Raw genomic sequence first — 111018 nt, 5'->3', positions numbered from 1 at the left:
ACCAGGCGACCGCCGTTGGCCAGCATGGCGTGGAGCTGCAGCAGCTTGAGCGGGGTGAGGGAGAAGCCCTGGCCGAAGGCTGCCGTGGCAGGTTCGATCGGCTGGCTGACGAAATCACTTTTGCTCTTGAGCTGACCGGCCACCGCCCCGGGCAGGTCGGTGTCGGGCACCGTGTCGATGCCGAATTTGTGCAGCCAGGCCCAGAAATGGCTTGGCTTGACGTGGCGCATGGCCTGCACCATCCCGACGTTGCTGGACACCTGCAGCACGGTCGGGAAATCCATCACCCCGTTGGCCCGTTTGTCGTGGTTGTAGATCGGCCAGCCGCCGATGGTGAGTGATCCGTTGTCGGTGACGGTGCCGCCCGGATCGATCGCCCCCTCCTGCAGGGCCAGGGCCAGATTGATCGGCTTGAAGGTGGATCCGGGTTCGTAGAGGTCCTGCACCGACCACTCCCTGAACAGCGATGGCGAGTACGTCCAGAAGCGGTTGGGGTTATAACTCGGCACCGAGGCGAGCGCGAGCATCTCGCCGTTGCGCACGTCCATCACCAGGGCAACGCCCTTCTTGGCGTTCCATTGCTTGACCTGCTTGGCCAGGGCGGCCTGGGCCACCTGCTGGAGCCGGGCATCCAAGGTGAGCTGGAGGCGCAGGTCGTCGCCGTAGAGCACCCCCGCCTGCAGCCCATCGGGAAGCGGAGTGCCATCGGCGCCCCGGCGCATGGAGCGGGACGATTCGTGGCGTTTGAGATCGCTGTCGCGGCTCTGCTCCAGGCCCGCCTGGGGAACCCGCTCCTGGTTCAGAAAACCCACCACGTTCGCGAACAGGCTGCCCTGGGGGTAGATCCGCTGCGGGAACGCTTCCAGATCGAGGCCGCTGATGCCCAGGCTCCTGACCCGGTGGGCCGTTTCCGGGTCCAGATCGGAGGCCAGTTTCACCCCGGTACGGCGCGTACCGATGGTGCTGAGAAGCTTGTCTTTGGGCACCGCCAGCACCGCAGCCAGCTTGGCGGCCACCTCCTCGGGGCGGCGAACCCCGTTGGGGTCATCGCCGGGGAAGTTGAAGTAGCGCGGATGGGCCCAGAGAACGAAGCGCTCCTCGTCGAGGGCCACCAGGCGGCCTTCGCGATCGACGATCGTGCGGCGCTTGCCGATCGGCGTGACCTTCTGGGTCTGGATCGCCCGGGCGCGGGCCTCGAGCTTGGGGCCCTGAACGATCTGCACCCAGGCCAGGCGCACCGCCAGGCCCGCCAGGCCCGCAGCCAGCACCAGATACACCGCCAGCAGACGGCCGGCCGGAACGCTGTGGAGATCGACGACGCGCCGCTGAACGTTGGTCAAGGTTCAGTAACCAGGCAGCACCTGGCGGGTGCTGATGCCCGCCAGCAGAGAGGACATCGGGCTCGTGGGCCGCGGCTTGGGGGTGTTGAGATAGACGAGTTTCTCGGTGCTGGTGGGCACCAGCAGACCGGGGCGGTGGGCGGCCCCGAGGTGGTGCTGCTCCAGCACCGCCGCTGATTCCTGAAGACGGTGCTCAAGCACCTGGGTTGCCTCGAAGCGTTGGTAAGACTGGGTCCACTGGGTCTGCCAGTGAAGCGAGAGACCCGCCAGGCCGACCATGCTCAGGCCCAGCCCCGCCAGGGCCCCGTCGGCCACCCGATGCAGTCCCGCCAGCCAGGGGGCCTGCCGGGCCACCTTGTTGGCCGAGAGCGACCCCTGGATCAGTTCCAGGGACCGTCGCCCCTTGCTGGGTGCCTGGGAGGGAAACCGTTGGGAGGGAGCGGCGACCAAGGTGCCTGAACAGTGACTGCGCCAGTGAACCACGCCACCAATGGTGCAGCAAGGCACAGAATTGGATCCGAGCGCCGCAGGTCTGGTGGTTGGCCCAGCTGTTCAATTGCCCAGCAGCACCAGGTTGGCGAAGGTGACGCCATTCCAGAGGGCGTGCATCAGCACACAGGCCCCCAGGCGACCGCTGCTCCAGCGCAGCCAACCCAGCCCCAGCCCCAGGACGAACAGTGGAGGTAGTTCCCCCAGGCTGAGGTGGGCGATGCCGAACACCAGGCTGCTGACCACGACCCCCCAGACCGCACCGAGTTCCCGGCCGAGCACGGGCAGCAGCACGCCCCGGAAGATCGTTTCCTCGAACAGGGGGCCAGCACGACGGCGGTCAGGGCGAAGCAGAGCAGGGTCGGCAGGCTGTCGCTTTCGAGCACCAGTTCCAGCAGGGGGTTGCTGCCGCCGGGGTCACCCAGCAGCTGGCTCTGCAGCCAACCCACCAGGCTCACCAGCGGCAGCACGATCAAAAAGCCCTTGAGGGCTCGCCTGAGGTTCAGCCCCAGGGGCTGCCAGCGAAACTGCAGCCAACCGCCTTCGGGGGTGCCTGTTGCCGCAGCATCAACGCCAGGATCAGCAGCGGGCAGACCATCAGCCCCAGGTAGAAGATCACCACCGAGATCCCTGAGGACAGCGGTGATCCGACCTGCAGGGCCTTGAGCAGGGCGTCCGTGGGCTGGCGGATCACCAGGGGGTGACCAGATCCCCCAGCACCACGAAGCCACCGGCCACCAACAAGGTGACATCCACCAGGTTGAGTGGGGGGCCACCAGGGCTGCCGCCGCCAGCGCTTTGCCCCGCCAGCGCAGCCACAGCTCGCGCACGAGCAGCATCAGGCCGGCCAGCAGGGCGATGGCAGGCAGCACGTTCACCGCCAGCAACTGCAGGGCCGCCCTGCGTTCTGCAGAACCATCTCGGCACCCTGACGCAGGATCCCCAGGCCCTGCATTCATTAGTTGCCGGCAGGCCCACTGGCGTAGCAGCGGTTGGCCGGCCAGGGGAAGCTAAGGGTCTGGGCCTGCTCCTGCGGCAGCGCCTCGGAGGCCAGCAGTTTCTCCACAAGAACGGACTGATCGGGCGCTGGGCCGGCCTGTTGGAGTTTGAGAAACAGCGTCCGGGCCGCGTCCCTGTGCCCGAGGCTGCCCTCCAGCAGTCCCCGCTCCAGCAGCTTGGCGCCCGTCTCGGGTACGCCCGCTTCGCTTGTGCCCGTGGCCTGGCGATTCAGTTCATCGAGAAGTTGCCGCTCCGGGGCCGTGCCCACCAGGGCTGTCCTCAGGTTGTCTGGCAATTGGGGGGCCGCCAGGATCGCCAGCTCCAGTTGACGCTGGCTGAGGGCGTTGCCCACGGACGGCCGCTGCAGGCTGTCGAGCAGCCCATTGACCCAGAGCAGCAGGCTGAGCAGCAGGCTGAGCAGGGCGAGGCCAACCTTCCAGGGCTGCGAACGGGGCCGGCTGCTGCTCGTTGTCACCCGTGGCGCCCTGCAATCGATCGATTCTCCCTGCGGGCGGGATCGGCCGGCGGCGCTCAGGTTGGGGCCTTTCCCATACGATGACGGCCCCGACGGTTGAATCCCTGTGCCCCTGAGGATTGTGCTGGTTCGCCATGGGCTGAGCAGCTTCAACCTGGAGCACCGCATTCAGGGTCGTGACGACCTTTCCGACCTCACCGAGGAGGGGGTGCGCCAGGCCCGGGCCACCGGCGCCGCGCTCAAGGAGTTGTCCCTGACGGCGGCCTACAGCTCGCCGCTGAGCCGGGCCGCTGACACGGCACGTCATCTGCTGGCCGAGCAGGGCAGTGGCCTGGAGCCCGTCTTCGACGACGGCCTGCTGGAGGTGGATCTGGCCCCCTGGAGCGGCCTGCTGAGCAAGGAGGTGCACGAGCGCTTCCCCGAGCAGGCTCACCAGTGGCTCCACGCCCCCGGTGAGCTGGAACTGGAGGCCGCCGATGGCCGCCGCTATCGGCCGATTCCGGAGCTGCTGGAGCAGGCGGGACGCTTCATCAAGGGCCTGCTGGCCCGCCATGACGCCGATCGCTCGGCAACCGGCACCGTGCTCGTGGTGGCCCACAACGCCATCCTGCGCTGCCTGCTGCTGCATCTGCTGGGGCGCTCCGCCAACGAACTGCGCCGGTTAAGGGTCGACAACGCCTCCATTTCGGTGCTGAACCTGGAGCGCTCCGCCGAGGGCCCGCTGCAGGTGCAGATCGAGTCGCTGAACGGCACCGCCCACCTGGGGGCCGGCCTGCCCCCCAAGGGCGCCGGCCAGCGCCTGTTGTTGGTGCGCCATGGGGAAACCGACTGGAACCGCCAGGGGCGCTTCCAGGGCCAGATCGACATCCCCCTCAACGCCAACGGCTGGGCCCAGGCCGAGGCGGCCGGCCGATTCCTTGAGCCGGTGTCCTTCCAGCGCGCCTACACCAGTTCGATGGCTCGGCCGCGCCAGACCGCCGAGGCGATCCTGAAGACCCATCCGGGAGTGCCGCTCACCAGCGTTCCAGCGCTGGTGGAGATCGGCCATGGCCTCTGGGAAGGCCAGCTGGAGCAAGAGATCGCCGATGGCTGGCCGGCGTTGCTGGCCGACTGGAAGCGGGCGCCCCACACCGTGCAGATGCCCGAGGGCGAGAACCTCCAGCAGGTCTGGGACCGCTCACTGCTGGCCTGGAACCGCATCGTCGCTGGACTCGATCCCAGCGAAACGGCCCTGGTGATTGCCCATGACGCAGTCAACAAGACCATCCTCTGCGCCTTGCTGGGCCTGGCCCCGGCTGACATCTGGGCGGTCAAGCAGGGCAACGGCGGTGTCACGGTGATTGATTACCCCCAGGGCCCCAAAGGCCTGCCGTTGGTGGCCGCCCTCAACCTGACGGCCCATCTTGGGGGGTGATCGATCGCACCGCCGCCGGCGCCCTCTAGATCGTCACCACACCCAGGGGTCCGATGTCCGCCCGTTTTCTGCGCCAGGTCCAGCTGCTGGAGGGGCCCGATCAGCCCCTGCGCTCCGAAGACGTGCTGCTCAGGGACGGTGCCATCGCCGCTTACGGCGCCGAGGCTCGTCAGCAGGCTGCGCGCGAGGGTCTGCCAACGCTGGAGGCCCAGGGCTGGCTGCTGGCCCCCGCCTTGGTGGATCCCCACAGCGTGCTGGAGGATCCGATCAATGGCCGGGCTGAAACGCTGGCCACGCTGGTGCGCTCGGCGGCCGCCGCGGGATACGGCACCGTCGCCCTGCTGCCCCGGGCCCGCAGCTGGCGCGACCGCCCCGAGCGCCTGCAGCTGAGCGCCGCCGCTCCTTTCGAACTGCTGCTCTGGGGCAGCTTCAGCTGCGGCGGGCGGGGTGAGGAGTTGGCCCCCATGGGGACCAGCTGGCCGCCGGGGCGATCGGTCTGGCCGAAGACGGCGACCTGCCGCCCCTGGCCCTGCTGGAGCGGGGCCTGCGCCTGGCGGAGGGTGGTGATCGGCCGCTGCTGCTCGCGCCCCGGGACCCTTCGCTGACCCAGCAGGGCTTCGTGCGGGAGGGGGTGGAGGCCCTGCGGGCCGGCTGGCCCTCGACCCGGTGGTGAGTGAAACCCTGCCGTTGCAGAGCCTGCTCACCCTGGCGGCCCAGGCGCTACCGGAGGCCAGCCCCCTGCGGCTGATGAACCTCAGCACCGCCGCCGGCGTGGGGCAGCTGCGGCAGGCCGCCGCATTCATGCGCGCTGACCTGCCGCTGGCCAGCGTCGGCTGGTGGCATCTGCTGGCCGACAGCGGCCGCCTCGATCCCGTGGCCGAGGGTTGGCATGTGGTGCCTTCCCTGGGCACGCCGTCCGACCGGGAGGCGCTGATCGCGGCCCTGGCCGAAGGGCTGCTCACCGCCGTCGCGGTGAACCACCACCCCCTCGATGCGGAGGAGCAGTTGCTGCCGGTGGACCAACGCCAGAGTGGTGTGGCCGGCCACCGGTTTGTGCTTCCGGCGCTCTGGCGGGAGCTGGTGGTGGGCCGCGGCTGGAGCGTGAACGATCTGTGGCAGGCCCTGAGCTGGGGACCCTCCCGGCTGCTCGGTCGGCCTGGGGAGCGGCTGGAACTGGGCGGCCGCCGCTGGCTGCTGTTCAATCCCGATCAGGAGTGGGACCCGCAAGCGGACCTGGAGGCTCCCCTGGCGGCGAATGAGCCCCTGGCGGCCGAGCGTCAGCGGGGCCAGGTGCTGGCCACAGGTCTCAGGGCTTCCCTGTGGCGGGGGCCGCTGCCTTGAGGGGATCGGGGGCCCCCAGATCACCCAGGGCGTTGAAGGGGAAGAAGCGGTAGAAGGCGCGGCCGATGATCTCGCTCTGGGGCACGAACGGACCCCCTGGCCAGAACCGTCCGTCCCAGCTGTTGGAGCGGTTGTCCCCGAGCATCAGCACGTGGCCCTTGGGCACCACCGCATTCAGCGGGCGGCAGGGTCCCATGCCCTGGTTGTCCACCGGGCAATAGTTCTGGACGTAGGGCTCCACCAGCCGCCGGCCGTTGATGCTCACCTCGCCCCTGGGGTTCACCACCACATGGTCGCCGGGAACGCCGATCACGCGCTTGATGTAGGCGTCGCAGGCCGGTTCCTGAATCCCCGGCAGGGCGCCCACCAGAGGCAGGTTCACCAGCAGGCAGCGCAGGGGGCCCACCTTGTGGTCGACGGAGAGGGCTGGATCGAAGTGGTACGGGGAGTGGAACACCGCGATTTCTCCGCGCCGCGGCTCCCGCTGCCGGTAGCTGAGCTTTTCCACCAACAGCCGGTCCTGGATCTGCAGGCCGGGCAGCATCGAGCCGGAGGGGATGAAGCGGGCCTCGAGCAGGAATTGACGAACCCCCAGGGCGATCGCCAGGGTCATCACCACGCTGCGCCAGAACCCCCAGGCGCTCTCCTCCGGTTTCTCGGCGGAAGCCTTGGGTGCGGGCGCCGCTGGCGTGGCTTGGGGCGGCGGGGCTTGGGGGTCCTGGGCGGTCAAGGGCTGGCGCTCCTGGGGCGCGGTGAATGCTGGAGATTAGGCAGGGCGCCTTCCCTAGCCTGAGCCTTCCCGTGCTGACGCCATGGTTCGGCCCCGCTGGCACGATCCTGTCCCCCCGGAAGCGGCGCCGCTCTGGCGTGGCTGGGACCGCTTCGTGGCCCTCTGGGCCACCGTCAACCTGATCTTTGTGGGCTTCGACCTCAGCTATGTGCCCCTGCGCACCTTCTGGCTGCAGCGCAACCTCTACCCCCTGCCGTCGGTGCCGCTGATGCTGCCCATGACGGTCCTGCCCGATGTCACGCCGCTCTACGACCCGGTGAAGGGCATCGAGCCCCACCGGGAGACCCGCACCTTTCTGGTGCGCTTCGAGGCCCTCGATCGGGCGATGACCCAGGCGGGAGTGGATCCCCGCCAGCGCTCAGATTTGCGGCGCCAGCAGCTGGAGCTCACCCGCGCCCTGATCGACACCAACCCGTTTCAGGCCTCTGGCGCCACCGGAACCCTGGAGAAGATCAAGAACCGCCTGCGCCAGCGAGCTGATCTGGATTCCGCCAAGGCTTCGGCGGAGCGGTTGCTCAGCGACGCCTGGCTGCAGCAGCACCCCTGGAGCGGTGAACGGCTGTTCTGGCGCAAGGAGGTGTTGCCCCTGGTGGCCACCAACTACTGGCGTTCGATCGATGAGAACGGCCGCCCCACCGACCACTTCTGGCGCATCGACCTGCTGCTGTTCCAGTGGATCTTCCTGCTCGACATCCTGATGCGCCTGGTGCGCCTGCGCCGGCGCCTACCTGGCCTGAGCTGGCGGCAGGCCTGCCTGCGGCGCTGGACCGATCTGCCGCTGCTGCTGCCTTTCTGGCGGCCGCTGCGACTGGTGTCGGTGATCGAGCGTCTGCAGTCCAGCGGGTTGGTCAACTTCGAGCCCCTGCGGGCGGTGCTCAGCCGCGGTGTGGTGGCCCTGCTGGCGGTGGAGCTGTTTGAGGTGCTGGCGTTGCAGCTGGTCGATGGGATGCAGCAGCTGGTTCGTTCACCCCAGTGGCCCGATCGGATCCGCACCCTGCGCAGCCACCAGAGCGTGCCCTCCCAGCAGGAGTGGGAGGTGGTGGAACTGCTGCGGATCTGGGGCCCCTTGGTGCTCGCCCAGGTGGCGCCGCGCCTGGCGCCGGAGCTTCGCGCGATCGTCGGACATGCTCTGCAGCAGAGCTTTCGCACCACGGTGCTGCCACCGGCCCTGCGCAGCCTTCAGCCCTTGCTGCAGGTGGAGCAGGAGCTGAGCCGGCAACTGGCGGCGGGGGTTGTTGACAACCTCCTCGGCCTCTCGCGCAGCACTGGCCAGCGCCTGGAGCAGGCCGACGACCAGCAGGTGCGCGAGATTCAGGACCTGATCGATCGCTTCTGGGATGAACTGGCCCTGGCCCTGGAGTCGGGTGGCGGAATGGTGCGCAGCCAGCAGTTGATCTGCGCGCTGCTGGAGAACCTCAAGGTGACCTACCTGGCCCAGATCAACCGGGCGGGCATCGAGCAGCTGATGCAGGAGCTCGATGCACTTACCCTCACGCCACAGGTGAGTGAAACGCCTCCTGCCAGCGCTGAGGATCAAAGCCCGTGAGGGCCCCGCCGTTTGAGGTGAGCACGAAGGGGCGCTTGATCAGTTTGCCGTCAGCGGCCAGGGCCGACAGGGCCTCGTCGTCGCTCAGTGACCTGACGGTGGCGGCACCGAGGGCGCGGTAGCTCAGGCCGCTGGTGTTGAACAGGCGCTGGCGATCTCCCAGCGAAGCCAGGGCCTGGCGCAACTCCGCCAGGGAGGGCGGCGAGCTGGTGATGTCGACCACCTCGTGGGCAATGCCCTGCTCCTGCAACCACTTCAGGGCTTTGCGGCAGGTGCTGCAGGCCGCGTAGCTGTAGATGCGCAGGGCATTCCCCGGCACCGGAGCCGTTGGGGCGGTCATGGCGCCGCTACTTGCCGATCAGCGCTTTGAGGGCTCCCACCAGGCTGTTGGAGCCTTTGCCCACCCCAGCGTCGGGGCGGGTGCGCACGGTGACGTCGCCATTGACGGTGGTGCGGCAGCTGAGGCGGTAGTTGGAGGGCCGGTCGGCGAGGTAGACCTGCTCGACATCGCTGCGGGGGAGAGGTTGCGCTCACCTTCGAGCACCTCCATCACACAGGTGCCGCACTGGCCGAGACCACCGCAGTTGTTGAAGTTGTTCAGGCCCTTGTAGGGGTTGATGCCCGCGTCCAGGGCGGCCTTGCGCAGATTGGCCCCCTCGATGCAGCCGACCTGCTGGCCTTCCTTTTCGAAACGGATGGTGGGCACTGTCGATAGGGGGACATGGCGCCGTCCAACCTACCTGTCGGTTGGCGCCTGCTTTTCGCCCATGCAACGGATCTTGGCGGAGCTGCTCCCTAGCATCGGCGCAGCTGTCCCTCCGCCGTGGTCGCCCACCCCGATGAACCCCTGGAGACGGCCGGCTACGACCTGATCCTGCAGCAACTGATCCCTGGCTACACCAGCCTGGCGCGCCTGGCGGTGGCGCTGTTGGCCGCTGGTCCCAGCGCCGCTCAGCAGGGCGCAGCAGTGCTGGTCGCCGGCTGTGGCACCGGCGCCGAGCTGCTGGAGGCGGTGGCCCAGCGTCCTGACTGGCGGCTCACGGCCATCGACCCTTCGGCGGCCATGCTCCAGGTGGCCCAGGAACGGCTCAGCCATGCGCCCACGATCGAATGGCGCCCCTGCACGGTGGAATCGCTGCAGGAAAACGGACGGTTCGCCGGAGCCCTCTCGGTGCTGGTGCTCCAGTCGCTCCCCGACGACGGCAGCAAGCTGGCCTTCCTCACGGCCCTGGCCCAGAGCCTTCAACCCGGGGGCAACTGGTGTTGGTGGATCTGATGCGCTCCTCCCTCAGTGGCCTGGAGGAGCAGCTGGAGGCCGCCTGGCTGGGCTTTCAGCGGGCCAGTGGGCTCTTGGCCAGCGATGAACAGCTGGCTCCCCTGACCCAGGCCCTTCACCCCATCGGCTTGGCCCGCCTCACGGCTCTGGTCAACGCGGCCGGCTTCAGTGATCCGGCGAGGATTTTCCAGGCCCTTGATGTGGAGGGTTTCCTGCTTCAGCGTCGCCGCTGAGCGGCCCCTGGGCTGCCCTGATGCACCGCTCCAACAGGGCTGCGACGCAGTCTGAATTCTGCCAGCCGAGGATCGTGGTGGTTCGGCCCTCCAGATTCTTGTAGATGCGAAAGAACTCCGCCACCTCCTCCAGCTGGGTGGTGGCGATCTGGCGAATGCTGCGGATGCCGTCCTGGCGCGGATCGGCCGCCGGCACGCAGAGCAACTTTCCGTCGGGGTGGCCGCTGTCGATCATGTCGAGCACACCGATGGGCCGGGCGACGATCAGACAGCCGGCGAAGGTGGGCTCTTCCATGATCACCATGGCATCGAGCGGAGCGCCGTCCTCCGCCAGGGTGTTGGGGACGAACCCGTAGTCGAACGGGTAGCGCACGGAGGAGTGCAGCACCCGATCAAGGGCCATCACCCCGGCTTCGGGGATGTACTCGTACTTGTTACGGCTGCCGGCGGGAATCTCCACCACCAGATTCACCAGCCCTGGGGCGGGTGAGGGGGCAGGCGTTCGAGATCCATCGCTCAAGCTGGCCGGAAGGGTGAGAACAGCACCACTTTCGGTTCCGTTAACTCTCGACCCACCACTGCCAGAACCGTCCCGCTCGACGTCGCTGCCGTCCAGGCCGAGTCGGGGCGGCCGATCACCCATCACGCTCGCGAGCGGAAGGGCAAGGGCCAAAAGGGCGATCAAGACCCCAGCCAGGGCGGAACCGGTGGCCTGAAATGGTTTTTGACTGAAGGGATCCTCTCCGGTGTCCGCTGCCGTGGGGTCGTCGGTGAAGGGGTGACTGGCGGCGGTTCGGGGTGGGGGGTCGGAGTCCATGGACGAGGGTGAGGGGGCAGCCCCGACCTGCGATGCTCGGATCGAAGGAGGAAGCAACTGAGTCGCGGGGATCGAAGGGTCAGCAACCTGACGCCATCGGGCGCGTATTCAGTCACCTTCAATTGTGGCACTTAAAGGCAGGACGATCCAGTTCGTCCCCAAATGGCCACCTGGCCTAGGCCGCTGGGCGCGACTGCTCGTTGCGCTCGCGCTTGGCGCTGAACTCAAGGGGCGGGCTCTCGATGCCGCCAAGGTGCTGGCGGATGAAGCGCAGTTCCTCAAGGATTGAACCAAGAAGTTGATGGGTCGCGGTGGAGGGGGAGTTGAGGACCTCCACGGTGACCTCCTTGATGCGCAGCACGTCCCGGGCAAAGCGGGCCACTTCGTTGGGGTGGAAGTGGAGTGGATCCTTCTGATCGCTGCGGTACTCGGGGTTGAGCTTGCGCGGGTTGAACGGGGGATTGAGGTTGCGGGGGTCGGTGTTCGTGTAGCGATAGACCGAGGCCCGTGAGCGGTTCAGCGCTTTCTGCACCTCATCGATGCCGATCAGGGCATCGCCCACCACCGTCGCCCCATGGGCGCTCTCAGGCAATCCCCCTGGAGCGGCGCCGCCGAATACGCACCCACTCCAGTGGTGGGAATCGAATGGGCGACCATGAGACGACTTTGCGACGATTGGGAGTTCCGGGGACCTTAGCAGAACTTTCCGGTCCCGCCGGTGGCCACGGCCGCCGCCGCGCCTACCCCGCAGGATTGAGTGATAGCGTCCAGCCCAAAGGCTCCCTCGACTCTTCCCATGCGCGTCTCCCGCCTGATGCTGGTGACGCTGCGGGACGATCCCGCCGAAGCCGAAATCATCTCCCACAAGCTGCTGCTGCGGGGGGATACATCCGTCGGGTGGCGTCCGGCATCTATGTCTACCTGCCTCTGCTCTGGCGCGTGCTGCAGAAGATCTCAGCGATTGTGCGCGAGGAGATGAACGCCGTCGGGGGTCTCGAAACCCTGCTTCCCCAGCTGCAGCCCGCCGACCTCTGGGAACGCAGTGGCCGTTGGCAGGGCTACACCGCGGGCGAGGGGATCATGTTCCACCTGGTGGATCGTCAGCAGCGTTCGTTGGGTCTGGGCCCCACCCATGAGGAGGTGATCACCGCCCTGGCCGCAGATCTGTTGCGCTCCTACCGCCAGCTGCCGGTCTGCCTCTACCAGATCCAGACCAAGTTTCGCGATGAGATCCGCCCCCGGTTCGGCCTGATGCGCGGGCGTGAATTCATCATGAAGGACGCCTATTCCTTCCACGCCCATGAAGAGGATCTGCGGCGGGCCTATGGCGAACTTGATGGGGCCTACCGGCGCATCTTCGGCCGCTGCGGCCTTCGGGCCGTGGCCGTGGAGGCCGACAGCGGCGCCATCGGTGGTTCCGCCAGCCAGGAGTTCATGGTCACCGCCGAGGCCGGCGAAGATCTGATCCTGACCAGCCCGGACGGCACCTATGCCGCCAACCAGGAGCGGGCTGTTTCCCTGGCCAGCGAGGCGGTGCCGCTGATCGCCGGCGAGGTCACGCTTCTGGCCACCCCTGGCCAGACCAGCATCGAGGCCCTCTGCGCCGCCCACGGATTCGATCCCAGCCAGATCGTCAAGGTGTTGCTGCTGCTGGCCCGCTTTGCCGCAGGGCCCTCCCAGCCGCTGTTGATCAGCCTGCGGGGTGATCAACAGCTCAATCCCATCAAGTTGGCCAATGCCCTGACGGCCCGTCTGGGGGAGGAACGCGGCACCCTGCTGGATGTCGAGCCGATCAGCGCCGAGCAGCTGCAGAGCCAGGGACTCAAGCCCCTGCCCTTTGGCTATCTCGGCCCCCAGCTCGAGGATGCCGTTCTCGCCGGCGCCAGGGATTGGTCGCCCTCCTTCCTGCGGCTGGCGGATGCCACCGCCGCCGCGCTCGACATCTTTGTGTGCGGGGCCAACCAGCCGGAGGCCCACCGGGTGGGGGCCCGTTGGAGTGAGGCGGGCACCACCCCTGAGAGCCTCGATCTGCGCGCGGCCCAGGCGGGCGACCGTTGCCTCCATGACCCCAGCCAGCTGCTGGGGGCCCGCCGCGGCATCGAGGTGGGTCACATTTTCCAGCTGGGGCGCAAGTATTCCGAAGCCCTGGGGGCCCGCTTCACCAATGAGGCCGGCGAGGAGGAGGCCCTCTGGATGGGCTGTTACGGCATTGGTGTCTCCAGGCTGGCCCAGGCGGCGGTGGAGCAGCACCACGACAGCAACGGCATCATCTGGCCCGTGGCCATCGCCCCCTTTGAGCTGATCATCGTGATCGCCAACGTCCAGGAGGAGGCCCAGGTGGCCCTGGCCGAGCAGTTGTACGGCGAACTCCAGCGGGCCGGCATCGATGTGTTGCTCGACGATCGCCCCGAGCGGGCCGGGGTGAAGTTCAAGGACGCGGACCTGATCGGCATCCCCTGGCGGGTGGTGGTGGGCCGGGGCGCCCAGGCAGGCACGGTGGAACTGGTGGAGCGCCAGGGCGCTCTGGAAGCAGGAGCTCGCCGCCTCCGAGCTCCTGGCCACGGTGCTCTCCGGCCTGGTGGACCAACGGCGCGGCCTGGCCAGCGGGGCGGCCTGACGCAGGCAGGCACACTGCCTGAATGGGAAGCTCCGGCCCTTGGGGCCCCAAAGCTCAGTTCTTCTAAGATCCAACCCTCCTAGTTGCATTCCCCATGGCTGCGGTGCTCGTTCGCGTCAAGGCTTCCCTGGTGGCGGTCTGCCTCTGCCTGGTGCTGGTGCTCTCCGCCTGCACATCCGCCAGTGGTCCGATCACGGGGAACTACGTCGATGACACCGTGGCTGTGGCCCAGAGCCTGCTGACCACCATCGCCCTGCCGCAGGACGATCCCAGCCGTAAGCAGGCCGAGGTCGAGGCCCGCAGCCTGATCAACAGCTACACCGCCCGCTATCGGCCCCAGGCTCGGCTGAACGGCCTGAGTTCCTTCACCACCATGCAGACGGCCATGAACGCCCTGGCGGCCCATTACGCCGCCTACGCCAACCGCCCCATCCCGGAAGCGCTGAAGGCACGGCTGGACAAGGAGCTCAAAAAGGCCGAAACAAGTGTCGTCCGCGGCGCCTGAGCCCTGGCGGACAGAACGCGCCGCGTCCGTTCCCTTTGACGAAGGGCTGGGCGATCTGAGAAGCTCACGGATTGTGCTTTAAAGCGGCTTTGGGCCGCTGTGCCCTTGGCCAACGTTGTCGTCATCGGAGCACAGTGGGGCGACGAGGGGAAGGGCAAGATCACCGATCTGCTGAGCCGCTCCGCCGACGTCGTCGTCCGTTACCAGGGCGGTGTGAACGCCGGTCACACGATCGTCGTGGACGACAAGGTGCTCAAGCTGCACCTGATTCCCTCGGGGATTCTTTATCCCGAGATCATCTGCCTGATCGGATCGGGCACGGTGGTGGACCCCAAGGTGATGCTCGGTGAGCTCGACATGCTCACCGAGAACGGCATCGATATTTCCGGGTTGCGTCTGGCCTCCACCGCCCACGTGACCATGCCCTACCACCGTCTGCTCGACCAGGCGATGGAGCAGCGCCGCGGTGATCGCCGCATCGGCACCACCGGCCGGGGGATCGGTCCCACCTACGCCGACAAATCGGAGCGCAATGGCATCCGGGTGCTCGATCTGCTCGATGCGGACCGGCTGCGGGATCGGCTGTTGGCACCACTGGCCGAGAAGAACCTGCTGCTGGAGAGGATTTATGGCCTCGAGCCCCTCGATCCTGAGCAGGTGATCGCTGAATACGCCGCCTATGGACGCCGCCTGGCGCCCCATGTGGTGGATTGCACCCGCACCATCCACCAGGCGGCCCGCGAACGCAAGAACATCCTGTTCGAGGGCGCCCAGGGCACCCTGCTGGATCTTGACCACGGCACCTACCCCTACGTCACCTCCTCCAATCCGGTGAGCGGTGGGGCCTGCATCGGCGCCGGGGTCGGCCCGACCCTGATCGATCGCGTGATCGGGGTGGCCAAGGCTTACACCACCCGGGTGGGCGAAGGGCCCTTCCCCACCGAGCTGGAGGGGAGTCTCAACGACCACCTCTGCGACCGGGGCGGCGAGTTCGGCACTACCACCGGGCGCCGGCGGCGTTGCGGCTGGTTCGATGGCGTGATTGGCCGCTATGCGGTGCAGGTCAATGGCCTCGATTGCCTGGCGATCACCAAGCTCGATGTGCTCGATGAACTCGATTCGATCGAGGTCTGCGTCGCCTACGAACTCAACGGCGAGCGGATTGAGTATTTCCCCAGCAGTGCCGAGGATTTTGCCCGCTGCCGGCCGATCTACGAGAGCCTGCCGGGCTGGCAGTGCTCCACCGCCGACTGCCGCCGCCTGGAGGATCTCCCCCACGGCTATGGCTTACCTGCGCTTTTTGGCCGAACTGATGGAGGTGCCGATCGCCATCGTTTCCCTGGGCGCCAACCGTGATCAGACGATCGTGGTGGAAGATCCCATCCATGGCCCCAAGCGGGCTCTGCTGAGCGTCTGAGGTCAACGAACCGATGAATGAATCGATGGACAACACCTTTGATGTGGTCGGCATTGGCAATGCCATCGTCGATGTGCTGGTGCAGGCGGATGATCGTTTTCTGGCCGATCACGGTCTGACCAAGGGGGCCATGGCCCTGGTGGACGAACAGCAGGCGGAACGGCTCTATGGCGCCAGCGGCGCCGGCCTGGAAACCTCCGGAGGCTCGGCGGCCAACACCCTCGCCGGCATCGCCCAGCTCGGGGGCAGGGCCGGTTTCATCGGCCGGGTGCGGGATGACCAGCTGGGGGCGATCTTCGCCCACGACATCCGCGCCGTGGGTGCGCACTACACCACCCCGGCCGCCAGCACGGGACCCTCCACGGCCCGATGCCTGATCGTGGTCACCCCCGATGCCCAACGCACGATGTGCACCTACCTGGGGGCCTCGGTGAATCTGGATCCGGCCGATCTGGATCTGGAGCTGGTGCGGGGGGCCAAGGTGCTGTACCTGGAGGGCTACCTGTGGGACAGCGAGCCGGCCAAGCGGGCCTTCATCGCCGCCGCCGAGGTGATCCGCGCCAGTGGCGGTGAGGTGGCCCTGAGCCTCTCGGATGCGTTCTGCGTGCAGCGGCACCGTGACAGTTTCCTGGAGCTGGTGGACGGCCACGTGGATCTGCTTTTCGCCAACGAGACGGAGATCACCGCCCTTTACGAAACCGACAGCTTCGAGGCGGCGGTGGAACAGGTGCGGGGCCGCTGCCGGGTGGCCGCCCTCACCCGCAGCGAGCGGGGTTCCCTGGTGCTCTCAGGCGAGCGCAGCCATGGGATCGAACCCGTTCATCTCGGTGATCTGGTGGACACCACCGGCGCCGGAGATCTCTATGCCGCCGGCTTCCTCCACGGCTACACCCAGGGGCAGCCCCTGGAGCGCTGCGGTCAACTGGGTTCCCTCTGTGCGGGCCAGGTGGTGACCCAACTGGGTCCCCGCCCCCAGGGCTCCCTCAAGGAGTTGGTGGCGGCTCACCTAGGTTGAGGGCGCAGCTCTCGCTCACCCAGGCGCCATAGGCCCCGTCTGTGCGGGCGGGCCAGTGGATCCATTCCGGGGTGTCGTAGCTGTGCAAGCGCTGCAGCGCCAGGCGTAGTTCCGCCAGGTGCTCCGGGCGGGTCTTGATCAGCAGCTGGACTTCCTCACTGCGCTCCAGCCGTCCTTTCCAGAAGTAATGGGAGCTCACGGGATGCAGGCTGACGCAGGCCACCAGCCCCCGCTCCAGCAAATCCCGCGCCAGCGTTTCGGCCAGCTCCTCATTCGCTTCGCTGGTCAGCACCAGCTCCAGGGGCTGCTCCTGGGTCATGGGCGCGCGCTTGGGCTCCTCAGCTTCTCCAGCAGGGCCTCCATCGGCAAGACGTCCATGGTTTCCGGTTCAAGCGGGCGCCGCAGCAGCAGCAGTTTGAGGCCCTCCTCGCGGGCCAGCTGGCGCCAGAGGGCCTCGGTGAGGCCTCCGGATTGACGGGCCAGCACGGCGGTGCTGCCCCAGTGGCGGCAGAGGGCCCGCTCCAGCGCCAGCTCAGGCAGGCCAGGCGCCCCTGGCCGGTGGCAGGCGATCTGAGCGTCCCTGAGACCCGCCGACTGGGCCAGCCGCAGGGCCGTGGGGCTCGGCAGGATGCGGGCCCCGTGGCCAGCGGCGTTGGAGGCCGCCAGGGCCGCCCCCAGCTGGCGGGCGCCGATGGCCAGCAGCAGCTGATCCGCGACCAGATCCACCTGGGCCAGGGCCGTCAGATCCCTCAGCAGCGTGACGCCCGGGCCTGCCCCATCGCTGCTGCCCTCGGCTCCGATCCATGGCCGCCACAGCCGCAGCAACGGTTGGCCCTGCCGCTGGCAGGCGGCGGCCAGCTGGGCGCTGATCACCCGGGCGAAAGGGTGGCTGGCATCCACCACCCAGGCAAAGGCGGCGCCTCGCCCGCGCGCCGCTTCCAGCCGCGCTTCGATTGCCCCCTCCCCACCCAGGGCACCGATCTCAAGCTCCAGGTCGGGGTGCGGGTCATAGGCGCGCCCGGCGGAGGCCGCCACCAGGCTCACCTGAACCCGCCATCCGCGCTCAAGCAGGGCGGCCGCCAGCAGGGGCCCCTCGCCCGTGCCCGCCACCAGCCAGAGATGTCGCTGGGGCGTCTGCTCTGGGGCGGGTTCGTGCATCAAGATGGGCCACCGCCGCAGCACCCAGCTCCTTGAATCACGCCGTGCTGGAAGTGGAGGTGCTGGAGGCGCCCCAGATCCGTTACACCCAGGACAATCAGACCCCGATCGCGGAGGTGTCGGTGCAGATCGATGGGCTCCGGCCCGAGGATCCCCCGGGTCTGCTGAAGCTGGTGGGCTGGGGAAGCCTCGCCCAGGACCTGCAGAACCGGGTGCAGCCCGGCCAGCGGCTGGTGGTGGAGGGACGCCTGCGCATGAACACCGTCACCCGTCAGGACGGCATCAAGGAGAAGCGGGCCGAATTCACCCTCTCGCGCCTGCACCCGATCGCTGCCGCCCCAGCAGGGGAGGCTCCAGGCGTGTTGCCCCCGCCGGCGGCTGGGTCCGCCGCTGGGGGAGCCCCCCGCGCCCGCGCCAGGGCTCCGTGCCGGCACCGGTGCGGGTGGGCAGTGGCGCCGGCGGGGACCCTGCCGTCCGAGCCGCTCCCGAGCAGGCGGCCAGCCCCGCCCGCCCCAGCCCGGAATCGGCCAGCGCCCCTGCCTGGAACACCTCGCCGCTGGTGCCCGATTTCCCCGAGGGGGACGACGACATTCCCTTCTGATCCGTGGGTCACTGGGTGGCCCCAGCCATCAGAGCTTGAGCCGCTGGGCGGCCTGATCCAGCAACTGGCCCAACTCCCGCTCCAGTGCGGCCAGGTCCAGGCGCAGGTCCGGCCAGGCGCCGGCATCGATCTGCTGCAGCAACCAGAGGCGATCGGCGGAGAGTTGCTCGAGCAACAGGCCGTTGGAGGGCTCGGCCGCCGCGCCATGGGCGTCGCCAGGGGGAACGCTTGCTGGGTCAGGGGCCATGGCCGAGCTCAAGGGCGATCCTGGCCATCCTGCCCGGCCTTAACCGAAGATGGCGTGATGAATGCCTTCGCCTCCCCGGCACCCTGGTGACCATCACCGGTGCGGCCCTCACCGTGATCGGCTCGATCGCCTACGTGAGCGACAGTCCCAACATCAGCCTGGCGGGGGTGTTTTATGGCGTGCCGGTGCTGCTGGGCGGCCTGGCGCTCAAATCCTCTGAACTGCCCCCGGCGGACAAGCTCGAGGCCGAACCTGGTGCCCAGGAGCTGGGTTCTCTCCCCGCTGCCGAGGCGCTGCGCAAACTCTTCAAAGACGTCACCCGCTGGCGCTACGGCCAGAAGGCTCACCTGGAAACGTCGCTCCAGGCCCTTCGCCTCTGGGATGACGAGGCCCCGCCCGAACTCATCGCCGTGCGCGAACTGGCCCGCAATGGTGGCTACGGCCTCAGCCTGCAATTCCGCACCGGCGGGGTCCCCCTGGAGCGCTGGCAGGATCGCTGCGAGCGGCTCGGGCGCTTCTTCGCCCCTGGCCTGGTGGCCGAAATCCACCCCAGCGGCGCCGATGGCTTCGAGCTGCTGCTGCTGCCCCTTCCTGATTCCCCGCCCAGCGAGCCTTGAGCCACGACCCCGTCATCAGCGCCCAGGACAGCTTGCGGGCCTCCGTCCTCAGCGAGGCGCTCCCTTACATCCAGCGCTTCGCAGGCCGGCGGGTGGTCGTCAAGTACGGCGGCGCGGCGATGGTGCGCGAGGAGTTGCGCGAGGCGGTGTTCCGCGATCTCGCCCTGCTGGCTTGCGTCGGGGTCCAGCCCGTGGTGGTCCACGGGGGCGGGCCGGAGATCAACCAGTGGCTCACGCGCCTGGCGATCGAACCCCGCTTCGAGGGAGGGCTGCGGGTCACCGACGCCGACACCATGGATGTGGTTGAGATGGTCCTGGTGGGCCGTGTCAACAAGCAGATCGTCAACGGTCTCAACCGTGTGGGTGGAAAGGCGGTGGGCCTCTCCGGCAGTGATGGAGGCCTGGTGGAGGCCCGCACCTGGGGTGATGGTTCCCATGGCCTGGTGGGGGATGTGGCGGCGGTCAACCCCGCGGTGCTCAAGCCCCTGCTGGAGAACGGCTACATCCCGGTGATCTCCAGCGTCGCGGCTAACCCCGAGGGGGCCGCCCACAACATCAACGCCGACACCGTGGCCGGGGAAGTGGCGGCGGCCCTCCAGGCCGAAAAGCTGATCCTGCTCACCGACACCCCTGGGATCCTGAGGGATCGCCACGATCCGGGCTCGCTGCTGCGCCAGCTCTCGTTGGCGGAGGCGCGCGATCTGATCGCCACCCGCGTGGTGGATGGTGGCATGACCCCCAAGACCGAATGCTGCATCCGTGCCCTTGCCCAAGGGGTGGCGGCCGCCCACATCATCGATGGCCGGGTTCCCCATGCCCTGCTCCTGGAGCTGTTCACCGATGCGGGCATCGGCACGATGGTGACGGGTCGCCATCGACCCCATGGCTGAGGAGTTCCTCGATCGATCCCGCGCGGCCCTCGATCGTGGCGACTACGGCACCGCTTTGGCCCTGCTGGAGCCCCTGGCTGAGCTCCATGGGCCCCGCACGGCGATCGGCGGGCGGTTGCGGCTCTTGATGGCCACGGCCCTGATGGGCCAGGGGAAAAGTGAGCGGGCGCTCCGTCTCTGCCGCTCCCTGCGCGCCTGCGCCGACCCCGACCTGCGGCTGGAGGCCAAGGCGCTCGAGATGGTGCTGGAGGCCCCCGAGCTGGAGCGGCCGCGCAACTGGTCGCTCACCCTGCCGGCCCTGGGGGAGGTGGAATCACTCCAGGGTCGGGCCAGGGCCGGCTCCCTGGGCCGAAGCGACCCTCGCCGCCAGGAGGCTCCTCCGCCACCGCCGGTGGGCCCCACGAGAGTTCCCTGGGGCTTCGCTGCTCTGCTGAGCGTGCTGCTGTTGCTCGCCGCGCTCTTGGGGGGTGCATGCGGGTGAGCACCGCGGTGCATTTCCCCGCACCGGGCAGGATTCAACTGGAGCAACGCTTCTCCAGCGCCACCGGCCAGCGGTTGCCGTGGCAGGACCAGTACGTCAAGGGAATCGCTGATCTGCCCCACCGGCTGGAACGGCGCGGTGGTGATCTGCGGGTGATCAGCCCGGTGCTGACTCCGGATCGCGCCGCCGCCTGGCTCCAGGACAGCGTGGCGGTGGCGGCCCGGCTGGGGGGCTGGAGCTGCCGCCGCCTGGGTGGTCGCTCCGGGAGCGCAACTGGTTGATCGGCGTGCGTCAGCAGCTGGTGCTTGAGCTGGATCTCGCTGCGACGCGGGCCTGGCCAGGGCTGGACCTGGAGCTGCGCTTCGAACCCCTGGCCCTGGGCTCCGTGCGCCTGGCTCAGCCCCTGGCGCCCCGCGCTGAGCTGACTGCTGGGCGAGGGGGTGGTCTGGCCCCTGCGCAGCGGTGCCGTGAATCGCCTGGAGCTGAGAGTCTGGCGCTGGAGCCGCCTCGGCCTGGGCAGTGTGGGGATCGCGCTGGTGCTGGCGTTGGTGCTGATCCTGCAGCGGCTGCGCTGGCAGGTGGGCTTCCGACTACCGGAGCTGCCGGCCTAGAGCTCCAGGGGATCGGGATCAATCGCCAGACCCACCCCCTTGGGCAACCCCTGGCGCAGCTCCGCCTCCGGCGGCAGAGGCAGCGGGCTGCCCGATGGGCCGTGCAGCAGCAGTTGCCATCGGCTGCGGCCCGCCACCCGGGTGATCGGTGCTGGGGCCGGCCCCACCATCACCCAGCCGGCGCTCAGCACCTGGGGGGCGATGCGCTCCGCCAGGGTGGTGGCGGCGGTGGCGGTGGCGCTGGCCGAGACCCCCACCAGCCGCAGCAGGGCCGCCCGGCTGAAGGGCACCAGGCCCGCCTGGCGACGAATCTCCAGCTCCTGCTCCAGAAAGCGTTCATAACGGCCATCCACCAGGTGGCGGATCACGGCGTGGTCGGGGCAGTAGGTCTGCACCAGCACCTCCCCCGCTCGCTCGCCCCGGCCGGCCCGGCCCGCCAGCTGCAGCAGCAGTTGCAGGCTCTGCTCGCTGGAGCGCAGGTCGGGGCGGTGCAGCAGGCCATCGGCCGCCAGCACCGCCGCCAGGGTCACCGCAGGCAAGTCCATGCCCTTGGCCAGCATCTGGGTGCCCACCAGCACGTCGGCTTCTCCGGCGGCGAACTGCTCCAGCAGGCGCCGGTGCCCCCTGGCCGCGGGTGGTGTCGCGGTCGAAACGCAGCACCCGCAGGTCCTCCAGCTCGTTGCTGAGTTGCTCCATCACCCGCTGGGTGCCGGCGCCGAAGGGCTTGAAGGCGGTGGAGCCACAGGCACCGCAGCGCGGCTCGATGTCCTGACGGTGATCGCACCAATGGCAGCGCAGCCAGTCACCGGAACGGACGGAGCGGTGCACCGTCAGGGCCACATCGCAGTGGGGGCACTGCACCACCTCACCGCAACTGCGGCAGCTCAGGAAGCTGCTGTAACCGCGCCGAGGTACCAGCACCACGGCCTGCTCCCCCTGCTCGCGCAGGCGCTCCAGTCGCTCCATCAACGGCCGGCTGATCAGGCGGCGGTGACCTTCTGCGAGTTCCTGGCGCATGTCCACCACCCGCACCGGCGGTAGGGGGCGCTGGCCGATGCGTTCGGGGAGTCGCACCAGGGCGGTGGCCCCTGGGCCACTCTGCTGACAGGCGAGCCAGGTTTCCAGCGATGGGGTGGCACTGCCCAGCAGCAACCGGGCGCCGCTGCGTCGGGCCCGGTGCCGGGCCACATCGCGGGCGTGATAACAGGGCATCGGAGCGTCCTGCTTGTAGGAGCTGTCGTGTTCCTCATCAAGGACGATCAGCGCCAGGTCCCGCAGGGGCAGGAACACCGCTGAGCGGGTGCCCACCACCACCACCGGCTGGGCGCGGTCAGCCTCCAGGCAGCGGCGCCAGCTGGCGATGCGCTGGGCTTCGCTCAATCCGCTGTGGTACTCCACGATCGAACTGGCGAAACGGGCCTTGAAGCGATCCAGCAGCTGGGGGACCAGTCCGATTTCGGGGGTGAGCACCAGGGCGCTCTGGCCCTCGGCCAGGGCCAGGGCGCAGGCCTGCAGATACACCTCGGTCTTGCCCGAGCCGGTCACCCCCAGAGCAACAGGGCACCGCCTGGCGGAGTGGCGGCCAGGCGTTCGAGAGCCTGGCGCTGGGCTGCGCTGGGTGCCTGAGGTGGCTCAAGGGTCCCGGCGGTTCCATCCACCGCGGCCACCCCGGCGGCCTGCAGGGTCATGAACTCAGCGCTGCCGGCGGCCACGGCCCGGCGCCGCAGCTGCCCCTGGCGCTCCAACCCTTCCACCACCGAGCGGCTGAAGCGCTCCGCGGTCGTGAGCGTGCTCAGCCAGGCGCGGCCACCCCGTTGCTCCAGCAGCTCCAGCAGCGACTGCTGACGGGGGTGAGGGCGGAGGAGGATGGGCCTGTGGCATCCGCGCCGGGCGTCAGTTCCACCAGCCAACGGTTGCGGGCCGGCCCACCCTGGCGCTCGGGCCTTTGCCCCAGCCAGCCGGGGGGAGGGCCGTTTTCAAGGTCTTGAACAGGCTGGTGTGGCAGTCCGCCGCCACCTCACTGAGCAGGGCCCGCCAGTGGGGGTCCACAGCGGCGCTCTGGTGCAGCCCCTCCACCGGTTGAAGGCGATCGGGGTCCAGCTCCGGCGGCAGTCGCTCGAGCCCTTCCACCACCAGGCCGACATGACGCCGGCCCCGCAGCTTCAGTCGCACAAGATCACCGCTGGCAAGGGGCAGCCCCAGCGGGTTGGCATAGGTGAAGATTCGTCCCTCACGTCCCGCCTCCAGCCAGATTTGAAGCCAGGTGGGGCCAGGGGGCACCGGCTCAGATTCCTCCAACCTTGCAAAGCCCACATCGATTTCTTAGAATGACCATGTTGAGCAGCTGCTAAAGCTGCTGTCGGAACCCCGCAGAGTTCCGTCCAGAGGGAAGACCTGAAGAGAGTGCCAGGAGGAGTCTCCCTCCCCATCGGTCCTCCCGGTCTGAGACCACCCCTGACAGCACTGCTGGGCTTTCGCCCCGATCACCGTGCTCGTCGTTTTCAAGTTGGGTTTGCTTTCCTCGGACGCTTGATGCCGTCGATGAATTTCGGTCTCTGGGCGATGGTCGATCGCCAGGCCGTTGTCGGCAGCGTTCGTCTGGTCTGCACTCTGGCCTGATCGGATGTCACCGCCCTTTCCGGGCTGTCCGTTTTGCGTGTACACGCGCCCCCTTTCCTGTTCTTGTCCGCCATGAGTCCTGCTGTCGCTGCCAACGTCACCAAGCCCGTGTCTGAGATCCTGCTGGTCGCCAACGGCATCGGCGACGAGGTCACGATGACCAAGCCCAAGAGCACCCGCAGCCGCAAGCAGATCGCCCCCCATGGCCGACGACGCCACCGCAGCCGAGCCGTCTCCCGCCAACGACACCGCTGAGCAGCCTGATCCGGCGAACAAGGTGAGCCCGAGCCGCAGCCACAAGGCGGCGACCCCCAAGGCCGCGGCAGCCAAGTCGGCAGCGGCAAAGACCACCGGCACCAAGGCAACCACCTCGAAGGCAGCGGCCTCAAAGGCGGTGGCTGCCAAGGCCGCCACGACCAAGGCCACGGCCAAGAAGGCTGTTGCCGCCAGCAAGGCCGATGGAGCGAAGGCCGACCCCAGTGGCAGTGCCGAGAGCGCTGTGGATCTCGATCTGGCCGCCAACGAGCTCCTGGCCGCCAGCGCTGAAGAGCGCAAGGACCCCAAGGCCGCCAAGGTCCTGGCCAGCATCAAGGTCGGCCCCAAGGGCGTTTACACCGAGGATTCGATCCGGGTGTACCTGCAGGAGATCGGCCGCATTCGCCTGTTGCGGCCCGATGAGGAGATCGAGCTGGCGCGCAAGATCGCCGACCTGCTCCATCTCGAGGAACTCGCCGCGCAGTTCGAGCAGGACAACGGCCATGCCCCCGACAACAAGGAATGGGCCGTCCTCCTGGACATGCCCCTGGTCAAGTTCCGTCGCCGGCTGATGCTCGGCCGCCGGGCCAAGGAAAAGATGGTCCAATCCAACCTGCGGCTGGTGGTGTCGATCGCCAAGAAATACATGAACCGGGGTCTTTCCTTCCAGGACCTGATCCAGGAGGGAAGCCTCGGCCTGATCCGTGCCGCCGAGAAGTTCGACCACGAAAAGGGTTACAAGTTCTCCACCTATGCCACCTGGTGGATCCGCCAGGCCATCACCCGGGCGATCGCTGACCAGAGCCGGACCATTCGCCTGCCGGTGCACCTTTACGAAACCATCTCTCGGATCAAGAAGACCACCAAGGTGCTCAGCCAGGAGTTCGGCCGCAAACCCACCGAGGAGGAGATTGCTGAATCGATGGAGATGACGATCGAGAAGCTGCGCTTCATCGCCAAATCAGCCCAGCTGCCGATCTCGCTGGAAACACCGATCGGTAAAGAGGAAGATTCACGCCTCGGTGATTTCATCGAAGCCGACATCGAGAACCCAGAGCAAGATGTCGCCAAGAACCTGCTGAGGGAAGATCTTGAGGGGGTTCTGGCCACCCTCAGCCCCCGCGAACGCGACGTGCTGCGCCTGCGCTACGGCCTTGATGATGGCCGCATGAAGACCCTCGAGGAGATTGGCCAGATCTTTGATGTGACCCGTGAGCGCATCCGCCAGATCGAGGCCAAGGCCCTGCGCAAGCTCCGTCACCCCAACCGCAACGGCGTGCTCAAGGAGTACATCAAGTAACCTCCGAGCGTCTGAGGCATCTCCCCTTTGCCCGAATCGGTCGTCGCGTCTGCCGGGACCTCTCCGGCAGCGAGGGTCACCATCGTTCTGCCCACCTTCAACGAGCGGCAGAACATTCAGCCGATCCTCCAGCAGTTGCTGGCCCTTCGCAACCGGTTCCAGTTGGAGCTGATTGTCGTTGATGACGACTCGGCGGACGGAACCGCCGATTTCGTGAAGGAACTGGCCCATCAGGAACCCGCCCTCCGCTTGATCCGGAGGGTGGGGCGATCCGGCTTGTCCAGTGCGATCAAGGAGGGACTCCTCGATGCCACCGGCGACCTGGCAGTCGTCATGGACTGCGACGGCCAGCATGAACCGGCGGCCGTTGCGGAGGCACTCGACAGCTTGCAGGCCCAGAACGCCGATCTGGTGATCGGCAGCCGCTTTCACCACGCTGCCTCAATTGTGGGCTTGAGCAGCAAGCGCGAAGGAGGTTCTGTGATGGCCAACCAGCTGGCGCGCTTCACCCTGCCTCGCTACAGGCATCTCACTGACTTCATGAGTGGCTTCTTTGCCCTGCGCCTCGATCGCTGCATGCCGATGATTCGACAGGTGGATGCGCAGGGTTTCAAGTTCCTCTACGAACTCCTTTCGATCAGTCGGGGGCAACTTGTTGCCGTTGAGACTCCGCTGACCTTCCAATCCCGCAGCTTCGGAAGCTCCAAGCTGGATGTCTCCATCCTCTGGGACTTTGGTGTGTCGATCATCCATACGCTGCTGTTACGCATGGTTCCCCGGCGTGCGGTGAGTTTCGCCTTGGTCGGTGTTTCGGGAATCGGGGTCCAGTTGCTGGCCTCCAAGATTTTGATGCTGCTGGGCTTTTCTTTTGTCGCCTCATTACCTCCGGCTGTGATTGTTTCAGCATGCAGCAATTATCTGGTGAACAACACGCTCACGTTTCGCCATCTGCGCTTAAAGGGATTCCCATTGCTGGCAGGCCTGATCAAGTTTCTGATCGTCGCATCTCTGCCCATGCTGGCCAACATCGGTCTGGCCAGTGTTTTTTATTCCAGCGTGGCCAAAGACACCCTTTTTGCTCAGATAGCCGGCATTACCGTCGTGTTCGTATGGAATTACGCCGCCTCCTCCCGTTTCGTCTGGAACACCCCCTGAGCTGATCTTTGTGCCGCTCGTTCTTTGCTGAACGTACGGTTTTGTCTTTTTCTCCCCTCCCGTGCACTGATCGCATGGCTTTCACTTCAATCCCGCAGGCGCGCTCCACCCGTCTGGCTCTGCTTTCAGCCGCTGGTCTGCTGCTGCTCTGCTGGGTGGCCTTCTTCAACCAACTGGGCACGCTCAGTTTGATGGACAAGACCGAAGCCCTCTTCGTGGAGGTGGGCCGGGAAATGCTGCAGCGCAACGACTGGATCACGCCCCACTGGAACGGTGAGCCGTTCTTCGACTATCCCGTCTGGGGCTACTGGATGGTGGCCCTGAGCTTTCGCCTCTTCGGTGTGAGCGCCTGGGCGGCGCGGCTGCCCGTGGCACTCATGGCCAGCGCGGTGGTGGTGGCGGGCTTCGCTCTGCTCTGGGTGCTGTCCGAGGGCGAAGCGACCGGGAGCCGTTGGCGACGCTGCTGGCTTGGGGCCGCGCTTCTGGCGTTCAACCCTGGCTGGGTGGGCTGGGGGCGCAGTTCCGTCACCGACATGTTCCTCTCCAGTGCGATCACGCTGTCATTGTTCGGATTCTTTCTGGCCTACAGCCAGGTGGACCGGCCTGGCCTGCGCCGCTGCGGCTACGTGGCGATGCCTCTTTTCAGCGCCATCGCGGTGCTGGCCAAGGGCCCGGTGGGTCTGGTGCTGCCGGGGGCGGTGATCGTGGTGTTCCTGCTCGGCTCGGCCCAGTTGCGCTCCGTGCTCCGCCAGATGCCAATGCTGCCGATGGCGGTCGCCTTCCTTGCGTTGGCCAGCCCCTGGTACCTGCTGGCGGCACGGGCGAACGGCACCGAATTCCTCGGGGGCTTCTTCGGCTTCAGCAACCTGCAGCGTTACACCTCGGTGCTCTATGGCCATTCCGGCCCCTGGTACTTCTACCTGCCCTGGTGCCTGATCCTGCTCCTGCCGTGGTCGTTGTTTCTGCCCTTGGCCGCCCTGCGACTGCGCTTCTGGCAGCTCGAGCGCTGGCGTCAGCAGCCCCGCAGTGTGCAGTTCGCACCCTTCTGCCTGGTCTGGTTTCTGGTGGTGCTGCTGTTCTTCTCGGCCGCCAGCACGAAGTTGGCGGGATACATCCTCCCTCTTGTTCCCGCCGGCGCCCTGGTGGTGGCCCTGTTCTGGATGCCACTGCCGGCCGCGCCACTGTCGGTGTCTCAGGCCCCGCTGATGGACGATCGCTGGCAGCGGTTCTATGGCTGGTTGAACGCGCTGCTGCTGGCGGCCATGGCGGTGGCGGCGGCGATCGCCCCACGCTGGGCCGCGGGTGATCCGGCCTATCCAGGCTTTGCTGCTGCCCTGTCCCGCTCAGGTCTGCCCTTGATCTTTGCGGCGCTGCTCGCGGCTGCCGCCCTGGCGATGGTGGTTCGGCTCAGCCGCGGCGGGCCGCCGCAGGCTCTGTGGCTTCCGAATCTGGCGGCCTTCGCCGGGGTGCTGCTGCTGGTCGTTCCCGGACTGGCCCCCCTGATGGAGCGCGAACGGCAACAGCCCGTGCGGGAGGTGGCCGCCCTGGCCGGCCAGTGGATCCGCCCCGGCGAACCGCTGCTGGTGGTGGGCTACAAGCGCTACAGCGTCGTGTTCTACAGCGGCCATCCGGCCCGGTTCTTCGACAGCGCCGCCAGCGCCGAGGAGGAGCTCAGGGCTGAGACCAAGCCGGGGACACCGCTGCCGCCATCGGTTCTGGTGGTGGGAGAGGAGCGCAAGCTGCGGGAGTTTTCCCTGCCGCCTGAGCGGATCGAGCAGCTGGCCAGCCGCGGCAGCCAGGCTCTCTGGCGGCTCCGATTCGCCCCCCCAGGGCGCAGAATCAAGGCCATGAAGCGTGCGCTGTCCCTCCAGCTGTTGGGAGGGCTGAAGGACTGGATGCGGCTGTTCGGCCCCTGGCGCCTGCTGGCCTGCCTGGCGGCCCTGGCACTGGTGCTGCTGATCGCGCTGACGGTGGTGCCCCTCGAGCTTCCCCCCTCGACAACGCTCTGCTCAGTTGGCTTGGTCAGGTGATCCCCGTCGGCATGGGCCGTTGGCTGGTGAGGGTCTACAAGGTGAGCGGCATTCAGTTCACCGCCGTGCTGGTGACGGCAGCCCTGATCTACCTGGGGTGGAAGCGTTGGTGGAATGAGCTGCGCTGGCTGGTGGTGGGCACCGGTGGCATCCTGTTGATCGTCGACCGCTGGCTCAAGCCGCTCTTCGATCGCCACCGCCCTGAGGACAAGCTGGTGCAGGCCTTCGGCCGCAGTTTCCCCAGCGGCCATGCCGCCGGTGCGGTGGTGTTCTATTTCCTGATGTGCGCCATCCTTGTGGCCCGCTATCCCCAGCTGCGGCGCCCCCTCTACCTGGGTTCGGCCCTCTGGGTCGCTGTGATCTGGCTGAGCACGCTCTATTGCCGGGTGCATTGGCCCACCGACATCGTTGCGGGTGCTTGCGTGGGCTTCATCTGGCTCAGCCTCTGCTCGGTGAGTCTCCGCTTCTTTGGGGCCCGACAGACTGACTGTTCCCTGGGCCGATCCTCTTGAGCACGTCTGCCTCGCTTCCGTCGCTGATGGCCCTGCGCGGCTTGCGCACTGCCCCCACCCTGGGAGCCACCGAGCGCCAGGGGCTGCGCGCTGAACTCGACGAAAAGCTGGCGGCCTGCGAGTGGTTCACCATCGGAGTGATGGCCGCCGATGGCGCCACCGCCATCGCCGCCCTGCGCCAACTTGAGCGTCAACACGGCTGGTCTCCCCTTGAGGCCGATCCAAGCGAGGCGGCTGGGACCCCCAGCGGTGGTGTGTTCCTCAAGGGAAACCAGAACACCGGCCGCTTTCGCCTGCGCCAGGAAGCCGGGCTCGGCCTGGGAGTGTTGATCAGCGGGCACAGCTCCGTGGCGCCTGAGGCCGAGGACACCTGGGGCCCCTTCCCTCTGGATTTCTTCGCCTGATCTCAGGACCGGTCAGTCCCTAGGCTGGACGGCTGTGTCGGGCAGTCGCTGCCGGGTTGAGGTTGATCTGATGGCTGGCTCCATGTTGCGCATCGCCTCTCGCCGCAGTCAGCTGGCGATGGTGCAGACCCACTGGGTGCGTGATGAGCTGGCCAGGACCCATGGGGGCCTGGAGATCAGCATCGAAGCGATGGCCACCCAAGGGGACAAGATCCTCGATGTGGCCCTGGCCAAGATCGGTGACAAGGGCCTGTTCACCAAGGAGCTGGAGGCCCAGATGCTTCTGGATCGAGCGGACATCGCCGTTCACAGCCTCAAGGACCTGCCCACGAACCTGCCGGAGGGCCTGATCCTTGGCTGCATCACCGAACGGGAGGATCCCGCCGATGCCCTGGTGGTGCATGAACGCCATCGGGACAAGACCCTGGCCACCCTGCCGGCCGGCAGTGTGGTGGGCACCAGCTCGCTCAGGCGGCTGGCTCAGTTGCGCCATCACTACCCCCAGCTCGCCTTCAAGGACGTGCGCGGCAACGTGATCACCCGTCTGGAGAAGCTGGATGCGGGCGACTACGACTGCCTGATCCTGGCGGCGGCGGGCCTGGGCCGCCTCGGACTGGGCCATCGCATCCATGAACTGATTGACCCAGCCGTTTCGCTCCATGCGGTGGGCCAGGGGGCCCTGGGTATCGAGTGCCGCGAGGGTGATGACACGGTGCTCGAGTGCATCAAAGTGCTGGAGCACCTGCCCACGGCCAGGCGTTGCCTGGCGGAGCGGGCCTTCCTGCGCGAACTGGAGGGGGGCTGTCAGGTGCCGATCGGGGTGAACACGCGCTTCGAGGGCGAGGACCTGGTGCTCACCGGCATGGTGGCCAGCCTCGATGGTCTGCGCCTGATTCGCGACGAGGCCCGCGGCCCCCAGGACGACCCGGAGGCCATCGGGATTTCGCTGGCCCATGCCCTTAAGCGCCAGGGGGCAGGAGCGATCCTGGAGGAGATCTTTGCAATCGTCCGACCCGAGGCCTGAGCTCGTCACCGCCCCCTCCCTTCCAGCTGCGGCAATGGAGCCGGAGCCGGAGCTTGAGGGTGAGTCCCTGACGTTGCCGTTCCAGTGGAGTCTGCTGGCCTGGGCGGCCCTGGTGGGGGTGCTCACCGGTGCTGCGGTGGTGGGCTTTCACGAACTGCTCGGCTTCATCAACAATGTCCTGTTCGGCCCGGTGGTCGATCTGTTGCTGGGCATCGCCGGGCACCCGGAGCCTCCGCCACCGCTGCCCGTAGAGGTTCTGGTGCCCCTTGACAACGGCACCCCGCTCAAGGCCCTGCTGCAACTTGGTTTGGGTGGCCTGGGGTTGTTGCCGCCACCACCGCCACCACCGGAACCGCTGCCGCTGCCGCCGCCGCTGCCGGTTGGGCCGCTGGCTTGGCTGGCCCTTTGGCCGGTGGTGGTGGTGCCGATGATCGGCGGCCTGGGGGTGGGGTTGCTCAGGCAGGTGGGCGGCAACCTGGGTCCGAGCCTGCCCAGCTTGATGGCCATGGCCGACGGGGCGGTGAAGGCCGCCCCACGTCTGCCGCTGCTGCGGCTGGTGGCGGCCTCCTTGAGCCTGGGCAGTGGCGCCTCCCTCGGGCCGGAGGGTCCGAGCGTGGAAAGCGGCGGAAATCTGGGTTTATGGGTGGGCCTCAAGGGAGCCTTGGCGCCCCAGTCCCAGAAGGCCCTGGTGGCCGCGGGGGTGGCGGCGGGCCTTGCGGCCGGGTTCAAGGCTCCGATCGCCGGCGTGTTCTTCGCCTTCGAGGGCTCCTACAGCTCGATTCCCGGGCGCCCCAGCCTGCGCGCCGTGCTGGTGGCGGCCATTGCCAGCACCCTGGTCACCCAGCTGGCCCTGGGGGACGATCCGATCTTCCGTCTGCCCTCCTATGAGGTGCGTTCACTGCTGGAGTTGCCCCTCTACCTGGGTTTGGGGGTGGTGGCCAGCCTGATGTCCTGGGCCCTGGTGAGCCTGCTGGCGGCCGGCCGCAGCGAGCGGGTTCAGCGCCATCTGGGCCGACTGCCGGGCTGGCTGATCACCACCCTGGGGGGCCTCGGGGTGGGGCTGATGGCCCTCGGCTTCCCCCAGGTGCTGGGGGTGGGCTACGACACGATCGAAGCGCTGCTGGGCAACCAGGGAGGGGTGGCCCTGACCACCCTGTTGGCGTTGCTGGTCGTCAAGCTGCTGGCCACGGGTCTCAGCAACGCCACCGGATTCGTCGGCGGCGGTTTTGCCCCCTCCCTCTTTCTCGGGGCGGTTCTGGGCAATTGCTACGGCCAGATCCTCGGTGACAGCGGCCTGCATCTGCCGGTGGCCGAACCTCCGGCCTACGCGATGGTGGGCATGGCCGCGGTGCTGGCGGGCAGCGCCCGGGCCCCGCTCACTGCCCTGCTGCTGCTGTTCGAGCTCACCCGCGACATTCGGATCGTGCTCCCCTTGATGGCGGCCGCAGGTCTGAGCGCCCTGCTGGTCGAGCGCTGGCAGGGTCTGGTGGATCCAGGTCTGCTCGGCCCCGATCCGGTGGAGCAGGAGCGCCGACGGAAGCTGCGTGCCCTGCCCGTGCAGGAGGCCTTCGATCCAGAGGCTCCACTGGTGCTCGCCGCAGACACCCCCGCCCGGGAAGCCCTCGCTCAATTGGTGGCGGCCCATGGCCATTGCCTGATCGTCGAACGCGATGACCAGGTGATCGCTCTGGTGACCTTGATTGATCTGCAGCTGGGACTCAGCAGCGACAAGGGTGAACTGAGCGTCGAGGAGTGCCGCCGCTCCGACCTGGTGTGGCTGAGCGAGGAGGCCAACCTGGCCCAGTTGGAGGATCAACTGCTCCCCAATGATCTGAGACAGTTGCCGGTCTTTGCCCTCCAGCACGCGCCCCAGCGTTCGCCCTTGCCCCATGGGCTGCCGACTCTGGGTCTACCCCTGGCCGATCTCAAGGGAATGGCCAGCCGCGATGGCATGGCCCGGGCGATCGCCCGACGGGTGATCGCAAGATCAGAGCTTCAGGCCTTGCCGCTGCCCAGCTGATCGATCATCACGGTGGCCACCGGATCAACGGCGCAGAGCAATTCCAGCAGCCGATCTCGATCGACCCGTGAGAGTTCGCCGTCTTCGCCCCACTTGAGGCTGGTGCTCACCACCGAATGGACCTGGGGCCGCGGGATGTCTTGATTCATGCGCGGACTCCCGCGTTGCTGGTGGAGGAGGTGGACAAGAAAAAAGGGTCGCTGAGGACCCCCTAGATGCTGAGAATGTAGCGAGCTGAAGGGCTTCTGATCAGGGCTGGACGCAGCTTTGGGGGCTGCCTGCCACTGATTTGCAGATTTGCTTCAGGGTTTGACCACCACGGGCGTGCCGATCTCCACCTGGTCGAACAGCACCCTCACGTGCTCGTTCTTCATGCGCACACAGCCATGACTGACGGCCGCGCGGGCGTCCACCCACCAGGGCCAGGGGGTGCCGTGGATGCCGAAATCGTTCTTGCCCTTGGAGTGGAAACCCATCCAGCGATCACCCAGGGGACCGGAGGGTCCGGTGGTGTGGTTGATCTTGCCGCTGCTGGTGCTCTGGTACTTGGGGTTGAGAACCTTGTTCTGCACCTTGAACGTCCCCGTGGGGGTGGGCGTTTCCGGGGCGCCGATCACCACCGGCCAGCTGCCCACCAGCTTGCCGTCGTTCTTGAGGCTGATCTCCCGGCGACCCAGGGAAAGAATGATCACCTTGGTGCTGGTGACGGCCGCCACGGGCGGGTTGGCCCTGGGGGGCACCGTTGCCGGGATGGGCGCCGTTGATGGCGGCGCAATGGCGGGGGGCCTCTGCAGGTGCCAGAGCAGGTGCCAGTGCCGAGGCGGTGGCCGGCTCGGCGGCCCGCAGGGGGATCGCCATGAAGGCCCCCGCGGTGAGGCAGGCGGCGGTGGCGCCGAGGCCCAGAGCGATGGCGCGGGGTTGGAGGGGGAGAAGGTCATCCGTTCACCAGCTGGGGGTCAATCAATTCGAGGTAGCGGTTTTCGCAGTCTTTGATGATTTTGACAGCCTCCGCAAGGCCGAAGAAGCCGTTGACCTTGCAGGTGCCGGGCTTTTTGAGGTCCTTGTAGTGCTCCCAGTAGTAGGTGGTTTCCTTGATCCAGTGCTCGCCGAGTTGCTCGTAGCTGCTGATGTGATCGACGCGTTTGTCATCGGCCAGCACTGCGATCACCTTGTCGTCCACCTCGCCGCCATCGTCGAATTTCATGATGCCGATGATCCGGGCTTCCACCAGGCTTCCGGGCACCAGCGGTTCGGTGACGTTGACGATCTCGATGTCCAGGGGATCGCCGTCCTCGTCCCAGGTGCGGGGAATGCAGCCATAGGCGAAGGGGTAGGCGAGGGAAGAAAACCCCACCCGATCGAGCTTCAGCTGGCCCGTCTCGGTAATCAGTTCGTACTTGTTGATCGTGTTGGAGTTGAGCTCCACGATCGCGTTCAGGCGAGCGGCCGCTTCATCGGCAAAGGCCGGCAGCACGTGCAGGAGGTTGAGCTGGAAGCGGCTGGGGGATGATCGATATTGGCCATGAAGGAATGCGGTTCGGGCGCCGGCCGGCATCCTACGGAGCCTGGGGCTGGGCCCTCAGGCGGCCTCCAGCCGTTCCAGCTTGTCTTCGAGGTAGGCCAGGAACGGATCGGCGCTCAATGCTTGGCCACTCACCCGCTCCACCAGCTCTGCGCCATCGAGGCTGCGGCCCAGGGGATGAACCTGCTCCCGTAACCAGCCCAGCAACACCGGCTCCTCGCCGGCGGCCACCCGGGCCTCGATCGGCCCCAGGTCGCCCTCCATCGACGCGCTGAGCTGGGCGGAGATCAGATGCCCCAGCAGATAGGAGGGGAAGTAGCCGAACAGCCCTTCGCTCCAGTGAACGTCCTGCAGGCAGCCTTCGCCGTCGCCCGTTGGGGTGAGCCCCAGCAGCTCCTGCATCAGCCGGTTCCATTCGCTGGGCAGGGCCTCCACGGGCAGGTCGCCCTCCACCAGGGCCAGCTCCAGCTCGTAGCGCAGCAGGATGTGCAGGCCGTAGCTGAGTTCGTCGGCCTCGACGCGGTTGAGACCGGCCTTGAGCGGGTTCAGGGCGTGCCAGAAGCCGGCGCTTGATCCCCAGGGGTCGGCCCCCAGCGCAGCCGCAAAGCGCGGATGCCATCGCCGCGCAAAGGCTTCGCTGCGGGCCACCCGGCATTCCCAGAAGAGCGATTGGCTCTCATGCACGCCCATGGAGGTGGCATCCCCCAGGGGCCAGGCGAACCACTGGTCGGCGCGGCGGGGTAGCCCCTGCTCATAGAGGGAGTGGCCCCATTCATGGGCGGTGGCCAGGAAGGCGGAATAGGGCGAACCGGGCACGATCCGGGTGGTGAGCCGGAAATCCGAGGGCCCCAGGGTGCAGGAAAAGGGATGGGGCGAGCGGGCCAGGGCGGCGATGCGTCCGTCGAAACCCCAGTCCTGCAAAAGGGTCTGACAGAGTTCGAGCTGAATCGCCTCGGGCAGTTCCACCGGCGCTCGCCCCCCTTCCCATTCGGCAGGCGCCCCCGGACCCGCTCCAACAGGGCTGGAAGACGTTGGCGCAGGGGCGTGAACAGGGCGTTCAGCCGTGGCTTGCTGATCTCCGGCTCGAACGGCTGGGCCAGGGTTTCCCAACTGCTGCGGGGCTGCCCATCAGGAGCTGATTCACCCACCGCCAGCTGGGCGGCCTGTTCGCGGCGCAGGCTGATCAGTTCTGTGAGGGCGGGAGCGAAGAGCGCGAAATCGGAGCGCGAACGCGCTTCCTGCCAGAGGCTGTACCCCCGTGACTGGGCTTCCACCAGGCGGCCCACCAGGGCCGGGTCCTGGTTCCGCTGGCGCCGCAGGTCCTGGCGCAGCAACGTCAGGTTGCGGGGCCAGAGCGGATCGGTGGCTTCAGCGGCCGCTGGATCGGCCTGGTGCGCGCGCTCCAGTTCCTGGGCCGCGGCTTCGATCAGCTCGGCGTAGGCGTCGCTGCTCTGGCGGCCATGGAGCTGGCGGGCCAGCAGGGCCAGTTGCTCGCCTCGCCAGTCGGCCCCAGCAGAGGGCATCAGGGTGTTCTGGTCGAAATAGAGCGTGCTCTGGATGCTCCCCAGCAGCCGGGTGCCATGAAGATGGGAGCGGAGTTGGTCGATGGCCTTGCCCATGGCGCTCAACCTGCCACGGCCGCAGCTCGCCCGGGGTTCCAGGCGAGCGGCTGGTTTCGCCATTGCCCTGGCCACGGCGATTCAGACTCTGGCGCCCAGCCCCTGGCCGCGTCGCCCCTGCAGCCCACGGCCCAGGAGCTGGGGGGCTTCGCCATGGCGCGGGCGCTGACCCTCTGCTATTCCACGCGGCTGGCCATGGGGCTGAACCGCTCCCGCAGCCTGGCGCGGGAGATTCTCATCAAGACGGGTTTTGATCCCGATGGGGCCTGGGTGGTGGTGGCACCCTCCACCGAGAGCCTCGCCGACGACCTCTACAAGGGTCTCAATGCGACCTGCGAGATCAGCGACGTCTACGTGCAGGAGGCCTCGAAACGGGCGGCCGAAACGTTCAAGCCCTGAAGTCCCAGTGCAGTTCCATGGCCACCGCGCCCTCGAGGCTGCGCTTCACCGGACAGCCCTCGCCGGCCAACCGCAGCCGCCGCTGGGCTTCGGCGTCCAACTCCCCTGGCACCGTGATCCAGACCCTGAGGGTTTCGATCCGGCGGACGCCGGCGCTGGTCATGATTTTTTCCACCCGGGCCGTGCTGCCGTCGATGCTCCAGCCGTGGCGGTCGGCGGTGAGGCCCATGATCGTGAGGATGCAGGTGGCCAGGGCCGTGGCCACCAGATCGGTGGGGGAGAAGCGCTCCCCCTTGCCCTGGTTGTCGGTGGGGGCATCGGTCTCCAGCTCACTGCCGGATGGACCGTGAAGGGCGTGGCAGCGGAGCTGGCCGTCGTAGTGGCAGGCGATCGTGGTCATGGGTCCGGTGGCGAACCCATAGGCTGACATCAGGCGTCGACTAGGCCTGATGTGTTGCTGACCTCGCCTGATGCCCCCGTGATCGGCCTGGCGAAGGCGATTCAGCTTTCGGTGGCACCGGTGTTCCTGCTCACGGGCATCTCCGGACTGCTGGGGGTGCTCAGCAATCGCCTCGCCCGCATCATCGACCGGGCCAACGTGCTCCAGGAGACCGGTGAGCACAGCGATGTGTCGGGCAGCCGGCGGCTGCGGCTGGAGCTGGGGGTGCAGAAGCAGCGGATCCGACTGATCAATGGGGCGATCACCTGCTGCACGGTCACGGCGCTGCTGGTGTCGCTGGTGGTGGCGGTGGTGTTCATCAGTGCGGTGGCCTCGATCGATCTGGCGCCGATCGTCGTGCCCCTGTTCGTGGTGGCGATGCTGTCGTTGATGGGCGCCCTGCTGCAGCTGCTGCGGGAGGTGCAGTTGGCCACTAACCAGGTCAACCGCCGCTTCTGAGTGGGCCGTTCCTTCTGAGTGGGCCGTTCAGTGCACCTGGCTCTGGTCCGCTTCGATGCGATCGAAGATGTTCTGGATCAGGCGCCGGCCGGTGCGCGCCACCGCCGCACCCCAACGCTGCTGCCCGTCGCGCAGGCGGTCGGCCCCGCCCGGCCCCAGGGCGCCGCGCAGGTAGTCGTGGTCTTCCTCGAGCCAACGCTCCAGAGCCCCAGCGCCCACCTCCACGTGGAACTGCAGCCCCCAGGCGTGCTGCCCGAGCCGGAAGAACTGCTCCGGGCAGTGGAGGCTGGAGCCCAGCAGGGTGGCCCCGGGCGGCAGCTGGATGCGGTCGCCGTGCCAGTGCAGCACCAGTTCGCTGGCGGCCAGTCCGTCGAGCACGGGCTCCTCCGTGGTGTCCGCCAGCCAGTGGACGGCCCCCCAGCCCACCTCCCGCAGCGGCAGCGGCGGATCGCCGGCGGTGAGCGGCACCACGCCGCCGCCGGCGGCATGGGCCAGCAACTGGGCGCCCAGGCAGATGCCGAGCACCGGTTGACGGGCGGCCAGACGGGTGGCGATCAAGTTGGATTCCCCAGCCAGCCAGGCGAAGGCCGGATCCGCCAGGTCGCCTACCCCCATCGATCCACCCAACACCACCAGCAGCGATGGATCGTCGTGGTTGGTGGTGGGCAGGGGCTCGCCCCGGTCGTGGCGCACGACGCTGATCTCCCAGCCCCGGTCGGCCGCGCAGCCGGCGATCAATTCGGGCCCTTCCCGATCGAGATGTTGCAGGATCTGGAGTTTCATTTGCGGCGGCAGTAGCGCCCTCCGACGTTCATCCAGCCCGGGAGGCAGGCCTTGCCGTGGGTCGGCGTGACGGTATAGGTCATCAGGCCCAGGGTGGAACATCTGCCGTTGAGCATGTCGACGTAGCCCAGGGGGCAGATGTTGCCCAGCTTGGGCACCACCCTCTGGGCCATCGCCGGGGTGGTCATCGCCGTCAGGGCCAGGGCGCCCAGCAGGGGCAAGGCGCGGTGCGCCATGGAGAACAGCTCAGCTGAGCCAAGCGTAAGCAGACTTCTGGGCGTCGCCGTCTTGGCCGACCACAGCTTGATGGAGAGGGCGTCGCGCAGCATGGTGTGGTTGCTCTGAGGCATGGGGGCTATGGACGAGCTCACGGCTGAACTTGCTGCCCTGCGGGGCGAGATCAGTGCCTTGCGCCAGGTGCTCGCAGCCCTTCTTCCGTTACTGGCTCCCCAGTTGGAGTCGCCAGCTTCTGGAGTGCCGAACACACCCGGAGATCCCCCGGCTGCACCCCCGGCTCCACCGGCCACCCCGACCACCACGCTGCTGGCCCGCCGCAATGCCCAGCGGCTCAACGACGAGGTGCTCCGCCGCACCGCCGCTGGCCTCGATCCCGAGGGCGACACCGAGGTCGATCTGCTGATCGATCGTCTCCATGATCTGGTGGACCCCCTTTGACCCCAACAACCATGGCGGCCCAACCCCTGAGCGCTGAAGTGATCGCCGACCTGCCCCAGACCCTGCCGCTCTGGAGCGTGGTGGAGGGCAAGCTGCACCGGGAATGGCGCTTTGCTTCGTTTGTTGAGGCGTTCGGCTTCATCTGCCGCGTGGCCCTGCTGGCGGAGTCGCTCCACCACCACCCGGAACTGTTCAACGTCTATGGGCGCGTGGTGATCGAGCTCACCACCCATGACACGGGCGGTCTCTCCAACCTCGATGTGGCCCTGGCCGAGCAGATCAATGCGCTCGAAGCGACGCCGCCCCAGCGCTGAGCGCTCCCCAGATCGCCATCAACAGCTGCGCTGGGTCATCACCGGCCTGGTGCTCCAAAGCATGGGCCCGTTCCTCGACCTCCAGCTGTTCGGCCCATGCCGCCTGCTGGCGGGCGATCGCCAGGTCCGCGTCGCTGGGGTCGTCATCGCTGCGCTGGCGCTGCTCCAGCCGCGCCGCCAGCTGCGCCTCGGAGGCTTGCAGATCGAGGATCAGCCAGGGTGTGCTTCGCTCGGCGGCGATCTGAATCGCCCGCTGCCGGCTGGCCTGGCCCAGGTGGGTGGCATCCAGCAGCACGGTGCGGCCTTGCTCCAGGCTGCGCCGGGCCGCCGCCAGCAACGCTGCTTCGGTGCGAGCGTTCGCTTCGCTCGAGTAGAGCTGATCGCGCTGCGCCGCCGTGGGCCGTTGCAGAGGCGTAAAGCCATGCTCCTGTTTGCGGATCACATCGCTGCGGTGGTGGTCCGCCAGCAGCCAGGGGGCAAGTTGCCTGGCCAGGTGACTCTTGCCCGAACCCGAGCGGCCCCGCAGCAGGATCAGGGCCGGCGGCCCCGGGTGGGCGTAGGCCAGGGCCAGGCTGAGGTGTTGCCGAGCCGAGACCGCCGCCTGCTTTCGCTGCTTGGCCGGCAGCTCCGTTTCGGCCGTGGACACCGCCGCCACCTTGGCGCGCACGTGGGCCCGATAGGCGCCAAACAACGCCAGCAGCTCCTGATCGATCGGCCGGCCATACCCCTCCAGCAACGCGGGCACCAGATCACCATGGCCACGGGCCTGGAGCTCCATCACCAGGAAGGCCAGATCGGAGAGTCCATCCAGATGCCGCAGGGCCGGGTTGAATTCAACGCAATCGACGATCGACAACTTCGGCGGTTCATCAGCCCCTGGGCTGTCCTCAAGCACCACGTGCTCCAGGCGCAGATCGCCGTGGCCGTCCACCCCCAGCCGGCGGCGATCCGCCGCACCAGCTCCCGCCGCTGCCCCCTCAAGCGCCGCGCCAGGGTCCGCTCCAGCAGCATGTGCACCGGCGAGGGAAACAGTCCCGGGCAGAAGCTGGCCGTGGCGCGCAGGTTGCCGTGCAGCACCCGGGCGAAGGCACGGGCCATGGGGCGGGGGGCCGCGTCCACCAGGGGATGCTCCCGATGGAAGCGCTCGATCCGCTCACCCAGCCGTCGCAGGTCCACGGCTCCGGCCCGGCCGCTGGCGAGCCGGGCTTCAAGGGTGTCGGTGGCGGCGAAGCGACGCATCACCACCACCGGCTCCCGGCCGGGGCCCAGCCGCGCCACCCGCAGGTAGAGGTCGCTGGCCAGGCGGCGGTTGAGCCGCAATTCCTCCTGGCACCAGTGCAGGCGCCGCTCGGGCGTGGAGTAATCAAGCAGGCCCCAGAGCGCCAGGGGCTTCTTGCGCTTGAAGGCGTGCCGCGGGGTGAGGGTGACGACGCTGATGTGGGTCTGGATCACCTCCCGGGGCCTGGTCTGCGCCGTCACCGGCTCAAACCAGGGCGGGCAGCCGGGCCGGTTCGGCCGCATCGAAGCGCAAGCGCTCGTTTTCCACCTTGACCTGAATCACGCTGCCCTCGGGGAAGGTGCCGGCCAAAATGGCCTTGGCGATCGGCGTTTCCAGTTCGCGCTGGATCGCGCGCTTCAGGGGCCGGGCTCCATACACGGGGTCGTAGCCCACGTTGGCGAGCCAATCGAGGGCGGCCTCCTCCAGTTCGAGCCCCAGCTTGCGGCTCTCCATCCGCCCCAGGAGGCGCTTCACCTGCAGCTCCACGATCTGGCGCAGTTCATCGCTGCGCAGGCTGTGGAAGATGATCGATTCATCGAGGCGGTTGAGGAACTCGGGCCGGAAGTGGCCGCGCAGGGCTTCGTTCACGCGTTTCTCCATCTCGCCGTGGCGGGCGGGATCGCCGGCCAGATCGAGGATCGAGGCACTGCCGATGTTGCTGGTGAGGATCAGCACGGTGTTGGTGAAATCCACCGTGCGTCCCTGGCCATCGGTGACGCGGCCGTCATCGAGCACCTGCAGCAGCACATTGAACACATCCGGGTGGGCCTTTTCCACCTCATCGAACAGGATCACGGCGTACGGGCGCCGCCGCACCGCCTCGGTGAGCTGGCCGCCTTCCTCGTAGCCCACGTAGCCCGGAGGGGCGCCGATCAGGCGACTGACGGCGTGCTTCTCCATGTATTCGGACATGTCGATACGCACCATCGCTTCTTCGGAATCGAACAGCTGGGCGGCCAGGGCCTTGGAGAGTTCCGTCTTGCCCACGCCGGTGGGCCCGAGGAACAGGAAGCTGGCGATCGGCCGGTTGGGGTCGCTCAGGCCGGCGCGGGAGCGCTGGATCGCATCGGCCACCGCCGTCACCGCCTGACCCTGGCCGATCACCCGCTGGTGCAGGTCAGCTTCCAGGTGGAGCAGTTTCTCCATCTCCGACTGCACCAGCCGGGCCACGGGGATGCCGGTCCACTTGGCGATCACCTCGGCGATGTCTTCCTCGGTGACCTCCTCACGCAGCAGGGATTTCTCACCGTCGCCCGCATTCAGTTCGACCTCCTTGGCGCCCAGCTTCTTGTTGAGTTCGGCCAGGGTGCCGTATTCGAGCTCCGCGGCCTTGTTGAGGTCGTAGCTGCGCTTGGCCTGGTCGATCTGCAGCTGCACCTGCTCGATCTCTTCTTTAATCGCTGAGAGCTCATCAATCGAGCCTTTCTCCTTCTGCCACTGGGCATTGAGGCTGCTCTGCTGCTCCCCCAACTCAGCGAGTTCCCGCTCGATCCGCTCCAGCCGGTCCTTGCTGGCGGGATCGGATTCACGGCCGAGCGAGAGCTTCTCCATCTCCAGCTGCAGGATGCGGCGATCGAGTTCATCGATCTCCTCGGGCTTGGAGGTGATCACCATCTTCAGCCGCGCGGCCGATTCATCCATCAGATCGATCGCTTTATCGGGCAAGAAGCGATCGGCGATGTAACGGCTGGAGAGCACGGCGGCGGCCACTAAGGCGTTGTCGGCGATGCGCACGCCGTGGTGCACCTCGTAGCGCTCCTTGAGGCCGCGCAGGATCGAGATCGTGTCTTCCACCGTGGGCTGATCCACGAACACCTGCTGGAAGCGGCGCTCCAGGGCCGGATCCTTTTCGATGTGCTGGCGGTGCTCATCGAGGGTGGTGGCACCGATGCAGCGCAGTTCGCCCCGGGCCAGCATCGGCTTGAGCAGATTGCTGGCATCCATGGAGCCGCCGGTGGCGCCGGCCCCCACCACGGTGTGGATCTCATCGATGAAGAGCACGATCTGGCCCTCGCTGGAGGTGACCTCCTTGAGCACCGCCTTGAGCCGCTCTTCGAACTCGCCGCGGTACTTGGCGCCGGCGATCAGGGCCCCCATGTCCAGGGAGATCAGCTGACGGTTCTGCAGGGCCGAAGGCACATCGCCGTTGACGATGCGCTGGGCCAGGCCCTCCACGATCGCCGTCTTGCCCACGCCCGGTTCACCGATCAAGACCGGGTTGTTCTTGGTGCGGCGCGAGAGAATCTGGATCGTGCGCCGGATTTCCTCGTCGCGGCCAATCACGGGGTCGAGCTTGCCGTCGCGGGCCGCCTTGGTGAGATCGCGGCCGTATTTCTCGAGGGATTCGTAGGTGCCCTCGGGGTTCTGGTCGGTCACCTTCTGGCTGCCACGCACGGTTTCGATCGCTGCGCGCAGTTTGGTCGCATCGCTGCCGGCCTGGGAGAGCAGCTGGCGTCCGCAGCGCTGATCGCTGGCCAGGGCCAGCAGCAGGTGTTCGATCGAGATGTAGCTGTCACCGAAACTGGTCTTGAGGCCATCGGCACTATCAAGCGTGGCGTTGAGCGCCTTGCCCATGTACACGTTCTCGGCCGGCGTGCTCAGGCTGGGTTGGCCATTGATGAACGCCTCCACCCGGCCCGAGAGGTCCTGGGGATCCACCCCGGCCTTGTCGAGGATCCTGGCGGCCAGGCCGTCCTGGCCAAGAAGTGCCGCCAGCAGATGTTCGGTCTCCATCTGCTGCTGGCGTTTCTGCTGGGCCAGCTGTTGGGCCGCGACGATCGCGCCCCAGGCCTTTTCCGTGAACAGTTCGGCGGTGGGATGCATGGGGGCAACTCCAGCGATTCAGCACTACTTGAACGCTATGGGGAACGGCCCCCTTCACAGGTTGGGCAGACCGCATCGAAATAGCGGGGGAACCGGCCTTCTCGGTTCAGCCCTCCAGGCCCCGATCGCGGCCTGGCCCCCTGGGGAATCCGATGGTTTCTGATGCTGGCCCTGGCGACGTTCGCTCAGAGGTTGAGGCCCTTGGGGTTGGGACAGAGCTTGGTGGGGCAACCGTCGGGCCCGTAGACCGCATCGGCGGGCGAGAGGCAACCGGCCGCGTTTTTCAGCGGCACTTCACTGGGTTTGAGGCGCTTGGGCTGCAGGTAGGGGGCATCAACGGGCACCAGCAGGGGGCAACTCTTGGCGTAGCGCTCGGGAAGCAGCGACTGGGCCTGGGCCGCACCCGCCATGAGCACCAAGGCGCTCATCAGCGCGGCCTGGTGCAGGTGGGGAGTCAGGGTCACGGGATCGGCGGCGCTGCCCTTAGTCTGCCGTCTCGAGCTGCGTTGGCCGCAGGCAATGGGCACGCCTTACCCCGTGGAACTGGTGCAGCGCCTTGGGGTTGAGGCTCGCCAGCTTGAGGCCACCAGCCGCGATCTGGAGCGAAATTGCTGGAGGGTCGCCCACCGCCATGTGCATGGGGTGCTTCCCAGCGAATACGACATCCGCGAGGTGCCCGAGGAGCTCTTCCTGGCGGTGCTGGAGTGGTCGAGGGCCTCAGGCGGGACGGACGAAGGGCTGACCCCATGAAAAGCCCCCCTGCCATCGACAAGGGGGCTTTGGGGAACAGGCCTCAATCAGGCCCAGCCTTTACCGGCCTGGGCTTCCACGTAGGCCGCCACATCAGCGATGTCCTCGGGGCTCAGCTTGCCGCCGAAGGCGGGCATGGCGTTCTTGCCGTTGGCGATCTGGTAGCCGATGGCCTCTTCATGGCCAGCGGCGTAATTGGCGAGGTACGACTCCAGAGCACCTTGCTTGAGGGTGCGCTCGGCGTTCACCACGTTCCCGCCACCGATGTGGCAGGCGGCGCAGTTGGCGGAGAAGACCTGGGCGCCATGGGCGGCGTCGGCGGCGAAACTCGGAGCTGCACCGAGAACCAGCGCGAGACAGAGGGCGAAAAGGGACAGAAGACGGCGCATCGATGCTCGTGCAACCGTCCAAAGTTAGAACTGCGGCGGCCCGACCAGCCGGTCGTTGCCGAGGGATCGAAACAGTTGTTGTGATTCCTTTCGGGGCTGGTGGCGTGAGGCGCCCCTCAGCGCCCACGGTGGGGCAAACCCGCCGTTTCAAACAGGGCCTCGAGGCTGGGTGCATGGCTCACCAGGCCGAAACGCTCCGGTGGACTGATCGTGTCGTGCACGAAATGGCGGTAGCGAAGCGAGAAGCGATCCCAGGGGGTCATCTCGATGCGCAGCAGCTTGATCAAACCCTCCACCAACCATGGGTTCAGATCGATGCCGAAGGGTGCCTGCCAGCTCCGGCGCCATCGCCCGAGGCTGGCCACGGTCTGATTCACCGTGACCGCTTCCTGGGCCAGCACCAGCCGGCGCATGGCACCCTGGCCTGGCTCCGGGTTGACCCCATGGGGGGTGGTGGCCAGGTGCACACACACCCGCGCGATGTCTTCGGCGTGGATGAAGTGGAAGCTGGCGTCGGTGCGCAGCCACTGGGCCAGCCACAGCCAGCGCACCGCCTCCTTCAGCCCGGCGGTGGCGTAGCTGGTGGGATGGGGATCGCCCGCCTGGATCGAGCCCCCGAACACCACCGTGGGGAAGACGGCGACGATCCGTTCCGCCAGACCGTGGCGTTCCAACTGACCGAGGCACTGGGCCTTGGTCTGGATGTACTCGGTGCCGTGCACCAGCGCCTCCGGCAGCAGCTTGAGCTGGCGATCGAGGATGCTCGCGGTCGAAAAATAAATCAATTGCTGCAGCCGCTGGGGATCCACCCGGCCCAGCAGCTCCTTGACGGCCACCACGTTCACCGCACGGGCGCGTTGGGGATCGCCCCAGGCCGTAGCGGTGTGGATGATCCGCTCGGCCGAGGCGATGGCGGCGGCGTGGGGTTCCTGATCGCGCAGGTCACCCACCAGCAGGGTGATGCGCGGATCATCCCTGGGCACCGTGGCCAGCTTGGCGGGATCCCGCAGCCAGAGCAGCAGATGGGCATCGCTGTGGCGGTAGAGCTGCTCGGCGATCGTCTGGCCGACGCAACCGGCTGCTCCTGTGATCAGGATCCGTTGCGGCCCGCCTGAGCCCGCAGCTGGAGCCGCCGCGCTCAAACGGCCGCTCCGCTCAGTTCATTCACAGATTTGCCGGCCTCGAAAAACACCCGGGCGTTCTCCTCGGGCGTGCCGGGCAGGATGCCGTGGCCGAGGTTGAGGATGTGGCGGCGCCCCCGGGCCTTGATCACGGTGTCGACAATCCGGGCGCGGATCGCCTCGGGGGTGCCGAACAGCAGGCCGGGATCCACATTGCCCTGGACGCCGAGGTGCTTAGGCAGCCGGGCACAGCCGTCGGCCATGTCCACGGTCCAGTCGAGCGAGATGAAGTCAACTCCTGTGGTAGCCATGCGCTCCAGCACGCCGGCGCTGCCGGAGATGTAGAGGATCAAAGGGGTGTCTGGGTGCTTGGCCTTGACCTGGTCGATCACCCGCTTCTGATAGGGGGCAGCGAAGACGTCGTAGTCGATCGGGCTCAGCTGGCCAGCCCAGGAATCGAACAGCTGCACCACCTGGGCACCGCTCTCGATCTGGTAGTTGACGTAGGTGGCAATCGATTCAGCCAGGTGGCCCAGCAGCTGGTGCAGCAGCGCCGGCTCACGGAATGCCATCGCCTTGATCACGGCGTAGTTCTTGCTGCTCTTGCCCTCCACCGCGTAGGCCGCCAGGGTCCAGGGGGCACCGACAAAGCCGAGCACAGCCGCCTCGTTGCCCACGCTCTGGCGCAGTCGCCCCAGCACCTCACCGACGAAGGGCACGGATTCGGCGGGGTCCAGGGGACGCAGGGCATCCACCTGGGCCTGGCTGCGCAGGGGGTTCGATGATCGGGCCCTTGCTCTCGATGATGTCGAAATCGATGCCGATGCCAGGCAGTGGCGTGAGGATGTCGGAGAACAGGATCACCCCATCGGGCCCGAAGGCCCGGAAGGGTTGCATCGAGATCTCATAGGAGAGATCGGGGTTCTCCGAACGCTCCCGGAAGCCCGGATGACGGTCACGCAGGTCGCGGTAGACCTTCATGTAACGGCCCGCCTGGCGCATCATCCACACCGGCGGACGCTCAACCTGCTCGCCTCGGGCGGCGCGCAGCAGCAGGGGGAGGGAGTCGACCATGGGGACGTGCGATGCCAGCGGGCAACCTACCTGAGGGGGCTGTCGGTTTCTGGGCCAGCGCCGGTGAGGCTCTGGCTGCGGCGATCGTCGCGGCGCAACACCAGAACGCTCAGGGGCGGCAGGCAGAGATCGAGGCTGTGCTCATAGCCGTGGATGCCCCATTCCTGGCTGTACTTGCCCCCCAGATTGCCCAGGTTGCTGCCGCCGTAGCGGCTGCTGTCGGTGTTGAAGGCCTCCTCATAGAAGCCTTCCATCGGCACCCCAATCCGGTAGTGGGAGTGGCTCTGGGGTGTGAAGTTACAGAGCACCACCACCCAGCGGCCGGTGGTGCTCTCCCGCCGCATGAAGCTGATCACGGAATGACGGTTGTCGTTGCAATCGATCCACTGGAACCCGTACTGATCGAAGTCGTCGCGCCAGAGGGCAGGCTCCTCCTTGTAGAAGCGGTTGAGGTCGTCGACCAGATGCTGAAGCCCCTGGTGGGGGCCGTGCTCCAGCAGTTCCCACTGCAGGTCACCCCAGACGTTCCATTCGCTGCGCTGGCCGAACTCCATGCCCATGAAGATCGTCTTCTTGCCCGGATGGGTCCACATGTAGGCGAGCAGGGCGCGCACGTTGGCAAATTTTTGCCAGTCGTCGCCAGGCATCTTGTGCAGGAGATGGCTCTTGCCATGCACCACTTCATCGTGGCTGAGGGCCAGCATGAAGTTCTCGGTGTAGGTGTACCAGATTGAGAAGGTGACGTTGTTCTGGTGGAACTGGCGGAACCAGGGATCGAGCTCGAAGTAATCGAGCATGTCGTGCATCCAGCCCATGTTCCACTTGAGGTTGAATCCCAGGCCGCCGATGGAGGTGGGCTGGGTGACCATTGGCCAGGTGGTGGATTCCTCGGCGATCGAAAGGGCTCCTGGGAAGTGCTCGAACAGCACGTGGTTCGCCTGCTGCAGGAAGCGCACCGCCTCGGTGTTCTCGCGGCCGCCATGCTCATTGGCGACCCATTCGCCATCGGGCCGCAGGTAGTCGCGGTAGAGCATCGAGGCCACCGCATCGACGCGGATGCCATCGATGTGGAACTGCTCAAACCAATAGACAAGATTGGCCACGAGGAAGTTGCGCACCTCGTTGCGGCTGTAATTGAAGATCAGCGTGCCCCATTCCTTGTGCTCGCCGATGCGCGGATCGGCGTGCTCATAGAGGTGCACGCCATCGAAGAAGGCCAGGCCATGGCTGTCCTTGGGGAAGTGGCCCGGCACCCAGTCGAGGATCACACCGATGCCTTCGGCGTGGGCGCGGTCGACGAAGGCGCGGAATTCGTCGGGGGTGCCGAAGCGGCTGGTGGGGGCGTACCAGCCGGTCACCTGATAGCCCCAGGAGCCATCGAAGGGGTGCTCGCTGATCGGCATCAGCTCGATGTGGGTGAAGCCCCGGGCCTTCACATAGGGAATGAGTTTGTCGGCCAGCTCGGGATAGGTGAGCAGGCGGGCACCGGGCTTGAGGTCGGCGGCGGGCACCACCGGCCGGGCGCGACCATCGGCCTCGATGAAGGGCGCATCGGCGGCGGCATGCATCCAGCTTCCCAGGTGCAGTTCGTAGACCGAAATCGGTTGATCGAGCGGATCGCGCTGGTCGCGCTCCTCCATCCAGCCGAAGTCGTTCCAGTTGTATCCCTCCAGGGAGGCGACCACCGAGCCTGTGCTGGGACGCACCTCGTGCTGGAAGCCATAGGGGTCGGCCTTCTGGTAACAGTGCCCCTCTGGGCTGCGGATTTCGTACTTGTAGACATCGCCAGGCTTGAGCCCCGGCACGAACAGTTCCCAGCAGCCCCCCAGTCGCTTTTGAAAGGGGTGATGGCGGCCGTCCCAGCCGTTGAGGTCACCGAGCAGCGCGACGCTGCGGGCATGGGGTGCCCACAGGCAGAACTGCACTCCGCTGATGCAATCGCGCTCGAGCGTATGGGCCCCCATGCGCCGCCAGATGTGGTGGTGGTTGCCCTCGCTGAACAGGTGGTGATCCACCTCGCCCATCCATTCCTGCCGGAACGCCCAGGGGTCGTGCTGCTCGTGCTCGATGCCACCGCGCCGCACCCAGATCCTGTAGCTGCTGCCGGGATCGGCCGCCAGAGCCGTTTCGAAGATCCAGGGATGGTGGGGGTTGTCCAGGGGCAGCCGCTGGCCTGCCAGCAGCAGTTCCACCCGTTCGGCCTCAGGCATCCAGACGCGCACCACCCAGGAACCATCAGCCAGGGGGTGGGGACCCAGGAGAGCGAACGGGTCATCGTGACGGCAGTCCGCCAGCCGCTGGGCGTCCTCCGCGATCGAATCGAGCCGGCTGAGGACCATGGAGTGAGGACTGTCGATGGTTGAGGTTAGGCGCCCTAGTGCCGCCTCACCGGGCGTCGTTCGGGAAATCAATCCCCACGATTCGGTTCCTGTCGTCGAAGATCACGAACAGGTTGTCGGTGAGCCGGGCAAAGCGGGTCGTGACCAGCACCAATTGCTGCTCACCGCCCGCGTGGGCCACCACGGTGCCTTTGATGTCCTTGAAGGCGCCCACCCGTCGCTCCAGTCCCTGCCAGCGGGCGGTGATCGTGGCTGGGGGCAACTCCTCCTGCAGACGCAGGGAGAGTCGGCTGCGGGCGGTCAGCACCTGCCCGGCGGCTACCTCCGCCACGAAGTTCCTGGCCAGGCTTTCGATCGGCAATTGGGAGCTGTCGAAGCGCCAGGCGATCAACTGCCCCATGGGATCGATCACCAGGGTCAGCGGCCGGCGCTGCTCTCCGGCGATCAGCTCGGCTTTGATCGTGCTGTCATCAGCGCCGCTTTCCACCTCCAGCACCCGAGCGCTCTGGAACGGGGCCAGCTGGTCGATCCGTGCCTGCACCGCCTGGGCGGTGGTGAATCGGCGCACCTCCGGGGCAAGGCTGGCGAAGAGGCGTTGGCCATTGCGCTGGCGCAGGGCCTCCAGCAAGGTTTCGGCCCGAGAGCGGGACTCCGCCACCCCCAGGGCCGATGGCCCGCCCTGGGCGGCCGCTGGAGCCGCCAGGGAAAGCAGCGCCGCCCCGCCGCCCAGGCTCAAGCCCAGGGCCAGGGCCAGGGCGGGACGCATCAACTGGGCGGGTCGGATCACGGCGGGGTCGTAACGAGTGGGGCCAGTGTGCCCGAGGCCATCGGCTCGAGGGCCAGCAGGGCTGAATCGAGCTGGAGCTGCAGGGTGATCACCCGGTGATCGGGACCGCAGGCGCCCAGCGGCCAGGCACCCGTGCCGGGGTTCACGCTGATCTGGGGCCAGGCGGCGGCCGCCAGCGACAGCCGCAGCCGATCGCCGGCCGCCAGGGTGGCCAGCAGGGGTTGGAGCTCCAGCCGGCGCCGCTGGCGACGCAGGCAATCAGTGCCCAGGAATCGGGCTACGCCGGTGGAGAGTTGCTCCACCGCCCCGCTGCCGCCGCGCAGAACGGAGAGGGCTCCGCAGAGGTCGAAACCAGGCTGGTCAGCTTCGAGCTCCAGCTCCAGCACCGGGCGGCCCAGCAGCTCCAGCGCGGCCGCCAGCGGTGCGCTGGTGAAGCAGGCCCCATCGCTACGGCGGTCCAGGTGCCGGCGGTCCAGAGGCCCGGCGTCCAGGCCCAGATGCCCCCCTCGGCGGGCCTTGGGCGCCAGGGGTCGTGCACGAAGCAGACCTCGCCGCCACCTTCTCCTGGAAGCACCAGGCGTCCTTCCTCCGGGTCGATGGCAGCCAGGCCACAGGAACTCAGTCCCCACGGCCCGCCATGGCACTGCTGGGGCGATCGCTCCAGCCAGTGGCCGGTGCCTGAATCGAACAGCCACTCCCGGGGTTCGCTGGGGGCGGGACGATCGCGCAGGTGGTGATCAAAGAAGGCCAGCTGCAACGGGTCGATGCCGCCACCCCAGTCGAGGTGGGTCCAGGGGCCGAGGCGCAGCAACGGCGCGCCCCCTCAAGGAGGGAGCGGCCATGGAGATCGAGCACCCCATCGAGGAAGGGATCGTGCCAGCCGCCGGCCAGCAGCATCGGCCGCCGCATCAGCCCAGCTGGGGGCGGTGCAGCGTCCAACCTTCGCTCTGATGAGGGTTGTGGCGGAACCAGCCCAGCACCATCGACTCTGGATCCAGGCGCTCGAGCAGGGCCAGGCCCTCCACCAGGAAACGTTTCGACTCCAGGCTGCGGCGGATCTCCCGCCAGCCCTCGGCATCAGCGCGCCGCCGGCAGCGCTCGGCCGCCAGCTGCAGGCCCCAGCCCAGGCCAAGGGCCCAGCGGTGAGCCCCACCACTGCAGGCCCAGTGCAGGCGCTCATCGAGCCCCGCCATGGCCGGGGCCAGACAGTCGGGCTGCTCGGCTGCGTCGTTGCCGAGCAGCTGGGTCAGCCCCTGGTAGGAGAAGCCGTAGCAGCCCAAACGCCCGTTGGCGTAGGGCAGCGTGCGGGCCCAGGCCAGGGTCCAGCTGCTGTCGAAGGCCTCCTGGGCAAAGCCCCGGAATCTGCCGCCCGAATCGCCGCAGCCACGCACGTCCTGCACCACCACCGCGTAGCCCTGGGACGCATACCAGTGGGGGTGGGCGTAGGTGGGGGTGGAGGCGATCGCCCGGCCGTAGGGCTGGCGCATCAGCAACACGGGCCAGGATCCCGGCGCGCTGGGCTTCCAGACGCGCGCGACCAGCTCAATCCCGTCCGGGCAGATCAGCCGCTCCTCGACGGCCTCGACCTCCACTCAGCGCACGTCGGGGCAGTGGAGACCGACCACATAGGTGGTGAGGATTTCGGCGTCCGTGGAATTGAGGCCTTGGCGGCTGGCCACCAGGGCGACCGCCTGGGGCGAGGTGGCCGACACGCCCTTGGCGTTGAGGCCCCTCAGCTCGCCGCAGAGGTTGCGTGCGATCTGGGGGTTCTGTTTCACCGATTCCAGCAGGGGTGGAAGCGGCCAGTGCCGGCAGGGCGAGGCTGGCCGAGAGGGCCCACAGACCAAGCCAACCCGTTCGTCGGAGCATCAAACCCAGAAGAGATGAATGACCCTGTGCGGGGGTGGTGACGGTTGGCATCGGACCTCCTCCCAAGCTCACAACTCCATTTGAGTGTCGCCGCTGCCGCCTCCGTGGGGGCCAGGGTCAGTTCCCCGGGCGACCGGTGACCCGGCGGGCCCGCTGGATCCAGCCCTGCACGGTGGCCTGGTCGATCCGGTTCACACCAGGGCCGAGCAGGCTTCGCTCCAGGCGCCCCAGTTGCAGCAGCAGTCGCTCCGGTGTTGCCTCGGCCAGGGCCTGGCCACTGGCGATGCCCCCGTGCAGCAGCAGCGCCGCCTCCGCGGGGGCCAACTCAAGCTCCACCACCAGCCTGGCCTGACCGCGCAGGCGGCGGAGCCGTTGTTCCGAGGCGGCGCCGGAGGCCGCCAGCGCCCTGAGCTGGCCGTCACTCAGGCCCGCCAAGCTGGCCCAGTCATCGAGGCCATCGGCCTGGAGTCGCAGCACTTCAGCGCGGAAATGGGCCGGTAGCTCCAGCATCGCTCTCGGGGTTGTCTCAGGCTCCAGGGGCGCTGACGGTCACCTCCACTGTGCCGTCGGCCAGGGTGCGCACGGCCTCGGCGAGCACCACCGGCCGGCTGAGACCCGGCTCCAGCGCTTCGATCCGGCGCAGGCGCACCCGCACCTGGCCGCTGCCGGTGTTGCGGGCGTTCCCGCGCAGGTTCCGTGCCACCTGCTCGACGGTAGGGGCAATGGCTTCGGCCTCCAGTTGGTACGGGGCCGCCGCCACCACCAGATCGGTGCCGTTGTCAAACACGATCGGTACGGTCACGGCCCCGGGCACCACAACGCGCGGGCTGTAGCTGATCGCGAAGGCCGCGCAGGAGAACGCCAGCAGCAGGGTGAAGCTGGTGATCCCCACCAGGCGGAAGCGGGTCCCCCAACGGGCAACAAAGGACACCACGGTGACCAGCGCCAGAACCCCCCGGCGACCCCGAGCCATCGGCCGGCGCTGAGCAGCAGTGGGTCGGCGGTCATGGGGTCTGGCGCTGCGGATTGAGCCCTTTATATTGCGCCCGCCCCAGACGGTGACAGCCACGGGTCGATGGGGTTAGAGAGGGATGGATCGCCTGGGGGCGTTGCGAACCGGGGCCCCCGTCGCCACCTCGTTCCCCTTGCCATCGGGCTCTTGGGGCTCGCCGGGGCCTGGTGGGGCGCCGATCATCTGGCCTCTGGCCTCTACGAGCTCTGGCGCCCGCGGATCGAGCGTCCGGTCAGCCGGGCCATGGGTCATCCCCTCGTCCTGGGCCCCTACGAGGGTCTCCGACCCTGGGGCTTTGAGGTTGGTCCAAGCCGCTTCCTTCCTGGACCCAAGGACGGCTCCAGTGTCCTTGTCCAGCGGTTGATCGTCCGCCTGATGCCCCTCGAGAGCCTGCGCCAGGGGGTTCCGGTGCTGGCCCTGCGCCTGGAGGGCGCCTCGGCCCAGATGCGGCGCAATGCCCGTGGTCAGTACTGGGTGCTTGGCCCCCAGGAGCCAACAGGATCCCCCCGCGACTGGCCCTGTCGATCGCCGTGGCTGAGCCCGCCAGCGTGCGCGTCGAGCCCGCCGGTGTGCCCGCGAGCCTGGCGGCTCGGTTGGATCTCAACCTGCATCGGCGCCGCCTCAAGCTGAGCGGCAACGCCGGCCTGGCCGATCGGGGCGTGCTGCAGTTCGTCGGCGCTGGCTCCTGGGCGAACCGCGACTGGCGGGCTCGACTGCGTTTCCAGCGGCTCGCCCTGGCACCCTCTCTCGTTTGTTGCCCTGGCCGCAGGTGCGTCGACTCACGAGCACCGTCCGTGGCCAGGTGGGTGGGGAGCTGCGGCTCAGTGGTCGTGGGCTGGCGCCCCGCTGCACCGGCCAGGTCCGCTTCGATGATCTCGCCCTGCGCCCGCCGTCGCTGGCGCCGGAGGTCCTGCAGGCGGGTCGGGTGGACCTGAGCTGCTCCGGGACCACCCTTGCGATGGCGCGCGCCCCCTGGCGGCTGGGCAGCTGGCGGGGCACGGTGGACCTGGCCGGACCCTGGCGGCACCCCAGCGCCAACCTTGAGGCCGTTCAGGCTCCACCGGCGGCGCGGTCGCTGGCCCCTGATCCGATTCAGCTGCAGGCCAAGCTCGATCTCGATGGCCGCCGGGGCTTCCGGCTGGCCCTGCGCGACCTGCGGGTGCGCTCCGGCGACGCCACGGCTCGGGTCCGGGGGAGATTCTGCCCAAGCTCGACCTGCGCACCCAGCAGCTGGCCCTGACGCCCGATCTCTGGCGGCGCACGGCCTGGGGCCCAACCCTCTTGGGCACGGGTGCCCCTGTGACGGGTGTGGCCACGGCCAGCGGCCGCTGGGATCAGCCCCGGCTGCGGGCCGAGCTGGTGCATCCGCGCACGCCGCTGCTGGATCGAGTCGCCTTCGACCTGGCCTGGAGCGGCGGCCTGCTCACGCTCAAGGATTTGACCGGTGCTGGCCTGCGTGCCCACGGAACCATGCCCCTGAGCTGGGGGCGACCGCCCGCCCCGCCGGGAGGCACCCCGCCTCAGGGGGGCTGCGTATGGGGGAGGCGGATCTGGCGCTGGATCTGCGCTATGCCCTGGCCCGACTCAGCCCGTTGCTCGGCACCCACCTCATGGGTGAGCTGCAGGCCTTCGGTCACCTGCGCGGCCCCCTGAACCAGTTACGCCCGGATCTGGCCCTGAGGGTGGAATCGCCCGGCGCCGGCCCCCTGCGGGTCTGGCAGACCTGGGCCGGCACACTCAAGGCCCGAACCGGCGGTGGCGGCGACCTGGCCCTGACCCAGGTGGGGTCCGGGGGAGAGGCCAGGATCGCAGCCCTGTTGGATCCCCGCTGGCTGCCCAAGGAGGCGCAGCTGGTTCGTGGTCGCGGACGCCTGCGTTTTCAGGGCAGCCCCCGCCGTTACAACTGGGACTCCAGGGACTTCCCCCTCGACGGGCTCCACCTGGCCCTCGGCGCCAGGGGACGCCTCCAGCCCCTGGGCGGCCTCCTGGCGGGGAAGGGAGTGCTGGAGCTTCAGCCGCTGCTGATCGAGGGCAAGGCCCGGGTGACGTCCCCATCGGTGGCCGGCCTGGCCCTCAAGCAGCTCACGGCCACGGGCCGCTTCCACGATCGCCATTACAACCTCACCGGCCAGGCCCTGCCCCAGGGGGAGGCCAGGTGGCCGTGCGGATCCGAGGTGAGCGGGGCGGCAGCCTCTGGAGCCGTTTCGAGGGCCGCCAGCTGTCGGGCCCCTTCTTTGAGCAACTGGCCTCCGCCTGGCCCCTCTGGCGCGGTCAACCTGAGCCCGACCGGGGCCGCGCCAGCGATCTGGGTGACCTGATGATCGACACCTTCGGCGGCACGGTCGCGGACCAGCTGCTGGCCCTCGACCTGGCCAAGCAACGGCTCGCCACGGTCGAGCAGCGGCTCGGTGGACGGCCGCGGACTGGCAACCTGAAGCCACTCAAGGGCCTGGTGGATGCGGATCTCACCATCGCGGGCCCGTCGATTCAGCGGCTCAACCTTGATCTGGCCGCCAAGGGGCACCTCTGGCTTGATGGGGCTGACCAGGACGTGGCCCTTGGCCTGGAGCCCTTCGTGGCAAGGCTGGAGGGTCCCCTGGCGGAGGGTCCTGGCCGCTTCAGCCTCGAGCATCTGCCCCTCAGCCTGCTGGTGCTCGCCACCCCAGTGCCTGGAGAGCTGCGCGGTGGGCTCAGCCTGAAGGGTCGCTATCGACTGGGGGGCGGTGCCCCCAGCCTGGAGCTCGCGCTCGCTCTGGAGAACGCCCGTTACCGCGATGAGCCCCTCAATCTCACCCGTGGGGAGCTGCGGCTGGCGAGCGGTGGCTTGAGCGGCGATCTCTCGTTCCATGTCGGCGAGGCGCGCAACAGCATTGATCTGAGCGGCCGTGTTCCGCTCGATCCCACGGCCGAGGGGCTGCAGTTGCGCCTGGCCAGCAGGGGGGATGGCCTGACCTTCCTGACCGCCCTGGGGGGAATGGTCTGGTGTGGCGCAAAGGCAGCGGCGATCTGCAGTTGCTCGTGCGGGGCAGCCTGCTCAAACCCGTGGCCAATGGCTTTCTGCGCATCCAGAACGGTGAGCTCAAGTTGGTTGACCAGGAGGTGCGCGACCTGCAGGCCACGGTGCTGTTTGATTTCCAGGCGCTGGACGTTGAGCAGCTTCAGGCGCGGCTGGGGGACCAAGGCAGCCTCACGGCCGCCGGCAGACTCAGCCTGTTCGAGCCTGAAGAGCAGCCGAAACCGCTGACGATCAAGTTGCGCCAGGCGCGCTTCAGCCAGCCTCGGATCACGGCCCTGGCCGATGGCGAAGTGCTGCTGGGGGGCAGCCTGCTGAGGCCCGTGTTCAGCGGCGAGATCCAGCTGAGCAAGGGCACGGTGAACATCCGCCCCGGCCAGTTGGCCACAACTGTTCCTGAGAAGCCTGATCCTGGAGCCATGCGCGCCGGCTCAGCGCTGGAGGGCGCCCCGGCGGTGCGGCCGGTGAGTGTCAGTCAATTGCTCGAGGAGAGCTGGAACTTCCAGCAACCCTTGGTGCTGTTGGGCCCTGAGGTGCCGAGCGCCGGCTCGGAGGCCGTGAGCGCGAACGTTCCCGACCTTCCCTTCCTGCGGCTCGATCGGCTGAGGCTGCGGTTCGGCCCCGACCTGCGTGTGGTGGTGCCCAATGTGCTCAACTTCAACACCGCCGGTCTGCTCACCCTCAACGGGCCGGTGGATGCCTCCCTGCGGGCCACCGGCGTCGTGCGGCTCAAGAGCGGAAGGCTTGGGCTGTTCACCACCAACTTCAGCCTCGATCCCGATGCTCCGAACGTGGCCGTGTTCACGCCGTCACTCGGCCTGATCCCCTACCTCGACGTGGCCCTGCGCACCCGCGTCTCCGACAGCCTCGGTTCCGCGGTCGGTGGTGTCGGCAACTCTTCCATCTACGACTTCAACCAGAACCGCACCGACTCCGCCCTTGACCAGCTCAATCTGGTGAAGGTGGTAGTAAAAGTGAGCGGTCCGGCCGATCGTCTGGGCGAATCGATCGAACTGCGCAGCACGCCGCCGCTCTCGCGTGAACGCCTCGTGGCCCTGATCGGCGGCAACTCCCTGGCGGGCCTCACCGGAGGCAATGCCGGTGCCGCCCTCGCCACGGTGCTGGGTCAATCCCTGCTCTCACCGGTCGTGGGCACCTTGACCGATGCCCTCGGCCAACGGGTGAGTTTTGCCCTCTACCCCACCTATGTTGCTCCTAATGTGGACGGGCCCCTGGCCAGCAACCGCTCCAGGCGGGTGCCCTCCCAGCTGGTGCTGGGCTCCGAGATTGGCCTCGACCTCAGCGAGCGTTTCAACTTCTCGGTGCTGGCCGCCCCGAACCGCAGCGATGTGCCCCCCAGGTGACCCTGCGCTACCAGGCCAGCGACAAGTTCGGTCTGCAGGGATCGCTCGACAGCCAGGGACGCTGGAAGAGCCAGCTGCAGCTCTTCCTGCGCTTCTGAGTGGCTCCCTTGCCGGTTTCCATCCCCCGCCCCCTGCCCCAGCTGATCGGCGTCGATCTCGGAGGAACGGCGATCAAGTTCGGCCGTTTCGATGGCTCAGGTCGGACCGTGGCGGAGTTGGAGCTGCCCACCCCCCAGCCGGCCATGCCCGGGGCCGTGTCCATGGCGATCGCCGCAGGGGTGGAGCAGCTCGATCCCGATCGTCTGGCCCCCTGGGTGGGCATCGGCCTGCCGGGACCCACCGACCGGGGCGGCCGGGTGTCGCGGATCGCGATCAATCTCGAAGGTTGGCGGGAGGTGCCGCTGGCGGCCTGGCTGGAGCCCCGCCTGGGGCGGCGGGTCACCCTGGCCAATGACGCGAACTGCGCCCTGCTGGGGGAGGCCTGGCAGGGTGCCGCCCGCGGTGAGGCCAACGTGTTGCTGCTCACCCTCGGGACGGGCGTGGGCGGTGGCGTGTTGATTGAGGGCAAGCTGTTCACCGGTCCCAACGGGGCGGCGGCCGAGCCTGGACTGATCGGGGTCGATCCCGAAGGTCCCCCTGCCGGAGTGGCAACCGGGGCTCCCTAGAGCAGTTCTGCAGCATCGCTGGGCTGGGCCGCCTCAGCCCCCTGGATCCCGAGGAACTCGATCGCCGCGCCGAAGCCGGTGATCCTGAGGCCCTGGAGGTCTGGCGCCGCTACGGACGCTTTCTGGGCATAGGCCTGAGTTCCCTGCTTTACGTGCTCACCCCGGAGCTGGTGCTGCTGGGGGTGGCCTGAGCGGGGCCAGCCGCCATTTCCTGCCGGCGGTGTGGGCCGAGGTGGAGCAACGGGTGCTGGCGGTCAGCCGGGAGGGTCTGCGCCTTGAGCCCTGTGCCCTTGGCAACGGCGCCGGCCGGCTGGGAGCCGCCTGGCTGGCGCTCGAGCGCTTCGGGCCCGGTGGCTTGGGATGATGCATGCCGCACGACCTGGCTGGCCTTGAGCGTTCCGGATCCCACCCCTGAACTGCTGCAGCGTGCCGCCGCCGTGCGGCGTTCCGCCATGGCGCTGGGGCGCCTTGATGGGCAGCAGCGCCGCACGGCGGTGCTGGCCATGGCGGAAGCCCTGGCGGCCGATGCCGAAGCGATCGTGGCCGCCAACCGCCGCGACCTGGAGGCGGCCGCTGCCGAGGGGCTGGTGCCCGCCCTGGTGGCCCGCCTCAAGCTGGATGGCCCCAAACTTGCGACCGCCATCGAAGGGGTGCGTCAGGTGGCGGAGCTGGCCGATCCGGTGGGGCGCCGCCAGCTGCACACTGAACTCGACACCGGCCTGGAGCTGGAACGGGTCACCGTGCCCCTAGGGGTGGTGGGGGTGATCTTCGAGGCCCGGCCCGATGCGGTGATTCAGATCGCTTCGTTGGCCGTGCGCTCCGGCAACGGCGCCATCCTCAAGGGGGGCCGCGAGGCCAACGCCAGTTGCCGGGCGATCCATGGCGCCCTGCGCAAGGGGCTGGCCGCCAGCGCCGTGGCGCCGGAGGTGCTCGAGCTGCTCACCTCGAGGGAGGAGAGCCTCGGGCTGCTCAAGCTCGATGGCCTGGTCGATCTGATCATCCCCCGGGGCTCCAATGCCCTGGTGCGTTTCATCCAGGACCACACCCGCATCCCGGTGCTGGGCCATGCCGACGGCATCTGTCACCTCTACGTCGATCGGGAGGTGGACGTGGCGTCGGCGGTGCGCATCGCCGTGGACAGCAAGACCCACTACCCGGCGGCCTGCAACGCGATCGAGACCCTGCTGGTGCACCGGCAGGCCGCAGCCATCTTTCTTCCCGTGGCCATCGAGGCCCTCCATGCCGCGGGGGTGGAGCTGCGGGGTGACGACGAAGCCAGGGCCGCCGGTGTGCCCCTGGCGGCGACCGACGCTGACTGGGACAGCGAATACGGTGAACTCATCCTTGCGGTGAAGGTGGTGGACAGCCTGGAAGCGGCCCTGGCCCACATCGCCTGCCACGGCTCCCGCCACACCGACGCCATCTGCACCCGCGACCCCGAGCGGGCCGAGCGTTTTCTGGCCAGCGTCGACAGCGCCGGGGTCTATCACAACTGCTCCACCCGCTTTGCCGATGGCTTTCGTTACGGCTTCGGCGCCGAGGTGGGCATCAGCACCCAGACCCTGCCGCCCCGGGGGCCCGTGGGCCTCGAAGGCCTGGTCACCTACCGCTACCGGCTCAGGGGCCACGGCCAGATTGCCGCTGACTATGGGAGCGGTGGCCGCTCCTACAGCCACCGGCCCCTGCCCCTGTGAACGCCGAGCGCCCGGAGCCGGATGCCATTCACGTTCGTGGTCTGCGGCTGTGGGCCCATGTGGGGGTGCTGGAGGCCGAGCGGCAGCTGGGTCAGTGGTTTGAGCTGGAGTTCAGCCTCTGGGCGGACCTGGCCGCCGCTGGCGGCAGCGACGATCTTTCGCTCAGCTACGACTACGCCCAGGCCATCGCGGCGCTCCAGGCCCTGGCGGCCGCTCTGCGCTGCCTCACCCTGGAGCACTTCGCTGAGCGGGCGTTGGATGAGCTGGAGCGGCTCTACGGCCCGCCAGCCCCTGCGGGTGCAGGTGATCAAGTGCCGCGCTCCGGTGAGTGGTTTCGATGGCAGGGTGGCGGTGGAGCGCTTCCGCCGGGTGGTGCGCTGATGGAGCCTGCTGCGCCCGGATCGGCGGCTCCACCGCTGGTGCTGGTGCACGGCCTCTGGGATTCGCCGCAACTTTTCCGCCAGCTGGTGGAAAGCCTCAATGGTCGAAGGGATCCCCTGTTGATGCCCCACCTGCTCCACCGGCTCGGGGCCACCCCGATCCTGGAGCTGGCCGAGACCCTTGGCCAGGCGATTGAAGCCGCCTTTGGTGCCGAGCAGCCTGTGGACCTGCTGGGGTTCTCGATGGGGGAGTGATTGCCCGCAGCTGGATCCAGCTGCTGGGTGGGGCCTCCCGCACCCGTCGCTTCATCAGCGTGGGCAGCCCCCAGCAGGGCACCCTCACGGCCCAGCTCTGCCCCACCTGGTTGATGGCCGGCATCGCCGATCTGAAGCTGGGCAGCCCGCTGATGCGCCGCCTCGGCGACGATCCCTCGGCCCTCGCCGGCATCGACTGCCGCAGCTACTACTGCGTCACGGATCACATGGTGGTGCCGGGTCGCTCGGCGCGGTTGCCCGTGGGCAAGGCCTATCCCCTGCCGATCTGGAACCACCGCAACCTGGTGCGTGGGGAGTCCGCCGTGATGATCCTGACCAGGGCCCTGCTGGAGCCCTGAGCAGGATCTCCTGGTCAAGCCCCTGAACAGGTGTCAGGCGGTCGCCAGCAGCCCCGAATGGCGGATCAGCGCCTCAGGGTTGGGCTCACGGCCCCTGAAATCGGCGAAGACCTCCGAGGGATGGCGGCTGCCACCGAGGCTGAGCACCGTCTCGCGGAACCGTCGTCCGGTGGCGCGCATCTGGTCGTCGTTCTCCAGGCCCAGCTCCTCGAAAGCGCTGAAGGCATCGGCGCTGAGCACCTCGGCCCACTTGTAGGAGTAGTAGCCGGCGGCATAGCCCCCGGCGAAGATGTGGCCGAAGGAGCAGAGACTGGCGTCTTCCGGGATCAGCGGCAGCACCGTGGAGCTGAGGGCGATCTCGCGACGCAGATCCTCGGGGCTGCGGCCGCTGCCGCTCTGCCACTGGCTGTGCAGCCGCAGGTCGGTGAGGGCAAAGAACACCTGGCGCAGGGTGGCGCAACCACCCATGAAGGTGCGGGCGGCCTTGAGCTTGCGGAAGACGTCTTCCGGCAGGGGCTCACCCGTTTGCCAATGGCGGGCCATGCCCAGCAGGGTGGCGCGGTCGTAGCACCAGTTCTCCATGAACTGGCTGGGCAGCTCGACCGCATCCCATTCCACGTTGTTGATGCCCGCCGCCTGGGGCCGCTCGACGGTGGTGAGCATGTGCTGCAGCCCATGGCCGAACTCGTGGAAGAGGGTCTCCACCTCCTCGAAGGTCATCAGGCTGGGGGTGTCTCCCACCGGCGGGCTCTGGTTGCAGATCAGGTAGGCCACCGGCAGCACCGGCGTGCCATCCGGGGCGAGCGAGCGCCCCAGGCAATCGTCCATCCAGGCGCCGCCCCGCTTGCTGCCGGGCCGGCTGTAGGGATCCAGGTAGAAGGCCGCCAGGGGCGTGTTCGTGGCCGCATCGCTGACCCGGAAGTAGCGCACATCGCCATGCCAGATCGGGGCCTCGCCATCGGCGGCCTCGATCTGGAGGCCGAACAGCCTGCCGCAGAGGGAAAACAGCCCATCGAGCACCCGGGGCAGCGGGAACCAGGGCCGCAGCGCTTCGCTGTCGAGATCGAAGCTGCGCTGACGCAGCCTCTCGGCCCAGTGGCTCACATCCCAGGGCTTGAGATCGCTGGCCTCCGGCGCACCTTCGGCGGCCGCCAGGTCTGCGAGGGCCTTGAGCTCAACCGTGGCCACCGGCAGGGCCGCGACCCGCAGCTGTTCCAGTAGCGCCTCCACGGACGCCTCCGAGTCGGCCATCTTCGAGGCCAGGCTTACTTCGGCCCAGTTGGCGTAACCCAGGCGCTGGGCCTGGAGTTGACGCAGCTCCAGAATTCGCTCGAGCACGGGGCTGTTGTCGTGCTCGCCGCTGGCGGCCCGGCTCACATGGGCCTTGTAGGCCTGCTCGCGCAGGTCGCGCCGGCGGCTGTATTTGAGAAAAGGACCGAAGCGTGGGAAGTCCAGCCCGAGGCGCCAGGGGCCGGCCTCGGCCGTGGCCTCGCTGCCGTCTCCAGCGGTGCCACCGGCCTCGCGGGCGGCCTGGGCCAGCAGCTCCAGAAGGCTGGCGGGCAGGCCCTCCACCTCCTCAGGGGTGCGCAGGGTGAGCGACCAGCCGTTGGTGGCATCCAGCAGCTGATTGCCGAAGCGGGTGGAGAGTTCCGCCAGCTCCTGGTTGGCCGCATTGAACGCCTCCTGCTCTTCGCCCTTGAGCCCCACGCCGCGCAGGCGCATGTCCCGCAGTTCCGCCTCCAGGATGCGACGCCGGGTGCCATCGAGGGGTTCTTCGCTGTCTTGAAGTTTGAGCAGCGCCAGGGCCAGGTAGATGGCCCGGCTCTGGCCCAGACGGTTGCCGAAGCGCACCACAGCCGGCTGCTGGCGCTGGTGCGCGTCCCGCAGTTCGCTGGAGTTGCAGACCCCATTGAGGTGGCTGACGACCCCCCAGCTCCAGCGCAGCCGTTCACCGATGCGATGGAGTGGATCGAACACGTCGTGCCAATCCAGGGGCTCCTGGCCCTCCATCCGGGTGTCGAGGCTCTCCTCCAGGGCGGTGAGATCGGCTTCAAGAGCCTCCAGCAGCAGGGGAATGCCCTCATTCACCTGGGTGGCGGTGATGGCACTGAAGTCGGGAAGTCCGTGGCTTTTCAGCAACGGGGCAGTGGTCGCCCCAGAGGCGGCGCCGGGAATGGGGACTTCGGAACGGGATGTCATCGCTGCAAGCATCGGGCTGGTCGGGTGCCGGGGAAGCAACGACCGGATTCACTCCATTTCAGCGGAGCTTCAACGCCCGATGCGGTTCAGCCCAGGGTGGAGATCCGGCCGAGGGCGATCTGGGCGTGGTTGGCCAGCTCCCAGGAGAGGGCCGTGGTGGTGGCCTCGTAGATGTCGATCGCCACCCGGGGCCAGAAGCCGATCACCAGGGTGGGCACCAGCAGGCTCAGGCCGATCACCAGTTCCCGGGGCCTCATGTCACCGACCACCGCCAGGGCAGGAATCCTGGGGCCGAAGAACACCCGCCGGCACATCGAGAGCAGATAGATCGGGGTGAGCACCAGGCCGATCGCCGCCAACAGAACGGTGATCACACGGAATCCGGTGGTGAAATCGGCGTTGCTGGTGATGCCCAGGAACACCGTGATTTCACTGATGAACCCACTCATGCCCGGCAGCGCCAGGGAGGCCAGGGAACTGGTCAGGAAGAAGGCGAAGGTGATCGGCAGCACCTTGGCCAGGCCGCCCATGTTGGGAATCGAGAGGGTCTTGGTGCGCTCGTAGAAGACCCCGGTCACGAAGAACATCGCGGCGGCGATCAGTCCGTGGCTGATCATCTGCAGCATCGCTCCACTCATCCCGAGGCTGTCCACCGCTCCGATCCCGAGCAGCACGAAGCCCATGTGGCTCACCGAACTGCAGGCGATCCTTCGTTTGACGTTGTCCTGGGCGAAGGCGTTGAGGGCCCCGTAGACGATGTTGACGATCCCCAGCACGATCAGGGCCGGCGCCAGTTGCAGGTGGGCGTCGGGCAGCATCTGCACGTTGAAGCGCAGCAGGGCATAGCCGCCCATCTTCAGCAGCACCCCGGCCAGCAACATCGACACCGGCGCATTGGCCTCACCGTGGGCATCGGGCAGCCAGGTGTGCAGGGGAAGATCGGCAGTTTCACACCGAAGCCCACCAGGAATCCCAGATAACAGAGAAGGCCGAAACTGCCGGCGTAGGAGCGCTGGCTGAGCTCCTGCATGTTGAGGGTGTAGCTGTCTCCGCCCAGGGCGAGGGCCAGGCCGCTGATCAGGATCAGCAGTGATGCCGTGGCCGTGTAGAGGATGAATTTGGTGGCGGCGTACTGGCGCGCCTGGCCGCCCCAGATGGCGATCAGCAGGTACACCGGCACCAACTCCAGTTCCCAGGCCAGGAAAAAGAGCAGAAAGTCCTGGGAGAGGAACACCAGCGACTGCGCTGAGGCCTGGAGCAAGAGCAGACCGAAGTAGAGCTGGGTCTTGCGGTTGATGTTCCAACTGGCGGCCACGGCCAGCAGGGTGACCAGACCACTGAGGACCACCAGAGGAGTGGAAAGTCCATCGGCCGCCAGGGACCATTCCAGGCCCAGCAGGGGCACCCAGGGCACCCGTTCCACCAGTTGCAGGCCGCTGAGAGCGCCGTCGAACTGCTGGCTGAAGACCCACAGCATCAGCAGCAGATCGGCCAGCAGCACCCCCAGGGCAAGGGTGCGGGGGCCGCGGGGGTCGGTGCCATCGCCCGGCAGGAAGGGCATCAGCAGGGCACCCGCCGCCGGCAGCAGGGCAATCAGGCTGAGCCAGGGAAACGCTTCTCCAGAGAGGCTGGACGCGGCCGACAGGGGCAGATTGGCGTCCATTCAGGGCTGCGGAAGGGTTGGTTTTAGCCGGGTGGGCCGGCAACTGGGCACTGAATGTATCAGTTAGGTAGTTGTACTCAGATACACCTGCTCAGGGGCGATCGGGGAGGTTGTGCCAGCGGCTTCCCTCCTGCTGCAACGCCAGCACCGAGCCCCGCGACGCCACGCCTTCGCTCTCCCAGGTCCGCACCATGGCCCGGCTGACACTCTCGGCGCTGCTGCGGGGGCCAGGGCCAGAAGACTGGGGCCGGCGCCGCTGATCACACAGCCCCAGGCCCCGGCCTTGATCGCCGCCTCGCGCACCTGGCGGCCCCCTGGATCAATCCCCAGCGGTAGGGCTCGTGCAGCTTGTCGTGCATGCCGTCGGCGATCAGGTCGCCGTTGCCCGTGCGCAGGCCCTGGAGAAGCAGCGTGAGCGACCCCAGATTGGTGACCGCATCGGCGACTGTGATCAGCTTGGGCATCACCCGCCGGGCCTCGCTGGTGGAGAGCCGGATCGTGGGGATGGCCACCACCGCGATCACCTGCTCCGACCACTCGCAGCGCACCACCCGCCAGCGGTGCGAAGCGGCCTTGGCGGTCATGCACAGGCCCCCGAGCAGGGAGGGCACCACGTTGTCCGGGTGGCCCTCGATGTCGATCGCCAGCTCCAGCAGCTTTTCCTTGCTCAAGGGTTCCCCCACCAGGGCATTGGCGCCCATCAGGCCGGCCACGATCGCCGTGGCGCTGCTGCCCAGGCCCCGGGCCGGTGGCACCCCCAGGCGCACCCGTGCTTCGATCGCCACGGGCTTTTCACCCGCCTCCTTCCAGACCCGCTGGGCTGAGCGGTAGACGAGGTTGTCAGGGCCGCCGCGGAGGTGGGATCCTTCGCTGCCTTCGATGATCAGGTCGAAGTGTTCACCATCTCCTTCGATGCAGCGCAGCTCGAAGTGGTTGTTGAGATCAAGGGCGGCGCCGAGACAATCGAATCCGGGCCCGAGGTTCGCGGTGGTGGCCGGTACATCCACCACAACCCCCTGGCCGATCTGGGGCCGGGTCATGACCTGTGTTCTGTTCGGCACAGTGTCCCACCCGCCGGGCCCAACCCATGGGTGCGCCAGCGGCTCACCCCAGCAGTGCTCGCGCCCGGCAGGCGGCGCTGAACAGCCCTGCCTCCGAATCGATCAGGGCCTTGACGGGGATCGCCTCCAACACCGTGCCCAGACGGCCCTTGGCCTGAAAGGGCGCAAAGAAGGCCGCTGAACGCAGCTGGCTCAGCAATTTGCCGGCGGTGCCGCCCCCAGCCAGAGGCCGCCTCGGCAGAGGCTCTGCAGGGCCAGATCACCGGCCACTGCTCCGTAGGCCCCCAACCAGAGCTCCAAGGCGGCGCCGGCGAGGGGATCACCATGGCCGGCGGCGGCCGCCACCGCCGCCGGCAGATCGGCGGGTTGGAGGTCGGGATCGGTGGGAGCCAGGGGATGGCGGCCCTGGAGCTGCCCTGTGGCCACAAACCAGCGGAACACATGGCCGAGGCCGGTGCCACTGACGATGCGCTCAATCGAGAGCCTCTCAAGGCCGAGATCGGCCTGCAGCCACTGCTTCAGATCCCATTCCTGGGGTGTGCGGGCGGCGAAGTCGGCGTGGCCCGCCTCGCTGGCCAGGGCAATCAGTCCGCCGGGGCCCTGGGCTCCGATCGCCACCCCCAGACCGGTTCCCGCGCCGAGGATGGCCACCGGCGCCCCCAACACCGCCTGACCCACCCTCAGGTCGGCCTGCTGGTGGGTCTCCAGATGGGGCAGCCCGTAGATGAGCACGGCGAAATCGTTCACCAGTTCCAGCCGCTCGAGGCCCGTGCTGCTGGCCAGGGCCGTTTCCTCCAGGTCCCAGGGCAGGTTGGTCAGCTTCACCCTCCCGGCCTGCACGGGGCCGGCGATGGCCAGACAGGCCACCCGGGGTCGGCCCAGGTCAGGGTGCCGCTGTTCCGCTTCGCCCAGGAAGTGGTTCAGCAGAGCGGCGAAGTCGTCCCAGTCGGCGGAGGAGTAGCGCTGGGCATGGGATTGCACGAGCCCGCCCGGACCGCTGCTGTAGAGGGCCAGCAGTGTCTTGGTGCCGCCGATGTCGCCGGCCAGCAAGGTGCCCATGGAACGCTCAGGCGCTGGCCAGCTGGAGACCAGCGGCCCGCTGGCCGTTGGCGTGGATCGCGGCGCTCAGCAGATCGGCCACCGCCACGCTGCCCAGATCCCCTTGCCGGCGGCTGCGCAGGTTCAACGTCCCGGCTTCGGCCTCGGTCGTTCCGATCACAGCGAGCAGGGGGATCTTCTGCTGCTCGCCATTGCGAATCAGCTTGCCCAGGCGTTCGCCGCTGCGATCGAGGCTGGCACGCACGCCTGCCGCTTTCAGCTGGCTCAGGAGGGATTCGGCGTAGCCGAGCACCTCATCGGTGACCGGCAACAACCTCACCTGCTCGGGCGCCAGCCAGAAGGGGAAATCACCGGCGTAGTTCTCCACCAGGATCCCGAAGAAGCGTTCCAGGGAGCCGAAGATCGCCCGGTGAATCATGATCGGCCGCGCCCGGTGGCCGTCGGCGGCCACGTACTCCAGTTCGAAGCGCTCGGGCAGGTTGAAATCCAGCTGGATCGTGGAGCATTGCCACATCCGGCCGATCGCATCCTCGATCTTGATGTCGATCTTGGGCCCGTAAAAGGCGCCACCACCTGCATCGATCTTGTAGCTCCAGCCCTTGCGCTTCAAGGCATCGATCAGGCCCTGGGTGGCCAGCTCCCACACGGCGTCCTCGCCGATCGATTGTTCCGGGCGGGTGGAGAGGTTCACCTCATAGGAGTGGAAATCGAAGGTGGAGAGGATCGTCTCGGTGAGGTTGAGCACCCCGAGGATCTCGTCGCTGATCTGTTCCGGCAGGCAGAAAATGTGGGCGTCGTCCTGGGTGAAGCCACGCACGCGCATCAGCCCGTGCATCACCCCCGGGCGCTCGTAGCGGTACACGGTGCCCAGCTCGGCCCAACGGATCGGCAACTCCCGGTAGGAACGAAGGGTGCTGGCGTAGGTGAGCACGTGGAAGGGGCAGTTCATCGGCCTGAGCTGGAACTGGCGCTCGTCCACCTCCATCGCGCCGAACATGCTCTCTTTGTAGAAGTCCAGGTGGCCGGAGGTCTTCCAGAGGCTGAGGTCGGCCACGTGGGGGTGTAGAGCAGCTCGTAGCCCGCCTCGAAGTGGGCCTCACGCCAGAACTCCTCGATCAGCAGGCGCATGCGGGCGCCACGGGGATGCCAGAACACCAGCCCGGCACCGGCCTCGTCCTCGATCGAGAACAGGTTCAGGTCGGTGCCAAGGCGGCGGTGGTCGCGGCGCAGAGCTTCTTCCTTGCGGCGTTTGTGTTCGGCCAGCTGCTCGGGCGTTTCCCAGGCGGTGCCGTAGATGCGCTGGAGCTGGGCCTTGGTCTCGTCGCCGCGCCAGTAGGCCCCGGCGACGCTTTCGAGATCGAAGGCCTTGGGATTCAGTTCACCGGTGTGGGCCACGTGGGGGCCGGCGCAGAGGTCCCACCACTCCTTGCCCAGGGTGTAGAGGGTGATCGGTTCCTGAAGCCCGGCCAGGATCTCCAGCTTGTAGGGCTCGTTCAAGGCGCTGATGCGGCGCTCGGCTTCCTCCCGGCTCACCTCGATCCGCTCCAGGGGCAGGCGGCGGCCGATGATCTTGCCCATCTCCTTCTTGATCGCCTTGAGGTCGGCCTCGGTGAAGGGTTCAGGGTTGTCGAAGTCGTAGTAGAAGCCCGTTTCGGTCCAGGGTCCGATGGTGACCTGGGCCTTGGGATGAAGGGTCTGCACCGCCATGGCCAGCACGTGGCTCATCGAGTGGCGGATGCGCAGCAACTGGTCGCTCTCGCTGGTCTTGGGCAGGGCGATGGCCTGCGGGTCGATGCTGGCTGGCAGGTGGGCGCTGCCTTGCTGGTCCGACACCGTCCCTGCGAGCACTGTTGACACCATCGATCCCCAGGAGGAGCCATTCTATGAGCCCGTTCTTTCCCCTCTGAAGCCTCCCGTGGGACCAGCCGCTGCTCCCCAGCGCCGCCGGAGCGCTCCTGTGACCCGACAGCTCGGCTGGAGCAGCCTGGCGCTGATGGTGGCGTTGGCCCTGCGCAGCCACGGACTGCCCTTGCCCCTGCCGGGCTGCCCCCTGCGGGCGCTCACGGGCGTCCCCTGCCCCACCTGCTTCTTGACCCGTTCAGCCCTGGCCACCCTGCACGGGGACCTGGGGGAGGCGCTGGAGCTGCATCTCTTCGGCCCGCCCCTGGTGGCGACTGGGCTGTGGTTGGCCCTGGTGCAGGGGCTGCTCGGCCGGCCGCTGCCAGCTTGGCGCTGGGGCCGGCTGGCTCTGGCCGTGGCCGTGGCGTTGTTGATCTACTGGCTGCTGCGTCTGCTGGGGGCCCATGGGCTTGGCGATTTCTCGTTCCCGGCCGGCTGAGGACGCTGCCCTGGGGTGCCCCCAGCAAGCCCGTCCCGGTCTCAGCTGGTGGCGCGGATCTGCTCCAGGTTGCTGGCATAGAAACGCGCCAGCTCGTCCCCGCGGCGCACGGGTTGGCCGTAGACGCTGGCGCCCGAACGGTCGGGAAACGAGGCCCAGGTGGGGGCCAGCCGGGCCATCAGCTCCGGGGTGAGCTGGCCGCGGTCGATGGCCTCCAGGGCGCCGCTGCGCTTCACCAGGTAGAGGGCCGCCTGGTCCTGGTTGGCAGGACCAAACCCCTTGAGCTTCAACGATCCCGCTGCGGCCTGCCAGGTGTCAGGCATGAACTGGTAAGCGCCGGCTGCGGCGCTGGCGTAGCGGCGCACCACCACCCGATCGGGGTGTGCGTTGAGGCTGGTGACCAGCTCACCGCCGTAGATCATCCGATAGCCATCGGCGCTGCCATTGCGCCAGGTGCCCTCCGCGAAGCGGATCGTGTTGAGCAGAGCCTTGCGCTCCGCTGTCACGGCGAAGGGCGCCAGCCAGCGCTGCTGGGTCGGCCGCTCTGCGGCGTCGGTCGCCACGGATGGTGCCGACGGCTTGGCCTGGCTCTGGCGTTCGGAGTGGGCGGCCGGCACCAGGGGTACCAGCACCAGGGCGCAGGAGCAGAGCAGCTGGGGCAACAGACGCATGGGCAGCCAGACAGAGGAAGAGTTGCCAAGACGTTGGCCTCTGGGCGAGCCCGGGTGCGAGACCCTTCGAGCCGAACTGGACAAATGCGACGCACTGTGCCGTTGTCAAGCCCTTCAGGATCAGACACGGCCAAGACCGTTGGGACGGCAGGGGCTCGGCGCCGCTGGCGGCCGCCACGCAACAGCAGCGCTCCAGGCTGTCTGCTCAGGCTGAACCATTAGCGGCGCTGATCATTGCCCCGGTTCGGGATCAGGGCTCCAAGGGCGGTAGATCGCGCAAAAAGCCGTTGGGTGGCTCTCGCTCAGGCGACGGGCAGGAAGCCCAGGGCGGCGCGCACGCGCTCCAGGGTGGCCCCAGCCACGGCGCTGGCCCGCTCGCGGCCCTGGCGCAGCACCTGATCGATGTAGCCCTCCTCAGCCTCCAGCTCGCGGTAGCGCTCCTGCAACGGCCTGAGTGCCTCCACCGCCAGCTCCGCCAGCAGGGGCTTGAAGGTTCCCCACCCCATGGCGGCACAGTCCGCCGCCGCCTGCCCACGGCTGCGGCCGCCCAGCAGGGCATAGAGCCCCAGCAGGTTGTCGGCCTCAGGGCGCTCAGGGTCGTCGAAGACCAGGCCGATGGTCGGATCGGTCTTGGCGCGCTTGATCTTCTTGAGAATCAACTCCGGAGGATCCAGCAGGTTGATGCGGGAGCCCTCGTTGGGGTCGCTCTTGCTCATCTTGCTGCGCCCGTCGGTGAGGCTCATCACCCGGGCGCCGGCCTTGAGAATCAGCGGCTCGGGGACTTTGAGCAAGGGCGCGTCCTCAGGGGCGAAACGGCTGTTGATGCGCTGTTGGGCGATGTCGCGGGCCAGTTCCAGGTGCTGCTTCTGGTCCTCCCCCACCGGCACCAGGTCGGCGTCATAGAGAAGGATGTCGGCGGCCATCAGCACCGGGTAATCCAGCAGGCCCACCGAGACGTTGTCGCCCTGCTTGATCGCCTTCTCCTTGAACTGAATCATCCGCTCCACCCAGTTGAGCGGCGTGACGCAGTTGAGCAGCCAGCAGAGTTCGCTGTGGGCGCTCACATGGCTCTGGGCGAAGACGGTGGATCGCCCTGGATCGATGCCACAGGCCAAATAGAGGGCCGCCGTGCGGCGGGTGTCCGCCGCCAGCAGCGCCGGGTCGTGGGGCACGGTGATCGCGTGCAGATCGACGACACAGAAAAAGTGTCGTGGTCATCCTGCAGCTCCACCCAGTTGCGGATCGCCCCCAGCCAGTTGCCGAGATGGAGCGCACCGGTGGGTTGGACACCGGAGAGAACCCTGGGCCGTGCCATCGCTCAGCCCTCGCTGGCGCTCTCGGGGTTGGAATCGTGGCTGGTTTCTGAGCTGGCCTCGCTGGCCTGAACGGCCTCACTTGGCTCGCTGCTGGTGCTGGGGATCTCGCTTGAATCGCTGGCCAGCTCGGGAGCGGACTCCTCGGCCTCAGGGGGCGCCGGTTCGCTCTGGATCGGCACGGGGGGCTGGGCGGCTGGGCCGCGCGAAAGGATTGGGCCGCGACGAGGGGCGCTCACCACGTCCCTCACCCGAGCGCTCCGGGCGGGGTCCGCGGCGCTCCGACGGGCCACCCTCGGCTCGAACTCCACCGCCGCCACCGGCACCGCCGCCGCCGGCGTGGTGCTGAGCCACCAACGCATCGAGCTGGCCCTGCTCGAGCAACTGGGCGACGGTGCGGATCGAAAGCCCCAGGGCGGCCACGGTGGAGCGCAGCTGGAAGGCCTCCTGCACGGCCTGGGCCGCCCGCAGTTCGTTGTCGCTCAGGCGGATGCGGAAGCCACCGGCTTCACGGCTGGCTCCACCACGTTCGCCACCACCCCGGTCTCCACTGCCCCGTCCAACAATTCGTGCTGCACCACGTCGTGTTCCAGCACTGGGCTCGACACTGCTGCCCTCGCCAGCAGGGTTCTCGCCGCTCGGTTGGGGCTCACCCTCCGGCCGGTCCTGGTCCTGGGGTTGGGCGGAATTGATCTGTTCGGCCATTGCCACAGCCTGCACTCAGGCGCAAGTGTGACGCATGGGGGTCGAGGCCTGGCCTAACCAGAGCAAGCGATGGGTCATCCCGTCGCCGGGGCGCGCCAGAACAATCAGGGGCAGTGCCGCTCGCTGCGGATCCTCGAAGGTCTGGCGGTAAGCGGCCAGGAAGGCCAGGTAGCGCTCCAGGGTCCAGCCGTGGTTGCCCCTGTCCTGGGCGTGCCAGTAACGCCGCAGGGCCCCCTGGCAGGCCTGACGACCGAATTCATCCCAGCAGCGTTGCTCAGCCCCCAGGGCCCCGACGCCCTCGGCCCGCAGCTGGCGGAAGCGCACCAGTTCAGGGGCCTCGGCACTGGTGTCGGGGGGCAGCTGGCCGGCGAGATCCTTCACCGCCACCACATCAAGCCGCAGCCAGCAACGATCCAGCACCAGGACGGGCAGGTCACCATGGAATTCTTCGGCCTGTCGCACCAACGCCAGCTGCTCGCTGGCCCGTTGGCGTTGACGCTCCAAAGGGAGCAGGACCGATAGGAACTCTGCGTCAACCATGGATCCCGTAACCGTGACCCCCGTTCTTGCCGCGGGCGAGTGCGAGGGGCTGCATGGACCGTTGACCTGCGGCGCAGGACACTCCTTCGTCCATGGCCCCCAGCTGCTGCATTCTTTGATTTTAGGCGGAGCCTTCCAGCCGAGCCATCGAGTCGAGCAGGTGTCAGAGCTGACGCACGCCTGGGCAGCCCGTGGGAGCTGAGCTAAACATGCACCGATCCGCGGCCCGTCCTTGACACCTCCCGCCGCCCCGCCGGTTCTCGATCCGACGCCGGGATCGACCCCGTTGGAGCGGCTGCCGCGCTGGTGGCCGCTGGCCGGCGTGCTGGCGGGGGGTTGGGTGGTCGGTGATGCGCTTCACCTTCACCTGTCGGCGGTGGTGCCCCTGGGGGCCGTCACCGCCGGCTTGTGGCTCCTCTCCAGGCGGCGTCAGTCGCCCCGGGCGCGCTTGCCCCGCACCTCTGCGGCCTGGATGCTGCGCTGCGAGGGTCTGCTGGAGCAGTTCCTTCGGCTGGAGGCCCCAGGGCATCCCGCCCTCGAGGGGCATCGCCGCACGCTGGAAGCCCTGCGTCAACGGCAGCAGCGCTCCGCCCTGGAGGTCGCTCTGGTGGGTCTTGTCCCGCCGGATGCGGCACGCCTGCCTGTTCTGGCAGACGCCCTGAGGGGATCCCTGCCGCTCCGTGTCCATGGCACCGCGCCTTTGGACCGGGCCAGTGCTGACTGGCGCTGGCCCGAATCTTTTCTGCGCTGCGACCAACTCCTCTATCGACTGGAGCTGCCTCTGCAGGCCGCAGATCTGCGCTGGCTGGAATCGCTACCGAAGGATCAGCCCCTCTGGTTGCTGGTGGAGCAGGCGGCCGGTGGGGGCGATCCTTCCCTGCGCCAGGAGTTGCTGGCCCAGCTGCCGGAGGGTCTCGCCAAGCAACTTCTGTTCTGGAATGGCGAAACGGCGACGCTCGCTGCGGCTCTGCAACCCCTGCGGCGCTGCCTGGCGGAAGCCGGCCGTCAGCAGCTCGAATCCACACAGCTGCGCTGCCTGCAGCAGTTTCACGGCAAGCTCCAGGGGGATCTGGAGGCGGTTCGGAGGCGCCACTGGAAGCAGCTCCAGCAACGCACCCAATGGGTGGTGGCCGCCGGCGTGTTCGCCGCACCCCTCCCCAGCCTCGATCTGCTGGTGCTTGGCGTTGCCAACGGGCTGATGCTCAGGGACATGGCCCAACTCTGGGACTGCCCCTGGTCGAGCGATCAGCTCAAGGAGACGGCCCTGGAGCTCTCCAAGGCCGCCCTGGCGATGGGATTGGTGGAGTGGAGCACCCAGGCCCTGGCCGGGGTGATCAAGCTCCATGGCGCCACCTGGCTGGTTGGGGGAGCGATCCAGGCCCTCAGCGCCGCCTATCTGACCCGGGTGGTGAGCCATGCGATGGCCGATGTGCTTGCTCTTTCCGTCGGCGTGGAGGCGGCGGATCTGGAGCAATTGCGGCACCAGGCTCCGCTGCTGGTGGCGAGGGCAGCCGAGGCGGAGAGGCTCGATTGGGCCGCTTTTCTGCAACAGGGCCGTGACTGGTGGCTGCGCCAGGGGGCGGCGGCCCAGCCGCGTACCTTCCCGAGGGCGTGTAACGAATTGCAATGTTGACGGATAAAACCATGAATTTGCTTGAAGGGATTGAAAGTTTCGTATCCCTGTCCTCGGCTGATCGTTCACTGTTTCCTAGCCTCTGGAGGCTGATGTTCCCTGCCTGTTGTGGGTAGCGAAACCTCGGCATCCATCCCGTCCTCATAAGGTCCCATGACCACTGCCATCCGCAGCGGCCGCTCTGGAAGCTGGGAAAGCTTCTGCCAGTGGGTCACTTCCACCGACAACCGCATCTATCTGGGTTGGTTCGGTGTGCTGATGATCCCCTGTCTGCTGGCGGCCACCACCTGCTTCATCGTTGCCTTCATCGCTGCTCCCCCGTCGACATCGACGGCATCCGTGAGCCCGTTGCCGGCAGCCTGCTTTACGGCAACAACATCATCTCCGGCGCTGTCGTTCCTTCCAGCAACGCCATCGGCCTGCACTTCTATCCCATCTGGGAAGCCGCCAGCCTCGACGAGTGGCTCTACAACGGTGGTCCCTACCAGCTGGTGGTCTTCCACTTCCTGATCGGCATCTCGTGCTACATGGGCCGCCAGTGGGAGCTCAGCTACCGCCTCGGCATGCGCCCCTGGATCTGTGTGGCCTACGCGGCCCCGCTGTCGGCCGCCTTTGCCGTGTTCCTGATCTACCCCCTGGGCCAGGGCTCCTTCTCCGATGGCATGCCCCTGGGCATCTCCGGCACCTTCAACTTCATGCTGGTGTTCCAGGCGGAGCACAACATCCTGATGCACCCGTTCCACATGCTCGGCGTGGCCGGTGTGTTCGGCGGCAGCCTGTTCTCGGCCATGCACGGCTCGCTGGTGACCAGCTCGCTGGTGCGTGAGACGACCGAAAGCGAGTCCCAGAACTACGGCTACAAGTTCGGCCAGGAAGAGGAGACCTACAACATCGTGGCCGCCCACGGTTACTTCGGTCGCCTGATCTTCCAGTACGCCTCCTTCAACAACAGCCGCAGCCTCCACTTCTTCCTGGCCGCCTGGCCCGTGGTGGGGATCTGGTTCACGTCCCTGGGCGTGAGCACGATGGCCTTCAACCTCAACGGCTTCAACTTCAACCAGTCGATCCTGGATTCTGAGGGCCGCGTGGTGAACACCTGGGCCGATCTGATCAACCGTGCCAACCTCGGTTTCGAGGTGATGCACGAGCGCAATGCCCACAACTTCCCGCTCGATCTGGCCACCAGCCAGACGGCGCCCGTGGCGCTGACCGCACCTGCGATCGGTTGATCGAACAGCCCAACGAGCGCGATCGCCAACAGGATCCGTTCATCAGCCCCCTCCCAGCGGAGGGGGGCTTTCCTTTAGCTTCAAAAAATGTTTCGTTGGCGTTGCTTGGCTCCAGCGGCCGGCTTGACGCCCCTGGTCGCCCTGCTCCTTCTGGTGGTGCTGGGGGGATGCCAGAGCGAGTCCCTCCCGCCCCCTCGATCCCCCAGCGGTGATCGCAGCGAAAGGCCCCTGGTGCTGACCACCTTCAGTGTTCTCGCCGACATGGCTCGCATGGTCGCAGGAGATCGCCTGCGGGTGGAATCGATCACCAAGATCGGGGCCGAAATCCATGGCTATGAACCCACGCCGAGTGACATCAGGCGGGCCAGCGGTGCGGTGCTGGTTCTCGAGAATGGTTTTGATCTTGAGCGCTGGGCCCGCCGGTTCACGGCCAACTTGCCGGGGGTTCCCCATGTCTTCCTCTCTGCGGGGATCACACCGCTGCCGATCGCCGCTGATGCCTACCGAGGCAAGCCCAACCCCCACGCCTGGATGTCCCCCGCCTGGCGGAGGTCTATGTGGAGAACCTCCGCGGTGCCTTCACCCGCCTCGATCCCCCGGCGCAGGGCATTACCGCCGCAACGCTGCGGCCTATCGCGCCCAGCTGCGCCAGCTCGATCTGGAGTTGCGCCGGTCCCTCGCCAGCATCCCGCCCCAGCGCCGTGTGCTCGCGACCTGTGAGGGGGCCTTCTCCTACCTGGCCCGTGACTATGGGCTCCAGGAGGCCTACCTCTGGCCGGTGAACGCCGAATCCCAGGTGACCCCGCAGCGGATGGCCAGGCTGGTGGAGCTGGTGCGGCGGCGGCGCGTGCCGGCCGTGTTCTGTGAGACGACGGTGAGCGACAAGGCCCAGCGCCAGGTGGCCCAGGAGAGTGGCAGCCGCTACGGCGGAGCCTTTTATGTGGACTCCCTCTCCCTCCCCGGCGGACCGGCGCCGACGCTGCTGGAGCTGCAGCGGCACAACGCCCGGCTGCTGGTGAGCGGCTTGAAGGGAGAATGAAACCATGGAACGCCGTGGCCCCGATCACAGCCCTTTGACGGTCGATCGGATCGTCGTGCAGGGCCTCTGTGTGGCCTACCACGGCGTGGTCGCGCTCCATGACGCGTCGCTGCGGGTGAGCGCCGGCACGATCTGCGGGCTGGTCGGCATGAACGGCGCTGGGAAATCCACGCTGTTCAAGGCGCTGATGGGGTTCGTTCGCCCGTCGCGCGGTCAGATCAGCATCAATGGATGGCCGCTCGATCGAGCACTCCGCCAGCAGGCGGTGGCCTACATGCCCCAGATGGAAAGTGTGGACTGGAACTTCCCTGTGAGCGTCGCCGAGGTGGTGATGATGGGGCGTTACGGCGGCATGAATCTGCTGCGCATTCCCCGCCGCAGCGATCACCAGGCGGTGCGCACAAGCCTCGAACAGGTGGATCTTTGGGACCTGCGCCAGCGGCAGATCGGCACACTCTCCGGCGGTCAACGCAAGCGGGCCTTTCTGGCGCGGGCGCTGGCCCAGGGGGCTTCGGTGCTGCTGCTCGACGAGCCCTTCAACGGGGTGGATATCCACACCGAAAAGCTGATGGTCGAGCTCTTCGAGCGCTTCCGCCGCGAAGGCCGCACCCTGTTGATTTCCACCCATGATCTGGCCCATGTGACGGGCTTCTGCGATCAGGTGGTGCTGATCAACAAAACGGTCCTGGTGTATGGCGAGACCTCCGAGGTGTTCACCAGGGAAAATCTGGCCCGCACCTTCAGCGCCGATCCGACCGCAACCGTGGAGAGCGCCCGGACGCTGAACGACCTCTGATGGATCCACTGCACTGGCTGATCGAACCGCTGCAGCACCCCTTCATGGTCCGGGCGTTGCTCGTGAGCGCACTGGTGGCCGCCGTCTGCGGACTGCTCTCCTGCTTCATGACCCTCAAAGGTTGGGCGCTGATGGGCGATGCCGTGTCGCACGCCGTGATGCCGGGGGTGGTGATCGCCTATGCCTTGAACCTGCCCTTTGCCCTGGGTGCCTTCGTCTTCGGCGTGGGCTCGGTGATCGTGATCGGCTTCATCAAGCAGACCTCCCGCATCAAGGAAGACACGGTGATCGGACTGGTCTTCACAGGGTTCTTTGCCCTGGGCCTGGTGCTGGTCTCGAAGGTGCGCAGCACGATCGACCTCACACACATCCTGTTCGGAAACGTGCTGGGGATCGGTGCCTCCGACATCACCCAGACCCTGTGGATCAGCGCCGTTGTGCTGACGCTGCTGCTGGTGTTCCGCCGCGACCTGATTCTGTTCTGTTTCGACCCGACCCACGCCCGCTCGATCGGCCTGCCCACTGGTGCCCTGCACTACCTGCTGCTCTCGCTTCTCTCCCTGGCCGCGGTGGCCGGCCTGCAGACGGTGGGAATCATTCTGGTGGTGGCGATGCTCGTCACCCCTGGGGCGACGGCCTATCTGCTCACCGACCGGTTCGATCGCATGAGCTGGATCGCGATCGCTTCGGCAGTGCTCTCGAGCCTGATCGGGATCTACTGGAGCTACTGGATGGATGCGTCCACGGCAGGCTGCATCGTGCTCGCCCAGACGGGGCTGTTTGTGCTCAGCTTCCTGTTCGCCCCGCGCCATGGTCTGCTGGCCCTGCGGCGCAGCGGCGGGGCCCGATGAACGGATGGCGTGACCGTCGCTGGTTCTGGTGGCCCCTGCTGCCGCTTTACCCCTACGGCAGGCGCCGCACCCTGTTGCGGGAACTGATTCCTGGTCAGATCTGGAGCTTCGAGCAACTGATCGGCCTCTACTACGTGGCGGTGCCGATCCGCATGACCGTGGTGAAGCTGCGCGAGGGCTTGCTGCTCTACGCCCCCGTCGCCCCCACCGCCGAGTTGCTGGCGGCGTTGCGGGAGTTGGAGGAGCGCCATGGTCCGGTGGTCACGATCGTGCTGCCCACCGCCTCCGGCCTTGAGCACAAACTGCCGGTGCCGGCCATGGCCCGTGCCTTTCCGGCGGCCCGTCTCTGGGTGGCTCCCGAGCAGTGGAGCTTTCCCCTGCGCTTGCCCCTGGCCTGGCTGGGTTTCCCGGCCCAGCGCACCCGGGTGTTAATCGAGCAGGGTGTGCCCCATGGCGATCAGATCGACTGGTGCGCCCTTGGTCCCCTCGATCTGGGCATCGGCTTCTTTTCAGAAGTGGCCTGCTTCCACCGCGCCAGTGGGGCCCTGTTGCTCACCGATGCCCTCCTGGCGATTGAGGCGGAGCCACCGGAGATCTTCGCGGCCGATCCCACCCCGCTGCTCTTCCATGCCCGTGATCGCGGCGATGAAGCGCTCAGCGATGGCCTTGAGCAGCGCCGGCGCGGCTGGTGGCGGATGGTGCTGTTTGCCACCTACCTCAGACCCCAGGGTCTGGAGGTGCTCAGCCTGGCCAAGACCTGCGGCGGGGCCCTGGGGTCCGGACTGAGAAACCCCCGCAGTCACTTCGGGCTCTATCCATTTCGCTGGAGCGGCGGCTGGGAGGAGGCGTTCCTGGCCCTGCTGGGTCCAGGCGCTCAACCCCGGCTTCAGGTGGCGCCGGTGGTGGAGCGGCTGGTGTTTCCCCGCCACCGGGAGCTGCTGGCCACCTGGCTCACCCAGTTGGCGGCCCTCGATGGCCTGCGCTGGGTGATCCCTGCCCACCACGGGGCTCCCGTGCCCTGCTCAGGGGCGGTGCTGGGCGCACTGGCTGAGGCCATCAGAGAGGGCCCCTGCCCGGGTGATGGGGTCTGGAGCTTCCTGCGGGAGCTCGATGAGCGTGTGCTGGCCTCCTGCGTGCTCTCAACGTCTCGGCAGGCCTGAGGGACGTTCGCCGCCGGAGTTCAGAGTTCCAGTTCGCCCGGGTCCGCTTCCAGCCCGGCCTCGCCGAAGAGACTCGCTTCCAGTTCCATGCGCTGCTCCATCTGGCGCAGGAAATAGCCAGTCATCATCGCCGAGGCCAGCAGGCCCGCCAGGTTGTCGCGGCTGGCCTGGATCTTGACCTCGAACTGCTCGCCGGGAAGCATCCCCAGCAGACCCTGAACGTTGTGGCGAATGATGTCCTGGATGTCGCCACTGGCGGAGCGCGCCACCCGTTGCAACACATCCGGAGACTGATCCTGCAGGTACTCGATCAGGGAGTTGCCGTTGATCGCTTCACTGTCTGTGGCCAAGAACTCCGGGTTGAACATCTCCGGTGTTGTCTGCAGCACAACGAAACCCTACTGCAGGCGATCGGTTGGACGTCCAGCCGGCGAGGTGGACAACCGGATCGCCCCGAGCCGATCGAGCGGCCAATAACGCAGCACCGCCGTGCCGATCACCCGGTCGCGGCCCAGGGGCCCCCAGAGGTGAGAATCGAGGCTGGCGTTGCGGTTGTCGCCCAGCACCAGCAGCTGGCCATCGGGAACGGTCAAGGGAGGCAGCTCGTAGTCCATCGGCTGCACCAACCAAGGCTCCTCCACCCGTTGGCCATTGCGCCACAGCTGCCCCCCACGCACCTCGATCACATCGCCGGCCAGAGCCACCACCCGTTTGATCAGGGCCGACTGGGGGTCGTAACCGGCCCGCAGCAGCGCATCCGGGGGCTGAACACAACGATTGTGCCCACGGGAAGGGGCGAGCCAAGGTGAGGCCTGATCTTCTCCACCAGGATCCGGTCCTGGAGCTGCAGGGTGGGCAGCATCGAACCCGACGGGATCCAGCGCGGCTCGATCACCCAGGTGCGCAGCAGCAGCGCCACCGCCACCCAGAGCAACAGCGAGAACAGCTGACGGCGCCAGCCGGCGCGGGCCATGGCGCCAGCGGCAGGATCAGCGGCCCCTCCAGGGGCAGAACCAGGGGCAGGATCAGAGGCGGAATCGTTCATGGGCCCCAGCGTCTGGCCATCGGGACGGGTCCGTTCAGCATGATCGGCACATCCTGACCAGCCGAGGGCCGAGCCGAGCGTGTCCCCGATCCCCACCGGGTCCCCCCGGGAGCTGAAGCCAACCTGCGGGCCGCCCTCACCCTGTTGCAGGCGCTGCGGCGCTGCGGCCTGCGCCAGCTGGTGCTCTGCCCGGGCAGCCGGTCGGGGCCCCTGGCCGTGGCGGCAGCGCTGCTGGAGCCCTTCGGTCTGATGCTCACGACCGCCCTCGATGAGCGCTCCGCCGCCTTCTTTGCCCTCGGGCTGGGGCGGGGCGATGGGGTGGCTGCGGCGGTGGTGACCACCTCGGGCACGGCCGTGGCCAACCTGCTGCCGGCTGCCGTGGAGGCCGATTATTCGGCCATTCCACTGCTGTTGCTCACGGCCGATCGGCCCGCCCAGCTCAAGGGCACAGGCGCCAATCAGACGGTGAACCAGGAGCAGTTTTTATGGGGTTCCTGCCGGCGACTGCTGCAGGGTGATCCGAGTGGGCTGGCGGCCATGGAGCCCGAGGCCATCGAGCTGCTGGCCCTCTCTGCCTGGGAGGCCGCCCAGGGCAAGGGTCCCGAGCGGCCCGCCGGGCCCGTGCACCTGAACCTCCCCTTCGACGAGCCCCTTCACCTGGGCGGTGAGGCCCTGATCGCTCTGGCCAGGGAGCTTGCCTCAGCAGGGCAATGGGAGGTTGGGCAGGCGTTGGCCGGCTCAGCCCTGGGGCGCTCCCCCGCCGAGGCTGCCGGCCTGGCCCCAGAGCTCCCCTTCGACCTGGACCGGCCCGGTGTGATTGTGGCCGGCCCCTGGCGGGGGATCGGGCCGGCTTTGAGGCCTTTGTCCGCCTGCTGGCCCTCTGGCGACGTCGCAGCGGCTGGCCGCTGCTCGCCGATGGTCTCTCCTGGCTGCGGGGTCTGCCGGAACTGGGCGCGATCGGCGGTTACGACCTGTTCCTTGAGGATCCCGCTGCCCTGCCGCCGGTGGATCAGGTGTTGCGGCTGGGACCTCTGCCCGCCAGCCGCCGGCTGCAGCGCTGGCTCACCGCAACGGGGGGCCTGCAGCTGTTGATCAGCGAAGGGGACGAGCGCCCCCTCGATCCCCTCGGCTGCGCCCAACGGCAATGGGGCTGCGGCCTGGTGGCCTGGAGCGACCAATGGCGCGACCACCTCGCTGAGGGCGCCCCGGCCTCCGCCAGCCTGGATCAGGCGGCCCAGTGGCAGGCGCTCGAGGCCCACACCCAGTGCCTGCTGGATCGGGAGCTGCACCCCGCCGCCGCCAGCGAACCGGCCCTGGCACGCCAGCTCAGCCGCCTGGTGGCTGAAGGGGTGGCGGTGATGCTGGCCAGCAGCAGCCCCGTGCGCGACTGGGAGAGCTTCGCCGACCCGGCGGCCCCGCCCCGGCGCATCCATGGCTTACGCGGCGCCTCCGGCATCGACGGCACCCTGTCGTTGGCCGCTGGCCTGGCCCAGAGCGAGGGGCGCCTGGTGCTGCTGACGGGCGATCTGGCCCTGCTGCATGACACCAACGGCTGGCTCTGGCATCGCCAGTTGCGCGCTCGTCTCACCGTCGTGCTGATCCAGAACGGTGGCGGGGGCATCTTCGAGCAACTGCCCATCCGCCCGGGCGAGGCGGCCGAAGCCTGGCTGGATTTTGATCGGCTGTTTGCCATGCCCCAGCCGGTGGACCCCCTCGATCTGGCGGTGGCCCATGGGGTGCCCGTTCGCCGGCTGAACGAGCTTGGGGAGCTGGCGGCGGCCCTGGCCTGGGCAGAACCTCTGACCCTGGCGCTGATTGAACTGCGCACGGATCGCCGCCGCGATGCCGCCCTGCGCCAGCGGCTGCGCCGGGGGCTTCCCGGGCCGGATCGCAGAATGGCACCACCGTTTGCCCCCAGCTGATGCCAGATCCGGTGCGCTGGACCCCTGCCGGCTCCTACGACGACATCTGCTTCGAGCTCTCGGGCAACGGCATCGCCCGCATCGCCATCAACCGCCCGGAGCTCCGTAACGCCTTTCGGCCGCGCACGGTGCAGGAGCTCTGCGACGCTTTCTCACGGGTGCGTGACGACCCGTCGGTGGGGGTGGTGCTGTTCACCGGTGCCGGGCCAGCGGCCGATGGGGTCCATGCCTTCTGTGCCGGTGGCGATCAGAGCGTGCGCGGCGACGGCGGCTACGTCGATGAGCAGGGGCTGCCGCGCCTCAATGTGCTCGATCTGCAGCGGCTGATCCGCAGCCTGCCCAAGGTGGTGATCGCCCTGGTGGCGGGCTACGCCATCGGCGGCGGCCAGGTGCTGCACCTTCTCTGTGACCTGAGCCTCGCTGCTGAAAATGCCGTGTTCGGCCAGACCGGCCCGCGGGTGGGCAGCTTCGATGGCGGTTTCGGGGCCGGCTATCTGGCCCGGGTGGTGGGCCAGCGCAAGGCGCGCGAGATCTGGTTCCTCTGCCGCCGCTACGGCGCCGAGGAGGCGCTGGCCATGGGGCTGGTGAACGCCGTGGTGCCCTTGGCGCAGCTTGAGGCGGAAGGGGTGCGCTGGGCCCGGAGGTGCTGCAGCACAGCCCCACGGCAATTCGCTGCCTGAAGGCTGCCTTCAACGCTGAAACCGACGGGCTGGCGGGGATCCAGGAGCTGGCGGGCCAGGCCACGCATCTCTTCTACCGGACCGAGGAGGGCCAGGAGGGGCGTAACGCCTTTCTCGAAAAACGTGACCCGGATTTTTCCGGGGTGCCCTGGCTGCCCTGACCACCATGCGCACCGCACTCCAACTGTTCTTCCCTGGGCGTCCGGGTCCAGGTCGTCGGGGCCGTCGCTGGGCTGGCTTGCGGGGCACCGCCCTGGCCGCCCTTGCTCTCTCCCTGGGCTGGGGCATGGCGCTCAGGCCGGCGCTGGGCGCCCCTGCGCAGGCGGCTTCGGCCGCTCCTCCCCTAGCAGTTCCTGCCAAGGCACCACCGGCCAACCCCTTGACCCTGCTGCCGCCGGATCTGCAGGTCCAGAGCGGCCTGCATCTGGTGCTCGATCGCCGCCGCCGCCGTCTGCTGGTGATCAATTCAGGCGCCCTGTTGCGCCAGTTCCCCGTGGCCGTGGGGATGCCGGGTTGGGAGACACCCGCTGGAAACTTCAGCATCACCGACATGCGCACCGATCCGGTCTGGGAGCACCCCACCAGCGCCAAGCGCATTGCGGCCGGCGCTGACAACCCCCTGGGCAGCCGCTGGATCGGTTTTCACCTTGATTGCAATGGTCGCAAGGCCTCCGATGGCGATCAGGTGCTCGACATCAAGGGTTGTGTCGCGGCCGGTTTCCATGGCACCCCCACCGCTGGACCGTCGGCCGCGCCGTGTCCCACGGCTGTGTGCGTCTCTATGACGAGGATGTGCGCGCTCTGTTCGAGATGGTGAGTGTCGGCACGCCGGTGACCGTATTGCGCTGACGGTGCTGCGGTGACAGTTCTGCGCTGACCGTGCTGCGCTGAGGCCGTCTGGGGGAGGCCGCCTAAAGTTCAGATCGTCTGGACGGTCGGCCGAATGCGGGTGCTCTTTGCTGCGGCTGAATGCGCCCCGATGGTCAAGGTGGGGGGCATGGGCGACGTGGTCGGCTCGCTGCCCCCGGCTCTGGCGGCCCTCGGCCATGACGTGCGCCTGATCCTGCCCGGCTACAGCCGTCTGTGGAGTCGCCTGACGATCTCGGTTGAGCCGATCTGGCGCGGCCACACCATGGGCACGGATTTCGCGATCTACGAAACGCGCCACCCCGGAAACGGCCTGACGATCTATCTGGTGGGCCATCCGGTCTTCGATCCCGAGCGCATCTACGGTGGCGAAGACGAAGACTGGCGCTTCACCTTCTTTGCCAGCGCCGTGGCCGAGTTCGCCTGGCATCACTGGAAACCGGAGGTGCTCCATTGCCATGACTGGCACACCGGCATGATCCCGGTGTGGATGCATCAGGACCCCGAGATCAGCACGGTCTTCACCATCCACAACCTTCAGTACCAGGGCCCCTGGCGCTGGAAGCTGGACCGCATGACCTGGTGCCCCTGGTACATGCAGGGGGACCACACCATGGCCTCAGCCCTGCTCTATGCCGATCGGGTCAACGCCGTCTCTCCCACCTACGCCAAGGAGATCCGCACCCCCAACTACGGCGAAGGTCTTGATGGCCTGCTCAATTTCATCAGCGGCAAGTTGCGCGGCATCCTCAACGGCATCGACACCGTTGACTGGAATCCGGCCACCGACGCCAGCCTGCCCGCCTGCTTCTCCAGCGAAGATCTCTCGGGCAAAGCCCTCTGCAAGGCCGCCCTGCAGGAGCGCATGGGGCTCACCCTCAACCCCACCACCTTCGTGCTGGGGTTGGTGAGCCGCCTGGTGGACCAGAAGGGGGTGGACCTGTTGTTGCAGGTGGCCGACCGGGTGCTGGCCTACACCGACAGCCAGCTCGTGGTGCTGGGAACGGGCGATCGTCACTTCGAATCGGGTTTGTGGCAACTGGCGGCGCGCCACCCGGGCCGCTTCTCTGTCTTCCTCACCTACGACGATGCCCTCTCGCGCCTGATCTACGCGGGCAGCGACGCCTTCTTGATGCCCAGCCGCTTCGAGCCCTGCGGCATCAGCCAGCTGCTGGCCATGCGCTACGGCTCGATCCCGGTGGTGCGGCGGGTGGGGGGCCTGGTGGACACGGTGCCACCCCATGATCCGGCCCACCACAGCGGCACCGGCTTCTGCTTCGACCGCTACGACCCGCTGGATTTCTACACGGCGATCGTGCGGGCCTGGGAGGCCTACCGCCATCCAGACAGCTGGGCGGAACTGCAGCGTCGTGCCATGACCGCCGACCACAGCTGGGGCCGTTCCGCCCTGGAGTACGACCACATGTACCGGGAAGTGCGCGGGGTCAAGGAGCCCACCCCTCCGCCCAGGATGTGGAGGCCTTCTCCCTGGGTCAGGATGCTGATCCGAGCCGCCATGGCGGGGCGCCTTCACACCAGGATCCGAAGCCGGAGACCAGTGCTGGCCCTGAGGGGGCTGGCATCGAGGGGCCCGGCCACGACAAGTCAGCGGTTGGATCGGCTGGCGGAACGGAACCGGAACCGGCTCGACGCCATCCCCTCTCGCGGCTGCTGCGGCGTCCCCAGGGATGATCCGGCTGTGTTGAGTCGCGCTCGATGAACGAGCCGATCGGCCCGCCCGGGGATCTGCCAGAGAGCGGAACGGCATTGCCCAGTTCCTATGTGAGCCCGTGGAGCCTGTTGGGCCAGGACCTGCGGGCGGTGCTGGCGAGCCTGGGCCTGCGGGCCAGGGAACTCTGGCGTCGCAACGGCTCGGGCCAGCTCCCCCTGCCGGCCTTCTGGCCCGGCGCCCTCTCCAGGGTGTTCTGGCCCCTTGTGCTGTTGGTTGCGCTGCTGCTGCCGCTCGGCGCCGCAACGCTCTGGGGCCATGGCGGGGCGCGGACCGTGGAGGTGATCCCCCTGCCTGTGCCAACGCCCCTGGAGACCCGTTCCGTTGCAGAGGCCGGAGGGTCGCTTCCGGCGACGATCCCAGCCGATGAACCGGCACCACTGATCGATACGGCCGAACCGCCAGCACCGCCTTCCCCGCCAGCGCTGGCCCTCGACCCCCTGTTGGAGCTTCTGGCCGACGATGCCGGAACCAGCGATGGACCCGCACTGCTGATCGCCGCCCGGCCCCAGCCGGAGCGATCTCTGCTGGTGCTGGAGCTGACGCCCGACTTTCTCTCCCGCTCCGCCGGCGAGCTTCAACGCCAGGCGGACCGCTGGCTTCAGCAGACCAAGGGCCTCGGCTACGACAGGCTCGAGCTGGTCGATGGCCGTGGCCGTGTGCTGGGACGCCAGGCCCGGGTGGGGAGCGGCATGATTCTGCTTTCGTACGGCTGAGGGGGCCTGAAGGGATGCGGCTGTCGCAGCTGGTGGAGCAGTGGGGACCGCCGGTGGGCGGAGCGGATCTGGATCTGGAGCAGCCCCTGGGGCCTGTGACCACCGACAGCCGTTCGCTGCAGCCGGGCAGTCTGTTCGTGCCCCTGGTGGGGGAGCGCTTCGATGGCCACCGCTTCCTCGCCCAGGCCCTTGAGCGCGGGGCTCTGGCGGCGGTGGTGGAGCGCTCGCAGCTCCCAGACGTGCCCGAAGGCCTGCCGGCCTGGCCGGTGGACGACACCCAGGCGGCCTATCAGCTGCTGGGGACTCTGCGCCGCCAAGAGCTGGCGGCAGCGGTGGTGGCGGTGACCGGTTCAGCCGGCAAGACCACCACCCGGGAGCTGCTGCGGGCCGCCCTTGCCCCCTGGGGCCGGTCCTGGCCAGTGTGGGGAATGAGAACAACGATGTGGGCGTGCCGCTCACCCTGCTCAAGGCCACCGGCGATGAGGCGGCGGTGGTGGTGGAGATGGGCATGCGCGGCCCGGGGAGATCGAGCGCCTCAGCCGCTGCGCCCGGCCCGACATCGCCGTGATCACCAACATCGGCACGGCCCATATCGGTCGGCTCGGTAGCCGCGAAGCGATTGCCACCGCCAAGTGCGAGATCGTCACGGGTCTTCCGGCCGCCGCTCTGGTGGTGGTGCCGGCGGGGGATCCCCTGCTGGAGGCGGCCCTGTCAGCGGTCTGGCCGGGCCGGGTGCGGCGGCTGGCCCTGGCGGGCGATGGCCCCTTCGATCCGGCCCTGCCGCCGGCCGATGGGATCGGCCAACTGGAGCCCGATGGGACGCACCTCAGCCTGGGGGGCGCCGCTACAGGCTGCCGCTTCCAGGGGCCCACAACGCCCGCAATCTGCTGCTGGCCCTGACGGTGGCCCTGGAGCTGGGGGTGCCGCCGGAAGCGCTGGCCGATCTGCGCGTGGAGCTGCCGGGGGACGCAGCGCCCGCCTGAAGGTGGGCGGTGTGCACGTGCTCGATGAGACCTACAACGCCTCGCCCGAGGCCACCGAGGCGGCCCTGCGGCTGTTGGCCCAGCAGGGAGGACGGCGCTTTGCCGTCCTGGGCACCATGTTCGAACTGGGCGAACAAAGCCTGGAGCTCCACGCCGCCATCGGCGCCCTGGCGGCACGCCTCGGACTCGATGGACTGGTGGTGGTGGACGGAGGCGCCGAGGGGCAGGCCATGCTCCTGGCCGCCGCTGGGGTGCCCCTCCTGGAGCGGGTGGCCGATCCCGCCGCCGCCGCCGGCCCCCTGGGGCAGTGGCTGAGGCCGGGGGACACCCTGCTGCTCAAGGCGAGCCGGGGGTGGCGTTGGAGCGGCTGATTCCCCTGCTGCGGGAGATGTTACCGGCCAGTTTTCCCTGACCACCTGGCGTGCCCGGCCCAGGGCCAGGGCGCCGGCGGGCACGTCTTTGGTGATCGTGGAGCCGGCCCCGACGGTGACCCCCTCCCCCAGCTTGACGGGCGCCACGAGCACGGAATTGGCGCCTGTCTTGCTGCCGGCGCCGATGATCGTGCGGTGTTTGCGCACGCCGTCGTAGTTGGCGGTGACCGTGCCCGCCCCCACGTTGACGTTCGCCCCGAGATCGGCATCGCCGATGTAGCTGAGGTGATTCACCCTGCAGTCGTCAGCGAGGTGGCTGTTCTTGACTTCCACGAAGTTGCCCACCCGGCAGCGCTTGTCCAGCACGGTGCCCGGGCGCAGCTGGGCGTAGGGGCCGATGGCGCAGTCATCGCCCACCGTGGCCCCTCGCAGCACCGAAAACAGCACCTCCACGCCGGCCCCCAGGGAGCTGTCCTCCACCAGGCTTCCGGGGCCGAGATGGCAGCCATCGCCCACGGTTGTGGTTCCGCGCAGGTGGGTCTGGGGCTCGATCACCACGTCGCGGCCGAAGCGGCTGCCTTCGCTGAGTGTGCAGCTGGCGGGATCAATGAAGCTGACCCCTTCTCCATCCAGTGGCGCCGGAGCCGTTCCTGCAGCACCGCTTCGCACTGGGCCAGATGAATCCGGTCGTTGATGCCCAGAATCTCGTCGGGGTCGGCCACCTCCAGGTGGGTGGCGTGGCCCAGCAGGGCGACGCTGTCGGTGAGGTAGAGCTCCCCCTGGTCGTTGTCGGTGCTGAGCTGGGGCAGCACCTCCGCCAGGCGCTTCCAGTCAAAGCAGTAGATGCCGGCGTTGATCAGATGGTTGCGCCGCTGATCGTCGTTGCAGTCGCGGTGCTCGATGATCGCGCTGACCCGTCCGTCCCCGTCGCTGAACACGCGGCCGTAACCGCTGGGGTCCGTGAGCCTGGCGGTGAGCAGGGTCACCGCCGCGCCGCTGCGGCGGTGCTGATCCAGCAACTTTTCGAGGGTGTCAGCGCGCAGCAGCGGCACATCGCCGTTGAGCACGAGCAGCTCGCCCTCGAAGCCCGCCAGGGGCGCCAGCAGCTGTTGCACCGCATGACCCGTGCCCTGCTGGGGTTGCTGCAGCACGAATTCCAGCCCCGCCACCGCCGCCAGGGAGGCTTCCACCCGCTCCGCCTGGTGACCCACGATCAACAGCTGCCGCTGGGGGGCCAGGTTGCGGCAGCTTGCGAGCACCCGTTCCACCAGGGTGGCGCCCGCCAGGGGCTGCAGGACCTTGGGGAGCTGGCTCTTCATGCGGGTTCCCTTCCCGGCGGCCAGCACGGCGACGGCGAGCATCGATCCCCTGCGGTGAACGGCCGGAATCTACTGGCGAGCTTGACGCCGCTCGAACCAGCCTGGGCTCAGCTCTGGAGCCGGGCGAGGTCATCCCAGAAGCCTGGGTAGGAGACCGCCGCCGCCGCGCTGCGCCGCAGGCGGCTGGTGCCGGAGGCGATCTGGGCCGCCACCGCCAGGCTCATCGCCACCCGGTGGTCGGTTTCGCTGTCCACTTCAGCGCCCCGGAGCGCCACGCCGCCGCTGATCGTGAGCCCGTCGGGGTGCTCCTCGAGCCGGGCGCCCATCGCCCCGAGCTGACGGGCCATCACCGCCAGCCGATCGGTTTCCTTCACGCGAAGTTCCTCCGCGCCCCGGATTGTCGAGACCCCTTCGGCGACGCAGGCGGCCACCGCCAGCACCGGGATCTCATCCACCAGGCGGGGGATCAGATCACCTTCGATGGCAAAGGCTCTCAAGGGGCCATGGCTCACCCGCAGATCGCCCACAGGTTCACCGGCCATCTGGCGGGGGTTGAGGATCTCGATCGCCGCTCCCATCTGCTCAAGCACCTCCAGGATCCCCGTGCGGGTGGGGTTGAGGCCGACGTTCTCCACCGTGAGATCAGCGCCGGGGGTGATCGCCCCGGCCACCAGCCAGAAGGCGGCCGAGCTGATGTCGCCGGGCACCACCACGTGCTGGCCACGCAGCACCGCCCCGGGGCGCACGATCACGCTGCGATTCCCCTCGCCGCCCACCTCCAGGTCGGCCCCGAAGGCGCGCAGCATCCGCTCGGAGTGGTCGCGGGAGCGGGCGGGTTCGATCACGGTGGTGGGCCCATCAGCTGTGAGGGCGGCCAGCAGCAGGGCCGATTTCACCTGGGCCGAGGCCACCGGGGTGGTGACCGTGTCGCCGTGGAGCCGGCGGCCCTGGATCGCCAGGGGGGCGTAGTTGCCGCCGGCGCGGCCGGCGATCGTGGCCCCCATCGCCGCCAGGGGAATGGCCACCCTCGCCATCGGCCGCCGGCGAAGGGAGTCGTCGCCCGTGAGCACGAAGTGGCGACCTGATCGACCCGCGAGCAGCCCCAGGAGCAGGCGCATGGTGGTGCCGGAGTTGCCGCAGTCGAGGATCGATTCCGGCTCCAGTCAGGCCATCGAGCCCGACCCCGCGCACCAGCACCGGTTCGCCCGCCACGATCGGCCCCACGTCCGCCCCCATGGCCCGCAGGCAGGCGGCGGTGCTCAGGGGGTCCTCGGCGGGCAACAGCCCCTCGATGCGCGTCTCCCCTCGGCGATCGCCCCGAACAGCAGGGCCCGGTGGGAGATCGATTTATCGCCCGGCACGCGCACCGATCCCCGCAGGCTGCGAGCGGTGGTGGATCCCAGCTCGAGGGTCATGGACAGCGATGGGGCAGAGGGGGCGAGGTTACCCAGGGGCCCTTTCAGCCCACCATCAGGCCACCGTCCTCCCGCAGGCTCTCCTGCCAGCTGCGCAGGTCGAACAGCAGCTCCTCCAGGCTGAGGGCCTCCAACTCCCGCTGCAGGGCCCGCCTCAGCCGCCGTTGCAGCGCCGACAGCACCCGATCTCCGGCCAGGGCCTCGCTGGAGATCCCTGGGAGCTCGCTCTCGGCCATGGTGCCTGGCTCCCCCAGTCGCACGCCGTCCTCCACCGCCAGCAGGATCGCCGCCAGCCGCACCTGGCGGGCCGGCTGGGCCAGCCGGTAGCCGCCGCTGCGACCGCGGCGGGCCTCCACAAGCTGGGCGCGGCGCAGCTTCAGCAGCAACTGCTCCAACATCGGTGCCGGCAACTGCTGGGCCTGGGCCAGCTGGTTCACCGATTGCCAGCGCTGGGGATCGCGGGCCAGCTCCAGCAGGGCCTTGATCGCGTAGAGGGCGCGCTTGCGCAGCATCAGCTCCGCTCAGCCCCGCGCCGCCAACCGCTCCAGCACGTGCTCAAGGGCGTAGCCGAACAGGGCCGGATCGGGCTCGATCCCATCGAGATCCGCCAGCCCCAGTTCCACCCAGCGGGCGTCGATCTGGGCTTCCAGTTCCGGTGGGCGCGAGAGGGCCTCGCCCCAGTCGTGGCGCTTCTCCGGGCCGATCTTGGTGGTGGCATCGATCGCCAGGCGGCCGCCCAGGCCCAGGCGTTCGCTGGCGAAATCGAGCGAATCGAAGGGGTGTCCTCCAGCACGAAGAGATCGCGCTGGGGGTCCACCTGGGCGCTGATCGCCCAGATCACCTGGCGCGGATCGCGGATGGCGATGCTCTTGTCGACCACAACCACGAACTTGGTGTAGGTGAACTGGGGCAGGGCACTCCAGAAGGCCATCGCCGCGCGTTTGGCCTGGCCGGGGTAGGCCTTGTCAATCGAAAGGATCGCCAGCTTGTAGCTCAGCCCCTCCATCGGCAGGAAGAAATCGATGATCTCCGGGATCTGCTGGCGCAGGATCGGGGTGTAGAGGCGGTTCAGGGCGATCGCCAGCATCGCCTCTTCCTTGGGGGGCCGGCCACTGAAGGTGGTCAGGAAGATCGGATCGCGCCGCTGGGTGACGCAGTTGAAGCGCACGAGCGGTGAGAGCTCAGCGCCGCCGTAGAAGCCCATGTGATCGCCACAGGGCCCATCCGGGAGCTGCTCCCCGGGGGTGATCGTGCCCTCCAGCACCACTTCGCTGTGGGAGGGCACCTCCAGGTCCAGGGTCTTGCACTTCGCCAGCCGCACCCCCTCGCCGGCGTAGAGCCCGGCGAACAGCCATTCCGAGAGCTGCACGGGGATCGGCGTGGCCGCCGCCATCACCAGCAGCGGGTGCACCCCGATCGCCACCGCCACCTCCAGTTTTTTCCAAGCGCCGCCGCCTTGCGCAGGTGCCGGGCGCCGCCCCGCACCGAGAGCCAGTGCACGGTCATCGTCTGGGCCGACTGGCGCTGCAGCCGGTAGACCCCCACGTTGGGCACGCCGGTTTCGGGATCCTTGGTGATCACCAGCCCCAGGGTGATCACACCTCCGGCATCGCCCGGCCAGGGGCGCAGCAGTGGCAGGGCGTCCAGATTCACCTGCTCCCCTTGAACACCTGCTGGTGGCAGGGGGGTGAGGTCCCGGTCGGGGCGGGAGCGAATCAGATCCCAGAGCACACCGCCGAAACGGGCGGCTTCCTTGAGGCCCTTGGGCGGTTTGGGTTGCTGGAGCAGGGCGAGGCGGCTGCCGAGCTCTTCGAGCTCCTCGGGCCGCTCCATGCCCATCGACCAGAGCACGCGTTCCACGGTGCCCAGCAGGTTCACCGCCACGGGCATCGGTGAGCCGAGCACATTTTCGAACAGCAACGCCGGTCCGCCACGGGCCAGCACCCGGTCGGCGATGGCGGCCAGTTCCAGGTTGGGATCCACCGGCGCGCTGATTCGGCGCAGCTGTCCGCGGCTCTCGATCAGCTCCAGGAACCCGCGCAGGTCGCGGCTCGCCCGCCGCGTCCGTGGCCCGCCCATTCGTGTCCCACCGGTGCTGCCTACTGTGGCGCACGCGGCCCTGGCGTGCGTTCGTGCAGATCTCCTATTTCCCCACCTCCGAGCTCGTGCCCGCCGATGGCGCCGGCCCGGCTCCCGATGCCGCCGTCGTGATCGACGTGCTGCGGGCGACCACCACCATTGCCTGGTCGCTGGCGAACGGCGCCGAGGCGGTGCAGGCCTTTGCCGACCTGGAGGCTTTGCAGGCGGCTGCCGAAGCCTGGCCCGCCGAGCGGCGTCTGCGGGCCGGCGAGCGCGGCGGTGCGCGTCTGGAGGGCTTCGAGCTGGGCAATTCGCCGATCGCGGTCACCCCGGAGGTGGTGGGGGGCAAACGCATCTTCATGAGCACCACCAACGGCACCCGTTCCCTCGATCGGGTGCGGCAGGTGCCGTTGCTGCTCACCGCCTGCCTGCCCAACCGGGCAGCCGCGGCACGGCGATTGATCGAGCGGGGCTGTGGGCGCGTCTGGATCGTGGGCAGTGGCTGGGAGGGTGATTATTCCCTGGAGGATTCCCTCGCCGCCGGCGCGGTGGCCTCGGCGGCCATGGAGCTGGCGGTGGCCCCCCACGTGGGCGTCAGCTTCGGCAACGATGAAATGCTGGCCGCCCTGGCCCTCTGGCAGCAATGGCGCCTTGACCCTGAAACCTGTCTGCGGGCCTCCAGCCATGGCCAGCGCTTGATCCGCCTGGGCAACCACGACGCTGATTTCGTTTGCTGCGCGGCGATCGACAGCCTCCAGGTGGTGCCCACCCAGGTGGAGCCCGGTGTGCTCCAGGCGGCCTGAGAGAGGTCCCTTACAGTGCCGCCACTCAGGCCTCTTCAGCGGTGACCAGCTTCCTGGCGGCAGCTCTGCAGCTCACCTCCGGCCCGGACACGGACGCCAACTTCGCCGCCGCTGAGGAGCTGATCGAACTGGCCACCCGCCGTGGCGCGGAGCTGGTGGGCCTGCCGGAGAATTTCGCCTTCATGGGCGAGGACGAACAGCGGCTGGCGCAGGCCCCGGCCCTGGCCGAGCGCAGCCAGCGGTTTTGGTGACCATGGCCCGCCGCTATCAGGTGACGCTGCTCGGCGGCGGCTACCCCGTGCCGGCGGGGAGCGCCTCACCCTCAACCGCGCCGAGCTGGTGGGCAAGGACGGCCAGTTGCTGGCCCGCTACGACAAGATCCACCTCTTCGATGTGGATCTGCCCGACGGCAACACCTACCGGGAGTCGGAGACGGTGCAGCAGGGCCACGACCTGCCGCCTGTGGTGGACGTTCCGGGTCTGTGCCGCATCGGCCTGTCCATCTGCTACGACGTGCGCTTTCCTGAGCTCTACCGCCACCTGGCTGGAGCCGGCGCCGATCTCGTGATGATTCCCGCCGCCTTCACGGCCTTCACGGGCAAGGACCACTGGCAGGTACTGCTGCAGGCCCGGGCGATCGAAAACACGGTCTATGTGCTGGCCCCCGCCCAGACCGGGGTGCACTACGGCCGGCGCCACAGCCATGGCCACGCCATGGTGATCGACCCCTGGGGCACGGTGCTCTCCGACGCCGGCGTGACCCCGGGTCTGGCCGTGGCACCGATCGACGTGGCCCATCTCCAGCGGGTTCGAGCCGTGATGCCCAGCCTCCAGCACCGCCGCCCGGCGCTGTTCTGACGCCGGCGATGGGGTGCGCCCGGCTGTTGAGGGTTCTGCCCGCCCTCGTTCTCGGTGTGGGTCTGCAGTGGGCCTCCCTGGTGGCCGCCCTGCCGGCGATGGCGGCCAGTGCCCTGTCGGCCTGGCGCTTGAGCCGCGAGGGGTGCTGGAACTGCGCACCTCCCCTGACATCACCCTCCAGGCGTTCTATGAAGCCGGTCGCGGCGGGTTGGGGCCCCGGATCTGGATTGATCTGCCTGGGGCACCCCTGCGCACCCGCACCCTGCCTGCGGGCGGGGTGGTGCGGGAGGTGCGCATCGGCAAACCCACCCCCAACAGCACCCGGCTGGTGCTCGAGTTTGCCCCCGGCACTGAGCTGGATCCCCGTGAGCTCAAGCTCGAAGGCACCGCCCGGGACCGCTGGCGTCTTGAGTTCAAAGGGCTGGCGGCCAGTGGATTCCAGGCCATCGGCGAAGGTGACCTGGATGCCCCGACCCCGGTGGCCCCCACCGCCAGCTGGCGCACCCCCGTGCCCCGCTGGACCAGCGGCCCGACCCCTCGGCGGCCGGGCTGCCGGGGGTGCCCCGGGGGCTCTTCAAGGTGGTGATCGACCCGGGCCATGGCGGTCCAGATCCTGGGGCGGTGGGCATCGGTGGCCTGCGCGAAACCGATGTGGTGCTCGATGTCAGCCTGCAGGTGGCCCAGTTGCTGCAGCAGCGGGGGGTTCAGGTGCTGCTCACGCGCACCAGCGAGGTGGATGTGGACCTGCCGCCGCGGGTGTCGCTCGCCAACAGCAGCGGCGCCGACATCTTTCTGAGCATCCACGCCAACGCCCTGAGCATGTCGCGGCCGGATGTGAATGGCATCGAGACCTTCTATTTCGAGAGTGCCAGTGCCCGCAGCCTGGCGGCCTCGGTGCAGCAGGAGGTGCTGGCGGTCTCCCCCGGCAGCCCTGACCGCGGGGTGCGCCAGGGTCGTTTCTTCGTGATCCGCCGCACCGTGATGCCGGCGGCGCTGGTGGAGATGGGCTTCGTCACCGGTGAACTGGATTCACCGCGCCTGGCGGACGGGCAGCACCGCCGCAGGTTGGCCTTGGCGATCGCCACGGGCCTGCTCAACTACCTCAGGGGCGGACAGTGAGTTTGCTGCTGGGGCTCTTTGACAGCGGCCTGGGGGGTTGACCGTGCTCAACCAACTCCTGGTGCGACACCCGCAGCAGCGCTTCCTCTACCTCGGTGACACGGCCCGGGTGCCCTACGGCCAACGCTCACCCGAGGAGATACGCGCGATTGCCTCGGAGGTGGTGGCCTGGCTGCGGGCCGAAGGGGTAGATGCCCTGCTGATGGCCTGCAACACCTCCAATGCCCTGGCCTTTGATGTGGCCGTGCATGAGGCCGGAGTGCCGGTCTACGGCCTGATCGACAGCGTCGCCACCCAACTGCGCAGCCAGCGCGTGGGGGTGCTGGCGACCCCGGCCACGGCCGCGAGCGGTGCCTACGGCCGGGCCATCCGCCACCACCTGCAGGGTGCGTTGGTGCTGGAGGTGCCCTGCCCGGAGTTCGTGCCCCTGATCGAGGCGGGAAACCTGCGGGACCGACGATTGATCCAAGCGGCCCAGTCCTACCTGCAGCCGCTACTGGAGGCGCGGGTGGAGGCGATCGTGCTCGGCTGTACCCACTACCCCTTGCTGGGGCCGCTTCTGCGCCAATTGGTGCCAGAAGAGGTGCTGCTGGTGGATCCCGCCGTCGCCGCCGTGGCACGGCTGCAGGCGCTGCTTGATGGCCAGGGCCCTGGGCCCAGCCGTCCCCACCAACTCGAGGCGGTTGGCCAAGGCCGCTTCTGCGTCACCGGTTGCGCCGAGAGCTTCGCCAGCGCCGCCACCCCCTGGCTGGGCCAGCGACCAACCGTGGAGCAGGTGTCCCTGCAGTCGCTTTCCCGGGCCTTCTAGGATCGGCGGACCGGAGGGGTCCATGGCAACGGTCGCAGAGTTACTCCAGCCGGTCGAAGCCGACCTCGAGACCCTGCTCAGTGACCTGCGCAACCTCATCGGTGCCGGCCACCCGATTCTTCAGGCGGCCGCCGAGCATCTGTTCAGCGCCGGAGGCAAGCGCATCCGCCCGGGCATCGTGCTGCTGCTCTCCCGCGCCCTGGCACCCGATGGGGAGCTGAGCCCGCGCCACCGGCGCCTGGCCGAGATCACCGAGATGATCCACACGGCCTCCCTGGTCCACGACGATGTCGTGGATGAGGCCTCCACCCGTCGGGGTGTGGCCACGGTTCACAGTCGTTTCAATCACCGGGTGGCGGTTCTGGCGGGCGACTTTCTGTTCGCCCAGGCCAGTTGGCACCTCGCCAACCTCGACGATCTCGAGGTGGTCAAGCTGCTTTCGCGGGTGATCATGGATCTCGCCGATGGCGAAGTGCGCCAGGGCCTCTACCGCTACGACACGGGTCAGAGCTTCGCCACCTACCTCGACAAGAGCTACTGCAAGACCGCCTCACTGATCGCCAACAGCGCCCGGGCCGCCGGTGTGCTCAGCGGACTTCCCGCCGACCAGCTCGACGATCTTTACCGTTTCGGCCGCCAGCTGGGTCTTGCCTTCCAGGTGGTCGACGACATCCTCGATTTCACAGGCAGTGACCAGCAGCTGGGCAAGCCGGCCGCCAGCGATCTGGCCACCGGCTACCTCACGGCTCCGGTGCTCTATGCCCTCGAAGAGCGGCCCTCCCTGGCGGGCCTGATCGAACGGGAGCTCTGTGAGCCCGGCGATCTGGAGCAAGCCCTCGAGCTGGTGCGCGGCTCCGGTGCCATCCAGCGCTCAAGGGCTCTGGCTGAAGAATTCGCCCGTGAGGCCGCCGGCACCCTGGCCTGGCTGGCTCCCTCTGAATCCCGCAGCGCCCTGCTGGCCCTGCCTGATTTCGTGCTCAGCCGCCTGTATTGAGCTCCTGAATCAGTGGTCCATCGCCTCTGAATCCCTGCTCGGTCGCTGCTGAGATCTCGCGCTTTGGGGTGGAGGCCATGAAAATGCCCCCGCCTGGGCGGGGGCGCAGTTGAAGGGCTTGATGACCAACGGCGGTCAGTAGGCCATCGGGTCGTAGGCCTCTTCACCGTGCAGCACGTAGTCGACACCACGATCCTCCTCTTCGGGAGTAATCCGGAGCGGCATGATCGCTCCAAGGATCAAGAGAATCACAGCCGTTCCGATACCCACGAATCCGTAGGTGATGAGTACAGCTTTGAGCTGAACCACAAACAGCCCCAGGTTGCCGCCGGCTGCCATGACTTCGGCAGATTTGGGGAAGTAGTCCGCCGGAACGAGGGCCGAGACGGCGAACACCCCCGTCAGCAAGGCACCGATGGTTCCGCCCACGCCGTGGACCATGAAGGTGTCCAGCGAATCATCGAACTTGATCGCCATCTTCACCCTCACGGCGATCAGGCAGGCCGTAGCCGTGAGAGCACCGATGATGATCGAGTGCCCCATGTAGACGAAGCCAGCGGCGGGAGTGATCCCCACCAGGCCCGCCACAGCTCCGGTGGCCGCACCCACGGCTGTGGGCTTGCCATCGAGGAACCATTCCAGCAGGCACCAGGTGAGCAGGGCCGCCGAAGCCGCGGTGGTGGTGGTGAGGAAGGGGTAACCGGCCGTCTTGGAGGCGAACATGCTGGCCCCGTTGAAGCCGAACCAGCCGAACCAGAGCAGGCCTGCACCCAGAAGAATGAAGGGCACGTTGTGGGGTGGGCTCTTCTGCTCGGGCCAGTTGGTGCGCTTGCCGATGATCGCGGCCGCAACGAGGGCGGACACACCGGAGGCGATGTGCACGACCGTGCCGCCGGCGAAATCGATCGCACCGATGCCAAAGCAGCCGAGGAAGCCGCCTCCCCAGACCATCTTGGCCATGGGGGAGTAAATCAACAGGCTCCAGAACAGGCAGAACCAGAACCAGGCCTTGAAACTGATGCGCTCCACCAGAGCGCCACTGATCAGAGCCGGGGTGATGATCGCGAACATGCCCTGGAACAGGGCGAAACTGGTGGCGCTGATGGCGAAACCATCGGCCAGGGGAGCATCTCCGAGGGGACCACCCACCCCATTGAGCATGAAAAACTCGAGGCCACCGATGAAGGGACTCCCGAATCCGACTCCGAAGGCGAGGCTGTAGCCGATCACCACCCAGAGCACCCCGATGAGACCCATCAGGAAGAAGCTCATCATCATGCAGTTCAGAACGTTCTTGGCCCGGGTGAAGCCCCCGTAGAAGAACGCCAGCCCCGGGGTCATCAGCAGCACGAGGGCCGAGCCGACCAACATCAGCAGGTTGTCGGCCCCATCGGTGGGGACTTTGGTGAGCGCTGCCTTGGCGGCGCCGGCCATCAGTGGCATCACCAGGGCACCGGCGGCCAGGAGGACCACGGCGAACCGGCGCAGGTGAGGGTTCTCCACTCCCGCCATGAATCTGAGGCGGAAGCTGTCAAATGTTTCGAGAGCAGAGGGGCCGGCCGTGAGGGCGGCGCTCCAGTTGGAAAAGGGTTGGGTCCTTCGCATCATCAACGCCCCTTTGCAGGAACTGATCGATAAACGGGCTTGGTCAGAGTCCGGCGATCGCGGCACTGGGCTTGTAGCCAAAGGCACAGATCGTTAAATCCGTGCGCCAATGGGAGGCATTTAGGGGGCATATGAGGCTCTCGGGGGTCGTTCCGCGGCAGAGGTCTCGGCGGGGTTGCTCACCAGCCGGGTGAGTGGTGCCTCTTGGTCATGCTTTAGGAACTAGGGCCGCTGGATGGTGAGCGAGCGATTGGAATGACTTGGACGAGGTTCCCTGCGCTCAGCAAATGCTGCTGGATTGGGTGATCGTGAGTCTCCATACGTTCAGGGGGATTGAACGTGCGGCCCAGGCCAGCCTCCTCTGCCTACATTCAGCGGTGGGGGAGCGCCTAGGCCAGCTCCACCTCCCGAAGACTGCGAATCAAGCGCACCCCCGCAGGAAAGGCCCCCTCATCAAGATCCCCGGCGAGCACATGCACCTGGCAGCCGGCCTCATGGGCAGCGCGGGCCCCGGCCGGAGAATCCTCGAAGGCCCAGCAATCGCCCGCCGGCACCCCCAGGCGCCGGGCCGCAAGCAGATAACCATCCGGAGCGGGCTTGCCCTGCCCAAGTTCAGGGTCGTCCCCGTGCACCCGCAGCTCGATCAGCCCCAGCCAGGGGTGGGGAGCGGCCTTGCGCGCCACCGCCTCACGGCTGCTGCTGGTGACCAGGGCCATGGGGATGGCCAGCTCCCGGCAGCGGGCGAGCAGTTCCGCCGCGCCATCGATCGCACTGGCCTGGGGCAGCAACTGCCTGGCGATCGGCTGTTGCACGGCCAACAGCTCCTCCGGCGTGGGGGACGGAGCTTCGCCCGCCTTGATCCAGCGGCGCACCTGGCGGGCGTTGTCATCGCGCCGGCGACCCCGCAGGGCCAGCAGCTGTTCGTGGGCCAGCTCCACGCCGAAATGGCGGGCCGCCTCCCGCCAGGCGCGGCCATGCAGGGGCTCGGTGTCCAGCAGGAGACCGTCGAGGTCAAACAGACAGGCGGCGGGCCGGCTCATCGGGCCATCCTCCCAGCCCACCTCCTGGCCTTGAGGCCGCAACCTTCAACATCCGTCTCCCCCTGGGCGCCCGGGACGGTCGCTGGCTTGAATGGGCGATCGGTGCAGCAGATGGATGAGCGAGGCCACGATCGAATCGGTGCTCCAGGAGCAACGGGTGTTCGCCCCCCGCGGAGCTCGCGGCCACAGCCCAGATCGGCAGCCTCGCGGCCTACCAGGAACTGGTGGCCCGGGTGGAGGCCGACCCCGACGCCTTCTGGGGCGAGCAGGCCCGCACGCAGCTGCACTGGTTCACACCCTTTGAGCAGGTGCTCGATTGGAGCCACCCGCCCTTCGCCCGTTGGTTCGAGGGCGGTACCACCAACGTTTCCTACAACTGCCTCGATCGCCATCTCGATGGCCCCCGCGCCGACAAGACGGCGCTGATCTGGGAGGGGGAGCCGGGGGACGTGCGCACCTTCACTTACCGCCAGCTCCATGCGGAGGTGAGCAAGGCCGCCAATGCCCTGCGCTCCCTGGGCATCGGCAAGGGCGACCTGGTGGCGCTCTACATGCCGATGGTGCCCGAGGCGGCGATCGCCATGCTGGCCTGCGCCCGCATCGGCGCCCCCCACTCGGTGGTGTTCGGGGGTATTCCGCTGAGGCCCTGCGGGACCGGCTGATCGATGGTTCGGCCAAGGCGGTGATCACCGCCGATGGCGGCTTCCGCAAAGACAAGCCCGTGGCGCTCAAGCCGGCGGTGGATCAGGCCCTCGCTGAGGGTTGCCCATCGGTGGAGCATGTGCTGGTGGTGCGCCGCACGGGCCAAGAGGTGGGCTTCACCAGCGGCCGGGACCACTGGTGGCATGAGCTGGTGGAACCCCAGAGCCCCGAGGCGCCCGCCGAGCCGATGGCCAGCGAGGACCGCCTGTTCGTGCTCTACACCTCCGGCTCCACCGGCAAGCCCAAGGGAGTGGTGCACACCACCGCCGGCTACAACCTCTGGGCCCAGCTCACCTTCCAGTGGATCTTCGATCTGCGCGAGGACGACATCCACTGGTGCACCGCCGATGTGGGCTGGATCACCGGCCACAGCTACATCGTCTACGGCCCGCTCTCGAACGGCGCCACCACGGTGATGTACGAGGGAGCCCCGCGCCCCAGCAAGCCCGGGGCCTTCTGGGAGGTGATCGAGAAGCACAAGGTCACGATCTTCTACACCGCGCCCACGGCGATCCGGGCGTTCATGAAGAACGGCCGGGAGGTGCCCGACCAGTACGACATGGGCTCCCTGCGCATCCTCGGCACGGTGGGAGAGCCGATCAACCCCGAGGCCTGGATGTGGTACCGGGAGGTGATCGGCCACAACCGCTGCCCGGTGGTGGACACCTGGTGGCAGACCGAAACCGGCGGCGTGATGATCAGCCCCCTGCCCGGGGCCACCCCCACCAAACCCGGATCCGCCACCCTTCCCCTGCCCGGCATCTCCGCCGACGTGGTGGACATCAGCGGCAACAGCGTGGGGGTCGATGAAGGGGGCTACCTGGCGGTGCGGCGCCCCTGGCCCGGAATGATGCGCACCGTGCACGGCGATCCCGACCGCTTCCGCCGCAGCTACTGGGAGCACATCCGCCCGGCCGATGGCAGCTGGCTTTACTTCGCCGGCGATGGCTCCCGCCGCGATGCCGACGGCTACTACTGGGTGATGGGCCGGGTCGACGACGTGATCAACGTCTCAGGCCATCGGCTGGGCACGATGGAGATCGAATCGGCCCTGGTGAGCCACCCCGCCGTGGCCGAAGCGGCCGTGGTGGGCCGCCCCGATGAGCTCAAGGGCGAAGGGATCGTGGCTTTCATCAGCCTGGAAACCGGCCGTGTGGGCGATGGGGCCCTGGCTGCCGAGCTCAAGAAGCACGTGGGCAAAGAAATCGGCCCGATTGCCCGCCCCGATGAGATCCGCTTCTCCGATGCCCTGCCCAAGACCCGCAGCGGCAAGATCATGCGCCGCATCCTGCGCTCCCTGGCGGCGGGCGAAGAAGTGAGCGGCGACACCAGCACCCTGGAGGACCGCAGCGTGCTGGATTCCTTGCGGGTCTGAGCGGGCCCGGCTTTTCCCTCCAGGCCCCCGCGCCCTCAGCCGGCCACGGCCCCCACCGAGGCCTGCACCAGCAGCACGATCAGCCAGATCGGGCCAATCAGTGGAATCAGGGAGATGAAGATCCAGGCCCAGTGCTTGCCGGCGTCCCGCAGACGACGGACCGTCAGGGGGATCGAGGGGACGATCACGGCGATGGAATAGAGGGTGTAGAGCGCCGCGAGCTGGCTGACCGCGTTGGTCGCGATGGCGAGGACCAACGACACGATGAAATTCGCGAGGACGAACCACCAGAAGTCGCCTCGGGTGGAGCGGCCCTCATATTCGAACGAACGTTGCCAGCCGGAAACGAAGGCATCAACGGGTTGGGCCATGGAACCTTCAGCAAGACAGGTGAATCCCGTACACCCTGTGGCGCGAACCCAAGGCTGTCAATCGATCTCGGCTGATTCGTTGGATTCGTTGCGAGGTTTGGATACTTCGGGTTCCTGCCACCAACGCATCAGCCGTTCGCAGAGTTGCCGCATCTGGCGTACACGTTCCGGATCATCGGCCCAGCTGCCCAGCAGGTTCTGGCGCACACCGGCGCTGGCGGGGGTGAGGTGGTCGCCCGGTAGATCGAGCACCCGGGAGTTGTCGTTCGGCCGCCGTCGCAACACGCTCAGCAGCTCCTCGCTCTGGTCGATGGCATCACGGCTGAAGCGCACCAGCAGGTTGCGGCGCTGGCCGTAGCCGCTGGCAATCAGCCGCAGGGTTTCGTTCGGCGAAGGGCTGAACTCGCTGCTCAGTCCCAGCCGCGGGGCCAACTCTCCGAGCAGCGGAATCGAGCTGGCGGCGGCGAAGTTGTTGAAGCTCAGGGCCACCAGGCCGGCGCAGTTGCGGCCGCCATCGGGGGCGAGCAGGTGCAGCTTGCAGCCCAGGCTGTGGCCGATGCGCAGGGGCGCCAGCCCTGAACGGGGCGGCCGCCTCTCCCTGGCCTGGCGGAAGGCACGCCAGGCCTCATTCGCCTGGGCCTGGTGATCAAAGCCGGGCACATAACCCCAGGCCCGCACCTGGGCCCCCTGGCGGACGAGGGCCTCCAGCAGGCGCCGGTAGCTGAGCTGGGGTGTGAGCGCCAGGCCGGTGCCGCCGATGAACTCCACCAGCCCGATCGGCTCCCGCGGAGTGAGGCACCACAGCGGCACCTGCTGCTGCCAGCCGCTCATCGCCTGGGTCGCTGGGGGCGGTTCAAACCTGGAGCGCCCCCAGCGCCGTCAGGGCTTCGCGGGCGTGGGCGGCGCCATCCAGCAGGTTGTTGAACACATGGCGCACCACGCCGCCACCATCGATCACGTAGGTGACCCGTCCGGGCAGCAGCCCCAGCACGCTGGGCACGCCGAAGGCCTTGCGCAGGGCGTTGCCCCGATCCACCAGAAGGGGAAAGGGCAGCCCATGGCGCTGGGAAAAGCGGCCGTGGCTGGCGGCGTCATCGCCGCTGATGCCCCACACCTGGGCGCCGAGGGCTTCGAGTTCGGCGTGGCGGTCCCGGAAGGCGCAGACCTCGGCGGTGCAACCGGGGGTGTCGTCCTTGGGATAGAAGAACAGCACCAGCGGTTGGCCGTTCAACTGATCGCTGCGGCGCTCAAGGCCGTTCTGGTCGGTGAGGGCGATCGGCGGGATCGGATCGCCCACCTTCAGGGCTGGGGCCACCGGGATGGTGCAGTTGGCACCAGCCTAAGAAGTTCACCCCATGGCTCGGCAGATCGCTCAGCTGTTCGCCTGGCTGAAACCTTGCCAACTCTGAGACCATGAAGGCAACCAGGTCGCGTTGATGGCCAACGAAGTGGGAGATCCGGCTGATGGCCAGTTGCCCCTCTGGGGTGAGCCAACGGCGCGTTCCTCCCAGGATCACCTCGAAGCTGATCTCAGCAAGGCCCTGGCCAGCCTGGGGAAGCCACTCGCCCCTGGGCCGCTGGAGCCAGCCCCAGCTCCCCGTTCCCGCAGCGTCGCTCTGCCCCGCTTGGCCGGAAGCGAGCCCTCAGCTTCGGTGCCCGAGCGGCTGCTGATCCTCGACACCGAAACCACAGGCCTCGATCCCAGCCGGGGGACCTGCATCGAGGTGGGGGCGATCCTTTTTGCGGTGGGCCCCAGGGCGGTGCTCGGTCAGGTCTCGTTTTTGCTCCCCTGCGCCAGCAACCCCTGCGAATCGATCAACGGCATCCCCGCTGCCGTCAGCTGCCTGAATCAGCCCTGGGAGCCCCTGCGGGATGCCTTCGAGGTCTTGGTGGAAGCGACCGACGCCGTGGTGGCCCACAACGCCAGCTTCGATCGCCAGTGGTTTGGCCACGGTTTTCTTGCCGCCATCGGGAAACCCTGGATCTGCAGCATGGATGACATCCGCTGGCCCGCCGAGTTGCACCTGCGGCCCCAGCCCTCCCTGCGGGACCTTGCCCTGGCCCATGGCATCCCCGTCTGGGCGGCCCACCGAGCCCTCACCGACTGCACCTACCTCGCCCAGGTGTTCGAGCGCCGGAGCGATCTGGAAGCTCTGCTGCAGGTGGCCCTGGAGCCCCGTCGCCTCTACAAGGCCAAGGTCTCCTACGACGAGCGCCACCGGGCCCGGGAGGCGGGATTCCGTTGGAATGAGCCCGTCAGGAATGCCTGGACCCGCAGGCTGTCGGAGCGGGAGGTGGCGGCCCTGGCCTTTGAGGTGCTGCCGATCGAGCTTGAGCCCGACCAGCGGCGCAGTGCCTGAGGCCAGGTCTTCAGTGCCGGGGTACAGCGGACCGATCGCAATTGCTTCAGCAATGGGAAGTTGCCTGGAGGTTTCCATCCAGATCCCTCTGGCGCTCCCATGCTGGAGACGTCGCAGGCCCACCCATGGCCACCCCTCCCCTGCTGCCGCGGGTCCGCCGGCGCATTGGACCCCCGTTCGGCCCATCATTCGGCCGCAGGGCCCGCGTGCGCCGTTGGCAGGACAGCCGCACCTGGGCGCGGCTGATTCGAGAGGCCGAAGCCCTCTGGCATGTGGACGTGCGCGACCTGCGCCGGCTGGGGGCCCTGGAACTTTCTCAGTTGCTGCAGGAGGTGCCGCCGCGCCTGAGGCCCCGGGTGAACCGCTGGCTGACTCGCTACGGGGTGATCACCCGCCTGGCATGAGCCACAAAAAAGCCGGCTGGGGAGGCCGGCAGTGAAGCGAAAGTTGTGGATTTCGTTGCTAACGAACGTCAGTGAATCGGAGCGACAGGATTTGAACCTGCGACCCCCACTACCCCAAAGTGGTGCGCTACCAAGCTGCGCTACGCCCCGGCGAGATGGAAGCTATCACAGCCCCTTCGAGCCCCTGGGCAGCTGGCCTTGCTGCCGCTTGATGCGCTTGAGCAGGCGTGCGGTCAACCGCTCACGGTTCAGGCGGCCGTAGCCGCAGATCCGCATCTGGGCCCCCAATTCGCGTAACTCCGCCAGGTCGAGGGCCGCCAGCCGCAGTTCCGGCAGCCTTCGCCAGGCCATCGAAGTGACCGGCAGATCCGAACCCCTGCGGTTGTCGCGGAAGCTCACCAGGGCGCTGCCCGCCATCCATTCAGGCACCAGCACGAACAGCACCGCCAGCAGGCCATACAGCTCCACCAGTCCCTTGGGCAGGGGTGCAACTGGCGCCTCTGGCCTGGTGGCCTGAGCCTGGGCTCGGGGGGCGTCGGGTCTGGGGGCGTCGGGGCGATGGCGGGGACGGAACCGGTGGTTTCCATGCTTCGGCACAGATTGGCACCTGCCATGGGTGTTGCCGACCCTCTGGCGCCCCGGGGCCGTCAATGCATGCGCTCCTGCTTAGGGTTCCGCCGGCCCGATCGTCTCCCCTCCGTTGAGCGCCTCTTCCACCGCTGCCTGGCACGACGTCAACGTGGAGCAGGCGCTCGTCCGGCTCGACTCCAGGGCCGGGGGCCTGAGCACGGCCGAAGCCGGCGAACGGCTGGCACTCCATGGCCCCAACCGCATCGAGGCGGCGGCGGGACGCAGCCAGTGGCGCATCCTGCTCGATCAATTCAGCAACGTGATGCTGCTGATGCTGATCGCCGTGGCGATCGTCGCGGCGGTGGTGGCCCACCTGGAGCAGAAATTTCCCAAGGACGCGATCGCGATCGCCCTGATCGTCGGCCTCAACGGGGTGCTGGGCTACCTGCAGGAAAGCAAGGCCCAGGAGGCCCTGCTGGCCCTGCGCGAGCTGAGCGAACCGATTGTGCAGCTGTTGCGCGATGGCAGCTGGCAGCAGCTTCCCAGTGAACAGCTGGTGCCCGGTGACGTGATCCGACTGGAGGCGGGGGATCGGGTGCCCGCTGACGCCCGCCTGCTCGAGGCCGTGGACCTGGGTCTGCGCGAAGCCGCCCTCACCGGTGAGGCGGAGGTGGTCTACAAGCAAACCGATCTGGTGCTGCCCGGGGAAACGCCGATCCTGGAGCGGCGCAACTGCCTGTTCCAGGGCACCGAAGTGGTGCGCGGCCGCGCCCAGGCTGTGGTGGCCGCCACGGGCATGGGCACCGAACTGGGCAAGATTGCCCAGCTGATCGATACGGCGGGCGAGGAGACCACACCCCTGCAGGACCGCCTCAACCGGCTGGGTCATGTGCTGGTGATCGCTTCGCTCACACTTGTGGGCGTGGTGTTGCTGCTGGGCTGGCTGCTGGGTCAGCCGATGCTCAACCTGATCGAGGTGTCGTTGAGCATGGCCGTGGCGATCGTGCCCGAGGGCCTGCCGGCGGTGATCACGGTCACCCTGGCGATCGGCACCCAGCGCATGGTGCGCCGCGCCGCCTTGATCCGGCGCTTGCCGGCGGTGGAGACCCTGGGCTCGGTCACGGTGATCTGTTCCGACAAGACCGGCACGCTCACCCAGAACCGCCAGGTGGTGCGCCAGCTGCGAGTCGGCTTCGAAGCGATCGATCTGAGCGGTGAGGGCTACGAGCCCACGGGAACCCTCAGCCACCGCCCCCTGGTTCCGCCCGAGGGCCACGGCCAAGGCCCCCGTCGCAGGATCCGGGCTTGCTGCTGGCGGCCTCGCTGCTCTGCTCCGATGCCATGCTGCACCGGGAGGCGGATGGCACCTGGCAGGTGATCGGCGATCCCACCGAAGGTTCCCTGCTGGTGGCGGCGGCCAAGGCCGGCCTCGACAGCTTCTGCCGTTCGGGAACGCCATCCCCGTTGCGCCGAGATTCCCTTCAGCTCCGAGCGTCAGTCCATGGCGGTCTGGGTGAGCGACCCAGACGGAAGCCTGCAGGCGCCCTTGGGGGAGGTGGCCCGCGGCTCCAGCCAGCTGCTGATCCTCAAGGGATCCCCTGAGGTGGTGCTCTCCAGTTGCAACCGTTGGCTTGGACCCGGGGCACGGCCCCGCTGGATCCGGCTCTGCGCCACTGGTGGCGTGCCCAGTTCGACGAACTCGCCGGTCAGGGGCTGCGGCTCCTGGCGCTGGCGGCGTCGCCCCACCCGATCGGCCCCGAGCAGCCCCTGGAGGATCTGGTGCTGCTGGGGGTGGTGGCCCAGATGGACCCCCCGCGCCGGGAGGTGCTCCAGGCGGTGGCGGTGTGCCGCCAGGCGGGCATCCGACCGTTGATGATCACCGGCGATCACCCGCTCACGGCCCTGGCGATCGCCCAGGAGGTGGGCATCTGCGCGGCCGGCGATCCGGTCACCGAGGGCAGTGATCTGGCCCGCCTCGATGAGGACCAGCTCAAGGAGCTGCTGGGCCGTTGCAGCGTCTTCGCCCGGGTGGCGCCCGAGCAGAAGCTGCGCCTGGTGAAGGCGCTTCAGGCCCGCGGGGAGATCGTCTCGATGACGGGAGATGGGGTCAATGACGCCCCGGCGCTCAAGCAGGCCCACATCGGTGTGGCCATGGGCATCACCGGCACCGAAGTGAGCAAGGAGGCGGCCGACATGGTGCTCCTCGATGACAACTTCGCCACGATCGTCAGCGCCGTGGAAGAGGGGCGGCTGGTGTACACCAACATCCGACGTTTCGTGAAGTACATCCTCGGAAGCAATGTGGGCGAACTGATCACGATCGCCTCGGCGCCGCTGCTGGGCCTCACCGGGGTGCCGCTCACGCCCCTGCAGATTCTCTGGATGAACCTGGTCACCGACGGGGTGCCGGCCCTGGCCCTGGCGCTGGAGCCTGGGGATCAACTGCTGATGAAACGTCTACCGGCCAGGCCGGGGGAATCGATCTTCGCCCGAGGCCTGGGTAACTACATCCTGCGCATCGGGGTGATCTTCGCGGCGCTCACCATCGCCCTGATGGCCCTGGCCGTTCAACAGCAGTGGCCCTGGAAAACAATGGTGTTCACAACCCTCTGCCTGGCCCAGATGGGCCATGCCCTCACGGCACGCAGCGACCTTCCCCTGGTGCAGGTGCCGCCCTTCTCCAACCCCTGGCTGCTGCTGGCGGTGGTGTTCACCAGTGGGCTGCAGATGGCGCTGATCTACGTGGCTCCCCTGGCGAGATTCTTTGGTACCGAGTGGCTCGATCTCGAGCAACTGGGCGTGTGCCTGGGCTTCAGCCTGCTGCTGTTCGTCTATCTCGAAGCGGAGAAGCTGCTGGCGCTGCTGGCAAAGAAGCGACGGGCCCACCTTTGAGCCGGGCGGGTGGCGTTGGGGCCGGCGAACGCCAGAGGAAGGGCGACTCGCTGGGTCCCTGCAGGCGCACGTACCAGAACACCAGGGCGAAGACGAGTCCGAGGGTGATCACCACCCCCAGGATCACCTGGCGGTCACCCAGTGGTTCGGGATGGTTCATGGCCGTTCAGACCTCCTCGGTGCGCAGGCACTGCACCCGCTGGGGCAGCTGTTCAATGGTGAGTTCATCGCCGTTGAGGATCAGCCGCATGCCCTCGCTGGTCTTGTAGCGGAGCCCGGCCAGATCGGAGCTCTCCCGAAACAGGGTGGTGCGGAAGCGCCCGGAGATGATCGAGGCCTGGGCGTCGTTGCGTTCCACCACCAACACCCCCTCGCCCCGGCAGAGGTAGCGGGTCTTGATGGCGTAGTCCTCCCACCAGGGGGAGGTCATGGCCAGGCCAGGGGCGGCCAGCAGCGGGACCAGGGCCGCCGAGAAAGAGGTGGCGAAAAGGGGCCAGCGCAGCCGGGTTGGGAAGGCTTGGCACGGACGAGTGTTGCGGGCCACGGTCTTGGCGGTCTTCGGGGGTCTGAGCGGGTGGGGCCTTGGGCTCATCTCAGCGCGATCGGAGCGTTGTCTCCGCGCAGGATGCAGTGGGACACCGACCAGTCGTAGTGGGACCAGACGCTGGCGGGAAGTTGGTAGTGGGCGGAGCTGAAATCGCCCAGGCTGACGCCGCTGGGCTGAGCCGAGCAGTAGGGCCGGCTGCCCGGTTTGGCCAGGTATTGCTGGTGGTAACTCTCGGCGAAGTAAAAGGTCTTCCCCGAGGCGATCTCGGTGGTGATCGGCCCGAACCCGGCCGCGCTCAGCAGAACCTGATAGGCCGCCCGACTGGCTTCGGCCAGGGCCAGGGTCTTGTCGTTGGAGGTGTAGATCGCCGAGCGGTACTGACTGCCCACGTCACCGCCCTGGGCATTGCCCTGGGTGGGGTCGTGGCATTCCCAGAACAACTTGAGCAGATCGCTGAAATCGATATGTGCTTCATCCCACACCACCCGCACCACTTCGCTGTGGCCGGTGCGACCGGAGCAGACTTGCTGATAGGTGGGGTTGGTGGTCGTGCCGCCGGCATAGCCCACCGCCGTGGTCACGACTCCCGGCAAGCGCCAGAAGCCCTTTTCGGCTCCCCAGAAGCAACCGCAACCGAACAGCACCTCCCCCTGGCCGGGGAGCAGCGCTGAGCGCAGGGGCGTGCCCAGCACCGCATGACGTTCGTCCATCACCGCCATCGATCCCGCTCGTGAGCCACCCAGGAGCCTAGGCAAAAACGCCCGTGAACCCGCGTCCAGGTGTCTTGGGGGAGGCTTCAAACCGCCTGCAGCTGTTGCTCGGCCTCCTGGCGTTCCCACAGCCGCCGATAGGTGCCCGGCACACTCACCAGCTCGTTGTGGTGACCCTGCTGCACCAGGCGTCCCTCCTCGAGCACCAGGATCCGATCGCAGGCGGCCGCCGCCGAGAGCTGGTGGCTGATCATCAGGATCGTGCGCCCCTGCTGGGAACGCACCGACTGGAGGATCTCGGCGGCGGTGTTGTTGTCGACGCTGGCGAGGGCGTCATCGAGCACCAGCAACGGCGTGCGCACCAGCAGGGCCCGACCCAGGGCCGTGCGCTGACGCTGGCCGCCGCTGAGGGTGATGCCACGTTCCCCGACGAGGGTCGCGTAGCCGTCGGGGAAACCCTTGATGTCGCCCTCCAGCCGGGCGTCCTGGGCGGCCTGCTCCACCCGGGCCTGGCCCGCCTGGGGATCGCCGTAGCGCAGGTTGTCCGCGAGGGTGGCGGTGAACAGGTAGCCCTCCTGGGGCACCAGGGCCACCCTGCGGCGCAGGTCGTCGAGGGAGAGGTCGGTCACATCGACCCCGTCGAGGAACAGCTGCCCCGGGTCCACCTCCACCATGCGCCCCAGGGCCCGGGCCAGGGTGGTCTTGCCGCAGCCCACCGGGCCCACCACCGCCACCAGTTCACCGGGCTCGAGCCGGAAGCTCACACCCGCCAGGGCCGACCGGCTCGCCCCCGGATAGCGCACCTCCAGACCCCGGGCCTCCAGCACCCCCTGACCCTCAGGGTTGGGTGCAACGGGTGTGGGGCTCGATTGCACGCTTGGCTGGCGGCTGAGCAGGCTCTGCACGCGCTCCAGGCTCACCTGGCCCGTCTGGAAGGTGTTGAGGGTGAACCCCAGCAGGGCGGTGGGAAACACCAGTCGCTCCACGTAGAGGATCAGGGCGACCAAGTCGCCGATGCTGAGCCGTCCGTTCTCCAGTTGGCCACTGCTCAGGGCCAGCAGCAGGAGCAGGCTCAGGGCCGAGATGCCTTCCAGCAACGGGAACAGGGTGCTGCGGGTGCGGGCCAGCCGCAGGGCGGCATCGCGGTAGCGGCCGTTGCGCTCGGCGAAGGCCTTTTCTTCGGTGGCCTCCTGGCCGTAGATCTTGATGGCGCTGATGCCGGAGAGGTCCTCCTGGATCAGGTCGCTGAGCCGGGCCAGGTCCTCCTGCTGGAGTCGCTGCTGGCCCATCATCCGGCCACCGAACAGGCGCACCACCGAGATCATCACCGGGTAGATCGCCAGGGCCGCCAGGCTCAGCCAGGGATCGATCAACAGCATCGCCGGCAGGGTGAAGGCGTAGGCCAGGGCGGTGTTGCTCAGGCTGAGCACGGCGAAACCCAGCAGCCGGCGCACGTTCTCCACATCGCTGGTGGCGCGGCTGATCACCTCGCCACTGCCGGTGGTCTGCACCCAGCCCGGTTCCTGGAGCAGCATGTGATCGAAGATCCGCTGGCGCAGGGTCACCTCCACCTGGCGCCCGACGCCGAACACCACCAGGCGTGAATAGAGCCGCGCGCCGCCCATCACCGTCGCCAGCACCACGATCAGCCCGGCCTGCCGCAGCACATCGTTGAGGGCAAATCCCACCTTCAGCCCATCGATCGCGTTGCGCACGATCAGCGGGATCGCCACGCTCAGCAGGTTGACCACCAGCAGCGCCACCACGCCCACCAGGAGCTGCCGGCGGTGGGGCCTGAGGTAACTCCAGAGCAGGCCAGGGCGCAGGGCGGCCATCGGGGTGGGCAGGGAAGCACCAACCTACGGATCCCGGGGCCATGCTGGAGCCCCACCCGTCCAGCGCCGGACCCGCAGTGATGGCCGAACCCGATGTCCTCCAGACCCACCCTCTCTATGCCACCGACCGGGACCTGGTGGACCGCCTGCTGGCGGTGACGGCACCGGTGGACCAGGACCTGGTGGAGTTGGCGCGGCTGGCGATGCGCTACGAGGGCTTCCCCGGTGCCCATGACCTCCAAGACGACCTGGCCAAGACCCTGCGTCTCTGGGCCCTCGATCGCCAGCAGTTGCACCAGCGCACCCGGGCGATCTGGGCCGCCGGGCACCGGCCCGGGGCCCTGGCCCAGCAGGAGCCTGTGGGCTCCGGTTTCGACACGGCGGACCAGACCAATGACTGAGGGCATGGCTTGAACGCAACGATGCGAACACATCTGCGGGTGTTCGCCAGAAAGGCCCCCTTCGGGTGATAGTGGAGATGTCCCCATCACCCGGCCCGGAGTGCATTGCACCCGGGCTTTTTCTGAGCACCTCCCGCAACCGACCGCCCCGGATGGCTGAATCGACCTCCTGGCCAGTTCTTTTGGAGACCCTGTTGCAGGGCCGATCACTGAGCGGGGATGAGGCGACGGCGCTGATGGGGGGCTGGCTCGAGGAGCGGATCGATCCGGTGCTGACCGGGGCCCTGCTGGCGGCCCTGCGGGCCAAGGGGCCCACCGGTGAGGAACTGGCCTCCATGGCCCGGGTGCTGCGCCAGGCCTGCCCCGTGCCCGGCGAGCGGCCCGATCTGCCCCTGGTGGACACCTGCGGCACCGGCGGTGATGGCGCCGACAGCTTCAACATCTCCACAGCGGTGGCCTTCACCGCCGCCGCCTGTGGCGCCACAGTGGCCAAGCACGGCAACCGCAGCGCCAGTGGCCGGGTGGGCTCGGCCGATGTGCTCGAAGCCCTGGGCCTCAACCTCAGGGCTCCTGCGGCCGAGGTGATCGCGGCACTCCCCGGGCGGGCGTCACGTTTCTGTTTGCCCCTGGCTGGCATCCGGCCCTGGTGGGCCTGGCCCC

At 68.0% G+C, this 111018-nt stretch carries 105 protein-coding genes, 1 tRNA gene and 30 pseudogenes (2 of these 136 cut by a window edge); 68 read left to right on the top strand and 68 right to left on the bottom strand.

What is annotated here, in order from left to right; translation table 11 throughout:
• The 6 genes and pseudogenes from AAF143_RS13300 to AAF143_RS13275 all read right to left on the bottom strand — a co-directional run.
• A pseudogene (locus AAF143_RS13300) lies at positions 1–1340 on the bottom strand (peptidoglycan D,D-transpeptidase FtsI family protein); it reaches 405 nt to the left of the window's first position.
• A 3-nt stretch (positions 1341–1343) separates the two neighbouring features.
• Positions 1344–1790 carry a hypothetical protein gene (locus AAF143_RS13295; protein WP_255006094.1) on the bottom strand — a complete coding sequence of 149 codons (447 nt, stop codon included), beginning with the start codon at positions 1788–1790 and terminating at the stop codon, positions 1344–1346.
• A gap of 102 nt (positions 1791–1892) precedes the next feature.
• Positions 1893–2123 (bottom strand): lysostaphin resistance A-like protein, encoded by a 231-nt coding sequence (locus AAF143_RS13290; protein ID WP_414027176.1) that lies wholly within the window; start codon positions 2121–2123, stop codon positions 1893–1895.
• Positions 2124–2331: 208 nt separating this feature from the next.
• A complete protein-coding gene (locus AAF143_RS13285; protein ID WP_414027175.1) occupies positions 2332–2523 on the bottom strand; it encodes a hypothetical protein in 192 nt (63 codons plus the stop codon).
• A complete protein-coding gene (locus AAF143_RS13280) occupies positions 2520–2648 on the bottom strand; it encodes a hypothetical protein (protein ID WP_414027174.1) in 129 nt (42 codons plus the stop codon). The genes AAF143_RS13285 and AAF143_RS13280 overlap by 4 nt, the downstream gene beginning before the upstream one ends.
• Before the next feature lie 139 nt (positions 2649–2787).
• Positions 2788–3303 carry a hypothetical protein gene (locus AAF143_RS13275; protein WP_414027173.1) on the bottom strand — a complete coding sequence of 172 codons (516 nt, stop codon included), beginning with the start codon at positions 3301–3303 and terminating at the stop codon, positions 2788–2790.
• Positions 3304–3409: 106 nt separating this feature from the next.
• Between AAF143_RS13275 and AAF143_RS13270 the strand changes: the two genes are divergently transcribed.
• The 3 genes from AAF143_RS13270 to AAF143_RS13260 all read left to right on the top strand — a co-directional run bounded on the left by AAF143_RS13270 (position 3410) and on the right by AAF143_RS13260 (position 6058).
• Positions 3410–4717, top strand: a complete 1308-nt coding sequence (locus AAF143_RS13270; RefSeq protein WP_414027172.1) for a histidine phosphatase family protein — start codon at positions 3410–3412, stop codon at positions 4715–4717.
• Positions 4718–4770: 53 nt separating this feature from the next.
• A complete protein-coding gene (locus AAF143_RS13265) occupies positions 4771–5322 on the top strand; it encodes a hypothetical protein (protein WP_414027171.1) in 552 nt (183 codons plus the stop codon).
• A 64-nt stretch (positions 5323–5386) separates the two neighbouring features.
• Positions 5387–6058 carry a hypothetical protein gene (locus AAF143_RS13260; protein WP_414027170.1) on the top strand — a complete coding sequence of 224 codons (672 nt, stop codon included), beginning with the start codon at positions 5387–5389 and terminating at the stop codon, positions 6056–6058.
• Here the strand turns inward: AAF143_RS13260 and lepB (AAF143_RS13255) are convergent.
• Positions 6024–6788: a signal peptidase I gene (gene lepB, locus AAF143_RS13255; protein WP_261358802.1), complete on the bottom strand. Its 765-nt coding sequence runs from the start codon at positions 6786–6788 to the stop codon at positions 6024–6026. The two genes, AAF143_RS13260 and lepB (AAF143_RS13255), sit on opposite strands and share 35 nt — an antisense overlap.
• Before the next feature lie 82 nt (positions 6789–6870).
• On the opposite strand from lepB (AAF143_RS13255), the gene AAF143_RS13250 reads away from it, so the two are divergent.
• A complete protein-coding gene (locus AAF143_RS13250) occupies positions 6871–8394 on the top strand; it encodes a hypothetical protein (protein ID WP_255006090.1) in 1524 nt (507 codons plus the stop codon).
• Here AAF143_RS13250 and AAF143_RS13245 read toward each other — a convergent pair.
• Both AAF143_RS13245 and AAF143_RS13240 read right to left on the bottom strand, forming a co-directional pair.
• Positions 8339–8734 carry a Spx/MgsR family RNA polymerase-binding regulatory protein gene (locus AAF143_RS13245; RefSeq protein WP_255006089.1) on the bottom strand — a complete coding sequence of 132 codons (396 nt, stop codon included), beginning with the start codon at positions 8732–8734 and terminating at the stop codon, positions 8339–8341. The genes AAF143_RS13250 and AAF143_RS13245 overlap by 56 nt on opposite strands.
• A 7-nt stretch (positions 8735–8741) precedes the next feature.
• Positions 8742–9100, bottom strand: a pseudogene (locus AAF143_RS13240) (2Fe-2S iron-sulfur cluster-binding protein).
• 117 nt (positions 9101–9217) lie between these two features.
• Between AAF143_RS13240 and AAF143_RS13235 the strand changes: the two are divergent.
• Together AAF143_RS13235 and AAF143_RS13230 are read left to right on the top strand one after the other, a co-directional pair.
• Complete coding sequence (locus AAF143_RS13235; protein WP_414027169.1) at positions 9218–9670, top strand: class I SAM-dependent methyltransferase; 453 nt, start codon at positions 9218–9220, stop codon at positions 9668–9670.
• Positions 9670–9903: a hypothetical protein gene (locus AAF143_RS13230; protein WP_414027168.1), complete on the top strand. Its 234-nt coding sequence runs from the start codon at positions 9670–9672 to the stop codon at positions 9901–9903. Before AAF143_RS13235 ends, AAF143_RS13230 begins: the two co-directional genes overlap by 1 nt.
• Here AAF143_RS13230 and AAF143_RS13225 read toward each other — a convergent pair.
• Together AAF143_RS13225 and AAF143_RS13220 are read right to left on the bottom strand one after the other, a co-directional pair.
• Positions 9836–10423 carry an inorganic diphosphatase gene (locus tag AAF143_RS13225; RefSeq protein ID WP_414027503.1) on the bottom strand — a complete coding sequence of 196 codons (588 nt, stop codon included), beginning with the start codon at positions 10421–10423 and terminating at the stop codon, positions 9836–9838. The genes AAF143_RS13230 and AAF143_RS13225 overlap by 68 nt on opposite strands.
• A gap of 472 nt (positions 10424–10895) precedes the next feature.
• Positions 10896–11312, bottom strand: a complete 417-nt coding sequence (locus tag AAF143_RS13220) for a resolvase (protein WP_414027167.1) — start codon at positions 11310–11312, stop codon at positions 10896–10898.
• A gap of 204 nt (positions 11313–11516) precedes the next feature.
• Here AAF143_RS13220 and AAF143_RS13215 point away from each other — a divergent pair.
• The 4 genes and pseudogenes from AAF143_RS13215 to AAF143_RS13200 all read left to right on the top strand — a co-directional run.
• Positions 11517–13234: pseudogene (locus AAF143_RS13215) on the top strand (proline--tRNA ligase); the annotation flags it as partial.
• A 197-nt stretch (positions 13235–13431) separates the two neighbouring features.
• Positions 13432–13842, top strand: coding sequence for a photosystem II protein Psb27 (psb27, locus tag AAF143_RS13210; protein WP_255006070.1), 411 nt, complete (start codon positions 13432–13434; stop codon positions 13840–13842).
• Between the two features lie 99 nt (positions 13843–13941).
• Positions 13942–15259 (top strand): annotated as a pseudogene (locus AAF143_RS13205) (adenylosuccinate synthase).
• Between the two features lie 13 nt (positions 15260–15272).
• Entirely contained in the window at positions 15273–16274 is a 1002-nt protein-coding gene (locus tag AAF143_RS13200) for an adenosine kinase (RefSeq protein ID WP_255006062.1), read from the top strand.
• On the opposite strand, the gene cutA is transcribed toward AAF143_RS13200, so the two are convergent.
• Entirely contained in the window at positions 16243–16593 is a 351-nt protein-coding gene (gene cutA / locus AAF143_RS13195; protein ID WP_255006060.1) for a divalent-cation tolerance protein CutA, read from the bottom strand. The genes AAF143_RS13200 and cutA overlap by 32 nt on opposite strands.
• Positions 16590–17432, bottom strand: coding sequence for a precorrin-6A/cobalt-precorrin-6A reductase (locus AAF143_RS13190; protein WP_255006058.1), 843 nt, complete (start codon positions 17430–17432; stop codon positions 16590–16592). Before AAF143_RS13190 ends, cutA begins: the two co-directional genes overlap by 4 nt.
• 44 nt (positions 17433–17476) lie before the next feature.
• Between AAF143_RS13190 and AAF143_RS13185 the strand changes: the two are divergent.
• Together AAF143_RS13185 and AAF143_RS13180 are read left to right on the top strand one after the other, a co-directional pair.
• Positions 17477–17686: pseudogene (locus AAF143_RS13185) on the top strand (single-stranded DNA-binding protein); the annotation flags it as partial.
• Positions 17687–17856: 170 nt separating this feature from the next.
• Entirely contained in the window at positions 17857–18033 is a 177-nt protein-coding gene (locus AAF143_RS13180; protein WP_414027166.1) for a hypothetical protein, read from the top strand.
• A 28-nt stretch (positions 18034–18061) separates the two neighbouring features.
• Here the strand turns inward: AAF143_RS13180 and AAF143_RS13175 are convergent, their stop codons facing one another.
• Positions 18062–18280 carry a hypothetical protein gene (locus tag AAF143_RS13175; RefSeq protein ID WP_255006054.1) on the bottom strand — a complete coding sequence of 73 codons (219 nt, stop codon included), beginning with the start codon at positions 18278–18280 and terminating at the stop codon, positions 18062–18064.
• 86 nt (positions 18281–18366) lie between these two features.
• Between AAF143_RS13175 and AAF143_RS13170 the strand changes: the two genes are divergently transcribed.
• The 5 genes and pseudogenes from AAF143_RS13170 to AAF143_RS13150 all read left to right on the top strand — a co-directional run bounded on the left by AAF143_RS13170 (position 18367) and on the right by AAF143_RS13150 (position 20879).
• A complete protein-coding gene (locus AAF143_RS13170; protein ID WP_414027165.1) occupies positions 18367–18897 on the top strand; it encodes a DUF2854 domain-containing protein in 531 nt (176 codons plus the stop codon).
• Complete coding sequence (gene argB / locus AAF143_RS13165) at positions 18894–19787, top strand: acetylglutamate kinase (protein WP_255006050.1); 894 nt, start codon at positions 18894–18896, stop codon at positions 19785–19787. The genes AAF143_RS13170 and argB overlap by 4 nt, the downstream gene beginning before the upstream one ends.
• Complete coding sequence (locus AAF143_RS13160) at positions 19780–20268, top strand: hypothetical protein (RefSeq protein ID WP_414027164.1); 489 nt, start codon at positions 19780–19782, stop codon at positions 20266–20268. Before argB ends, AAF143_RS13160 begins: the two co-directional genes overlap by 8 nt.
• A pseudogene (locus tag AAF143_RS13155) lies at positions 20259–20599 on the top strand (DUF3153 domain-containing protein); the annotation flags it as partial. The gene AAF143_RS13160 and the pseudogene AAF143_RS13155, both read left to right, overlap by 10 nt.
• A gap of 109 nt (positions 20600–20708) precedes the next feature.
• The gene (locus AAF143_RS13150; RefSeq protein ID WP_414027163.1) at positions 20709–20879 is read left to right on the top strand and encodes a DUF3153 domain-containing protein; all 171 of its coding nucleotides are present in this window, start codon (positions 20709–20711) and stop codon (positions 20877–20879) included.
• Here AAF143_RS13150 and AAF143_RS13145 read toward each other — a convergent pair.
• The 5 genes and pseudogenes from AAF143_RS13145 to AAF143_RS13125 all read right to left on the bottom strand — a co-directional run bounded on the left by AAF143_RS13145 (position 20876) and on the right by AAF143_RS13125 (position 23159).
• Positions 20876–21280: a hypothetical protein gene (locus AAF143_RS13145; protein WP_414027502.1), complete on the bottom strand. Its 405-nt coding sequence runs from the start codon at positions 21278–21280 to the stop codon at positions 20876–20878. The two genes, AAF143_RS13150 and AAF143_RS13145, sit on opposite strands and share 4 nt — an antisense overlap.
• Before the next feature lie 78 nt (positions 21281–21358).
• A pseudogene (locus AAF143_RS13140) lies at positions 21359–21439 on the bottom strand (hypothetical protein); the annotation flags it as partial.
• A 118-nt stretch (positions 21440–21557) separates the two neighbouring features.
• Positions 21558–22400, bottom strand: a pseudogene (gene priA, locus AAF143_RS13135) (primosomal protein N'); the annotation flags it as partial.
• A gap of 20 nt (positions 22401–22420) precedes the next feature.
• Positions 22421–22789 (bottom strand): hypothetical protein, encoded by a 369-nt coding sequence (locus tag AAF143_RS13130; protein ID WP_414027162.1) that lies wholly within the window; start codon positions 22787–22789, stop codon positions 22421–22423.
• Positions 22773–23159 carry a hypothetical protein gene (locus AAF143_RS13125; RefSeq protein WP_414027161.1) on the bottom strand — a complete coding sequence of 129 codons (387 nt, stop codon included), beginning with the start codon at positions 23157–23159 and terminating at the stop codon, positions 22773–22775. Before AAF143_RS13125 ends, AAF143_RS13130 begins: the two co-directional genes overlap by 17 nt.
• Positions 23160–23570: 411 nt before the next feature.
• Here AAF143_RS13125 and AAF143_RS13120 point away from each other — a divergent pair, with 411 nt between their 5' ends.
• The 8 genes from AAF143_RS13120 to AAF143_RS13085 all read left to right on the top strand — a co-directional run bounded on the left by AAF143_RS13120 (position 23571) and on the right by AAF143_RS13085 (position 32198).
• On the top strand, positions 23571–23753 hold the full coding sequence (locus AAF143_RS13120; RefSeq protein ID WP_414027160.1) for a hypothetical protein: 183 nt from the start codon (positions 23571–23573) through the stop codon (positions 23751–23753).
• Positions 23701–25053 carry an RNA polymerase sigma factor RpoD gene (gene rpoD, locus AAF143_RS13115; RefSeq protein WP_414027159.1) on the top strand — a complete coding sequence of 451 codons (1353 nt, stop codon included), beginning with the start codon at positions 23701–23703 and terminating at the stop codon, positions 25051–25053. The genes AAF143_RS13120 and rpoD overlap by 53 nt, the downstream gene beginning before the upstream one ends.
• Before the next feature lie 27 nt (positions 25054–25080).
• On the top strand, positions 25081–26208 hold the full coding sequence (locus AAF143_RS13110) for a glycosyltransferase (protein WP_255006043.1): 1128 nt from the start codon (positions 25081–25083) through the stop codon (positions 26206–26208).
• A 74-nt stretch (positions 26209–26282) separates the two neighbouring features.
• Positions 26283–28238, top strand: a complete 1956-nt coding sequence (locus AAF143_RS13105; RefSeq protein WP_414027158.1) for an ArnT family glycosyltransferase — start codon at positions 26283–26285, stop codon at positions 28236–28238.
• Positions 28235–28750 (top strand): phosphatase PAP2 family protein, encoded by a 516-nt coding sequence (locus AAF143_RS13100; RefSeq protein ID WP_414027157.1) that lies wholly within the window; start codon positions 28235–28237, stop codon positions 28748–28750. Before AAF143_RS13105 ends, AAF143_RS13100 begins: the two co-directional genes overlap by 4 nt.
• The gene (locus tag AAF143_RS13095; protein ID WP_255006039.1) at positions 28747–29154 is read left to right on the top strand and encodes a DUF1824 family protein; all 408 of its coding nucleotides are present in this window, start codon (positions 28747–28749) and stop codon (positions 29152–29154) included. Before AAF143_RS13100 ends, AAF143_RS13095 begins: the two co-directional genes overlap by 4 nt.
• Positions 29155–29224: 70 nt before the next feature.
• Positions 29225–30178, top strand: coding sequence for a hydroxymethylbilane synthase (hemC, locus tag AAF143_RS13090; protein WP_255006037.1), 954 nt, complete (start codon positions 29225–29227; stop codon positions 30176–30178).
• On the top strand, positions 30153–32198 hold the full coding sequence (locus AAF143_RS13085) for a chloride channel protein (RefSeq protein WP_414027156.1): 2046 nt from the start codon (positions 30153–30155) through the stop codon (positions 32196–32198). Before hemC ends, AAF143_RS13085 begins: the two co-directional genes overlap by 26 nt.
• Here AAF143_RS13085 and AAF143_RS13080 read toward each other — a convergent pair.
• The 6 genes and pseudogenes from AAF143_RS13080 to AAF143_RS13055 all read right to left on the bottom strand — a co-directional run bounded on the left by AAF143_RS13080 (position 32174) and on the right by AAF143_RS13055 (position 36138).
• The gene (locus AAF143_RS13080; RefSeq protein WP_414027155.1) at positions 32174–32308 is read right to left on the bottom strand and encodes a hypothetical protein; all 135 of its coding nucleotides are present in this window, start codon (positions 32306–32308) and stop codon (positions 32174–32176) included. The genes AAF143_RS13085 and AAF143_RS13080 overlap by 25 nt on opposite strands.
• A 192-nt stretch (positions 32309–32500) precedes the next feature.
• Entirely contained in the window at positions 32501–33136 is a 636-nt protein-coding gene (locus tag AAF143_RS13075; RefSeq protein ID WP_414027154.1) for a L,D-transpeptidase, read from the bottom strand.
• Positions 33133–33722, bottom strand: a pseudogene (locus AAF143_RS13070) (inorganic diphosphatase). Before AAF143_RS13070 ends, AAF143_RS13075 begins: the two are co-directional and overlap by 4 nt.
• Before the next feature lie 55 nt (positions 33723–33777).
• Entirely contained in the window at positions 33778–34686 is a 909-nt protein-coding gene (locus tag AAF143_RS13065; protein WP_414027153.1) for a hypothetical protein, read from the bottom strand.
• 89 nt (positions 34687–34775) lie between these two features.
• Positions 34776–35339 (bottom strand): annotated as a pseudogene (locus tag AAF143_RS13060) (carboxypeptidase M32); the annotation flags it as partial.
• Between the two features lie 388 nt (positions 35340–35727).
• Positions 35728–36138 (bottom strand): OsmC family protein, encoded by a 411-nt coding sequence (locus AAF143_RS13055; protein ID WP_255006016.1) that lies wholly within the window; start codon positions 36136–36138, stop codon positions 35728–35730.
• A gap of 54 nt (positions 36139–36192) precedes the next feature.
• Between AAF143_RS13055 and AAF143_RS13050 the strand changes: the two genes are divergently transcribed.
• Entirely contained in the window at positions 36193–36636 is a 444-nt protein-coding gene (locus tag AAF143_RS13050; RefSeq protein ID WP_255006013.1) for a DUF2721 domain-containing protein, read from the top strand.
• Between the two features lie 27 nt (positions 36637–36663).
• On the opposite strand, the gene AAF143_RS13045 is transcribed toward AAF143_RS13050, so the two are convergent.
• Together AAF143_RS13045 and AAF143_RS13040 are read right to left on the bottom strand one after the other, a co-directional pair.
• Positions 36664–37419: a type 1 glutamine amidotransferase gene (locus AAF143_RS13045; protein WP_255006011.1), complete on the bottom strand. Its 756-nt coding sequence runs from the start codon at positions 37417–37419 to the stop codon at positions 36664–36666.
• Positions 37416–37769, bottom strand: a complete 354-nt coding sequence (locus AAF143_RS13040) for a hypothetical protein (RefSeq protein WP_414027152.1) — start codon at positions 37767–37769, stop codon at positions 37416–37418. The genes AAF143_RS13045 and AAF143_RS13040 overlap by 4 nt, the downstream gene beginning before the upstream one ends.
• A gap of 7 nt (positions 37770–37776) precedes the next feature.
• Between AAF143_RS13040 and AAF143_RS13035 the strand changes: the two genes are divergently transcribed.
• Together AAF143_RS13035 and AAF143_RS13030 are read left to right on the top strand one after the other, a co-directional pair.
• On the top strand, positions 37777–38094 hold the full coding sequence (locus AAF143_RS13035; protein ID WP_255006007.1) for a hypothetical protein: 318 nt from the start codon (positions 37777–37779) through the stop codon (positions 38092–38094).
• Positions 38095–38105: 11 nt separating this feature from the next.
• The gene (locus tag AAF143_RS13030; RefSeq protein ID WP_255006005.1) at positions 38106–38408 is read left to right on the top strand and encodes a 4a-hydroxytetrahydrobiopterin dehydratase; all 303 of its coding nucleotides are present in this window, start codon (positions 38106–38108) and stop codon (positions 38406–38408) included.
• On the opposite strand, the gene AAF143_RS13025 is transcribed toward AAF143_RS13030, so the two are convergent.
• The 4 genes from AAF143_RS13025 to AAF143_RS13010 all read right to left on the bottom strand — a co-directional run bounded on the left by AAF143_RS13025 (position 38374) and on the right by AAF143_RS13010 (position 42974).
• Entirely contained in the window at positions 38374–39186 is an 813-nt protein-coding gene (locus tag AAF143_RS13025; RefSeq protein WP_261358813.1) for a bifunctional aminoglycoside phosphotransferase/ATP-binding protein, read from the bottom strand. The two genes, AAF143_RS13030 and AAF143_RS13025, sit on opposite strands and share 35 nt — an antisense overlap.
• Positions 39186–39887, bottom strand: a complete 702-nt coding sequence (locus AAF143_RS13020; RefSeq protein WP_414027151.1) for a hypothetical protein — start codon at positions 39885–39887, stop codon at positions 39186–39188. The genes AAF143_RS13025 and AAF143_RS13020 overlap by 1 nt, the downstream gene beginning before the upstream one ends.
• 4 nt (positions 39888–39891) lie before the next feature.
• Entirely contained in the window at positions 39892–42510 is a 2619-nt protein-coding gene (gene clpB, locus AAF143_RS13015) for an ATP-dependent chaperone ClpB (protein WP_255006001.1), read from the bottom strand.
• Positions 42511–42695: 185 nt separating this feature from the next.
• Complete coding sequence (locus tag AAF143_RS13010) at positions 42696–42974, bottom strand: hypothetical protein (protein WP_255005990.1); 279 nt, start codon at positions 42972–42974, stop codon at positions 42696–42698.
• Positions 42975–43029: 55 nt separating this feature from the next.
• Between AAF143_RS13010 and AAF143_RS13005 the strand changes: the two genes are divergently transcribed.
• The gene (locus AAF143_RS13005; protein ID WP_255005988.1) at positions 43030–43260 is read left to right on the top strand and encodes a hypothetical protein; all 231 of its coding nucleotides are present in this window, start codon (positions 43030–43032) and stop codon (positions 43258–43260) included.
• 47 nt (positions 43261–43307) lie between these two features.
• On the opposite strand, the gene AAF143_RS13000 is transcribed toward AAF143_RS13005, so the two are convergent.
• From AAF143_RS13000 to AAF143_RS12950, 11 genes and pseudogenes are all read right to left on the bottom strand, one after another.
• Positions 43308–43649 (bottom strand): c-type cytochrome, encoded by a 342-nt coding sequence (locus tag AAF143_RS13000; protein ID WP_255005986.1) that lies wholly within the window; start codon positions 43647–43649, stop codon positions 43308–43310.
• Between the two features lie 116 nt (positions 43650–43765).
• Complete coding sequence (locus AAF143_RS12995; RefSeq protein WP_255005983.1) at positions 43766–44791, bottom strand: NAD-dependent epimerase/dehydratase family protein; 1026 nt, start codon at positions 44789–44791, stop codon at positions 43766–43768.
• Positions 44788–45844, bottom strand: a pseudogene (gene hemE / locus AAF143_RS12990) (uroporphyrinogen decarboxylase). Before hemE ends, AAF143_RS12995 begins: the two are co-directional and overlap by 4 nt.
• 26 nt (positions 45845–45870) lie before the next feature.
• Positions 45871–48183, bottom strand: coding sequence for a 1,4-alpha-glucan branching protein GlgB (glgB, locus tag AAF143_RS12985; RefSeq protein WP_255005979.1), 2313 nt, complete (start codon positions 48181–48183; stop codon positions 45871–45873).
• Positions 48184–48229: 46 nt separating this feature from the next.
• The gene (locus AAF143_RS12980; protein ID WP_255005971.1) at positions 48230–48970 is read right to left on the bottom strand and encodes a DUF3887 domain-containing protein; all 741 of its coding nucleotides are present in this window, start codon (positions 48968–48970) and stop codon (positions 48230–48232) included.
• Entirely contained in the window at positions 48967–49599 is a 633-nt protein-coding gene (locus tag AAF143_RS12975; RefSeq protein ID WP_414027150.1) for a CocE/NonD family hydrolase C-terminal non-catalytic domain-containing protein, read from the bottom strand. The genes AAF143_RS12980 and AAF143_RS12975 overlap by 4 nt, the downstream gene beginning before the upstream one ends.
• On the bottom strand, positions 49589–49879 hold the full coding sequence (locus AAF143_RS12970) for a hypothetical protein (protein WP_414027149.1): 291 nt from the start codon (positions 49877–49879) through the stop codon (positions 49589–49591). The genes AAF143_RS12975 and AAF143_RS12970 overlap by 11 nt, the downstream gene beginning before the upstream one ends.
• Positions 49879–50562 (bottom strand): CocE/NonD family hydrolase, encoded by a 684-nt coding sequence (locus AAF143_RS12965; RefSeq protein ID WP_414027148.1) that lies wholly within the window; start codon positions 50560–50562, stop codon positions 49879–49881. Before AAF143_RS12965 ends, AAF143_RS12970 begins: the two co-directional genes overlap by 1 nt.
• Positions 50563–50748: a hypothetical protein gene (locus AAF143_RS12960; RefSeq protein ID WP_414027147.1), complete on the bottom strand. Its 186-nt coding sequence runs from the start codon at positions 50746–50748 to the stop codon at positions 50563–50565. It abuts the gene before it with no gap.
• 208 nt (positions 50749–50956) lie between these two features.
• Positions 50957–51349, bottom strand: a complete 393-nt coding sequence (locus AAF143_RS12955) for a DUF4332 domain-containing protein (RefSeq protein WP_255005961.1) — start codon at positions 51347–51349, stop codon at positions 50957–50959.
• A gap of 16 nt (positions 51350–51365) precedes the next feature.
• Positions 51366–51812 (bottom strand): DUF2518 family protein, encoded by a 447-nt coding sequence (locus AAF143_RS12950; protein WP_414027146.1) that lies wholly within the window; start codon positions 51810–51812, stop codon positions 51366–51368.
• A 186-nt stretch (positions 51813–51998) separates the two neighbouring features.
• Here AAF143_RS12950 and AAF143_RS12945 point away from each other — a divergent pair, with 186 nt between their 5' ends.
• The 10 genes and pseudogenes from AAF143_RS12945 (at position 51999) to AAF143_RS12900 (ending at position 59581) form a co-directional block, all read left to right on the top strand.
• Positions 51999–52481 carry a hypothetical protein gene (locus AAF143_RS12945; protein ID WP_414027145.1) on the top strand — a complete coding sequence of 161 codons (483 nt, stop codon included), beginning with the start codon at positions 51999–52001 and terminating at the stop codon, positions 52479–52481.
• 139 nt (positions 52482–52620) lie between these two features.
• A complete protein-coding gene (locus AAF143_RS12940; RefSeq protein ID WP_414027144.1) occupies positions 52621–53091 on the top strand; it encodes a hypothetical protein in 471 nt (156 codons plus the stop codon).
• A 41-nt stretch (positions 53092–53132) separates the two neighbouring features.
• On the top strand, positions 53133–53504 hold the full coding sequence (locus AAF143_RS12935) for a hypothetical protein (protein ID WP_414027143.1): 372 nt from the start codon (positions 53133–53135) through the stop codon (positions 53502–53504).
• A complete protein-coding gene (locus tag AAF143_RS12930) occupies positions 53387–54169 on the top strand; it encodes a hypothetical protein (protein ID WP_414027142.1) in 783 nt (260 codons plus the stop codon). The genes AAF143_RS12935 and AAF143_RS12930 overlap by 118 nt, the downstream gene beginning before the upstream one ends.
• Positions 54169–55095, top strand: coding sequence for a hypothetical protein (locus AAF143_RS12925; protein ID WP_414027141.1), 927 nt, complete (start codon positions 54169–54171; stop codon positions 55093–55095). Before AAF143_RS12930 ends, AAF143_RS12925 begins: the two co-directional genes overlap by 1 nt.
• Positions 54993–56228 (top strand): translocation/assembly module TamB domain-containing protein, encoded by a 1236-nt coding sequence (locus AAF143_RS12920; protein WP_414027501.1) that lies wholly within the window; start codon positions 54993–54995, stop codon positions 56226–56228. The genes AAF143_RS12925 and AAF143_RS12920 overlap by 103 nt, the downstream gene beginning before the upstream one ends.
• A gap of 119 nt (positions 56229–56347) precedes the next feature.
• Positions 56348–57257: pseudogene (locus AAF143_RS12915) on the top strand (ROK family protein).
• Positions 57258–57345: 88 nt separating this feature from the next.
• The gene (locus AAF143_RS12910) at positions 57346–58587 is read left to right on the top strand and encodes a glutamate-5-semialdehyde dehydrogenase (protein WP_255007102.1); all 1242 of its coding nucleotides are present in this window, start codon (positions 57346–57348) and stop codon (positions 58585–58587) included.
• Complete coding sequence (locus AAF143_RS12905) at positions 58584–59222, top strand: dihydroneopterin aldolase (protein WP_414027140.1); 639 nt, start codon at positions 58584–58586, stop codon at positions 59220–59222. The genes AAF143_RS12910 and AAF143_RS12905 overlap by 4 nt, the downstream gene beginning before the upstream one ends.
• On the top strand, positions 59219–59581 hold the full coding sequence (locus AAF143_RS12900) for a hypothetical protein (RefSeq protein WP_414027139.1): 363 nt from the start codon (positions 59219–59221) through the stop codon (positions 59579–59581). Before AAF143_RS12905 ends, AAF143_RS12900 begins: the two co-directional genes overlap by 4 nt.
• Positions 59582–59614: 33 nt before the next feature.
• Here the strand turns inward: AAF143_RS12900 and AAF143_RS12895 are convergent, their stop codons facing one another.
• From AAF143_RS12895 to thrS, 5 genes and pseudogenes are all read right to left on the bottom strand, one after another.
• Positions 59615–61780, bottom strand: a complete 2166-nt coding sequence (locus tag AAF143_RS12895; protein WP_255005929.1) for a M3 family metallopeptidase — start codon at positions 61778–61780, stop codon at positions 59615–59617.
• A gap of 86 nt (positions 61781–61866) precedes the next feature.
• Positions 61867–63257, bottom strand: a pseudogene (locus AAF143_RS12890) (NAD(P)H-quinone oxidoreductase subunit 4).
• Positions 63258–63534: 277 nt separating this feature from the next.
• Positions 63535–64483: pseudogene (thrB, locus tag AAF143_RS12885) on the bottom strand (homoserine kinase).
• Positions 64484–64547: 64 nt separating this feature from the next.
• Positions 64548–65563 (bottom strand): annotated as a pseudogene (gene glk / locus AAF143_RS12880) (glucokinase).
• A 7-nt stretch (positions 65564–65570) separates the two neighbouring features.
• A pseudogene (gene thrS, locus AAF143_RS12875) lies at positions 65571–67339 on the bottom strand (threonine--tRNA ligase); the annotation flags it as partial.
• 139 nt (positions 67340–67478) lie between these two features.
• Here thrS and AAF143_RS12870 point away from each other — a divergent pair.
• The gene (locus tag AAF143_RS12870) at positions 67479–67901 is read left to right on the top strand and encodes a DUF2752 domain-containing protein (protein ID WP_414027138.1); all 423 of its coding nucleotides are present in this window, start codon (positions 67479–67481) and stop codon (positions 67899–67901) included.
• Positions 67902–67942: 41 nt separating this feature from the next.
• Here the strand turns inward: AAF143_RS12870 and AAF143_RS12865 are convergent, their stop codons facing one another.
• The 5 genes and pseudogenes from AAF143_RS12865 to AAF143_RS12845 all read right to left on the bottom strand — a co-directional run bounded on the left by AAF143_RS12865 (position 67943) and on the right by AAF143_RS12845 (position 71130).
• A complete protein-coding gene (locus AAF143_RS12865) occupies positions 67943–68572 on the bottom strand; it encodes a glycoside hydrolase family 104 protein (protein WP_255005923.1) in 630 nt (209 codons plus the stop codon).
• A 302-nt stretch (positions 68573–68874) separates the two neighbouring features.
• Positions 68875–69887 (bottom strand): annotated as a pseudogene (gene trpS, locus AAF143_RS12860) (tryptophan--tRNA ligase).
• A 3-nt stretch (positions 69888–69890) separates the two neighbouring features.
• Complete coding sequence (locus AAF143_RS12855; protein ID WP_414027137.1) at positions 69891–70067, bottom strand: hypothetical protein; 177 nt, start codon at positions 70065–70067, stop codon at positions 69891–69893.
• Positions 70036–70590 carry a hypothetical protein gene (locus AAF143_RS12850; RefSeq protein ID WP_414027136.1) on the bottom strand — a complete coding sequence of 185 codons (555 nt, stop codon included), beginning with the start codon at positions 70588–70590 and terminating at the stop codon, positions 70036–70038. The genes AAF143_RS12855 and AAF143_RS12850 overlap by 32 nt, the downstream gene beginning before the upstream one ends.
• Positions 70591–70605: 15 nt before the next feature.
• Complete coding sequence (locus AAF143_RS12845) at positions 70606–71130, bottom strand: hypothetical protein (RefSeq protein WP_255005919.1); 525 nt, start codon at positions 71128–71130, stop codon at positions 70606–70608.
• Between the two features lie 232 nt (positions 71131–71362).
• Here AAF143_RS12845 and AAF143_RS12840 point away from each other — a divergent pair, with 232 nt between their 5' ends.
• From AAF143_RS12840 to AAF143_RS12810, 7 genes and pseudogenes are all read left to right on the top strand, one after another.
• Entirely contained in the window at positions 71363–72763 is a 1401-nt protein-coding gene (locus AAF143_RS12840) for a YcjF family protein (RefSeq protein WP_414027135.1), read from the top strand.
• A 153-nt stretch (positions 72764–72916) separates the two neighbouring features.
• Positions 72917–73108, top strand: a pseudogene (locus tag AAF143_RS12835) (hypothetical protein); the annotation flags it as partial.
• Positions 73030–73992 (top strand): photosystem II q(b) protein, encoded by a 963-nt coding sequence (gene psbA / locus AAF143_RS12830; protein WP_414027500.1) that lies wholly within the window; start codon positions 73030–73032, stop codon positions 73990–73992. The pseudogene AAF143_RS12835 and the gene psbA, both read left to right, overlap by 79 nt.
• A gap of 87 nt (positions 73993–74079) precedes the next feature.
• Positions 74080–75031, top strand: a pseudogene (locus tag AAF143_RS12825) (metal ABC transporter substrate-binding protein).
• A gap of 4 nt (positions 75032–75035) precedes the next feature.
• Positions 75036–75827, top strand: a complete 792-nt coding sequence (locus tag AAF143_RS12820; RefSeq protein ID WP_255007719.1) for a metal ABC transporter ATP-binding protein — start codon at positions 75036–75038, stop codon at positions 75825–75827.
• Positions 75827–76678: a metal ABC transporter permease gene (locus AAF143_RS12815; protein ID WP_315859608.1), complete on the top strand. Its 852-nt coding sequence runs from the start codon at positions 75827–75829 to the stop codon at positions 76676–76678. Before AAF143_RS12820 ends, AAF143_RS12815 begins: the two co-directional genes overlap by 1 nt.
• Positions 76675–77838 carry a DUF4336 domain-containing protein gene (locus AAF143_RS12810; protein WP_255007717.1) on the top strand — a complete coding sequence of 388 codons (1164 nt, stop codon included), beginning with the start codon at positions 76675–76677 and terminating at the stop codon, positions 77836–77838. The genes AAF143_RS12815 and AAF143_RS12810 overlap by 4 nt, the downstream gene beginning before the upstream one ends.
• Before the next feature lie 20 nt (positions 77839–77858).
• Here the strand turns inward: AAF143_RS12810 and AAF143_RS12805 are convergent, their stop codons facing one another.
• Both AAF143_RS12805 and lepB (AAF143_RS12800) read right to left on the bottom strand, forming a co-directional pair.
• The gene (locus AAF143_RS12805; protein ID WP_255007716.1) at positions 77859–78206 is read right to left on the bottom strand and encodes a DUF760 domain-containing protein; all 348 of its coding nucleotides are present in this window, start codon (positions 78204–78206) and stop codon (positions 77859–77861) included.
• Between the two features lie 30 nt (positions 78207–78236).
• A pseudogene (lepB, locus tag AAF143_RS12800) lies at positions 78237–78811 on the bottom strand (signal peptidase I).
• Between the two features lie 216 nt (positions 78812–79027).
• On the opposite strand from lepB (AAF143_RS12800), the gene AAF143_RS12795 reads away from it, so the two are divergent.
• From AAF143_RS12795 to AAF143_RS12765, 7 genes and pseudogenes are all read left to right on the top strand, one after another.
• The gene (locus tag AAF143_RS12795; protein WP_414027134.1) at positions 79028–79975 is read left to right on the top strand and encodes a thiamine pyrophosphate-binding protein; all 948 of its coding nucleotides are present in this window, start codon (positions 79028–79030) and stop codon (positions 79973–79975) included.
• Entirely contained in the window at positions 79900–80805 is a 906-nt protein-coding gene (locus AAF143_RS12790) for a thiamine pyrophosphate-dependent enzyme (protein WP_414027133.1), read from the top strand. The genes AAF143_RS12795 and AAF143_RS12790 overlap by 76 nt, the downstream gene beginning before the upstream one ends.
• Positions 80806–80885: 80 nt before the next feature.
• A pseudogene (menB, locus tag AAF143_RS12785) lies at positions 80886–81646 on the top strand (1,4-dihydroxy-2-naphthoyl-CoA synthase).
• Positions 81647–81651: 5 nt separating this feature from the next.
• Positions 81652–82302: a L,D-transpeptidase gene (locus AAF143_RS12780; protein ID WP_414027132.1), complete on the top strand. Its 651-nt coding sequence runs from the start codon at positions 81652–81654 to the stop codon at positions 82300–82302.
• 126 nt (positions 82303–82428) lie between these two features.
• Positions 82429–84044 (top strand): annotated as a pseudogene (glgA, locus tag AAF143_RS12775) (glycogen synthase GlgA).
• A 24-nt stretch (positions 84045–84068) separates the two neighbouring features.
• Positions 84069–84797: a hypothetical protein gene (locus AAF143_RS12770; protein WP_255007710.1), complete on the top strand. Its 729-nt coding sequence runs from the start codon at positions 84069–84071 to the stop codon at positions 84795–84797.
• 14 nt (positions 84798–84811) lie between these two features.
• A pseudogene (locus AAF143_RS12765) lies at positions 84812–86192 on the top strand (UDP-N-acetylmuramoyl-tripeptide--D-alanyl-D-alanine ligase).
• Here the strand turns inward: AAF143_RS12765 and glmU are convergent.
• From glmU to AAF143_RS12745, 4 genes and pseudogenes are all read right to left on the bottom strand, one after another.
• Positions 86179–87512 (bottom strand): annotated as a pseudogene (gene glmU, locus AAF143_RS12760) (bifunctional UDP-N-acetylglucosamine diphosphorylase/glucosamine-1-phosphate N-acetyltransferase GlmU); the annotation flags it as partial. The pseudogenes AAF143_RS12765 and glmU overlap by 14 nt on opposite strands.
• A gap of 65 nt (positions 87513–87577) precedes the next feature.
• Positions 87578–88885 (bottom strand): annotated as a pseudogene (gene aroA, locus AAF143_RS12755) (3-phosphoshikimate 1-carboxyvinyltransferase).
• Positions 88886–88929: 44 nt separating this feature from the next.
• Complete coding sequence (locus AAF143_RS12750) at positions 88930–89397, bottom strand: RrF2 family transcriptional regulator (protein ID WP_255007706.1); 468 nt, start codon at positions 89395–89397, stop codon at positions 88930–88932.
• 9 nt (positions 89398–89406) lie between these two features.
• Positions 89407–90964: pseudogene (locus tag AAF143_RS12745) on the bottom strand (UbiD family decarboxylase).
• A 53-nt stretch (positions 90965–91017) separates the two neighbouring features.
• Here AAF143_RS12745 and AAF143_RS12740 point away from each other — a divergent pair.
• From AAF143_RS12740 to sds, 6 genes and pseudogenes are all read left to right on the top strand, one after another.
• On the top strand, positions 91018–91767 hold the full coding sequence (locus AAF143_RS12740; RefSeq protein ID WP_255007704.1) for a 2-phosphosulfolactate phosphatase family protein: 750 nt from the start codon (positions 91018–91020) through the stop codon (positions 91765–91767).
• A gap of 41 nt (positions 91768–91808) precedes the next feature.
• Positions 91809–92625, top strand: a pseudogene (locus AAF143_RS12735) (carbon-nitrogen hydrolase family protein).
• Positions 92626–92767: 142 nt separating this feature from the next.
• Entirely contained in the window at positions 92768–93211 is a 444-nt protein-coding gene (locus tag AAF143_RS12730) for an AMIN domain-containing protein (RefSeq protein ID WP_414027131.1), read from the top strand.
• The gene (locus tag AAF143_RS12725) at positions 93184–93744 is read left to right on the top strand and encodes an N-acetylmuramoyl-L-alanine amidase family protein (RefSeq protein ID WP_414027130.1); all 561 of its coding nucleotides are present in this window, start codon (positions 93184–93186) and stop codon (positions 93742–93744) included. The genes AAF143_RS12730 and AAF143_RS12725 overlap by 28 nt, the downstream gene beginning before the upstream one ends.
• Positions 93745–93787: 43 nt before the next feature.
• Positions 93788–94552 carry a glutamate racemase gene (gene murI, locus AAF143_RS12720; RefSeq protein WP_414027499.1) on the top strand — a complete coding sequence of 255 codons (765 nt, stop codon included), beginning with the start codon at positions 93788–93790 and terminating at the stop codon, positions 94550–94552.
• Between the two features lie 22 nt (positions 94553–94574).
• Entirely contained in the window at positions 94575–95546 is a 972-nt protein-coding gene (gene sds / locus AAF143_RS12715; RefSeq protein WP_255007700.1) for a solanesyl diphosphate synthase, read from the top strand.
• Between the two features lie 135 nt (positions 95547–95681).
• Here sds and AAF143_RS12710 read toward each other — a convergent pair whose 3' ends face one another.
• Together AAF143_RS12710 and AAF143_RS12705 are read right to left on the bottom strand one after the other, a co-directional pair.
• Positions 95682–97058, bottom strand: coding sequence for an ammonium transporter (locus AAF143_RS12710; protein ID WP_255007698.1), 1377 nt, complete (start codon positions 97056–97058; stop codon positions 95682–95684).
• A gap of 482 nt (positions 97059–97540) precedes the next feature.
• A complete protein-coding gene (locus tag AAF143_RS12705; RefSeq protein WP_255007696.1) occupies positions 97541–98191 on the bottom strand; it encodes an HAD family hydrolase in 651 nt (216 codons plus the stop codon).
• 115 nt (positions 98192–98306) lie between these two features.
• On the opposite strand from AAF143_RS12705, the pseudogene acs reads away from it, so the two are divergent.
• Positions 98307–100268: pseudogene (gene acs, locus AAF143_RS12700) on the top strand (acetate--CoA ligase).
• A gap of 35 nt (positions 100269–100303) precedes the next feature.
• On the opposite strand, the gene AAF143_RS12695 reads toward acs, so the two are convergent.
• Genes AAF143_RS12695 through AAF143_RS12685 form a run of 3 tightly spaced genes read right to left on the bottom strand, consistent with a single transcriptional unit; the run spans position 100304 to position 101954 of the window.
• Positions 100304–100639: a DUF805 domain-containing protein gene (locus AAF143_RS12695; RefSeq protein ID WP_255007693.1), complete on the bottom strand. Its 336-nt coding sequence runs from the start codon at positions 100637–100639 to the stop codon at positions 100304–100306.
• Positions 100640–100696: 57 nt separating this feature from the next.
• A complete protein-coding gene (locus AAF143_RS12690; protein ID WP_255007691.1) occupies positions 100697–101470 on the bottom strand; it encodes a DUF1350 family protein in 774 nt (257 codons plus the stop codon).
• Positions 101471–101492: 22 nt separating this feature from the next.
• Entirely contained in the window at positions 101493–101954 is a 462-nt protein-coding gene (locus AAF143_RS12685; RefSeq protein WP_255007690.1) for a peroxiredoxin, read from the bottom strand.
• Positions 101955–102075: 121 nt separating this feature from the next.
• On the opposite strand from AAF143_RS12685, the gene AAF143_RS12680 reads away from it, so the two are divergent.
• Positions 102076–102999, top strand: coding sequence for a 3'-5' exonuclease (locus AAF143_RS12680; RefSeq protein WP_255007688.1), 924 nt, complete (start codon positions 102076–102078; stop codon positions 102997–102999).
• A 164-nt stretch (positions 103000–103163) separates the two neighbouring features.
• Positions 103164–103403 (top strand): hypothetical protein, encoded by a 240-nt coding sequence (locus tag AAF143_RS12675; RefSeq protein ID WP_255007762.1) that lies wholly within the window; start codon positions 103164–103166, stop codon positions 103401–103403.
• A gap of 76 nt (positions 103404–103479) precedes the next feature.
• On the opposite strand, the gene AAF143_RS12670 is transcribed toward AAF143_RS12675, so the two are convergent.
• Positions 103480–103553: transfer RNA gene (locus AAF143_RS12670), tRNA-Pro, on the bottom strand.
• Positions 103554–103568: 15 nt separating this feature from the next.
• Positions 103569–103871 (bottom strand): hypothetical protein, encoded by a 303-nt coding sequence (locus AAF143_RS12665; RefSeq protein ID WP_414027129.1) that lies wholly within the window; start codon positions 103869–103871, stop codon positions 103569–103571.
• Positions 103872–104103: 232 nt separating this feature from the next.
• On the opposite strand from AAF143_RS12665, the gene AAF143_RS12660 reads away from it, so the two are divergent.
• The 3 genes and pseudogenes from AAF143_RS12660 (at position 104104) to AAF143_RS12650 (ending at position 106865) form a co-directional block, all read left to right on the top strand.
• A complete protein-coding gene (locus AAF143_RS12660) occupies positions 104104–105351 on the top strand; it encodes an HAD-IC family P-type ATPase (protein WP_414027128.1) in 1248 nt (415 codons plus the stop codon).
• 6 nt (positions 105352–105357) lie between these two features.
• Positions 105358–105540 (top strand): annotated as a pseudogene (locus AAF143_RS12655) (hypothetical protein); the annotation flags it as partial.
• 50 nt (positions 105541–105590) lie between these two features.
• A complete protein-coding gene (locus AAF143_RS12650) occupies positions 105591–106865 on the top strand; it encodes a cation-translocating P-type ATPase (protein ID WP_414027127.1) in 1275 nt (424 codons plus the stop codon).
• Between the two features lie 166 nt (positions 106866–107031).
• Here the strand turns inward: AAF143_RS12650 and AAF143_RS12645 are convergent, their stop codons facing one another.
• From AAF143_RS12645 to AAF143_RS12635, 3 genes are all read right to left on the bottom strand, one after another.
• Positions 107032–107409 (bottom strand): hypothetical protein, encoded by a 378-nt coding sequence (locus AAF143_RS12645; RefSeq protein WP_414027126.1) that lies wholly within the window; start codon positions 107407–107409, stop codon positions 107032–107034.
• Positions 107410–107453: 44 nt separating this feature from the next.
• On the bottom strand, positions 107454–108122 hold the full coding sequence (gene msrA / locus AAF143_RS12640) for a peptide-methionine (S)-S-oxide reductase MsrA (RefSeq protein WP_255007684.1): 669 nt from the start codon (positions 108120–108122) through the stop codon (positions 107454–107456).
• An 86-nt stretch (positions 108123–108208) separates the two neighbouring features.
• A complete protein-coding gene (locus AAF143_RS12635) occupies positions 108209–109957 on the bottom strand; it encodes an ABC transporter ATP-binding protein (RefSeq protein WP_255007682.1) in 1749 nt (582 codons plus the stop codon).
• 41 nt (positions 109958–109998) lie between these two features.
• Between AAF143_RS12635 and AAF143_RS12630 the strand changes: the two genes are divergently transcribed.
• The gene (locus AAF143_RS12630) at positions 109999–110358 is read left to right on the top strand and encodes a DUF3288 family protein (protein WP_414027125.1); all 360 of its coding nucleotides are present in this window, start codon (positions 109999–110001) and stop codon (positions 110356–110358) included.
• Positions 110359–110510: 152 nt separating this feature from the next.
• Positions 110511–111018: pseudogene (gene trpD, locus AAF143_RS12625) on the top strand (anthranilate phosphoribosyltransferase) (it continues 537 nt past the right edge of the window).

Source organism: Cyanobium sp. ATX-6F1 (genome assembly GCF_047395825.1).
In the GTDB taxonomy this organism is placed as follows: Bacteria; Cyanobacteriota; Cyanobacteriia; order PCC-6307; family Cyanobiaceae; genus ATX-6F1.
The sequence above is the reverse complement of the archived record's forward strand: the minus strand, read 5'-3'. Positions and strand labels throughout refer to the sequence as shown.

Bases quoted from the DNA above. Each gene is read 5' to 3' on its own strand.
- AAF143_RS13265 (WP_414027171.1), top strand. From the start codon at position 4,771: ATGTCCGCCCGTTTTCTGCGCCAGGTCCAGCTGCTGGAGGGGCCCGAT.
- AAF143_RS13250 (WP_255006090.1), top strand. From the start codon at position 6,871: ATGGTTCGGCCCCGCTGGCACGATCCTGTCCCCCCGGAAGCGGCGCCG.
- AAF143_RS13245 (WP_255006089.1), bottom strand. From the start codon at position 8,734: ATGACCGCCCCAACGGCTCCGGTGCCGGGGAATGCCCTGCGCATCTAC.
- AAF143_RS13230 (WP_414027168.1), top strand. From the start codon at position 9,670: ATGCGCTCCTCCCTCAGTGGCCTGGAGGAGCAGCTGGAGGCCGCCTGG.
- psb27 (WP_255006070.1), top strand. From the start codon at position 13,432: ATGGCTGCGGTGCTCGTTCGCGTCAAGGCTTCCCTGGTGGCGGTCTGC.
- AAF143_RS13200 (WP_255006062.1), top strand. From the start codon at position 15,273: ATGAATGAATCGATGGACAACACCTTTGATGTGGTCGGCATTGGCAAT.
- cutA (WP_255006060.1), bottom strand. From the start codon at position 16,593: ATGACCCAGGAGCAGCCCCTGGAGCTGGTGCTGACCAGCGAAGCGAAT.
- AAF143_RS13190 (WP_255006058.1), bottom strand. From the start codon at position 17,432: ATGCACGAACCCGCCCCAGAGCAGACGCCCCAGCGACATCTCTGGCTG.
- AAF143_RS13175 (WP_255006054.1), bottom strand. From the start codon at position 18,280: ATGGCCCCTGACCCAGCAAGCGTTCCCCCTGGCGACGCCCATGGCGCG.
- AAF143_RS13160 (WP_414027164.1), top strand. From the start codon at position 19,780: ATGGCTGAGGAGTTCCTCGATCGATCCCGCGCGGCCCTCGATCGTGGC.
- AAF143_RS13120 (WP_414027160.1), top strand. From the start codon at position 23,571: ATGAGTCCTGCTGTCGCTGCCAACGTCACCAAGCCCGTGTCTGAGATC.
- rpoD (WP_414027159.1), top strand. From the start codon at position 23,701: ATGGCCGACGACGCCACCGCAGCCGAGCCGTCTCCCGCCAACGACACC.
- AAF143_RS13105 (WP_414027158.1), top strand. From the start codon at position 26,283: ATGGCTTTCACTTCAATCCCGCAGGCGCGCTCCACCCGTCTGGCTCTG.
- hemC (WP_255006037.1), top strand. From the start codon at position 29,225: ATGGCTGGCTCCATGTTGCGCATCGCCTCTCGCCGCAGTCAGCTGGCG.
- AAF143_RS13075 (WP_414027154.1), bottom strand. From the start codon at position 33,136: ATGACCTTCTCCCCCTCCAACCCCGCGCCATCGCTCTGGGCCTCGGCG.
- AAF143_RS13055 (WP_255006016.1), bottom strand. From the start codon at position 36,138: ATGACCACGATCGCCTGCCACTACGACGGCCAGCTCCGCTGCCACGCC.
- AAF143_RS13045 (WP_255006011.1), bottom strand. From the start codon at position 37,419: ATGAAACTCCAGATCCTGCAACATCTCGATCGGGAAGGGCCCGAATTG.
- AAF143_RS13040 (WP_414027152.1), bottom strand. From the start codon at position 37,769: ATGCCTCAGAGCAACCACACCATGCTGCGCGACGCCCTCTCCATCAAG.
- AAF143_RS13035 (WP_255006007.1), top strand. From the start codon at position 37,777: ATGGACGAGCTCACGGCTGAACTTGCTGCCCTGCGGGGCGAGATCAGT.
- AAF143_RS13030 (WP_255006005.1), top strand. From the start codon at position 38,106: ATGGCGGCCCAACCCCTGAGCGCTGAAGTGATCGCCGACCTGCCCCAG.
- AAF143_RS13025 (WP_261358813.1), bottom strand. From the start codon at position 39,186: ATGGAGCTCCAGGCCCGTGGCCATGGTGATCTGGTGCCCGCGTTGCTG.
- clpB (WP_255006001.1), bottom strand. From the start codon at position 42,510: ATGCATCCCACCGCCGAACTGTTCACGGAAAAGGCCTGGGGCGCGATC.
- AAF143_RS13005 (WP_255005988.1), top strand. From the start codon at position 43,030: ATGGGCACGCCTTACCCCGTGGAACTGGTGCAGCGCCTTGGGGTTGAG.
- AAF143_RS13000 (WP_255005986.1), bottom strand. From the start codon at position 43,649: ATGCGCCGTCTTCTGTCCCTTTTCGCCCTCTGTCTCGCGCTGGTTCTC.
- glgB (WP_255005979.1), bottom strand. From the start codon at position 48,183: ATGGTCCTCAGCCGGCTCGATTCGATCGCGGAGGACGCCCAGCGGCTG.
- AAF143_RS12970 (WP_414027149.1), bottom strand. From the start codon at position 49,879: ATGCGGCGGCCGATGCTGCTGGCCGGCGGCTGGCACGATCCCTTCCTC.
- AAF143_RS12955 (WP_255005961.1), bottom strand. From the start codon at position 51,349: ATGCTGGAGCTACCGGCCCATTTCCGCGCTGAAGTGCTGCGACTCCAG.
- AAF143_RS12950 (WP_414027146.1), bottom strand. From the start codon at position 51,812: ATGGCTCGGGGTCGCCGGGGGGTTCTGGCGCTGGTCACCGTGGTGTCC.
- AAF143_RS12930 (WP_414027142.1), top strand. From the start codon at position 53,387: ATGGGGGAGGCGGATCTGGCGCTGGATCTGCGCTATGCCCTGGCCCGA.
- AAF143_RS12925 (WP_414027141.1), top strand. From the start codon at position 54,169: ATGATCGACACCTTCGGCGGCACGGTCGCGGACCAGCTGCTGGCCCTC.
- AAF143_RS12910 (WP_255007102.1), top strand. From the start codon at position 57,346: ATGGCGCTGGGGCGCCTTGATGGGCAGCAGCGCCGCACGGCGGTGCTG.
- AAF143_RS12895 (WP_255005929.1), bottom strand. From the start codon at position 61,780: ATGACATCCCGTTCCGAAGTCCCCATTCCCGGCGCCGCCTCTGGGGCG.
- AAF143_RS12865 (WP_255005923.1), bottom strand. From the start codon at position 68,572: ATGCGTCTGTTGCCCCAGCTGCTCTGCTCCTGCGCCCTGGTGCTGGTA.
- AAF143_RS12850 (WP_414027136.1), bottom strand. From the start codon at position 70,590: ATGGCCGAACAGATCAATTCCGCCCAACCCCAGGACCAGGACCGGCCG.
- AAF143_RS12845 (WP_255005919.1), bottom strand. From the start codon at position 71,130: ATGGTTGACGCAGAGTTCCTATCGGTCCTGCTCCCTTTGGAGCGTCAA.
- AAF143_RS12820 (WP_255007719.1), top strand. From the start codon at position 75,036: ATGGAACGCCGTGGCCCCGATCACAGCCCTTTGACGGTCGATCGGATC.
- AAF143_RS12815 (WP_315859608.1), top strand. From the start codon at position 75,827: ATGGATCCACTGCACTGGCTGATCGAACCGCTGCAGCACCCCTTCATG.
- AAF143_RS12810 (WP_255007717.1), top strand. From the start codon at position 76,675: ATGAACGGATGGCGTGACCGTCGCTGGTTCTGGTGGCCCCTGCTGCCG.
- AAF143_RS12805 (WP_255007716.1), bottom strand. From the start codon at position 78,206: ATGTTCAACCCGGAGTTCTTGGCCACAGACAGTGAAGCGATCAACGGC.
- AAF143_RS12780 (WP_414027132.1), top strand. From the start codon at position 81,652: ATGCGCACCGCACTCCAACTGTTCTTCCCTGGGCGTCCGGGTCCAGGT.
- AAF143_RS12770 (WP_255007710.1), top strand. From the start codon at position 84,069: ATGAACGAGCCGATCGGCCCGCCCGGGGATCTGCCAGAGAGCGGAACG.
- AAF143_RS12750 (WP_255007706.1), bottom strand. From the start codon at position 89,397: ATGCTGCGCAAGCGCGCCCTCTACGCGATCAAGGCCCTGCTGGAGCTG.
- sds (WP_255007700.1), top strand. From the start codon at position 94,575: ATGGCAACGGTCGCAGAGTTACTCCAGCCGGTCGAAGCCGACCTCGAG.
- AAF143_RS12710 (WP_255007698.1), bottom strand. From the start codon at position 97,058: ATGGCGGGAGTGGAGAACCCTCACCTGCGCCGGTTCGCCGTGGTCCTC.
- AAF143_RS12705 (WP_255007696.1), bottom strand. From the start codon at position 98,191: ATGAGCCGGCCCGCCGCCTGTCTGTTTGACCTCGACGGTCTCCTGCTG.
- AAF143_RS12695 (WP_255007693.1), bottom strand. From the start codon at position 100,639: ATGGCCCAACCCGTTGATGCCTTCGTTTCCGGCTGGCAACGTTCGTTC.
- AAF143_RS12690 (WP_255007691.1), bottom strand. From the start codon at position 101,470: ATGAGCGGCTGGCAGCAGCAGGTGCCGCTGTGGTGCCTCACTCCGCGG.
- AAF143_RS12680 (WP_255007688.1), top strand. From the start codon at position 102,076: ATGGCCAACGAAGTGGGAGATCCGGCTGATGGCCAGTTGCCCCTCTGG.
- msrA (WP_255007684.1), bottom strand. From the start codon at position 108,122: ATGGACGAACGTCATGCGGTGCTGGGCACGCCCCTGCGCTCAGCGCTG.
- AAF143_RS12635 (WP_255007682.1), bottom strand. From the start codon at position 109,957: ATGGCCGCCCTGCGCCCTGGCCTGCTCTGGAGTTACCTCAGGCCCCAC.
- AAF143_RS12630 (WP_414027125.1), top strand. From the start codon at position 109,999: ATGCTGGAGCCCCACCCGTCCAGCGCCGGACCCGCAGTGATGGCCGAA.